The sequence below is a fragment of the Pseudomonas sp. ES1 genome (genome assembly GCF_050586605.1).
GTDB classification, from domain to species: domain Bacteria; phylum Pseudomonadota; class Gammaproteobacteria; order Pseudomonadales; family Pseudomonadaceae; genus Aquipseudomonas; species Aquipseudomonas sichuanensis.
In genome coordinates this window covers 1-108,602 of the sequence record NZ_JBOBDM010000010.1, presented here as the reverse complement: position 1 = coordinate 108,602, position 108,602 = coordinate 1, and the positions used below count along the sequence as shown (strand labels likewise).

Here is a 108,602-nt window from a genome sequence, read left to right as displayed (position 1 = left end):
CACCAAGCCTTCTTCGCGAATCTTCACTCGCAGTGCATCAAAGAAAATGACCGGGTACATCGGCTCCAGTGGCCGCTGTTGCCACGCGCCAATTTCTTCCATGACCTCGTCTGTCACAGAGCTGATGAAATCGGGGGAAACGTCAGTTCCATACTGCTCGGACAGGAAGGCCCGGATCTCTCTGACCGTCATTCCACGGGCGTACATGGCAATGATCTTGTCGTCAAAGCCGGTGTAACGGCGCTCATGCTTGGGGATCAGGATGGGCGAAAAACTGCCGTCACGGTCCCGAGGGATATCCAAGCGCAGCGGCCCATCGCCGGTTAGCACCGTCTTGCCGCTTTTGCCGTTGCGCTGGTTGGTTTCATCCTCTGGGCGCTGCGCGCCCGGAGGATAGCCCAAGTGATGACCCAGCTCGGCGTTCAGGGCTCGCTCGATCAGTGCTTTCTTGAAGGCGGCAGAGGCCTCTTCGATAGCCTCTGCGGTCATCAGTGGGATTGCGGAAAACTGTTCAAGCAGCTCTTTCGGGACCTTCGGCAACTCTCGAACCGGTTTCTTTTTGGTTGGCATACATGCACCTCTTACTCATGTTATGCCCGAACACAAAATTTCTGACACCCTCTCAAAAATGAATGCGCATATAAAACTCAAAACCAACAACCAACAATTAACAACCTTTAAATGCATGACCGAAGCTATAACTTGAAACTTGAAACTTGAAACTTGAAACTTGAAACTTGAAACTTGAAACTTGAAACTTGAAACTTGAAACTTGAAACCAACGATAACCCAGCTCAAACCTCCCGTAACCCCAACGCCCCCACCACCCCACAAGCAATCGCCATCCCCACCAACTCCGCCAAACTCCCCGCCTGCATCCGCTTCATCACCCGCCCCCGATAAAGGTCAATGGTCTTGACACTGACCCCCAACCGCTCGGCAATCTCCCGATTCCCCAACCCCTGCACCAACGGAATGAACACATCCCGCTCCCGCGGCGTCAGGCTGTCGATCCGCCCCTGCACCTCCTCCACCGCCCCATCCCCCCCCTGGGCACGCCCAAGCGCCGCCTGCACACTGTCCAGCAGCAACTGATCGTTATACGGCTTCTCGATGAAATCACAGGCCCCCGCCTTGAACGCCCGCACCACGATCGGCACATCGGCATGCCCGCTGACAAAGATCAACGGCATGTCCACCCCCCGCTGCTGCAACGCCTGCTGTACCGCCAACCCACCCATTCCCGGCATGCGCACATCCAGCAACACACAAGCCGGGCCACTACCGTCGCAGGCCTCCAGAAACGCCTGGCCACTGGTAAACGGCAAAGCCTGCAAGCCCACCGACTCAAGCAACCACACCGTCGAATCGAGCATCCCCGGGTCGTCGTCCACCACATACACCTTCGCTTGCACCACCGCCCCCTCCTTCATGTCCGGTTCACCGCCAGCCGACAACACAACACCAACCCGCCGCCCTCGCCCAGCTGTGCCCACAGGCTGCCACCCAAGCCTTCGACAATGCTGCGGCTCATGCTCAACCCCAGGCCCAGGCCATCGGCCTTGCTGGTAGTGAACGGGGTAAAGATCGCCTCCAACTGCTCAGGCGCCACGCCAGGCCCCTGGTCGGCCACCTCCACCAGCAGCCCGTCCTCCTGGCGCCAGGCGCCCAGCAGGATACGCGACGGAAGGCCTGCGTGCTGCTCACGGTTGGCGTCGATGGCATTGCGCAGCAGGTTGAGCAGCACCTGCTCCAGCAACACCCGATCGGCGTACACCGTCGGCAGCTGCGGCCCCAGCCGCTGTTCGATGCGTACCTGCGCCGCACCCGCCTCCCAGGCGCACAACCTGAGCGCTTCCCCGGCAACCTGGGCGATATCCAGCGCCTGCAGCTGGCGCGGGCCCTTGCGCAGGAAGGCGCGCAGCCGGCGGATCACCTCGGCGGCGTGGGTGGCCTGCTGGTTGATCCGTTGCAGGCCCTGGGCAACCCGCTCGCGGGCGTGCGGATCGTGCTCCAGATTGTTCAGGTAGCGCAGGCTGGCATTGCTGTAGTTGAGCACCGCGGCCAGCGGCTGGTTGATCTCGTGGGCGATGCCCGAAGCCAGCTCGCCCAGCGTTGCGACCCGGGCGCTGTGGGCTAGGTTTTCCTGAGCCTCGATGCGCAGGGTGATATCGCGGGACACGGCGACGATCTCTACCACCGCACCGGTATAGGTTTCGCGGATCGCCCGGCAGGCGATCTCGAACCAACGGTAACGGCCATCGGCATGGCGCACGCGGCAGGTCATGGTGTGGTAGCCGTCCGCCTCCAGCGCCGCACCGGCCTGCAACAGCGCCTGGCGGCGCTCGCGCGGGTGCAGCAGGCTGCGCGCCGGACTGCCGCGCAGTTGCTCCGGCCATACCCCGAGCAGGCGAAAGGCCGCAGGCGTGGCATCGAGAAAGCGACCGTCCGGGCTGTGCCGGGAAATCAGGTCGGTGGTGTTCTCGGTGATCAGCCGGTACAGCCGTCGGGCCCGGCTGGCCTCGCGCTCACCCTGGCGCTCGCCGCTGGCATCGCGGCAGCGGACCAGCACCTGTTGGCCGGCGTGATCGGGGATGAAGGTCCACAGCAGGATGCGCTCGCCTACCTGAGCCTCGACCTCGCTTATTGCCCGCCCCTGGCGCAGGCAGGCGCGCACCAGCGCGGCATGATTGCCCGGTAGCCAACTGGCCAGCGGCGGCCCTTCGGCAATCAATGCCTGCAAGGCGGCGTTGAGCTGCAAGGGGCCGGCATCGGCCGCCAGCAGCAGGCTCGGTTGCGGGTCCAGGGCGAGCAAGGGGGAGCAGTCAGGCTTCACGGGAAAAGGCTCTTGTTATAGTAGTTTTACTATATTGCTATAGTCGATCTTCCAGATACCATAGCGGCTCGCGTAAAAAAGCGACAGGGAGGCACGCCCCTCCCACACCCTGATCAGAGCTAACAATCAGCCACCGGGGGTCTAGCGCACGGAGTGCGCCTGCCTCCCCTACAGGAACCGCGCATGTCGATCTTCTCCCAGGGCCTGATGCCCGCACCTGTCAACCACGTCGCCCTCACCCCGCTGAGCTTCATCGAACGCACCGCCGCAGTGTATGGCCAGTACCCAGCCGTGATCCATGGTGCCATCCGCCGTGACTGGCGCGAAACCTATGCCCGCTGCCGACGCCTGGCCAGCGCCCTGCAAGGCCGTGGCGTCGGCCGTGGCGACACGGTGGCGGTGATGCTGCCGAACATCCCGGCCATGCTCGAAGCGCACTTCGGCGTACCGATGATCGGCGCGGTGCTCAACACCCTCAACGTGCGCCTGGACGCCGAGGCCATCGCCTTCATGCTGCGCCATGGCGAAGCCAAGGTACTGATCGGCGACCGCGAGTTCCACGGCGTGATCCGCGATGCCCTGGCCCTGCTCGAACACCCGCCGCTGGTGATCGACGTGGACGACCCGGAATACGGCGAGGGCCAGCCGGTCAGCGGCCTGGACTACGAGGCCCTGCTCGCCGAGGGCGACCCGGACTTCGCCTGGGAGTGGCCGGAGGACGAATGGCAGGCGATCTCGCTCAACTACACCTCCGGCACCACCGGCAACCCCAAGGGCGTGGTCTATCACCACCGCGGCGCCTACCTCAACGCCCTGGGCAACCAGATGACCTGGGCCATGGGCCACCGCCCGGTGTACCTGTGGACCCTGCCGATGTTCCATTGCAACGGCTGGTGCTACCCCTGGACCGTCACCGCGCTGGCCGGCACCCACGTGTTCCTGCGCCGGGTCGACCCGCAGAAGATCCTCACGCTGATCCGCGAACACCGGGTCAGCCACCTGTGCGGCGCGCCGATCGTGCTCAACGCCTTGGTCAACATGCCCGACGCCGCCAAGGCCGCCATCGAACACCCGGTGCAGGCGATGGTCGCCGGCGCCGCGCCGCCGGCCAAGGTGATCGGTGCGGTGGAAGAAATGGGCATCCACATCACCCACACCTACGGCCTGACCGAGGTCTACGGCCCGGTGACCGTGTGTGCCTGGCATGAGGAATGGGACGCACTGACCCTGGACGAACGGGCGCGGATCAAGTCGCGCCAGGGCGTGCGCTACCCGACCCTGGACGGCCTGATGGTCGCCGACCCGCAAACCCTCGAACCGGTACCGCGCGACGGCAATACCCTGGGTGAGATCTTCATGCGCGGCAACACCGTGATGAAGGGCTACCTGAAGAACCCCGAGGCCACCGCCGAGGCGTTCCGCGGCGGCTGGTTCCACACCGGCGACCTGGCGGTGTGGCATGCCGACGGCTATGTCGAGATCAAGGACCGGCTCAAGGACATCATCATTTCCGGCGGCGAGAACATCTCCACCATCGAGGTCGAGGACGCCCTGTACCGTCACCCGGCCGTGCTCGAAGCCGCCGTGGTGGCGCGCCCCGACGAAAAATGGGGCGAGACGCCCTGCGCCTTCGTCGCCCTCAAGACCGGCCACGGCGGTACCCGCGAAAGCGAAATCGTCGCCTGGTGCCGCGAGCACCTGGCCGGGTTCAAGGTGCCGAAGACCGTGGTGTTCGGCGAATTGCCCAAGACCAGCACCGGCAAGATCCAGAAGTACGTACTGCGCGACCGCGCCCGGGCGCTCTGAGCATCCGTTGCGCCCCAATCGCCGGCAAGCCGGCTCCCACACAAAAGCACCGGAACCTGTGGGAGCTGGCTTGCCAGCGATGGGGCCGGTACTGACATCCCAGCCCTGACTGCCCATCGCGAGCCCTAGATGACCGACTACACCGCCCCTCTGCGCGACATGCACTTCGTCCTCCACGAAGTGTTCCAAGGCCCTGCCCTGTGGGCACGCCTTCCCGCCCTGGCCGAGCGGCTCGACGCCGACACCGCCGACGCCATCCTCGAAGAAGCCGCCCGCCTCACCGGCCAGCTGATCGCCCCGCTCAGCCGTAACGGCGACGAACAGGGCGTGCAGTTCGCCAACGGCGAAGTGCGCACCCCCGACGGTTTCCGGGAAGCCTGGCGCACCTACCGCGAGGGCGGCTGGGTCGGCCTGGGCGGTAACCCCGAGCACGGCGGCATGGGCATGCCGAAAATGCTCGGGGTGCTGTTCGAAGAGATGCTGTACGCCGCCGACAGCAGCTTCAGCCTGTATTCCGCGCTCACCGCCGGCAGTTGCCTGGCCATCGACGCCCACGCCAGCGAACAGCTCAAGGCCAATTACCTGCCAGCGCTGTACCAAGGCCGCTGGGCCGGCACCATGTGCCTGACCGAGCCCCACGCCGGCACCGACCTGGGGCTGATCCGCACCCGCGCCGAACCCCAGGCCGATGGCAGCTATCAGTTGAGCGGCAGCAAGATCTTCATCACCGGTGGCGAACAGGACCTCACCGAGAACATCGTCCACCTGGTGCTGGCGCGCCTGCCCGACGCACCGGCCGGCGCCAAGGGCATCTCGCTGTTCCTGGTGCCGAAATACCGGGTCGCAGCCGATGGCAGCCTGGGCGCGCGCAACGGCGCCCACTGCGGGTCGATCGAACACAAGATGGGCATCAAGGCCTCGGCCACCTGCGTGATGAACTTCGACCAGGCCGAGGGTTATCTGGTTGGCGAGGCGAACAAAGGCCTGGCGGCGATGTTCACCATGATGAACTACGAGCGGCTGTCCATCGGCCTGCAGGGCATCGGTTGCGCCGAGGCCTCGTACCAGGCCGCCGCACGCTACGCCAACGAACGCCTGCAAAGCCGCGCGGCCACAGGCAGCGACGCCCCCACGCGCAGCGCCGACCCGATCATCGTGCACGGCGATGTGCGGCGCATGCTGCTGACCATGCGCACCCTTACCGAGGGCGGCCGCGCCTTCGCCGTGTACGTCGGGCAACAGCTGGACATCGCCCGTTACGCCGAGGATGCCGGCGAGCGCGAGCGTGCCCAGCGCCAGGTGGCCCTGCTGACGCCAGTGGCCAAGGCATTCTTCACCGACAACGGCCTGGAAAGCTGTGTGCTGGGCCAGCAAGTGTTTGGCGGCCACGGCTACATCCGCGAATGGGGCCAGGAGCAGCGCGTGCGCGACGTGCGTATCGCACAAATCTATGAAGGCACCAACGGTATCCAGGCCCTCGACCTGCTCGGGCGCAAGGTACTGGGCGACGGTGGCCAGGCCCTGGCTGGCCTGGTGGCCGAGATCCGCGCCTTTTGCGTGGACGCCGCGCTGCATCGCGAGGCGCTGCTGGAGGCACTGGTGCGCCTGGAACGCGTCAGCCAGTGGCTGCAGGCGCAGGCCCGCACGGACGCCAACCTGGTCAGCGCCTCGGCGGTGGAGTACCTGCACCTGTTCGGCTTGACCGCCTATGCCTATATGTGGGCGCGTATGGCCAACGTGGCGCAGGCCCGGCAGGCGCAGGACCCGGCCTTCCATGGCGCCAAGCTCGAATGCGCCGCGTTTTACTTCCAGCGCGTGTTGCCACGTGGCCTGGCCCTGGAAGCCAGCATCCGAGCCGGCAGCGCCAGCCTGTATGGGATGGCGGCACAGCAGTTCTGAAACCTCGGCCCATCGCGGATGTGCCCCGCGATGGGCTGAAAGCAGATACGAGCCATGCGCAACTACTACGAAATTTCCTACAATTGATAGTCATTCGCCATTAACACGTTCTCGGAAGCCCTAATCACCGCCGCGCCGATCTGGAGCAGGCGGTCGGCCAGGCTTTGGCCTTCGGCGCTGAATGCCAGGCGCACCTGGCGGCGGTCTTCGGGGCGTCGGCAAGTACCTGTTGTACCAGCGGGCCATTGCGACTGAAGAGACCGGGGAGTATGGGCCTGAGACCCTGACCTACACGTTCTTCGCACCTGAGAAAACTGCGTGGGGCGAGATTTACTGCCCGGCGATACGGCAGATTCTTGAGCGGTACATACTGGAGCCGCAGGCGGGCGCGCAGGCGGGGGGCGCATAACATTTATATGGGCCATGATGATACCGGCAACATGCATTTCATCAGATAACTATTGAGCACTATGCATTTTTGGTTCTTTTATAACCCCACCTCCATCAAGACCGAATTCCTTTGGCGCTCTCGAAGTATGGACATTTCACTCAAGAAGCCGAGTTGGCAGTTTTATACAGGCCAGAGTTTTCGCTTCTGAGGCCCGACAAAATAGCCCGTGGTAAACCTTATAACGGATACCACGTTGATTAAAAGCAGTAAAAAGCATGGCCAGAGAAGTATCCACACCTTCCTTCACCGTGACAATATCAACGGGAAAGTGCGTCACGACATCTTTGACATTTTGCAACGTATTGTGCTCAAAGTGACTCAGTTCGTAATTCGTTGTGAAATGCCCTCCCGGCACTGTTTTGGTTGGAACGGGTGCAGTGGATGCGATTATCTTGGGGCCTGGACTGGTCGTTGGACCATAAAGTTTTTTCGTGAAGAACCAAAGAAATTTCTTAGTACCGATTACAGGCTCCGAGGTATTGACTGTGATCGTTCCTGTAGCGGGCGCATATAGATTCAACTGACTATTTGCCGGCACATCCACTTTATCGCTAAAAATAGGATTCATCCCATGAGCTTCGATTATAACTTCGTCCGAACTGCTACCTATACGGCGAACCAGCGTAAAGTCACCGAGATCGACTTCTTCCGTAGGCAGGACTCCACTCAACTTTGGTTTTCTCGACGGTGTACTTGGCGGGCTCGGCACGATTGCAGCGTTTATGGCGTCCCGCTGTGCCTTCGGCACCCGTCCTTTCAGCACGGTCGGCGGCGCCATAGTGACAGCACGCACGCTGCTGCGCGCTGTATTTCTCCAGCCAGCCAGACTTTCCAAGAAGTAACGCGGTTTCAATAAGCTACGCAACCCACGTGCGCCTTTCGCCGCTGTTCGGAGAACCAATCGGCCTGCCGCTCTCCCCCCTCCCGCAAAGATATCCGTAAGCCCCACAATCGTAGACGCCAAATCGAGCTTGTTAGATAAAAGAGGATTGCTGTGCCGCAATGCCATCGCAGCGGCACTCAAAGCGGTGGCTGCCATCGCCACCGCCAGTATCAAGGCGCCAGCGGCCCCACCGGTCACAACAGCCGCAGCAACGGCCAAGAGAAACAGGTAACCCAACGCCACGTAATGCCACCAAGGTGTCGGCTCATGATGCGGTGGTGTGGTATCGCGAATCATCTCGTCCAGCGATGCAAGGCTTTCAGCCTGCTCTCGGCGGTTGATCATGATATGCCCACTGGGGTCGTGCCAATTCACAGGGTCCTGGCCGGCACAATAGGCCCGGTCGTTCAGTCCACCTTCGCCGAACGGGCTAAGGCTGTCGCTCTGGTAAAATGCCTGATGCTGCGGGTCATACACCCGATAGCCGTTGCCAAGGTGGTAGTAGCCGGTTACAGGATCGACACGTTGCGCGTTGTAGCCCATCCCACCCTGCATCTTATCGAGGCGCTTCTGGGGCGCTTCACCCCAAGGGGTAAAACCGATCGAGCGGCTTTCCCACTGGCCCTCGGCGTCCACCACGTATTCCTCGCCGCCACCGCTCTGCGGATCTGGCAGGGTAAAACAGAGTCGTGTGGAATCGCTGCTTTCCCCATGCTCGATGTGATAGACGACCAAGCCCGCTTCTTCATCCAGCACCCGATGCCGCAACGCCTTTCCCTCTGCATCCAGCCAACGCTCGCCGCACAACCGGTCCCCGTCATATTCGAGTACTCGACGTTGCTTGCCGCCTTCATCCCACTGCGCGGCAAGGCGCCCCAACTCGTCATATTCATAGTCGGTGACGAGTTTTTCCCCATTTCTGACTGACATCAATTGCCCGTCGTATGTATAGGCCAAGGTGTGCCCCTGGGCATTCTTCACCAAGCTGCCATTGGCATCATAATGCAGCTCGGTGACACTGGGCTTAACACTGCCGGACTGCATCACGCTCACGCGAGTACGCCGAGTCGGCTGCGTATCATCGTACGAGTAGGTGCGGGTCTCGGTCTGGTCGTCGCTGAAAGTCGTGGTGCAGGTCAACACATTACCCAGGGCGTCATAGGTATACGCCTGCTGCTTGAGTGCACGGCCCTGCGCATCCTCGATAGCGAAACCTTGGGTGGCCTCGACCTTCCATGTTTCCAGTTCATTGCGCAGCCTGTGGTAGATGAAGGTTTCTCTGCGAGTGAACTGAAGGTCATCATTGCGGTACCACACTTTCGTCAGCAATTGCCCAATCTGTGACCAGCTTTGCTCGTAGCGGCTCCTGACCACGCCATTCAGACGGTAGGTACGCTGCGTCTCGCGGCCGAAGCTGTCGTACACCATACTCAGTGCCAGGGCACGCCCGCCGCGCAGGTCGAGCACGACCAGTTGCTCGAGTTCGCCCTGCGCCCCATAGCGATACCGATACTCCAACCCGCCACGCCGTACTCGGTTTCGGCGTTGCTGCCCATCTTGCCAGGCGCGGTTTGCCACCCCGCTGGCATGTCGTCCATGACCGTCGCTGCCGCGCAGAGATCGCTGGTTCTGCAGTTGTTGCCTGAGGCCACGCACATGGCGTATCGACAGATACACCCCCAGCAACTGGGGTGCCGTGCTTTCGCAATGGACACGCGCTTGCGCAAACTCGGCCGACTCGGGGCGCTCGCTGAGCATCACTTGGGTGACCTGGTTGTAGCTGAACGAAGCCACCAAACGCTTGGGCACCGGCGCACCACTGTCGGCGACGTCGGTGTACCAAGACATTCTGTGGCCATCGTCGCTACGCTCGCTCCAGATGCGCGTGTTATCCGGGCGTCGATACTTCTGACCATCAAGGGAAAACTTCAACGTCGACCCAGCACCTCCAACCGTGCGAGAGACAAGTTCGTCACCCTGCTTCTTGTCATCGCCAAGGCTCTGCTGACCAAGCACTTGCTGTGCGCCGCCTTTGGCCTTCAACGTAATCTTCACAGGCGTCGTGCCAAAACCTTGATATGTCCACTGCACCTCGCTTTCATCCGGTGTGGTAATCCGCACTCGCCTGCCCAGCTCATCATGGGTGCAGGCCCAGCTTCGCTCGACCGCTTCCTGGTCAGCCAGGTAGCGCTCCGTCACCCGGGCCAGTTGACCTTTGGCGTTGTAATGCTGGACCACCGCCAACCCGTTGCTATCCATGGTCTTGGTCAAAGCATTCCAACGCTCGTACGAACGGGTCTGAGTGACTTGGCCATCGGGGTGATTGCGCTGGCTCGACGACAGACGGCGCAATGGGCCTTGCGTCAAGGTGCCTGTCACGGTCCTTGTGGTCAGGGTCTCGCCAGTTTGACTATCCTGTGCCAGCTCACTTGCCTCTGCCTGCCAAAACCAGTCGCGCAAGCTCTGCGACATGGCGACGCCCTCGCTGCGCAGGCACAAACCACCGGGAAGGTAGTCATAGACACACTGATGCTCAATCTCGCCATCCGAACCGTAGGCAATCGTCTCAAGGCAGACATAATTGGCATCGCCATGGTTGTCGCCTGCGACCCGCTGCAGCTCACGCCGCACCGGGCGTTGCAGGCCATCGAGCAATGTGCGCCCATGACGGCCATCCGGCCCTGACGTGCGCACCCAAGTGCCGTCTCTCGTATCCAGCCAAACGAGCTGCTGAGTCTCCAGGGCAATACCCTTGCTAGCACCGGTGGTGAAGTCGGCTTCATTCCATGCGTAACGCGTACTGCCAAGCGAACGATCACGGGCATCATAATGTTGGTACTGCATGGTTTTGGGCCGCCCCAGCTCATCCTGCTGCGTTTCTCGCAGCACCCGGCCACTGCGCGTGGAACGCAGCTGTTGCGACACAATGGCAGTCAAGTCGAGGCCAGCCTCTTGCAACGGCGAGGTGCTTTTCGAGAGCAAGGTGCCGGCCTTGGTATCGACGGTGGTCGTTGCCGTCAATTCCCGCGATTGGCAAGTTTCATTGTCTTTGTACCAGCGGGTCGAAACCGTCTTGGTCTCGACCTTGCCAGTGCTTTCGCTATGAATGATTTGCTGCAAGTTCACGACAATACCTTCACGCCCCTCGGCCTTTTTCACAGCCCAGGGCGTAACGCCGACATCCACCTCCACACCCTCGAGCACCAATATCGTTTCAGGGATAAGGACGCCACTGGCGTCCTTGCTGCCCTTGGCATAACCGTAGAGCGTCAAGCGCATGTCCGAGCGCTTGTCCTTATCCGGGAACTGCAGGTACTCATATTGCGCCATCAGAGGTGATAACACGCCGTCAGGTATATTCGGGCAACTTAGCGCCATGGCCGACTTCAGCGATGTGCTGCCTGCGTCCCGAAGCTTGAGATCTTCCAGCAGTGCATCAAGCGACGGCACCTGGTTGCTGCGATCGGTTTTGCCATCAGAAGCCTTATAGTAGCTAAGGTGCGTGGTCTGGCCATCATCCTCCGTCAATTGAGTAAGCAGCCCAGAGCTTTGGTCGTAAACCGAACATGTGGTCTGCGTCAGCTTTTTTTGCGAGCCAGACGTTGCTACAGACTCGGAAGCAGTGGCTGTGCTGTCTTGGCTCATGGCTGTTTCTCCACGGTGGAAGACTCGACTGGAGTAGTGGGTGCCGGATCATCGGCAGCGTAAGGCCGCAAATCCTGCGTGGTAACAGTCGTCTTGATCGGCTGGGTCGCCAGGCGGAACCTCACGGTCTCGTCGGTACTGGTGATGCTATCGGGGTAGGTATGGGTCGTCGTCTGGCGCATGACCCCAGGTGTTTCTTCGACAATCTCCGTCTCTACACTGAAGCCGTTCCTCAGCGTCCAGGTGCGGCGGGTGAAAGGCCCGGTCAGGCCGCTGCCGTTGTCGAGCATCTCGGTGGCGACGATGCGATCGCCCTCTTGCATCGCCAGGTTGTCCAACCCCTCGAACTGCCAGCGATGGCTGATGGTCTGCTGCCCGGCACCTGGCACCAGGGTGTGCTGGATGACCCGCGACAGTGGGATGAGGCTGTTGCCGATCTCCCAATGCTTCCAGGCGGGTGCATAGCTCACGTGCTCCAGGGAGCCGTCTTCTTCCTCGATGGAACAGAGCACCCGATCCAGCACCGGCTCCCCCTCGTAGCCGAACTTCACGACCTGAACCGGGGTGGTCTGGTCTTTGCCGGTGCGGGTGAGCTCGGTGAGCAGGCAATCCTTGATCAGCAGCTTGACGCTGTAGGCTTCCTCACTGTTCGGCCAGACCGTGAACGTAGTGATGTACTCCCCTTGGGCCACCGGTTCGGCATGCTCGCCGCTGAGCAGCGTTGTCTCGCCATCGCGGATGGTCAGCAGGCTGACGTGGCCTTTCTTGCCCTCCCAGGCCAGGGACAACTCGCCCCCCTGGGGTGAGGTGATACTGTTCGGGACCAGCATGAATGCCTTGCGCACCATATCCTTGCGCATCGGCTCGATAGCCTCGAGCTTTTTCCGGATGGCGTCTTTCTGCTCGCTGGTCAGTTCCGGCTGCGTGGGCGTCAAGAGGAGCCCGAGGCCACCGCCAGCAATCACCCCGCCAGCCTGGGCATACACGTTGCCCCCCTCCTTGAGCCATTGCTCAAGGTTCTCTTTAAGCTTGTCGAGCTTGCCCACCAACGCGCTCTTGTACTGTTCATTCGCCTCGAGATCATCGTGCTTGCCCGGCTTGGCCAATCGTTCCTTGCGACCGGAAGGGTAAATCACGGTCAACCCGGTCAAGGCATTGAAGGCGCCGCTGGCCCCCGTCAGGCAGACGCCGTTGATCATCAAGCGCTTCGTACCGGTAGCCTTGACGATGTGCTCCGCCTTCAGCGTGATGGTCTGGCCGGTACTGAGCGTCAAGCGGTGCAGGCGATTGTCGTAGGCGGAAAAACGGAAAGCCCAGCCATCGCCCAGCGCACTTTCGTTGGCCCGGGTGGCGCTGTAGTGCAGGGTCAGGTCGAGCTCTGGGCCGTTGCCACTCAAGCCGCGGATCACACCCACGGGGTAGTGGGCGTGGAACAGGCCAGTTCTGGGATCGACGCCGTTTTCGCTTGCGCCGGTGATGTCGTAAATCTCCGAGGCGATTGTGTTGGCGTAGTCGGCGCAGAGCGTGTCTGGGGGGATGAAGGCTTTTCCGCTGATGGGCGGATTAATGCAAAGCGCACTGGCGACCGGCATCGAGCCGTGCTCGTAACAGATAGAACCTATACCGGCTTCGTCAACATAGCTAGCACTGGCAAGGGGAAATCTATAATCAATCTCCAATCCGTCAGGCAAGTACAAATTTATACCACCACTATGCCTGTGCCTCCCCTGAGTCACATAATTCAATGGCGTCGCACTGATGCCCGGCACAGCAAGGTCGGATGCATAGAAGATAAACTTAATAGATTTAGCCAATGCCTTTTCACTCAGCCGCAGAAATACATAACCCTGAGGTTTTGAATGTCGAAGCAATACGGCTCTCACAGCGTTTGCGCCCCCTGTCCTCATCGCACTCATCACTTCCGGCCTGGCCAACACCTCCTCAACCCCTCCCTCCAATCCCCCAGTTAGAAACGAGGACACATCTGCAGATTTATCCTCTTTTACACACAACGCCTCTAGCGATATCTGAATCGCCCTTTCAAAGTCGAGCTTAGGATCAGAGAAAAAAGCCGCAAGCGATCGTGAATGGAAAATTAGAGAGCCCACCCATAGAGCTGAACCCCTAGAGTATTCGCCATTTTTTTCGAAAATCTTATACACCACACTTGCAAAAATAAGATCAATAGCAACTTCATCACCACCAGCACGAGCTTTGACAACTTTATCATCACTAGCGCGAGCGAGAGCGCGAACATCGGCAACTACTTCATCGAAGACGGCAAATTCACTCAACAGCCTGACAGCAATTGGATCATTGCTCGCCGCAGCAGTGATAACATCAGCACGCGCAGCAGTTGCCGCACTTTTGAGATAGCTACGAACCAGCGCCTTCGTCTTCGCCTTCTGAGCAATCAGACCAGGGTCCAGATCCCGAGCGCCGCCACTATCACCAGCATCTTCAAAAGTCCAACTGAAATATCTTATCGCTTCTAATATCGATCTGGCAGATTCCAATCTAGATTCCCGATCCTCCCCTTTAAAAACATCCTTAATAGTTCTCGCTGCTCCTTCCTCTTCCAAACCTCCACACTTCAAGCCAAAAATATCAACAACAAACTCAACAGCTACATAAATAAAAATAACTTCATGCTCACTCTCAATATAGCCAGCTCTTTTAAATTCATTTGCAATAATGCTCTCCGCATCCCACAGCGTCGAAAGTCTAGCCGCGAGCGGGAGGAAATTCCTAATACAGGACACCAAACCATCTGACCCAACAGAAAGAGACGCCGAAATCTTTAATGCATTAACCTCATCATGCACCGCGCTGGGAAAATCTTTATTTAGCACCTTGCCAAAATTAAGCCTGATAGCATCATGCTTTTCCGACTCACCACACCCGTCCAGCAGCTGCAAAAATTCCAGCCATTGAACACCTCTAAGGACATATAGCTCTGCCAAACTAAAAGACTCAATTTGAAGAACCATAGACCCGCCTGAGCAACTAACAGCTTCAGCAAACATGGCCAAGGGTAGCCGAATGCACCAAGAGTCTTTCCTAGGCAAAGAAATATCAGAGCGAGAAAGTCGTGATGCCAAGAGCGCGCTCACGCTGGCAGACTGAAGACTATCTTGAGGACCCAAATAGTAAGGTGATTCAGGGTTAGTCCAGCAACTATTCGAGAAGCCACTCTTCCTTTCATCCGCTAATGCTTTCTGGTACCGATCCCCTCGCAGACCACCAATATCACCATGAAGCCTAGCAATATCGTCGCCTGACAATACATCGCCACCCCATGCAAAGAGCTTCGCGCTGCCCGATCTGCTTCTCCGTGCAGCGGTATATGTATACGCCTCATCAATCACCAGGCTGTCGCGCAGAGAGGTGAGCAGCATACCAATGCGAGGAGGCGCCCCCTTCACCTTCATCTCCGGCGCCAGCGGCCCGACTACGAGCAAGCACTCCAGATCCTGCGGCAACCACAGCGTCCATTCCGTCAGATCGCCATTCACATTTTTGAGGTTCGCGCCCTGCACCGACGCTTGCCCCCACCCGATCAAGGGCACCTCTCTATCACCGCTTGCCCTCAAGCATTCGTCCAGCCCATGGCCCCATGCGTCCAGGCTCGAAACTACATCTGTCTTGGCCCTGAATGACCAGGAAGCAACATCATGCCCAGTCCAACGGTCAACCAGCGCAAGCCTCAAGCCATCCGGATAATCGGCATACACCGTCCCCAGTGTCAGAGACTCACCCGCCGGTGTTTCGAGGGCTTTTTCATAGTCGCCGGCTAGTCCAGGCACACCGAGCACCACCACCCGAACGGGCAGCGACACCACCCACAACGCCCAGTCCGTTGCCGACCCAGCGGCACTGTCGACCGCCCCTCGCCCGGCCAATCGCAGATAGCTTCCCAGCATCGAGGCCTTCAATGCCTTGCCCATCGCCGCCAGGCATGCAGCAGCATCGGCCTCGCCTTCTGCAACCTTGTAACTGAACGGCGAACCCGGCAACTGCGCACCGGAGTAACGGTCGTACAGCATCACTTGCACCGTCGCCCCCACTACCGGTACGAACGCCTCCACCACTCGGTGCCTGCGCCAACCGATGCGGTCTACCTCCACCGACAAATCGGAACATTGCGGCACCCACAGTGCATTGCCTTTTTCGGCTGGCGCTATGCGCGGTTTTTCATCCGCCCGCACACCCGCCCGCAACATTCCGTACGTGGCATTGATGGCGGTGCACAGCGCTTTCGACCATACGCCCGAAGCACATTCAGCCTCGCTGATCGGGGTGAACAGATGGGTTTCGTACAGATGCAACGTAGTGCGGTCGCGTACCTGGACAACCACACTTTCACCCTCGGGCAGGGCCATGTCCGGCAGGCGCCCGGCGATCGCCAGATTGGTCTGGAACGGTGCATTGGTGAACAACCGATGGTCATTGCCGTAACACCAGAGCCGGTTCAGGGCGCCTTTCTCTACCGCCGACTTTGATGCGACTGCCGCGGTCGATGGGCTATCGGTTTCGCCTACCTCCAGTGCACCTGTTTCGCTCAAACGACCGCCGAGCAACAATTTGCCGCCTTCGCTCGCAGCAGGCGCGGCATTGACCGCCTTGAGGAATTCGACCGGCCATTGCGCCATGGCCTTGTTGGTCTTGTCGGCGGTCAGGGCAACGGCTTTGGCGATACCCCCGTCCTGCGTGCGCACCACCCAGGCCTGGACCTTTTCACCAACCTCCAGATCACGATCGGCCAGCAGAAAGCCTGGGCTACGCCATACGTGTACCCCTGCCCCGATCGTGTCCGTCTCGAAGCCCGTCATGTCCGGCAACTTGTCGTTGTCGTCCTCGCTGCCAATGTCCACGAAATCGGCTAGCGGGCCGTCGGAATAGGTGTTCCACGACTCCGCCGGGGTGCCCTCAGGCCCGGAGGGCTCTCGCGTTACCGAGTCATCCGCAGTGGCTGCCAGCGCAGCCTCCAGTAGGTAAATGTCACCGATGTAACGGGTAAAATCGTACTGCCCGTCATAGGTACTCCACTTACCGAGCGGGTCATACTTGCCTTTGATAGCGTCATAAGTGCTTCTGCACTTCGCATCCACCGTGAATTGGATGCTGGGCGACACGGCGTTGGCTTTAAAGGTGGGCAATCCGTACAGGAAGGCTGCCTTCTGTGGCCCGGTGTAGCCCCCAGGCAGGTATGCCAGTACCGGACCGCTGGCCGGCGAAAGGCTCTGCCATTGCTCAGGTTTTAGCAGAACAGCCCCATCGTCGATCAACTGCTTGAGCGCAGCGGAGGCCTCAGCCATTTTCCGCTCAAGCTCAGGTACCGACTTGATACCCGCAAGGGCGATGTTTTGTACTTGAGCCGCCTTGATCTGCAACTGGTCGTCCAGTGCGACAACATAGGTGCCGATGATGCCGTCCACCGTGAGCGGCTCATCCGAATGAAAGTGGTTTTCAAAGTCTGCGGCGGTGTAGGCCATTGTCTTGCCCCTGCTCGCTGTCGGATGGCTACATTCGATTCCGACGCGTCCAAGACGGCAACTGACAAAAATGCCAGGTCGCTGTTGGCAATGGATATGCATGGCCTGGAGAGGCCACTGAACGGTGAAAGCGAAGCCCCAGCCACGAAGGGCACACTCAAGGCCGCTTTGAACAGCGTCATGCAGGCACTGCAAGCGAGCATTCGGGCCCGTAGCGCCAGCCTCTATCCGTCAGTAATCGAGCCATTCTGAAACACGGGGCAGCGCGGGCGAACACTGCCCCGTGCCAATGCGACCCATGTGCATCCACCAGGAAAATTCCTACAATTGATAGTCATTCGCCATTAATCCGTTCTCGGGAGCCCCCACCCGAGGGTAGAATGCCCGCAAAACCGGGAGCCGTAATGAACCAGGACCGCCTCACCCCCAGCGAAGACGATGCCATCACCGACGCCGCCGCGCATTGGTGCATGCGCCTGCACGCCGAAGACTGCACGGCGGCGGAACAGGCGGCGTTCAGCCAGTGGCTGGCGGCCGACCTGCGGCACGCGCAGGAGTACCAGGCGATGCTGGAGATCTGGCAGACCGCCGACCTGCTGCCGCGCAGCGCCCAGGTGGTGGCGCTCAAACCCCGGCAGGCCGCGGCCCGTAATTGGCGGCCATTGGCCTCGGCGGCGGCCATTGCCCTGCTCGCCCTGCCCCTGGCCGGCTGGGTGGGCTGGGAACAAGGCTGGCTGCCCAACGGCTACCAGCATGTCGAAACCACCGACCAGCTGCGCCAGGTACGCCTGAGCGACGGCAGCAGCGTCGAACTCAACCTGCACAGCGAGTTGCGCTACCTGAACTACAAGGACGAACGCCGCGTCACCCTGATCAAGGGCGAGGCGTTCTTCAAGGTCGCGCACGACAGCAGCCACCCCTTCATCGTCCGTGCCGGCAACGGCCAGACCCGGGTCACCGGTACCCAGTTCAACGTGTGGAAGTATGAAGACCAGGTCAAGGTGACGCTGGTGGAGGGCTCGGTGCTGGTCAGCAACGATGGCAACGCCGGTGGCTACCGCCTCGGCCCGGGCATGCAGGCCAGCTACCACACCGGTGATTTCGAACCGCAGCTGAGCCAGAGCGACGACTCGGGCAACAGCCTGGCCTGGCGCAGTGGCAAGCTGGTGCTGGACAACCTGAGCCTGGCCCAGGCGCTGCCGGTGATCAACCGCTACCTCGACAAGCCATTGCGCCTGGCCGACGACAGCACCGCCAGGATCCGCATCAGCGGCGTCTACAACACCCGCGAAGTGGCACGCCTGGTCGACACCCTGCCCAAGGTGCTGCCGGTGTACCTCACCCGCAGCAAGGACGGCAGCACCGTCCTCAACCGCATCACCCCGCCGCCAAGCCGCGGCTGAGGGAGGCGTCTAACCCGGCTCCTTGAACATCCGCGATTCCTGTGGGAGCCGGCTTGCCGGCGATGCAGGCACCGCGATACCGGCCACCGGCTACGCCGGTGATCGCCGGCAAGCCGGCTCCCACAGGTACAGCACAAGGCTCACGTTCGACGCGGTGGAAGTGAGAGCAGGCTACGCCGGCGAAAGGGCCGCAGAGCGCCCCCAGATCAAACGCACGTCAAAGCGTCATCGCCGCCAACCAGCCAAACGCCAGCAACGGCAGGTTGTAATGGATGAACGTCGGCACCACGGTGTCCCAGATATGGTGGTGCTGGCCATCCACATTCAGCCCCGAGGTCGGCCCCAAGGTTGAATCCGAGGCTGGCGACCCGGCATCGCCCAGGGCACCGGCGGTACCGACGATGCACACCGTGGCCACCGGGTCGAAGCCCAGTTGCACGCACAGCGGCACGAAGATCGCGGCCAGGATCGGCACGGTGGAGAACGACGAACCGATGCCCATGGTCACCAGCAGCCCGACCAGCAGCATCAGCAACGCGCCGATACCCTTGCTGTGGTCGATCCACTGCGCCGAAGTCTCGACCAGGGTCTTCACTTCACCGGTGGCCTTCATCACATCGGCAAAGCCCGAGGCGGCGATCATGATGAAGCCGATCATCGCCATCATCTTCATGCCCTCGGTGAACAGGTCGTCGGTGTCCTTCCAGCGCACGATGCCCGACAGCGAGAAGATCAAAAAACCCACCATCGCGCCGATGATCATCGAGTCCAGCCACAGCTGGATGATGAAGGCCGCAGCGATGGCCACACCGGCGACCAGCAGGGTCAGCGGGTTGTACTGCACGCTGACCTGCTCGACCTCTTCGATGCGCGCCAGGTCGTAGTCGCGCTTCTTGCGATAGCTGAAGAACACGGCCAGCAGCAGGCCAGCGAGCATGCCGGCCGCCGGGATGGCCATGGCGTGGGTGACATTGACCCCGCTCACGTCCACGCCCGCGCGGGCGACGTTGGCCAGCAGGATCTCGTTGAGGAAGATGTTGCCAAAGCCCACCGGCAGGAACATGTACGGGGTGATCAGGCCGAAGGTGATCACACAGGCGATCAGCCGGCGGTCGATGCGCAGGCGCGTCAGTACATATAAAAGCGGTGGCACCAGCAACGGAATGAAGGCGATGTGGATCGGCAGGATGTTCTGCGACGAAACCGCCACCACCAGCATCAGGCCGATCAGCAGCCATTTGACCTTGCCGCCTTCGGCATGCCCCTGACGGTCGATCATCGCCAGGGCGCGGTCGGCCAGGGCATGGGCCAGGCCCGACTTGGCGATGGCCACGGCGAAGGCGCCAAGCAGCGCATACGACAACGCCACCGTGGCACCGCCACCCAGGCCACCGTTGAAGGCCTTGAGCGTGCCCTCGATACCCAGGCCACCGACCAGGCCACCGGCCAGGGCGCCGATGATCAGCGCGATGACCACATGCACGCGGGACAGGCTCAGGATCAGCATGAGCCCGACCGCGGCAATCACTGCATTCATGGTGTGCAAACCTCTTTACGACAGACAAAAAACGAGCGTTCCGGCGACAGCTGCGCGCAGGCAGTGGCCGGACCAGGGGATGTTGTTATGAAGGGCGCACACTCTGAAGCACAGGCCAGCAGAAGTCAAAAGCGTCTGCGCCGCGTGTCTTTGTAGGACATGGACGAAAGTAGCAGATTTAAATTGAACGTTTGAATAAAGAAAAATCCTGCAGCGCCGATACAGCATGCAGCATCAAACCTATTACAAGGGATTTGCCCCAATGCCTGCGCTGCGACAACTCTCCATCCAATGGAAGATCACCCTGCTGGCCGGCCTGTGCCTGGCCAGTATCGTCACCTTGCTGGTCGGCCTTTCGCTGTACCGCATGGACCACAGTTCCGATCTGGTCAAGGCCAGCAGCATGCACATGCTCAGCGAAGCGGCGCAGTCGCGCATCGAATCGCAAGGTGAAGTGCAGGCCCTGAACATCCGCCGCCAGTTCATGGACGCCTACCAGTACGGCGCTGGCTTTGCCCGCCAGGTGCTGTTCCTGCGCGAACAGGCGGAAAAACGCTTCCTCGACGCCTACGACCTGCGCCAGGACATGACCGCCCAGGTGCGTGCCGCGCTGCAGGCCAACCCCGACCTGCTCGGCCTGTCGCTGGTATTCGAGCCCGGCGCGCTGGACGGCAAGGACAAGCTGTTCGCCGGCCAGGCGGAACTGGGCAGCAACGAGACCGGCCGCTTCGCCCTGTACTGGTCGCAACCGCGCGCCGGCCAGCTGACCTCGATGGCACTGCCCGAGCACGACATGGCCAACACCGAAGTCGGCCCCAGCGGCCAGCCGGCCAACACCTGGTGGGTGTGCCCACGCAGCACCGGCACGGTGTGCGTGGTCGAGCCGTACTTCTACGACATCGACGGCCAGCGCGTGCTGATGACCAGCATCGTGTTCCCGCTCAAGAGCAACGGCAAGGTGATCGCCACCCTGTCCATCGACATCAACCTCAACAGCCTGCAGGCCCTGAGCGAGTCGGCCAGCCGTGGCCTGTACGAAGGCCGCACCACGGTCGGCATCCTCAGCCCGGTCGGCTTGCTGGCCGGCTACAGCGCCGATGCCGGCAAGCTGGCCCAGCGCCTGGACCAGGTCGACACCGCGCAAGGCGCGGAGCTGGTGCGCAAGCTGGCCGAAGGCAAGTTGCAGATCCTGCATGGTGCGCAGCGCCTCAAAGTGCTGGCCGCCTTCGAGCCGATCCCCGGCGGCAAGCCGTGGGGCGTGCTGCTGGACGTACCGGAAAGCGCCCTGACCGGCCCGGCCGAAACACTCAAGCAGGAGCTCGACGCTCTCAATACCAGCGGCACCCTGCTGGAACTGGGCCTGGGCCTGGCCGCCGCCATCGCCGGCCTGCTGCTGGTGTGGCTGATGGCCCGCACCGTGACCAAGCCGATCCTCGGCGTGGCCGCCATGCTCAAGGACATCGCCAGCGGCGAAGGCGACCTGACCCGCCGCCTGCAATACGACAAGCGCGACGAGCTGGGCGAACTGGCCGGCTGGTTCAACCGCTTCCTCGACAAGCTGCAGCCGACCATCGCCGAAGTGAAGCGTTCGGTGCAGGCCGCCCGTGGCACCGCTGACCAGTCCGCGGCCATCGCCACGCAAACCAGCGCCGGCATGGAGCAGCAGTACCGCCAGGTGGACCAGGTGGCCACCGCCTCCCACGAGATGAGCGCCACTGCCCAGGACGTCGCCCGCAGCGCGGCCCAGGCCGCACAGGCCGCCCGCGACGCCGATCAGGCCACCCGCGAAGGCCTGGCGGTGATCGACCGCACCACCACCAGCATCGACACCCTGGCCGCCGACATGAGCAGCGCCATGGCCGAGGTCGAAGGCCTGGCGCAGAACAGCGAGAAGATCGGCTCGGTACTGGAAGTGATCCGCTCGATCGCCGAGCAGACCAACCTGCTGGCGCTCAACGCCGCCATCGAAGCGGCCCGTGCCGGTGAAGCCGGGCGCGGGTTTGCGGTGGTCGCCGATGAAGTGCGCAACCTCGCCCGCCGTACCCAGGAGTCGGTGGAAGAGACCCGCCAGGTGATCGAGGCGCTACAGGCCGGTACCCGCGATGTGGTCGGCGCCATGAACAGCAGCCACCGCCAGGCCCAGGGCGGTGTCGAGCAGGTCGGCCAGGCGGCCACCGCGTTGCAGCGCATCGGCCAGGCGGTGACGGTGATCACCGACATGAACCTGCAGATCGCCAGTGCTGCCGAAGAGCAGAGCGCGGTGGCCGAAGAGATCAACAGCAACGTCGCCACCATCCGCGACGTCACCGAGTCGCTGTCGGGCCAGGCCAACGAATCGGCGCGGGTCAGCCAGTCGCTGAACAGCCTGGCCAACCAGCAGCAGGGGTTGATGGATCAATTCCGGGTGTGAACCCAAGGTTTGCGGGCGCACCCTCGTGCGCCCGCAGGCCGGTCCAATGCTACAACTCATCTTTCTCGGTTTGGCCACTGGCCAGAATGGTATCGAGCAACGCCATGGCACCCTCGACGTTCGGCCTGGCCCCCATCGGCAAGTTCGTCTCGCCAGGCAGCGTGGCGTCTCGATACCCGGACTTCATCACCAGCAAGTGCATCTGGTCGCCGTTGAGGTAGACATGGTGCCGCTCGATGGCATAGGCCTGGATCAGGCTTAGCGCACCCGCGACCATCGGCGTCGCCGCCGACGTGCCGTTGTAGAAGTTGGTGTAGTCACGGTCTGTTCCGGGCTTGTCCTGCAGGTCCTTGTCGTGGATCACACCCAAGGTCACGACACCATCACCCCAGCCGTTGAGCATCCGGTACGGGTACTGGAAGTTCGACCACTCGCTGGGCTCGCCAGACCATGACTGGCAAGCGCCAACCACGATGGCGCCAGCATCGCCATGGTTGTCGAAGTGACGCCAAGCCGTAAGGTCGACACCACGCCCCTTGACTGCTCCCACAGCCGCATTGTCTGCCCTGTGGCCGTTGCCAGCGGCGCAAACCACCACCGCGCCTCGCGCGTTGAGTTCTTGAACAACTTGCCACCACAACTCAGCGTGAAGGGTCGGCAGGCGAGTACCTTGCATGCCTGCGGCCTCGACCTCCCGGTTGAACGCCACGACATCACCCGGCAGCACCAGGCGCAGCAGTGCCTTGAGCGTCTGCGAGTTGGCACTTCGGTTGTGGTAAACGTACAGCTGCGCGCCATGGGCGATACCGGTTGTACCAAAGCCATTGGCTTTCGCGACTAAAAGCCCCGCTGCGGCGGTGCCATGCACCGGATCGTCATTGGGCCCGGCCTCGACCACATGAATCTGCGCGAAACCAGGCAGGTCCTCGTGATCCTTATCCAGGCCACCATCGGTCAGGTGGGCACGCACCGCCTTGCCTATGACCTTCCGCTCCCAGGCCTTGCGAATGTTGAGGCCTTTCGTTGTTGCACCGGGCTCGTCCAGATAGCTTTGCAGCGCTTCGAAGTCTGGCGTCGGACGGGCATTTTCATTAGCTCTGTTACCCAGCACCACAGCGCCCCCGGTAAACAGGGTCGCCAGCAAACCGGCGCCAGCCAGTGCCCAGCCTGGCGACTCTGCGCCCTTCGGCACAAGCTGCACGCTGAGCACATAATCCAGCGAGGCAAGGGTCCTGCCCAAGGCGACAAAGGTATCGTTGAGCATGCTGTCGGGTTGCTCGATACGGTAATACGGCGCCAGTACGGCCAATGCCTGGTCGTCTCGCTCATCGGCTTCAAGCACAGGCTGCCAGTTGATTACCTCCCCCAGCTTGGGCCACAGATTCGCCAAACGAGAACCCGACGAGGGCTCCATATCCGCCGCGAATCGTTCTGCGCCACCTTCGGCAAATGCCAGCAGCAGCGGGCCCAGTGCAGGGCCGGAGTTGATTTCAGGGTGCCCTTGCAGGGCTTCATCTTCCAGAACCGGCAAGTTATGCGCTTTGTTCTCGATGCTGCGTTCGCTGCGACTCAGCGGAACATTATCGAGCAAGCGCCGCGTCACTTCCCCGGCCTTGATATCGAACATCAATGCAGCGAACGCCTGGCTCCGTTCCCCTGTGCTGTCGATCCAGGTCACCGTTGGCGTTATCGAGAACGTACCGGCTGAAGCCGCCACACTGAACGTGGCGGGGCAACCATAGTCCTCCAACTGACCGCTGCTGGCCTGGCCTGTGACCGTCCTGTCCTCGAGCCGCCGGGGCCGCCCGTCAATGACCGTTCGCAATACGTAGCGGATGCTCTTGACCTTGCCAAGATCGGCGCCCACGCAACGCACGAACAAAAAGCCATCGAATTGAAAGTTGCGGTAATGCACGAAACTTAAATCATCCATCCTTAGAACCTTGTTTTCCAGTTGAGCGAATAGCATGTTCGAGCATGCCGAATGATCGATTCTGGCGAGACGACGGCATGAGTTGCAGCCTGCAAACCTTCCCAATGAAGCTCAACGTTATGGGTGCTCCCGACCCGGACAGGTCAACGAGCCAGCCCAGGTCAGCCAATCGTTGAACGGCCTTGCAAAGGAGCATCAGGGCTTCATGGATCAGTACTGACAGGTCAGCAGCCTGAAGGCTGTGCACGGCTCACAGCTCGTCCCTAGGCGAATGGAAGCGGCCACCACCAAGCAGGCGGTCGAGCAGCACCAGCGCGCCATGTACGTCCGGCCGTATTCCCATGGGAAGCACATCACTGTCCGGTAGTGTCGCGTCCTGATAACCCGAGGCCGAGACCAGCAGGTGCATCTGGTCGCCATCCAGGTAGATGTGATGCTGCTCGATGGCATACGACTGGATCAGCGCCAGGGCACCCGCCACCAAAGGCGTCGCGCTGGACGTACCAGCGTAGGTGTCGGTGTAGTCCCGGTCATGGCCGGACTTGTCCTGGAGCTTGCCATAGCCCAGGGTGACCACGCTGTCACCCCAGGCATTGAGCATGCGGTGGCGATAATTGAAATTGGAGTACTGGTGCGGCTTGCCATCCCAGGACTGGCAGGCGCCGACCAGAATGCAGCCGGCATCGCCGTGGTCGTCGAAGTGACGCCAGTGCGCCAGATCGACGCCGTAGCCCCTCACCGTGCCCTTGTCGTTCAAGGTAGCCGAACTGCCGTTGGCGGCGGCATTGACCACCACGGCGCCACGCCGGCTCAGTGCCTGCATCACGTCCCACCATGGCCGGTCATGCAACGACGGCAGCATGGTAGTCAGCACCTGCGGGCTGGCAGTCTGCCGGTTGATCCCGACGATATCGCCTGGCTGCACCTGGCGTAACAGCTGCTTGAGCGTCAGCGAATTGCCGGCGGCATCGTCGGCGCGGTTGTCATGCAGGTACAGTTCACTGTCATGGGCGATTCCGGTCACCCCAAAGCCGTTGCGCGTGGCCAGCATGACCCCTGCCGAGGCCGTACCGTGCTCGGGGTCGTCATTGGGCGTCGAGCCGACAAGCTTCAGGTCGGTGTTGCCACGCAAGTCCTCGTGGTTGGGAAACAACCCGCCGTCGGAAAAATGGATACGCGCGCCCTTCCCCGTCACCTGGCCGGCCCAGGCCTTGCGCACGTTAAGGCCCTGCCATCGCGGCCCGGGCTCGTCAAGGTAGGCCTGGCGTGCTTCGAAATCTGGCGTTGGCTGGGCATCTTCATGCGCCTGATTGCCCAGCACCACCGCGCCACCGGTCACCAACGTCGCCAGCAACGCCGCCGCGCCCAGTAGTACATACGGCACGTCAGGCGCAGGCGGCGCCCACTGCAGCGACTCGACACAATCCAGCGCGGCGAACGTCTTGAGCAGGGCGAGATAGGTATCGCCGCTCATGCTGGCAGGCTGCTCCATCCAGCAATAGGGACGCAGGGCAGCCAGCCGTTCATCACCCAGCTCCCCGGGCTCAAGCATTGGACGCAGGACAATGACTGCCGCCAGGTTCGGCCATTGGCGCGACAGGGCGCTGTGCGCACCTGGGCGCATGTCTTGCAACAGTTGCTCCAGCCCGGCGTCGCGGAACTTGATCAGCAGGGATGGATAACGCTCGCCGGGGCCAACCTCGGGCAACGGCGACAAGGTCTGCCCATGGGGGTCATCCAGCTGCGCCCCATCGGCTTGCTGGGCAATGGCGCGTCTGCCGCGCCGGAGTGTGTTATCCAGTGGAATCTTGTCGAGGATGCGCCTGCCCAGCTCGTCCTCGTGGATATCGATGAACAATGCGGGCTGATCGAGCACACCGTCCGGCCCCACAGGGTGGCCCATCGCTCGGGCCGCCTGCTCCAGCAAGATGACCCTCGGGGTGATCCGGTAGCGGCCTGCTCGGGCCGACGTCAGCAGGCTGGCCGGGCAGCCGTGATCGGCCAACGAGCCGGTACGGGCATACGACCGCGCCGAAACGCCCGTCAGCGACGTCGCGCCCTCGGCCGTCACACGGTGCAGTTCGTAACGAACGCGAGCGACCTTGTGCAGATCCTCGCCCTCACAGCGGACATGAATCTTGCCGTCGAAACGGAAGTTGCGGTAGTAGACGAAATTCAAAGCCAGGTTCATCGGTTGATCCTTCAACGGGAGGGGGTGCAAGCCAGGCACCATTGTTCACCGGCAACAGTCCCAGCCGCAGCCTGCCGGCTTTCCCTGGCACCCTGCAGGGCTCGTCTACACTTGCCCGCACCCGAGTCAGACACCCAGAGGCCTCGATGAACAAGCTCCCTGCCCTGATGGCCGGTCTGCTCCTGGCCTTCGGCCTGGCCACCGCCAACGCTTCGACCGAACAACCGGCCCCGATCCACTTCGGCGACATCACCTGGGAAAGCGGCGCACTCACCACCGAGATCCTGCGCTTGATCGTCGAGCGTGGTTACGGCTACCCCACCGACACCCTGCCCGGCACCTCGGTGAGCATGGAAGTGGCGCTGGCACGCAACGACCTGCAGGTGATTGCCGAGGAATGGGCCGGGCGCAGCCCCGCCTGGGTCAAGGCCGAGCAGGCAGGCCAGGTATTCGCCCTGGGCGATACGGTGAAGAACGCTGAGGAAGGCTGGTGGGTGCCGGCCTACGTGATCAAAGGCGACCCCTCACGTGGCCTGAAGCCGTTGGCCCCGGACCTTAAAAATGTTGCCGACCTCAAGCGCTACCCGCAGGTGTTCCGCGACCCTGAGGTGCCAGAAAAAGGCCGTTTCCTCAACAGCCCCAGCGGCTGGACCTCCGAGACCGTCAACAGCCAGAAGCTCAAGGCCTATGGCCTGGACACCCTGTACAACAACTTCCGCAGCGGCACCGGCGCAGCCCTCGACGCCGAGATCGCCTCGGCGATCCGCCGCGGCCAGCCGGTGCTGTTCTACTACTGGAGCCCGACCCCGCTGATGGGGCGTTATGAACTCGTGCGCCTGGAAGAACCGGCGTTCGATGCGGCTGCCTGGGCCACCCTCACCGATGCCAACAACCCCACCCCGCAAGGCAGCCGCTCGCTGCCGGCCAAGTTGTCGATCGGCGTATCCAAGGCCTTCCATGACCAGTACCCGGACCTGGTGGCCGTGTTCGACAAAGTCGACCTGCCCATCGACACCCTGAACAAAACGCTCGCCCACATGAGCGAAACCCGCCAGAAACCACGTGAGGCGGCCCTCACCTTCCTGCGCGAACACCCCGAGGTATGGAGGGCATGGCTGCCCGCCGACAAGGCCGCCAAGGTCGAGGCCGGCCTGTGAGCGGCGGCTTCCCCGAAGCCCTGCAACTCTCCTTCGCGCCCTCGATAAACCGCCTGGTCGATTGGCTGGTGCTGCACTACGGCGACCAGTTACGCGGCGTCTCCGAGCAGCTGCTGCAACTGCTGGTCGGCCTTGAAAGCCTGCTGCGCCTGCTGCCCTGGTGGCTGCTGTTGCTGCTGGTCGGGCTGCTGGCCTGGCACGCCAGCCGCAGCCTGCTGCGCGCCGTGGCCCTCACCGGGCTGCTGGCGCTGATCGGCGTGCTGGGGCTGTGGGACAAGCTGCTGCAGACCCTCGCCCTGGTGCTGGTGAGCACCGGCCTGTGCGTGCTGATCGGCGTGCCGCTGGGCATCCTGCTGGCTACCCGCCCGCTGGCCCGGCGCCTGCTGCTGCCGGTGCTCGACGTCATGCAGACCCTGCCCGCCTTCGTCTACCTGATCCCGGTATTGATGCTGTTCGGCCTGGGCAAGGTGCCGGCGGTGTTCGCCACCCTGATCTACGCCCTGCCGCCGCTGGTGCGCCTGACCCAGCTGGGCCTGGCACAGATCGACCCGTCATTGCTGCAGGCCGCTCACGGTCTGGGCGCTGGCCGCTGGCAGCGCTTGCGGCGCATCGCCCTGCCACTGGCGCTGCCGAGCATCATGGCCGGGCTCAACCAATCGGTGATGATGGCGCTGTCGATGGTGGTGGTAGCCTCGATGATCGGCGCCCGCGGGCTGGGCGAGGACGTGCTGGCCGGCATTCAGACGCTGAACGTCGGCCAGGGCGTCGAGGCGGGGCTGGCGATCGTCGCCCTGGCGATGGTGATCGACCGGATCAGCCAGGCGTATGGGCGCACTGGGCGCTGAGGCCGCTATTGCAGTATCGTGCCCTCTGCTTATTGCCCTGCACCCCGGAGTTCCCGCGTGTCCCTCAAAGCCCTGCGCACCCTGGTGACCATCGCCCGCCACGGCACCTTCGCCCGCGCCGCCGACTTGCTCAGCCTCACGCCCTCGGCGGTGAGCCTGCACATCAAGACCCTGGAAGACGAACTGCAGGTCACCCTGTTCGACCGCAGCCGCCGGCAAGTCGTGCTGACCGAGGCCGGGCAACTGGCCGTGGCCCGCGCCGAGAGCATCCTCGGCGCCTATGACGAACTGGCCGACACCCTCGCCAGCGGCCCCAGCCTGCGTGGCCGCCTGCGCATCGGCGCGATCCACACCGTACTGGCGCGGCGCCTGCCGCGGGCCTTGGTGTGGATCAAGGCGCACCATCCGCAACTGCATATCAGCGTGGTCTCGGGCATGTCGGCGGAGCTGGCCCGGCGCGTCGAGGACGGCGAACTGGATGCGGCGATCACTACCGAGCCGGTCAGCCCTTACCCACAGAGCCTGCAATTCACCCCGCTGTTCGAGGATCGCTTCTGGGCCATCGCCAGCCCGGAGCTTGCCGGGCAAAGCGTGCCGGCGCTGCTCGCCAGCCAGCCGTTCCTGCGCTTCGACAAGCGCGCCTGGGCCGGCCGGCAGATCGAACAGGAGCTGCGCCGCCAGCGCCTGCAGGTCAGCGAACAGATGGAACTGGACAGCCAGGAGGCCCTGGCACGCATGGCGGCCATGGGCCTGGGTGTGGCGATCATCCCCATGAGCGATGACGACCTCGAACGCCTCCCGCCGGCCAGCGTGCAGCCGTTTGGCGAGCCGCAGCTGACCCGGCGCGTGGTGTTGCTGGAACATGAGAAGAGCCAGCGGCGGCATTTGAGTGCGGTGTTGAAGACCGCCCTGGAGGTTTGAGCGGGGCGGATTGCACAGTACCTGTGGGAGCGGGTTTACCCGCGAAGATGACACCTCGGTGCCTGGCACGGGCTCTGCCCGTGTTCGCGGGTGAACCCGCTCCCACAGGGATCGCGCAGCTGTTTGAATGGCAAGCAAGACAGTTGCTCCCACACCGCGCTGCCTTGATGCAGTTTTTCTCAACAGTCACTGCAGAAAACAGCGTTTTTTCTGTTCACTCCCCTCCGCTACCCTGTGCCGGTACCCGACCACGGACTGCCGACCATGCTCCACCTGCTGCTGACCACCCTCGTCCCGATCATCCTGCTCATCGCCCTGGGCACCTGGCTGCGGGTGCGCGGTTTTCTCGCCGAAACCTTCTGGCCCGGCGCCGAGCGCCTGAGCTACTACGTGCTGCTGCCGTCGCTGTTCCTGCACGGCCTTGGCACCGCCAACCTCGACGGCGTGCCAATACTGGGCATGGTCGGCGTACTGATGCTCTCGACCCTGCTCGGCGCCCTGCTGCTGGTGCTGTACCAGGGTGCAGCCAGCCATGACGGCGCCGACTTCACCTCGGTATTCCAGGGCGGCGTGCGCTTCAACAACTACATCGGCGCCACACTGGCCGCCGGGATCTACGGCAGTGCCGGGATCGCCCTGGCGGCGGTGGCCAACGCCGCCATCGTGCCGCTGGTCAACCTGCTCTGCGTGCTGGTGTTTGCCCGCTTCAGCGCCCGCCACAGCTCGCCGGCCACGGTGCTCAAGGCAATCTTCGCCAACCCCTTGATCATCGGCTGCGCCGGTGGCCTGCTGCTGCGGGTGAGTGGCCTGGGTTTGCCGGCGGGGCTGGAGCCGACGGTCAAGGCGCTCGGCCAGGCCGCCCTGCCGCTGGGCCTTTTGTGCGTCGGCGCGGCCCTGGGCGGCGCACGCCTGGGCCAGCAGGTGAAGCCTTTGCTGGCGGCCTCGCTGTTCAAGTTCCTGGTCATGCCGCTGACCACCTGGGGCCTGTGCCGGCTGCTCGGCCTCGGCGGCCAGGCGGCGGTGGTGGCCGTGCTGTTCCAGGCCCTGCCGACCGCCTCGTCGTCCTATGTGATGGCCCGGCAGATGGGCGGCAACGCACCGCTGATGGCCACCATCATCGCCCTGCAGACCATGGCCGCCGCCCTTACCCTGCCGCTGGTGCTGAGCCTGACGCTGAGTTGAATCCGCCCGGCTAGACTGTGATCAGCCCCACTACTCGGAACCTCGACCATGCGCCTTTCGTGGATGCTGTTCGGCTTGTCGCTAACCCTGCTTGCAGGCCCGCTCACCGCCGCCGACAGCCAGAAGGCCGCCGTCGCCGAAGACAAGGCGCAAGTGCTGGAGGAAAAGGTGGTGGAGGACGCGCCGCCACCGAAAAAAGCCGAAACCATCACCCCCACCGAAGTGCAGGCGGTCGACCCGGCCGGCCAGGCACCTATGGACGACAGCATCACTTGCCTGGCCCGCACCATCTACTGGGAAGCCAAGGGTGCCGACAGCGAGGACATGAGCGCGGTGGCCAGCGTGGTGCTCAACCGCCTGGGCCATGACGGTTTCCCCAACACCATCTGCGGCGTGGTCAAGCAAGGGGTGGAGAGCAAGAGCTGCCAGTTTTCCTGGTGGTGCGACGGGCGCCCCGACCAGGTGGAAGAAGAGGAACGCTACGCGGTGGCTAAGGAGATCGCGCGCAAGGCCCTGAACCAGCAGCTCAAGGACCCTACGGACGGTGCGCTGTACTTCCATGACCGTACCGTCCACCCCGACTGGGCCAAGACTTACCGGCAGACGGCACAAACCACCCATTTCCTGTTCTACAAGCCGAACCAGGCGCTGGCGCGTTGAGGGTACGGCGCTGGGTGCAGCATGGATCGCACTTTTGCGCCGGCAGGCGGTCTACCCACCCCTACACCGCACCACATCGAATGACCAAGGGTTCACAGCCCTGCACATCGCTGGGCCAAAAGCCCTGCGCTTGTGTAGGATGGGCAGCGCACAAGCAGACGCTGCCAGTACAGGGAGATCCACATGCGCGTCCCATCCGTTGCCTGCTTCTTCGGCCTGTCGCTGGGCCTGCTCGCCTCGACCGGCGCCCAGGCCATCAGCGGCGAAGAAGCGCAACTGATCGATACGATCAACGTCTACCGCAGCCAGTCCCAGCACTGTGGCGGCGGGGCCTCGCTGGAGTTGCCGCCGCTCAACAGCGACACCCGCCTGGCGCTGTCGCCCGAAGGCACCCGTGACTTGCAGCAGGCCATGAGCCGCGCCGCCTACCCCATGGTCAACGTGCAGGCCATCAGCCTGTCCGGGCCGCGCGATGCGAAAGCGGCGATGAAAGCCATCGAGGAAAGCTTCTGCCAGGTGGTGCTCGACCCCCAGTTCATCGACATCGGCGTCAGCCAGGAGGGCCGCGACTGGCGCATCGTGCTCGCCCGGCCGCTGCTCAGCGGGCGCCTGGGCGACTGGCAGGCCGAGGGGCAGAAGCTGCTGCAGGAAATCAACGCTGCCCGCGGCGTACCGCGCCAGTGCGGTGGCCAGCCCTTCCCCGCCGCCAAGCCGCTGAGCTGGAACAGCGTGCTGGCCGGCGTCGCCGCCACCCACTCGCGCAACATGGCCAACCAGAATTTCTTCGATCACATCGACCGCGACGGTCGCACCCCGGATGACCGCGCCGACCTGGCCGACTACAACTACCAGCAGCTTGGCGAAAACATCGCCGCCGGCAGCGATACCGCGCGCAAGGTGGTCGATGGCTGGCTGGCCAGCCCCGGGCATTGCGCCACCCTGATGAACCCGGACTACCGCGACCTCGGCGCCGCCTACGCGACAGACCCGAAAAGCGACGCAGGGATCTACTGGACCGGGATGTTCGGTACGCCTCGCTAGGCCAATGACAGGTGGCGGCGCCTGTCAGGGCAGAAGAAACGCCACCACCTGCTCCGCCGCCGCTGCCGGATCTTCCTGCATGAAGCAATGCCCACCCGCCACCTGCTGCGCACTCACCTGGCTGTTCAGCCTGGCCAGGCGCTGTACCGAGTGGGGCACGAACGGATAAGTGTGTTCACCGTAGAGGATGCGCGTGGGTATGGAGATGGCCAGCAGTTGCTGCCACATGCGCGCAGGGAACGAACTGAAGATTTCCACCTCGCGGCTGGGCCGGCACTTGAGCACCACGGCTTCGCCGCAATCGCCGATGGCATGTTCCACATAGGCGTGCAGCGCGGTTTCGCTCCAGCCCTTGAAGATACCGCGCCCCTGCAGCGCGGCCAGCGCGGCCTGGCGATCCGGCCAGTGGCTGCGACGGGTCGCGGCCTTGCGCGCCAGGGCGTGGCGCCGGTGCAGGCCAACCAGCGCGGCAGCGCCCATCACCCCGAGCATGCGCCGGCTGAACAGCACCGGGTCGAGCAGCACCGCGCGCTGGAACAGCTGCGGTTGGCCGGCCAGGATCAGGCCGGTGAGCACCCCGCCGAAACTGTGACCGACCGCAAAGCGAGGCACCTCGCCGTACTCGCCACGCCCCGCCTCGAAAGCCTCCACCGCCAGCGCCGCCGTGCGGTTCCAGCCAACGAAGTTGCCGCCGTGATCACTGTCGCCATGGCCCTGCACATCGCTCAGCCACAGGTCGAAGTGCTCCGCCAGGCGCAGCAGCATGGGCTGGTAGGCCAGGCAGCAAAAACCGTTGCCGTGCAGGAAATGCAGCAATGGCCGGCCACTGGGCGGCATGCGCCAGCCACGCAGGGTGAAGCCTTCGGCGCATTCATGGGACCAGGGAATCAACTCCATCTGTTTACTGCACTCGTCGGTTCTAGGAAAACGACGATTCTACAAACAACAGCGGATACAGCGAAATCACCAGCAGCACGGCCATCAGGACATTGAACAGCACCACCGCACGCGGATTGCGCAACAGGTTGCGCAAGGCGCTGCCGAACATCACCCAGACCCCGACACTGGGCAAGTTGACCAGGCCGAACACGGCGGCGATGACGATCACATTGAACACATAGCCTTGGGCCGGGGTGTAGGTGGTGATCGCCCCCACCGCCATCACCCAGGCCTTGGGGTTGACCCACTGGAAGGCTGCTGCGCCCCAGAACCCCAGCGGCTTGCGGCTGCCGGCAGTGTCACCGGACATCGGCCCGGAGGTGGCGATCTTCCAGGCCAGGTACAGCAAATAGGCGGCGCCGGCATAACGCAGGATGCTGTACAGCGGCGGCCAGGCCTTGAACACCTCGCCCAGCCCCAGGCCCACCGCCAGCACCATCACCATGAAGCCGATGCTGATGCCCAGCGCATGGGGGATGCTGCGGCGCACCCCGAAGTTGACCCCCGAGGCCAGCAACATGGTGTTATTGGGGCCGGGGGTGATGGAGGATACGAAGGCGAACAGCACGAAGGCGCTGAGCAGATCGAGCGAGGCAAGCATGGCGGCAGTCTTCCGGGTTTCTCGTTATGTGTTGCCACACAGTAACGGAGCCGCTTGGCGACCGACCGGTACAGTTAAGCAAAATTGCATGAATACACTCTACTGGACTGGTCATATCGCTTCTGTGCCCTCGGGCCAGTACGATGGCGCCAGCCCCTACACAAGGAAGCCCGACCATGAGCTTGACCATTCGCCCTGCCGTACGCAGTGACGCCACGCAAATCCTTGCCTTCATCACCGAGCTGGCCGACTACGAGCGCGCCCGCCACGAAGTGGTGGCCAGCATCGCCGATATCGAGCACAGCCTGTTCGACCCAGGCAGCACCGTGCGCAGCCTGATCTGCGAGCGCGACGGCCGGGCCATCGGCTTTGCCGTGTACTTCTACAGCTACTCCACCTGGCTGGGGCGCAACGGCATCTACCTCGAAGACCTGTACGTCACCCCGCAGCAGCGCGGTGATGGCGCCGGGCGCACGCTGCTGCGCCACATTGCCCGGGAAGCACTGGCGAACAACTGCGGGCGTCTTGAATGGAGCGTGCTGGACTGGAACGAGCCGGCGATCGGCTTTTACCAGTCGCTGGGCGCCGAACCGCAGGATGAGTGGATTCGCTATCGCCTGGACGGCGAGCGCCTTCGCCAGTTCGCCGAGGGTTGACGGCTGACGGCTGACGCGCAGCCTGTAGGAGCGGCGTTGCCGGGGCGCCGGACCGGCAAGGCCGCTCCTACAGGGCGATCAACAACGGCAAAATTTCCCTCGAATCGGTTTGAACATCGCCCCCTTTCTGCCCTCCAACGTTTGATGCCTTGCCATCTTTCGCCAGGAGCCCTGCCATGCTCACTCGCTCCCCCGCAGCGCCATGAAGATGCCCTGCCGCGCCCCCAATGCTTGCCTGCAACTGGATTACGTCCGCGACACCCTGTTCGGCCCGGTGGCGTCGAGCGTCGAATGCCAGGCACAACTCGCTGCCCTCACCCTGCAAGGCCGCCCCGCACTGCGCCTGCATATCTGCCCGCCGCTGCCGGACAAGGTCGAGCGCGCCCACAGCGTGGCGTTCGTCTGGGATGGCCGCAGCTACCACGGCGTGATCCGCGAGCAGGGCAAATGTGGTGACGGCGGCTTGAACCTGCTGCTCGAACTGCAATAAGGCGATCAACGGCGGCGAACTCAGCTGAACCCGCCGCGATACCGACGCCTCCATTGAAAGAGGATGCGCGCTACTGCGCCGCCCCTGGAGGAGAACGCCATGAACAGCCCGCTACTCAAGCTCTTCACCGACCCAGCCGACGCCTGGATCGACATCCGCCGCGCCGAGGAAGACCGTCCCCAGCAATACCTGCCGCGCCTGCTGCTGCTCGCGTTGATCCCCGCCCTGTGCCTGTTGGTCGGTACCACCACCTACGGTTGGAGCCTGGCAGGCGAGGACCGCGTGCGCCTGAGCCTGGCCAGCGCCGCGCAACTGGCCGGGCTGCTGTACGCCACCACCGTGGGCGGGGTGATGCTGATGGGGGTGATGATCCGCTGGATGTCGCGCGGTTTCGATGTGCAGCCCAACCTCAACCAGTGCATCGGCTTCGCCGCCTACTGCGCTACCCCCTGGTTCGTCGCCGGGGTGGTCGGCCTGCTGCCGATGCGCTGGCTGGCGTTACTGGCGCTGCTGGCAGCCAGCGCTTACGCCAGCGTGCTGCTGTATGGCGGTTTGCAGACATTTTTGCGCCTGCGCAAAGAGCAGGCCATGCTGTTCGCGACCTGTGTATGGGGGGTGGGCCTGTTGCTGCTGGTGACCATCCTGGTGGCGATGATCCTGTTCTGGTCCAACGGCCTGATGCCGGAATACGTGCGCCCGGCCAGTCTCGGCTGACCGGGCACCTCGCGCTCAGGCAATGGCCTTGAGCGGCTGCGCCTGCGCGTGGTGGTGCTGTTTGAGCTGCGCCACCAGCGCCACCAGGTCACGGCAACTGTTGAGGCTGGCCACCGACACTTCGGTGGTGAAGCACTCTCCCAGGTTGTCGCCCTGGCTCAGGCGGATGGTGAGGTGTTCGCCGTCCGGGCAGCTCACCTCGCAGTGATCGGGCAGGCAGCCCTGTTCGATCATTTGCCGCATCTCAAGCATCGAAACGCCTATCAACGACATGGTACGACCCTCTCTATGCTGGATGGCCTGTTGTGTGGTTACGCCGTAAACCGGCGCAGTGCCAATTGATATTGCCCATGCCCTGGGGTTGGTCCATTCGCCCGGGCAATGGTGACGCGCAAGATCCTCTAGCACCTTAGTGGAAGAACACGACCCTGCAGCCAGGGTTCGATCAATGACGGCAACTTGGCGACAGATGGCAAGCACATGACCGTTCGTCCCCGATCACCCGCATCGGGTAAAACTTTTTCGTCCGGGCGCGGCTCCCACAATCAGGCATGGACCCGCTTGACCAAAGGAACCCCGATGATCGACGCCAAACTCTACGTGATCGACTATGCACTGCATGGCCAGCACAAGACGTTCATCATCCGCGCCGAGCGGATGGACAACGCCGAGGCCTGGCACTGGGCCAGTTGCGATGCCGGTGTGGGCCGTATCGGTCGCTATGACCGCGAAAAGATCCGCAAAGTCAGCCGGCCCATGGCCGAGCGCTACGGCATCAGCGAAGTCAGCTGGCGCCAATCGGGCCAGTGACCGCCAACGATGCCCACAGGTGCTGCGCCGCATAAGCGCGCCATGGCCGCCAGGCCAAGGCCCGCTCGGCCAGCAGCACCTGCGGCCCCTCCAGCAGGCGCAGGGCCTTGACCAGCGCCACATCGCCCAACGGCAAGGCATCCCTGGCCCCCACCTGGCGCAGGGCCAAGTACTGGGCACTCCACGGGCCGATGCCCTTCAAGTTGCATAAACGTACGAGCACCGCGTCCAGGGTTTGCCCAGGGTGCAGCAAGTTCGGCTGTTCAAGCAGCGCCCTGGCCAGGGTGCCGAGGGTTGCCGCCCGCGCCCGTGGCATACCCAGCCCTTCGAGTTCAGCCGCTGCCACTGCCGTGGCCGATGGGAACACATGGCTCAGCGCCGCCGCCTCCACCTGCAGCAATGCCCCATGCCGCGCCACCAGGCGCCCGGCCAGGGTCACCGCCCCGGCCACGCTGATCTGCTGGCCGAGCACCGTGCGCATGGCCTGTTCGAAAGCATCCCAGCCCTGGGGTACACGCAAACCGGGGCGCGCAGCGAGCAGCCGCGCCATGAGCACGTCGCCGGCCAACCCGGTGGCTATCTGTGCCGGGCGCGCATCCAGGTCGTATACCCGGCGCAGGCGTGCAATCAGCCCCGGCAACAGCGCCGGCGCCACTTCATGCAGGCGCACCTGCAGCCAGGGGCCTGCTACCGGGCTCGCTTCCAGCACGCCGTGCCGGCCGGCATGGACAAAGCTGCGCCGGTACACGCCTTCGGCAAAGGTTTCGATACCGGGGATGCAGCGCGCAGCCAGGAACGCCTGGGTCGAGGGCCAGTGATAGGGCGGCTGGTAGCGCAGCCAGAGCAGGTGCACGCCGCCCGGGCGCAGGGCGCGGCGGACGGCGTGGAGGGAGGAAAGGCGGGTCATGGGAGGTCGATAAGTCCTGACAGGCAGCCTTTGGGGCTGTTGCGCGGCCCAATCGCTGGCAAGCCAGCTCCCACAGGTACGGCGCAGGTCTGGGGATCGGCGCTGTACCTGTGGGAGCTGGCTTGCCAGCGATCCGGCCTTGAGGGCAACACCAGACGGTTGCCCCACAAGCCCCTCAGAAACAGCGCTGTGCCTATGGGCCAGCAAGCCGGCGACGAGGCGTTATCATGCGCGCTGCCCGGCGCAATGGCGAGCCCTCGTCAGGATCGAGCCTCGACCTCTTCATCGCGCCGATGCGCCCACTGATACAACGCCGGCAGCACCAGCAAGGTCAACGCGGTGGACGACAGGATGCCGCCAATCACCACGGTCGCCAGCGGCCGCTGCACCTCGGCGCCGGTGCCGGTGGCCAGGGCCATGGGGATGAAGCCCAGCGACGCCACCAATGCGGTCATCAGCACCGGGCGCAAGCGGGTCAGCGCGCCCTCCTCGACCGCCGCACGCAGCCCGCGGCCCTCTTCGCGCAGGTTGCGGATAAAGGCAATCATCACCAGGCCGTTGAGCACTGCCACCCCCGACAGCGCGATGAACCCCACCCCCGCCGAGATCGACAGCGGGATATCCCGCAGCCACAGCGCCAGCACACCGCCAGTCAGGGCAAACGGGATACCGGTGAACACCAGCAGGCCGTCCTTGAGGTTGTTGAACATCATCAGCAGCAGCGCCATCACCAGCAGCAACGACACCGGTACCACCACCCGCAAGCGCTCGGCGGCCGACTGCAGCTGCTCGAACTGGCCGCCCCAGCGGGTCCAGTAGCCCGGCGGGATCTGCACCTTGTCGATCAGCGCCTGCGACGCCTCTTCGACGAACGAGCCGAGGTCACGCCCGCGCACGTTGGCGCTGACCACCACCACCCGCTTGCCGTCCTCGCGGCTGATCTGGTTGGGGCCCAGTTGCAGGTTCAACGTGGCCACCTGGGACAACGGGATGAAGCCGATCTGCGTGGCGCCGCTGGCGGCAATGGCGGGCACCGGGATCAACAGGCTGGACAGCCCGTCCACATCGGTGCGCAGGGTTTCGGGCAGTCGTACCACCATGTCGAAGCGGCGGTCGCCCTCGTACAGGGTGCCAGCACTGCGCCCGCCCACGGCGATGGCGATGGCATCCTGCACGTCGCCCACGTTCAGGCCGTAACGTGCGGCCTTGTCGCGGTCGATATCGATGGTCAGCACCGGCAGGCCGGTGGTCTGCTCGACCTTCACTTCCGAGGCCCCCGGCACCTGCTGCAGGCCGGCGGCGATCTGCGCGGCGGTGCGGTTGAGCACCTCCATGTCGTCACCGAACACCTTCACCGCGACATCGCTGCGCACCCCGGAGATCAGCTCGTTGAAACGCAACTGGATCGGCTGCGACAGCTCGTAGTTGCTGCCCGGCACGCTGGCTGCAGCGCGTTGCACTTCGGCGATCAGCTCATCCCGCGGTTTGCCCGGGTCTTGCCATTGCTCGCGCGGCTTGAGCATCACGTAGGCATCGGAGATGTTCGGCGGCATCGGGTCGGAGGCGATTTCCGCCGTGCCGGTACGGGCGAACACCCGCTCCACTTCCGGTACCCGCTCGATGATGGTCTTTTCCAGACGCTGCTGCATGTCCACCGACTGCGACAGGCTGGTGCCCGGCACACGCAAGGCCTGCAGGGCGAAGTCGCCCTCGCTGAGGCTGGGGATGAACTCGCTGCCCATGCGGTTGGCCAGCACCCCCGACAGCAGCACCAGGGTGGCGGCGCCGGCAAAGGCCAGGTTGCGCCGGCCCAGCACCCAGTCCAGCACCGGGGCGTAACGGCGGCGCGCGGCGCGCATCACCACGCCCTCTTCTTCCTTCACCTTGCCTGTGACGAACAGTGCGATGGCCGCCGGCACGAAGGTCACCGAGAGGATCATCGCCCCCAGCAGCGCCAGCACCACGGTGAAGGCCATGGGGTGGAACATCTTGCCCTCGACCCCGGTCAGGGCAAAGATCGGCAGGTACACCACCATGATGATCAGCTGCCCGTAGATCAGCGGCCGGCGCGCCTCGCGGGCGGCGGCGAACACTTCATGGAAGCGCTCGGCACGGGTCAGGATGCGGCCATGGCGCTGCTGAGCGTGGGCCAGGCGGCGAATGGCGTTCTCGACGATCACCACCGCGCCGTCGACGATGATGCCGAAGTCCAGGGCGCCGAGGCTCATCAGGTTGGCGCTGACCTTGTTGCTGAACATGCCGGTAAAGGTGAACAGCATCGACAGCGGGATCACCATGGCGGTGATCAGCGCGGCGCGGATGTTGCCCAGGAACAGGAACAGCACGGCGATCACCAGGATCGCGCCTTCGATCAGGTTCTTCTTCACCGTGGCGATGGCTTTTTCGACCAGGTTGGTGCGGTCGTACACGGTGACCGCCACCACGCCCTTGGGCAGGCTGCGGTTGACCTCTTCCAGCTTGGCGGCCACGGCCTGGGACACTGTGCGGCTGTTCTCGCCGATCAGCATGAACACCGTGCCCAAGACCACCTCACGGCCGTTTTCGGTGGCCGCGCCCGAGCGCAGCTCCTGGCCCAGGCCCACCTCGGCCACATGGCTGACGCGGATCGGCGTGCCGTCGACACTGGAAATGACGATGTTGGCGATGTCCTCGGCCGAAGCCACCTGGCCCGGCGCACGGATCAGCAGCTGTTCGCCGTTGCGCTCGATGTAGCCGGCGCCGACGTTGGCGTTGTTGCGCTCCAGGGCGCCGATCAGGTCGTTGAGGGTCAGCTTGTAGGCCGCCAGGCGCTTGGGCTCCGGCGCGATCAGGTACTGCTTGGCATGGCCGCCGATGCTGTTCACCTCGGCCACGCCCGGCACGTTGCGCAGCTGCGGCTTGATGATCCAGTCCTGAATCACCCGCAGGTCGGTGGCGGTATAAGGCGTGCCGTCGTCCTTCAGCGCGCCGTCCTTGGCCTCCACGGTCCACAAAAAGATCTCGCCCAGGCCGGTGGAGATCGGCCCCATGGCCGCCTCGATGCCTTCGGGCAGTTGCTCGCGAGCCACCTGCAGGCGCTCGTTGACCAGCTGGCGGGCGAAGAAGATATCGGTGCTGTCATCGAAGATCACCGTCACCTGCGACAACCCCGAGCGCGACAGCGAGCGGGTCTGCTTGAGGCCCGGCAGGCCGGCCATGGCGGTTTCGATGGCGAAGGTGATGCGCTGCTCGGTTTCCAGCGGTGAATAACCGGGCGCGGCGGTGTTGATCTGCACCTGGACGTTGGTGATGTCGGGCACCGCGTCGATGGGCAGTTTCTGGTAGCTGTGGATGCCCACGGCGGCCATCAGCACCACGGCGAGCATCACCACCAGGCGTTGCTCGATGGCGAACTGGATCAGGCGTTCGAACATGTCAGGCGTTCCCGGTCAGTGGCTGTGTTCGGCCGAGCCTTTGCCCAGCTCGGACTTGAGGACGAAGCTGCCGGCGGCAGCCACCTGGGTACCGGCGGCGAGCCCCTCGTGGATCTCCACCTGGCCGCCATCGCGGCGGCCTGGTTTTACCGGGCGTGCCTCGAAGCCCTCAGCGGTGCGGGCGAACACCACGGTCTGCTCTTCCCAGGTTTGCAGGGCCGCTTCGGGCACCACCACGGCCGCGTCGAAACGCTCGACGGTGACGGCGATGTTGACGAACAGCCCCGGGCGCCAGGCGCCATTGGGGTTGGCCAGGGTGGCGCGGACGGTGGCGGCGCGGTTCTGCTCACCCAGCAGGCTGCCGACGTAGTTGACCTTGCCTTGCACCTGCGCGCCGAGGTCCGGTGCGCTGACGGTCACGCCACGGCCACTGACCACCTTGTCCAGGTCGCGCGGGGCCACGGCGAAGGTGGCCCAGACCCGGCTCAGGTCAGACAGGGTGAAGGCGTTGCTGGTCTCGTCCACCACCTCGCCCACGGTCAGGTGTTTCTCCACCACCACCGCATCGAACGGCGCGCGCAGCTCATAGCGGTTGCCCTTGCCGGCCGGCGCCACGGCGGCGACCTTCTGCCCGGCGTTGGCGGCGGCGATCTCGGCCTCCTGCAGCGCCTGGCGGGCCTGCAGGTAGTCCTGCTCGGCGCTGATGCGCTCCTGCCACAACTGCTTTTCGCGCTCGAAGGTCAGGCGCGCCAGCTCCAGACGGCGCTGGGCCGCCTGCTGCTCGCTGCGCAGTTCGGAGATCTGCTGGCTGGCGATCACCGCCAGCACCTGGCCGCGCTTGACCGCCTGGCCGAGGTCGGCATGCACCGACTCGACCACGCCGGGCACCCGGGGCACGACGTGGGCGGTGCGGTCCTCGTCGAAACGGATCTCGCCGGGGAAGCTGATGGCGGTGCCCAGGGTTTGCGGGCCAGCGGTGACCAGCTGCACGCCAGCGGCCTGGATCTGTTCGTCGGTGAGGTGCAGTTGGCCCTCCTCTTCGGCGTGGTCTTCACCTTCGGACGCAGCATGGCCGTGGCCATCGTCCTTTTCTTCGACATGGCCGTGGTCTTCTTCGCCATGGTCATCGTGCTGGGCCTGGGCACTGGAGGCCTGGCCGAGGGTGCCGGTCCAGGCCAGGCCGCCGAGGCCGAGGGCGGCCAGGGCAGCGGCGAGGATCGCGAGTTTGCGGGGGTTGGTCATTGTCATTCCTGCTGCAAAGGGTCGTCAGTCAATTCGCCGGGGCCGCTATGCGGCCCATTCGCCGGCAAGCCGGCTCCCACAAGGTGCGATGTGGTTTCTTGTGGGAGCCGGCTTGCCGGCGAATGGGCTGCACAGCAGCCCCCTTTCACCGTTCTGTCGAAAGCTCGCCATACAAGCGTTCCACCTGCGCCCGGGCATCGGTGGCCGAGGCCAGCGCCTCGAGGTACAACCCGCGCGCCTCGATCAAGGTGCGTTGGGCATCGAGCACATCGAGAAACGCGAACTTGCCCATTTCGAAGCCGCGGGTCGCGGTGTCCACCGCCTGCTGCGCCGCCGGCAGGATGGTGCGGTCATAGGCCTGCACCTCGCCCATGGCCGTGGCCCACTGGTCGAGGGCACTGCGGGTATCGCTGCGCAGGCGCAACTCCACGGCATTGCGCAGGTCGCGGGCCTGATCGGCGCGGCGCGAAGCGGCCAGCACGTTGCCCTGGTTGCGGTCGAACAGCGGCAGCGGCATCGACAGCCCCACTACATTGACTCGCTCACGGTCCTCGCGGCTGTACTGGCTGCCGACGCTGACGGTCAGGTCGGGGATGCGCTTGGCCTTCTCCGAGCCCAGGCTGGCCTCGCCACGCTCGATCTGCGCCGAGGCCAGACGCCAGTCGGCGGTTTGCTCGACCTTGCCCAACAACTGCTCGGCCTGAGGTGCCGGGCCGGGTGACAGGTTGCTGCCGTCGAGGCTGTCGAAGCCGGCCTGGGCGCTGCCGGTCAACCGCGCCAGGGCCTGCCAGGCCACGCTGCGCTGGGTACGGGCACGGCGCACCGCCGCCTCGGCCTGGGCCAGCTGCACCTGGGCGCGGGTCGCCTCGACCGGTGACGACTGGCCGGCCTTGACCCGCCCTTGTACCACCCGCAGCCCGCGCTCGGTCAGGGCCTGGGACTGCTGCGCCAGCTCCAGCGCGGTCTGTGCGCGCAGGGCGGCATGGAAGGCCTGGATCACATCGGCGCGCAGGCCGTTGCGCTGGCGCTCCAGTTCCAGTTGGGCGACCGACTGGCCGGCCTCGGCCACGTCGATGCGCGCACCGCGCTTGCCGCCCAGTTCCAGCGGTTGGCTGAGGGTGACGGTGGTGGTGCTGGTAGCGCGGCGGGTGTCCTCGACCTCCCAGGACAGCTCGGGGTTGGGGATCAGCCCGGCCTGGCGGCGCTCGCCCTCGGCAATGCCGATTTCGCGGCTGGCGGCGGCGAGTTCGGGGTTTTCGGCGAAGGCGGCGGCGAGCGCCTGGTCCAGGCTCAGGCCCTGGGCGCTGGCGGGGCCGGCCAGCAACAGGCAGAGCAAGGCGATCTTGCGGGGGATGGGCACGGCTTGGGTCCTCGTCGACGCGCGGCGGAATGCGTTGGCGAGGGACTGTAGGGAGCGGTGGTTATCGGGGCGGTGGCGTGAGGATTACAATTTTGTAATCTCGGTGGGCGCCTGGCCTGGATCGTGTGCGGGCCACCGGGTGTAGGGCGACAGCCTTGCAGCGCTCTCAAGATCGAGCGCCGCCCGCGCGGCGCTTCGCGGGTAAACCCGCTCCCACAGTTTATTTCGGGCCAGTATTTTCTGTGCCATCACCTGGTCCGCCTTGTTGGTACGACTCGGTTTCAGTGTGGGCGTTTCCGCCGCCCCACATGACTCAAGGCATGCACCAAGGCAGGCGCCGGTACTTTCACAGGAATAATTGGCCCGAAACAAACTGTGGGAGCGGGTTTACCCGCGAAGCGCCGCGCGGGCGGCGCTCGATCTCATAGGCGCCGCAAAAACACCGGCGAACCCATCCCGGCCCTACCCCAGTCCGATAATCGCCCATTATCCAGCCCGACTATTTGACGAAACTAACCGGGTAGTACAAAACTCACAACATCCAAAAACAACAAAGCGATACCCCGCCATGACCCCCCGAATCCTCGTGCTCAACGGCCCCAACCTCAACCTGCTGGGCACCCGCGAACCGGCCCAGTACGGCCACGAAACCCTCGCCGACCTGGCCAACCTGTGCGCCACCAGTGCCGCTGAACTGGGCCTTGAGCTGGAATTTCGCCAGACCAACCACGAAGGCGAACTGCTCGACTGGATCCACGCCGCCCGTGGCCGCTGCCACGGCATCCTGATCAACCCCGCCGCCTGGACCCACACCTCGGTCGCCATCCGCGACGCGCTGATCGCCAGCGAGCTGCCGGTGATCGAAGTGCATCTGTCCAACGTGCACAAGCGCGAACCCTTCCGTCACCTGTCGTTCGTCTCCAGCATCGCCGTCGGCGTGATCTGTGGCCTCGGCAGCCGAGGCTACAAGATGGCCCTGGCGTACTTCGCCGAGCACTTCAAGGAGCAGGCATGAGCACTCCAGGCATCCTCGCCGGCCTGATCGGCCGTGGCATCCAGGCCTCGCGCACCCCGGCGCTGCACGAGCATGAAGGCGATGCCCAGGCGCTGCGCTACCTGTACCGGCTGATCGACGCCGACCAACTGGGCGTGGACGACAGCGCCCTGGCGCAACTGCTCGATGCGGCCGAGCGCACCGGCTTCACCGGGCTGAACATCACCTTCCCGTTCAAGCAGGCGATCCTGCCCTTGCTCGACGAATTGTCGGACGAAGCGCGGGGGATCGGCGCAGTGAACACCGTAGTGCTGCGCGGCGGCAAACGGGTCGGCCACAACACCGACTGCCTGGGCTTCGCCGAAGGCCTGCGGCGTGGCCTGCCGGACGTGGCCAGGCGTCAGGTGGTGCAACTGGGCGCCGGCGGTGCGGGCTCGGCGGTGGCCCATGCGCTGCTGGCCGAAGGGGTCGAGCGGCTGGTGCTGTTCGAGGTGGACGCTGCCCGTGGCCAGGCGCTGGTGGACAACCTTACCCAGCACTTCGGTGTCGGCCGCGCAGTGCTCGGCAGCGACTTGGCCGGCGCAGTGGCCGAGGCCGATGGCCTGGTCAACACCACACCGGTGGGCATGACCAAGCTGCCGGGCATGCCCCTGCCGGCCACGCTGCTGCATGCCCGGCTGTGGGTGGCGGAGATCATCTATTTCCCGTTGGAGACCGAACTGCTGCGCCATGCCCGGGCCTTGGGCTGCCGCACGCTGGATGGCGGCACCATGGCGGTGTTCCAGGCGGTGAAGGCGTTCGAGCTGTTCAGCGGGCGCACGGCCGATGCCGAGCGCATGCAGGCGCATTTCGCCAGTTTTGATTGAGGTCCTGTAGGAGCGGCCTTGTGCCGCTCCTACAGAGGCCGTGGTTCAAGCCTTGATGTAACGCATCACCGCCTCGCAGATCACCTGCTTGTGGCGCTGCTTGACCTGCTCGTCCGACAGGTCGATCTGGAAGATATCGCCAAAGGTGTGGCGGTTGGACACCCGGTAGAAGCAGAACGAACTCATCAGCATGTGCAGGTCGATCACCTCGATCCCCGGGCGGAACACGCCTTCGCGCTCGCCACGGGCGAGGATCTTGCCCAGTGCATCGAGCACCATGCTGCTCATCTCGCGGATCACCGGCGACTGCTTGACGTACTCGCCGTAGTGAATGTTCTCGGTGCAGACGATGCGCACGAAATCGACGTTGTTGGCATGGTGGTCGAAGGTGAACTCCACCAGGCGCTGGATCGCCTGCTCGGGGGCCAGCGATTCGAGGTCAAGGCTGTGCTCGGTCTTGCGGATATCGCCGTAGAGCTTGACCAGGCACTCGACGTACAGCTGCTCCTTGCTGCCGAAGTAGTAGTAGATCATGCGCTTGGAGGTGGCGGTGCGCTCGGCGATGGCGTCCACCCGCGCGCCGGCCAGGCCCTGCTGGACGAACTCGGTGATGGCGGCCTGGAGAATGTTCTCGCGGGTCTTCTCCGGGTTGTTCTTGCGCGTTTTGCGCACCCCTTCGGCTTCTGGCTGGACTACCGAATCACTCATACCGACTCACAGGCTCATTGTAGGAATCCGCAGGATTATCCGTGAGCCGGGCGGCGCAGGGAAGCGCGCTGTTGGTCGGGTGGTCAGGTTTGCCATCAACGAACAGGCTTGTGATGCACCTGTACTGGCCTCATCGCCGGCAAGCCGGCTCCCACAGATTTGCGCGACCTTCAAGACCAACGACTTACCTGTGGGAGCTGGCTTGCCAGCGATGAGGCCCGTTCAGACCACCGATGAATTTCACAGCACCGGCTTACGCCCTGCCCCGCTACGCGCCTTGGCCATCGCGGCCAGGCGCACCGCCACGTTGGCCGCGCCGTATCCGGCATAGCCACCCTTGCGCTGCAGGACTTCGAAGAAGAACCGCCCTTCGAACGGCTCGGTGTACACGTGGAACAGCTCGCCGCCCTGGGCATCGCGGTCGTACAGCACGTTGTAGTAGGCCAGCTCACTCAAGAACTCATCGTCGAAATCGAAGCGCGCCGCCAGGTCGTCGTAGTAGTTCAGCGGGATCTCCAGCAACGGCACCCCAGCCTCCTTGGCCCGTGCCACCTCGCGGAAGATGTCGTCGCAGTCGAAGGCGATATGGTGCACGCCCGAGCCGCGATAACTGTTCAGCGCATGGGCAATGGCGGTATTGCGGTTCTCGGAGATGTTCAGCGGCACCCGCAAGGTGCCGCAGTGGCTGCGCAGGGCGCGGCTCTTGACCAGGCCGTAGGGGTCGGGCAGCACCAGCTCGTCGTCGGCGGTGAAATCGAACACGCTCTTGTAGAACAGCACCCAACTGTCCAGCGCCTCGGCGGGCAGCGCCAGGGCCATATGGTCGATGCGCTGCAGGCCACCACTGGCGGTGGCGCCCTGCTCCAGGCAAAAGTCGGTGTCGTAGATGCTCAGGCCCGCGCCTTCGGGCTCGACCAGGTACAGCAGGCTGCCATCAGGCGCCCGCACGGCTGGGATCTCCCGCTCGTTGGGGCCGACCAGGCCACGGAACGGCTGGCCGCGGTAGGCGGTGGCGCGCTGCAGCGCCGCCGGGCCGTCCTTCACCCGCAACGCGGTGGCGCACAGCGACGGGCCGTGGGCCTCGAAGAAGTTGTGGGCAAACGAATAGGGTTCGGCGTTGAGCACGATATTGATATCGCCCTGGCGCAGCAGGCGCACGGCCTTGCTGCGGTGCGCGCCGGCCTCGGCGAAGCCCAGGCGCTTGAGCCACACGCCCAGGCGCGCGCCGACGGCCTCGTCGACTGCGAACTCAAGAAACTCCACGCCGTCGTAGGCACTGGCGGCAGGCGGCGCAAACAGCACGCCCGGCTCCACGGCCCGGGCCTCGCGCTCCAGCTGCAGGCGAGTCTTCTCTTCCAGGTACAACAGCGAGCGCAGGCCATCGGCGGCATTCTGCCGAGGGGGCGCGGCGCGGAAGCCGTCGTTGAACACCTCCAGCGACAACGGCCCGCGGTAACCCGTGGCCAGGATCGGCGCGAGGAAACCGGCCAGGTCCATCTCGCCCTGCCCCGGGAAGCAGCGGAAATGCCGGCTCCACTCCAGCACGTCCATGGCCAGGATCGGCGCATCGGCCATCTGCACGAAGAAGATCTTGTCGCCCGGGATATCGCGGATGGCGCTCGGGTCGCCCTTGAGCGACAAGGTATGGAAGCTGTCGAGGATCACCCCCAGCGCCGCGTGGTCGGCCTGGCGCACCAGGTTCCACACCTGCTGGTAGGTGTTGACGTGGCGGCCCCAGGCCAATGCCTCGTAACCGATGCGCAGGCCACGACGGCCTGCGTGCTCGGCGAGCAGGCGCAGGTCGTCCACCAGCAGTTGCTCATCGCCCAGGGCATCGGGCTGCACGTTGCTGCACACCAACACCAGGTCGGTGCCCAGCTCCTGCATCAGGTCGAACTTGCGCTCGGCGCGGTCGAGGTTCTTGTGCAGGCGATCGCGCCGGCAGCCCTCGAAATCGCGAAACGGCTGGAACAGGGTGATGGCCAGCCCCAGATCGGCGCACATCTGGCGGATCTCGCGGGGGCTGCCGGCGTAATACAGCAGGTCGTTTTCGAAGATCTCGACGCCGTCGAAGCCCGCGGCGGCGATGGCTTCGAGTTTCTCTGGCAGGGTGCCGCTGAGGGACACGGTGGCGATCGAACGCTGCATGGCGGGTGTTCCTTGTTATTGGCGGGTGATGCGGTTGCTTGTGCCGGCCTCGTCGCCGGCAAGCCGGCTCGCACAACTTCAGGCCAGCGCAGCCCCTGTGGGAGCTGGCTTGCCAGCGATGAGGCCGGCGCTGCAACAACCGTTGGCACGATCGATTATTCGCAGGTAAAGTCGCCCCGGCAATGCACTTTGTACGAAACAGTTAGTTTTTGTTCGATTACCGAACAAAACCCGTTTCGACGAATTGATTCACCCCGCCCCGTGAACAACCATGATCACCAGTCGCAGGCCCGCCGGCCTTTCTTGCTGCCACGCCGGTCGTTCGGCGGAACCTGCGCTGTACAGCCCAACGTCACCACATAATAAGTTCAATAAAACGGGTACCGACCTATGCACAGCTTCCTCGCCCTGCGATCCGCATCGCCTCGTTCGTCTTCTCCCCATAGCCCCGTTGCCGTGCCCCGCGCGCGCTGACCACCGGCCCCTGACAAGAACAACGGAGACAACATGGCCCACTCAAGTTCCCAAGCCAAGAAAGCCACCGCCAGCGGATGGATCGGCTCTGCCCTCGAGTACTACGACTTCTTCATCTATGCCCAGGCCGCGGCGCTGATCTTCCCGCAGATCTTCTTCCCCAACACCGACCCGAAGATGGCCATCATCGCCTCGCTGGCCACCTATGGCGTGGGTTACCTGGCGCGCCCGGTGGGTGCCTTCGTGCTCGGCCACTGGGGCGATACCCGTGGGCGCAAGAACGTGCTGCTGCTGTGCATGTTCCTGATGGGCCTGTCGACCATGGCCGTGGGCCTGCTTCCCACCTACCACGACATCGGCCTGCTCGCCCCGGCGCTGCTGGTGGTGCTGCGCCTGGTGCAGGGCTTCGCCGTGGCCGGCGAGATCTCCGGGGCCAGCTCGATGATCATGGAGCACGCCCCCTTCGGCCGCCGCGGCTACTACGCAAGCTTCACCCTGCAGGGTGTGCAGGCCGGCCAGGTGATGGCGGCGGCGGTGTTCCTGCCGCTGGCCTACTTCATGCCCAGCGAAGCGTTCAACGAGTGGGGCTGGCGCATTCCGTTCCTGATGAGCGCCGTGGTGCTGATCGCCGGTTTCATCATCCGCAAAGAGGTGCATGAGACCCCGGCCTTCGTCCAGGAAGAAAAACAGGACAAGGTGGCCAAGTCGCCGATCAGCGAAGCCTTCCGCCACAGCTGGAAGCACATGGTGCTGGTGATGTTCATGGCCCTGATGAACGTGATCCCGGTGGTCGCCACCATCTTCGGCGCGGCCTACGCGGTGCAGCCGGCCTACGGCATCGGCTTCGACAAGAGCGTGTACCTGTGGATCCCGGTGGTGGGCAACATCGTCGCGGTGCTGGTGATCCCCTTCGTCGGCAACCTTTCCGACAAGATCGGCCGCCGCCCGACCATGATCGCCGGCTGCCTGGGCTCGGGCCTGCTGGCCTTCGTCTACCTGTACGCGATCAGCATCCAGAACGTGCCGCTGGCGTTCGTCGCCTCGATCGTCATGTGGGGCATGGTCTACCAGGGCTACAACGCGGTGTTCCCAAGCTTCTACCCAGAGCTGTTCCAGACCCGCTACCGGGTTTCGGCCATGGCCATCGCGCAGAACATCGGCACCATGCTCACCGCCATGCTGCCGGCCCTGTTCGCCCTGGTGGCGCCACCGGGTTCGGACAACATCCCAATGGTGGTCGGTGGCCTGGCGTTCTTCATCACCTGCGTGTGCGCCTTTGCCGCGTACCTCGCGCCGGAGACGCACCGCCTGGCCATGGAAGACCTGGGCAATCCGCAGGCCCAGCCCATGGAGCGCGAAGCCTATGAGGCCAGCCGCAAGGGCAGCTTGAAGGCATTCACTCACTAACAAACCAAGGGCCGCTCAGCGGCCCTTTTGCTATCTGGCACATGCCTTTTGGAACACGCGCCACTCACCAAAACGGGTGATTTCGGCGATTGCGCGGGTGTGGGAGCATTTCTCCAACCCCAGGGCCCAGGACCGGCGTCCGTTCAAGCAGAGGACCTGCCCCCCGATTGCATCCCCCTTGCGCGACTTCCAAGAAAGAGAAAAAGCCATGAATGCTCCCTTCGCACCGCAACGCCAGACCCAGGACTACCAACAAGCCGACGCCGCCCACCACATCCATGCGTTCCTGGATCAGAAGGCCCTGAACGCCGAAGGGCCGCGGGTGATGGTGCGCGGCGAGCGCCTGAACCTGTGGGACAACGACGGCAACCGCTACCTCGATGGCATGTCTGGCCTGTGGTGCACCCAGCTCGGCTATGGCCGCCGCGACCTGACCGCCGCCGCCGCCGCGCAGATGGACCAGCTGGCCTACTACAACATGTTCTTCCACACCACCCACCCGGCGGTGATCGAGCTGTCCGAGTTGCTGTTCAGCCTGCTGCCGGGCCACTACAGCCACGCCATCTACACCAACTCCGGCTCCGAAGCCAACGAGGTGCTGATCCGCACCGTGCGCCGTTACTGGCAGGTCGTCGGCCAGCCGCAGAAAAAGATCATGATCGGCCGCTGGAACGGCTACCACGGCTCGACCCTGGCGGCCACCGCCCTGGGCGGCATGAAGTTCATGCACGAGATGGGCGGGCTGATCCCCGACATCGCCCACATCGACGAGCCCTACTGGTACGCCGCCGGCGGCGAGCTGACCCCGGCCGAGTTCGGCAAGCGCTGCGCCCTGCAACTGGAAGAGAAGATTCTCGAACTGGGCGCCGAGAACGTCGCCGGCTTCATCGCCGAGCCGTTCCAGGGCGCGGGCGGCATGATCTTCCCGCCCGAGAGCTACTGGCCGGAAATCCAGCGCATCTGCCGCCAGTACGACGTGCTGCTGTGCGCCGACGAAGTCATCGGCGGCTTCGGCCGCACCGGCGAATGGTTCGCCCACGAATACTTCGGCTTCCAGCCCGACACCCTGTCCATCGCCAAGGGCCTGACCAGCGGCTACGTGCCCATGGGCGGCCTGGTGCTGAGCAAGCGCATCGCCGAGGCCCTGGTGGAGCGCGGCGGCGTGTTCGCCCACGGCCTGACCTACTCCGGCCACCCGGTGGCCGCTGCGGTGGCGGTGGCCAACCTCAAGGCCCTGCGCGACGAAAACATCGTCGCCACGGTGAAGGACGACACCGGCCCCTACCTGCAGCAGTTGCTGCGCGAAACCTTCAGCGATCACCCGCTGATCGGCGACATCCAGGGCACCGGCCTGCTGGGCGCCCTGCAGTTCGCCGAAGACAAGGCCAGCCGCAAGCGCTTCGCCAACGAAAACGACCTGGCCTGGCAGTGCCGCACCTTCGGTTTCGAAGAGGGCGTGATCATCCGCTCCACCCTCGGCCGCATGATCATGGCCCCGGCCCTGATCGCCACCCGCAGCGAACTCGACGAGCTGGTGGAAAAGACCCGCATCGCCGTCGACCGCACCGCACGCCTGGTCGGCAAGCTCTGACCTGAAGCCGCCGCCCACCCCTGCCAGGGTGGGCGGCTTGCGTGCACGGCCCCGGCCGCCCCCGCCTCAAGTGAAGCTCTCCAGACGGTGCGCGCCCCGCGTGTACCGCGGCGTCCTGTCGTCAATTTCCAGGAGTTCGCAATGCATACAACAACAAATACAGCCGATGCTCACGCCCATCCGTCCCCGTCGCAGGCCAGCGCAAGCGGCCGCTTCCGGCAAACCATGGGCCTTACCGCGCTGGTGCTGTTCGGCCTGGCGTACATGGTGCCGCTGGCGGTGTTCACCACCTACGGCCTGGTCACCCAGATGACCAAGGGCCACCTGCCCACCGCCTACCTGCTGACCCTCGCCGCCATGCTGCTGACCGCCTACAGCTACGGCCGCATGGTCCAGGCCCACCCGTTCTCCGGCTCCGTGTACACCTACACCCGCAAGGCCTTCGGCAGCTACTTCGGCTTCATGGCCGGCTGGACCTTGCTGCTCGACTACATCTTCCTGCCGTTGCTCAGCTACCTGCTGATCGGCATCTACATGGCCGAGTACTTCCCCGCCGTGCACGCCTGGGTGTGGGTGCTCGGCTCCATCGCCCTGGTGACCTTCCTCAACCTGATCGGCATCGAATCCATCACCCGGGTCAACTGCGTGCTGGTGGTGGCCCAACTGGTGTTCATCGTGGTCTTCGTCGGCTTGTCGATCCATAACATGGGCGCCCAGGCCGAGCCGGTTTCGCTGCTCAAGCCGTTCCACCACGAAGGCTTCGACATGCCGCTGATCATGACCGGCGCGGCGGTGCTGTGCCTGTCGTTCCTGGGCTTCGATGCGGTGTCGACCATGGCCGAGGAAACCGCCAACCCCAAGTTCCGCATCCCCCTGGCGATCATGGCGGTGACCCTGTTCGGCGGCCTGCTGTTCTTGATCGTGTCGTGGTGCGCGCAGATGGTGTTCCCCGAGTGGGCCATCTTCAAAGACCCGGACTCCGCCTCGCTGGACGTGATGCGCCGCGTCGGCGGCGAGCTGATGGTCACCGCCTTCACCGCCACCTACGTAGCGGGCTGCTTCGCCTCGGCGATGGTGTCCCAGGCCAGCGTGTCGCGGGTGCTGTTCGCCATGGGCCGCGACGGCGCGCTGCCGAAGGTGTTCGGCCGCCTGGTGACCAAGAAGCGCGTGCCCGCCACCGCGATCATGCTGGTCAGCCTGCTATCGCTGATTGCCCTGTTCATCACCCTCGACACCGTCGCCAACATGATCAGCTTCGGCGCGCTGTTCGCCTTCTCGGCGGTGAACCTGGCGGTGGTCAAGCATTACCTGGTGGACCAGAAACTGCGCGGGGGGCGCAACTGGCTGCTGTATGGCGCGATTCCGGCGCTGGGCTTTCTGACCACCATCTGGTTGTGGACCAGCCTGTCGAGCATGTCGTTCATGATCGGCTTGAGCTGGATGGCGTTGGGGTTCCTGTGTCTGCTGGGGATTACCAAGGCGTTTCGGGTCAAGTTGCCGGCGTTGCAGATGGCGGAGTGAGGGCTTGAGTGGGTGAAAACCCAGAGGAGCACATTTGTGCTCCTTTTCGTTGTATGGCGGTTATCAACTTTCGATCCTGAACGGACATCGTTTGCCAATAGCTGCGAATGGCCGTAGGTTGCTTCACCCCCTGACTCAAGGACCGAGCCGTGACTGCTTCCCCCGAAAAGATTCTTTTCCTCCCCGGTGCCTCCGGCAACACCCAGTTCTGGTGCCCCGTCGCCGAAGCCCTTGAAACATCCATTGCCGTGCAGCACATGGGCTGGCCCGGTTTTGGCAATACGCCAGCCAACCCGAATGTCACCTGCCTTGAGCACCTCGCCGCGCTGGCGATCGCAGAGTTCGACAGGCCCACAGCCTTGGTGGCGCAATCCATGGGCGGGGTTGTCGCGGTGCAGATCGCACTTGAGCGCCCCGACCTGATCACTCACCTGGTCCTCGCCGTCACTTCGGGCGGCTTGAACCTCCCCGCTCTGGGGGCCGAGGACTGGCGCACGGCGTTCGAATCAGATAACCCGAACCTGCCACGCTGGTTCCTCGATGACCGTACTGACCTGTCTGCCCGCTTGCAGGAACTGCAGCTGCCGGTACTGCTGTTGTGGGGTGGCATGGACCCGATCAGCCCGGTCGCGGTTGGCCAGCGGTTGGCGCAACTGATACCGGATGCCAGGCTGCAAGTGTTCCCCGAGGCTGGCCATGACCTTGGCCATACGCATGCCACGGCTGTCGCGCAACTCATCGACAGGCACCTTGTAACGATTGCGGGAACGATCTGACGGGACTATAAGAGCTCAACTTAACTTGAGGCCAATAGCCGTGGCAGCGAAAACAACCGCCGACAGCACACGGATGCTTAGCGTGGGTGAAGTCACCCGACGCAGCGGCGTACCGGTGTCCACGCTGCACTTCTACGAGGCCAAGGGGCTGATCGCCAGCACCCGCACGGCGGGCAACCAGCGGCGCTTCCCGGCACTGGTGCTGCGCACCATCGCCATCATCAAGGTGGCCCAGCGCACGGGCATTCCTCTTGAGGAAATCAAGCGTGCCCTGGGCCGCTACGCCCCCAACAGCAAGCTCACCGCCGCCCAGTGGGGGGAGATGTCATCGGCCTGGCGGGAGGATCTGAACGCGCGTATTCGCACGCTGGAGGCCCTGCGTGACAGCCTCGACAATTGCATTGGTTGCGGTTGCCTGTCGCTGGAGGATTGTCCATTGCGCAACCCGGGGGATGTGTTGGGGCAGGAAGGTGCGGGGCCGAGGATTCTCGAGAAGGGTGGCCGGACAGCTGGCGAGTCTTGATAGCGAAAGCGGGCATCGGCCATGCACAAGGCCGCTTGGTGTCCTTCAGAAGATTGCATCGAGGCCACCAGGTGCTCGGCGGTGTTTTTGCAGCGCCTATGAGATCGAGCGCCGCCCGCGCGGCGCATCGCTGGCAAGCCAGCTCCCACATCTGTTTCGGGCCAGTTATTCCTGTGATTTCATCACTGTCCGCCTTGTTTGTTCGACTCGGTATTGAAGTGGGCATCAAGGGCGCCTCGCCCGACTTGAGACATGCACCAAGGCGGGCAGCGGTACTTCCACAGACATAACTGGCCCGAAACAAATGTGGGAGCTGGCTTGCCAGCGATGCGCCGCGCGGGCGGCGCTCGATCTTGAGGGCGCTGCAAAAACACCGCCGAGCACCTGGTGGCCCACATGCGACTGCAAGGCAGGCACCTGGAATCCACCCTCACCCCCCCAGCCGTTGCTCAGCAAACAGTACCTGCACCGAATCCAGAAAATGATGCAGCTCCGGCACCTTGGTATTCAGGCTGCGCGCCCCATCATCCTCCACCCTGATCGCCACATTGCCAGTCTCGAATTGCTCGACCAGCCACTCCACAAAGGCCTCCACAGAACTGGCCACCACGAATTTCTCTTCTTCATCGCGGCCAAAATTGATGACCTGCCCCACGCTGCCCTGCTCCGCAGGGTCCAGGTCCACCCCCAGGTGATTGCCGCCATAGTCGTAGGCAAACGGAATCCAGTAACGGCTGGCATAGAGCGGCTTGATGGCACCCGGTGGTACCGAGTTGCAGAAGTCGCTGGCCGCCGCCATGTCTTCGTCAGACCACTCCTCGACCAGGTCCTTCCACGACGCCCAATGTTTAAGAGCCTCTGCCAAAGGCAGGAAAGTCAGCCCAAAGAACGGCCCAGTGCTCGCCTTGCCTCTTTGCCCGTCATGCCATCGGTAGAGTGCTTTCAAGCTCTCCGGAAAGTCCCGCCCAACCAGTTCTTCGAACTCGGCCAGCGCAGCCTCCGGGCAGCCTGGCGCCAGGTCTGCATGTACTTCGTCCAGGTTGGTTTCCAACCACGTATCCAGTCGCTCTAATACTGCTTTCATCACAAACCCCCTATGGACGAAGGCTTGAGCATAGAGCAGGACCAGGCACAGCGCCTCACCCCTGGCCGGCCGCCTGGGCTGAAGGCTTCAGCTCGCCGATCAACTCCAGCCGCGCACGCACGATATTGCGGCTGATGTTGAGCAACCGCCCGGTCTGCAACTGGTTGCCGTGGCAATAGCGGTAGGCCGTGCGGAAGATGGTGGCCTCGATGTGCTCGTACAGGTTGTCCAGGTTCTGTTCGTACAGCGCATTGAGCGCTGCCTCCAGGCTCACCTCCAAGGGCGCGGCGTAGCCGGCGGCTGCCGCTGCCGGCAAGTTGGGCCGCAGGTCGGCCAGGTTCAGGTCGCCCGGCTGCACGCGCTGGTGGCGGCACACCAGCAGCGCATGGTGCAGGGCGTTTTCCAGCTCGCGGATATTGCCCGGCCACGGGTGAGTGAGCAGCTTGCGCTCGGCCTCCTCGCTCAGGCACGCACGCTGGTAGCCCAGGCGCTGGCAGTGCTCCTCAAGGAAGAACTCGGCCAGCGGCAGGATGTCCCCTGGCCGCTCGCGTAGCGGCGGCAGGCGGATGGTCGCCACGTGCAGGCGGTAGAACAGGTCTTCGCGAAAGTGCCCGGCCACCACCGCGTCGGCCAGGTTGACGTTGGTCGCGGCCACCAGCCGCACATTGATCGGGATCGGCGTGCGTGACCCCAGGCGCACCACTTCGCGCTCCTGCAACACCCGCAGCAGCTTGACCTGCATGCCCAGCGGCAAGTCACCGATCTCGTCGAGGAACAGGGTGCCGCCGTTGGCCGCCTCGAACCAGCCGGCCTTGCTGCTGGTGGCGCCGGTAAAGGCGCCTTTTTCGTGGCCGAACAGCTCGCTCTCCACCAGGGTCTCGGGGAAGGCGCCGCAGTTCACCGCCACGAACGGCGCCTGGCTGCGCCGGCTCAGGTGGTGCACATGGCGAGCGACCAGCTCCTTGCCGGTACCGGTTTCGCCAATGATCAACGCATTGGCTTCACTGGGCGCCAGCCGCTCGATGCGGCTGAGCAGCTCCTGGGAGCGCGGGTCCTTGAAAACCAGCACGGTGGCGCGGACCGACTTGGTCAGTTCACGGGCGTGTGGGTGGGTCAGCTGGGTCATGATCGTTTCCTTACAACGGCGGCGATGGGCGTGCCATGGCGCATCATGCCCCAAACCCTGTTAGGCCAAATAATTATAAATTCGTCTTTGCATATTCCTTTTTACACATAGCCACCCCACTGCTGCTCCAGCAGCAGTGCAGCAGCAACAGCTGCCCCCGAACCAGCAGCCGTGCCGCCTGCAGCCCGCCAAAACCGGCGAAAAACCCCTGGCATGCATCTTGCCGACGCCTTGGCATCGCACTCGTCCAAGGATCGCGCCCATGCTCACTTTCTGCCGTAACGGCCTGCTCGCCCTCGCCTCACTGCTCTGCGCCTGGCCACTTCAGGCCGAACCGCTGGTGCCGGTCAGGATCGCCATCGTTTCCTTCACCCAGGGCGGCCAGCCGGTGTTCGGCGGCATCGCCGGGCGGGTCGTGGAAGAAGGCTGGCTGCAACAGGCCCTGCGCGAGCGCGGCGCCGAGCTGCAATGGCAAGCCCTGCCCCACGCCAACGCCGGCCCGCAGATCAACGAAGGCTTCGCCAACGGCAGCCTGGACTTCGCCGTGCGCGGCGACCTGCCCTCGGTGATCGCCCTGGCCGGCGGCGTGCCGGGCAAGCTGGTGGTGCCCGGCGGCAACGGCGACAACGTCTACCTGGTGGTGCCGGCCCACTCCAGCGCCACCACCATCGAAGACCTAAAGGGCAAACGCCTGGCCCTGCACCGTGGCCGCCCCTGGGAGTTCGCCTTCAGCCAGTTCCTCGCCAGCAAGGGCCTGAGCCTGGCCGACTTCAAGATCAGCAACCTCAACCCCCAGGTGGGCGCCGCCGCCGTGTCCGCCGGCAAGGTCGATGCCGCCGTGCTGCTCAGCGAAAGCTACCTGCTCGAAGACAAGCAGGTGGCCAAGGTGATCTGGTCGACCAAGCAAGGCAGCAACGACTGGCGCCTGGTCTCCGACCTGTGGGCCACCGACCGCTTCGTCAACGACCACGCCGACCTCACCCAGCTGGTGGCCAACGCCTGGGTGCGCGCCGCCGGCTGGATCGCCCAGGAACAGAACGCCGACGCCTTCTACCGCTACGCCTCGCGCGCCGGCACCCCAGAGAGCGTGCTGCGCCGGGAAAGCCAGGGCGACCCGGTGCCATGGGCGCAGCGCTGGGCACCGAAAACCGACGCCCAACTGCTGGCCCACTACAACGCCCTGAGCCAGTACGCCCTGGACAACAAACTGGTCCGCGCCAAGGTCGACATCGCCCCGGCGCTGGCCACCCATTTCACCCGCCAGGCCCTGCTCGAACAGAACCTGCAGCACACCTGGCCGGCCCTCGACACTGCCCAGAACGCCACCGGAGTTACCCCATGAGCATCGACTTCTTCACCCGCCTGCCGCTGCATGGCGAAACCCTTCACCTGCCCGGCGACCCACGCAACCGCGGCGACTGGCAGGCAACGTCCAGCGAAGGCGGCGCGGTCTCCGACTTTGCCGTGGGCGACGACTTCACCTACATCGACTACCTCGGCCAGATCGCCCGCGCCGCCGAAATCAACGGCTTCGGCGGCGTGCTGATGGTCAACGCCCCCGGCGGCGAAGAGCCGTGGACGGTGTGCTCGCTGCTGGCCCGGGAAACCCGCCGGCTCAAGTTCGTCACCGCCTTCCAGCCCTTCCACTTCTCGCCCTTCGCCGCCGCGCAGATGGCCGCCACCTACCAGCGCGCCAGCGGCAACCGCCTGGTGTGGAACATCATCAACGGCGGCTCGGAGGTGATCCAGCGCCAGGTCGGCGACTTCACCGACCACGACGACCGCTACCGCCGCGCCAGCGAATTCCTCGACGTGGTCAAGGGCTACTGGCACAACGAGCAGTTCCACTACCAGGGCACCTACTACCAGGCGGACGGCGGCGGCCTGCGCGGCCCGCAGAAAAAAGCCGAGCTGCCGCTGATCTGCACCGCCGGCTCCTCCGAGGCGGCCCGCGAGCTGGCCGCCAGGCACGCTGATTACTACCTGATGCGCGCCGAACGCCCCGAGGATATCCGCGCCCTGATCGACGATGTGCGCCAGCGCGCCATCGCCCACGGCAACCCCGGGATCCGCTTCGGCCTGTCGATCGACGTGATCACCCGCCCCAGCGACGAAGAAGCCTTCGCCGAAGCCAAGCGCTATTTCGACGAAGGCATCGCCAAGGGCGTGGTCAAGGCCCTGGCCGCCCATGCCGGGCTGCGCTCGGCGCGCAAGCTGAGCTTCGAGCACGAATACGGCGACAAGCACGAAGGCGTGGCCTTCGATGACTTCTTCATCCACCCCAACGTCTGGTCGGGCTTCGGCTACATCGGCCTGCCGCCGGGCATCGCCCTGGTGGGCAGCTACGCCAACGTGGTGGCGCGCATCCGCGAGTACCACGCGGTGGGCATCGACCTGTTCTTCCTCGCCGGCTACCCGCACCTGGAAGAAAGCTACCGCATCGGCGAGCACATCCTGCCGCACTTCCGTCAGCAACGCCGCCCCGCCGGCCGCCAGGCAGCGGCCAGCAACCCGGGGGTGCCGGCATGATCGAGCGCCCACCTTTTGGCCGGCGTCGCTTCATCGGCGCCAGCCTGGCCCTGGGCGGCCTGGCGCTAGGCGCCGGGCTGCTCGGCGGCTGCGACCAAGCCCCGCGCCCTGCCACCAGCAGCACCGGCGACAGCGGCCCACGCCATGGCGGGCGCCTGCGCCTGGGCATCATCGACGGCGGCCCCGGCGGTGACCTGGATGCCCACAAGCCCATGGGCGGCGGCATCGTCCGCGGCTTCGCCCTGTACAGCAAGCTGTGGGAGTGGGACGAAAACATGCTGCCGCGCCTGGCCCTGGCCGAAGAGGCCGAGGTCAGCGCCGACGGCAAGGTGTGGACCCTGCGCCTGCGCCAGGGCCTGGAGTTCCACCACGGCAAGACCATCGACGCCGACGACCTGATCTTCTCGGTGCGCCGCCTCACCGACCCGCAACTGGCCTCGCCCTACGCCGCGCTGTTGCACTGGATCGACCGCGACAACCTGCAAAAGCTCGACGACCGCACCATCCGCGTACGCTTCGTCGACGGCGCCGGCTTCGTGCCGCTGCCGGAAACCTGGGTCAACTTCGGCGGCATCGTGCCGGTGGACTACCACCCGCAAACCAACCCGGTGGGCGCCGGCCCCTACAAGCTGAAAAGCTTCACCCCCGGCCAGCGCTCGCTGTTCACCCGCTTCGAGAACTACTACAAGCCCAACCAGCCCTACGCCGACGAGCTGGAGATCATCGACTTCAAAGACCAGAACGCGCGCCTGGCCGCACTGCAGGCCGGGCAGATCGACCTGGCCAACGCCCTGGCCGGCGAGCACCTGCGCCTGTTGCAGGGCGTGCCCAACGTGCACACCCTCAGCTCGGTGACCAGCAACTGGCTGAGCTTCGACATGAACACACAAAAAGCGCCGTTCGATGACGTGCGGGTGCGCCAGGCCTTCCGCCTGCTGGCCGACCGCGAAGAGCTGGTGGCCCGCGCCCTGAACGGCCAGGGCCGGGTAGCCAACGACCTGTACGCGCCCCACGACCCGACCTTCGACCACAGCATTGCCCCGCGCCCCCACGACGTGGCGCAGGCCAGGGCGCTGCTGCGCGAGGCCGGCCACGAGCAGCTCAGCGTCGAGCTGGTGGCCGAGCAGGACGGCGCCGCCGTGACCTCGGCGCTGGTGTTCGCCGAACAGGCCAAGCGCGCCGGCGTCGACGTCCAGGTGCGCCAGGTCGACAGCGCCACCTTCAACGGCCCCCAGCACACCGAATGGGCCTTCAGCACCGGCGGCAGCATCGGTGCGCCGTTCCTCACCTGCGCCCTGCACGCCGACGCGCCGGTGTCGGTGGCCAACAAGACCCATTTCAACGACCCGCAGTTCGCCGAGCTGTTCCTCAAGGCCCTGGCCGAGCCCGATCTGGCCAAACGCACCCCGTTGGTCCACGCGGCGCAACGTATCCAGTACGAGCGCGGCGGCCTGCTGGTATGGGGTTACGCCAACCTGCTGGACGGCGTCTCCAGCCGGGTGGGCGGCGCGCACGCCGAGAAGACCCTGTTCCCCACCTGGCGCTTCGACCAGTTGTGGCTCAAGGAGCACGCCTGATGCGGCCCTTGCGCTGGCTCACGCTGCGCCTGGGCGGCGGTCTGTTGGGGGTGCTGAGCATCAGCCTGCTGGTGTTCCTCGCCATCCGCCTGCTGCCCTCGGACCCGGCACGGGTGATCCTCGGCCCCGGCGCGCCGGCATCGAGCGTGCAGGCCCTGCGGCACCAACTGGGCATGGACCGGCCCTTGGCCCGCCAATACCTGGACTGGCTGGGCAGCGCCCTGCGCGGTGACTTCGGCCAGTCGCTGGATTCCCACGTCGCCGTGGTGCCGCTGCTGGCCGAGCGCCTGGGCGCCTCGCTGGCCCTGCTCGGCGCCTTTGCGCTGCCGGCGCTGCTGCTGGCGCTGGCCCTGGGCAGCCTGCTGGCGCTGCGCCAGGGTGGCCGGCTCGACCGCCTGTGCCTGCCGCTGCTGGCGCTGTTCAAGTCGCTGCCGGTGTTCGTCGTCGCGGTGCTGTTGATCATGCTGCTGGCCACCAGCGTGTTCACCTGGCTGCCGGCCATGTCGCTGCTCGACAGCGAGCGTTCGCCCTGGGCCCAGCCCCGCTACCTGGCCCTGCCGGCGCTGACCCTGTTGCTGTCGGCCGCGCCCTACCTGGTGCGCCTGCAACGGGCGGCAATGATCGAGGCCTGGAACAGCGACTACCTCGACGCCGCCCGCCTGCGCGGCATCGCGCCCTGGCGCCTGCTGCTGCGCCACGCCCTGCCCAATGCCCTGCTGCCGCTGGTACAGGGCATGGCCCTGGTGCTCAGCGTGTTCTTCAGCAGCGTGCTGTTGGTAGAAATCGCCTTCAACTACCCCGGGCTGGGCAATCTGCTCAACGATGCCTTGCGCCGCCGCGACGTGCCGCTGATCCAGGCCGGCATCAGCCTGGTCGCGGCATTCGTGGTGCTGGTCAATCTGCTGGCCGATGGGCTGACGGTACTGCTCACCCCACGGCTGCGCACGGCGGGTTGAGCAACACAGGCGCAAGGTGCGCCGGGCGCTCCAGCAGCCGCCCGGCGTCGAAGGTCAGCACCCGGTTGGCCAGGCTGCGCACCACCTGCGGGTCATGGGTGACGAACAGCACGGCCAGGCCCTCGGCCTGCAAGCCTTGCAGCAGGTCGAGGATCGCCACCTGGGTGGCAGCGTCCAGCGCCGAGGTGATCTCATCGCACACCAACACCTTGGGCCTGCACGCCAGGGCACGGGCGATGGCGACCCGCTGGCGTTCACCCCCGGACAACTCGCCGGGGTACTTGCGCAGCACCTCCAGCGGCAACGCCACCCTGGCCAGCGCCTCGGCCAAGGCCGCCTGCAATGCCGCACCGGCCAGGCCGAAGCAGTGGCACAGCGGCGTGGCCAGGCTCTGGGCAATGCGCAAGCGAGGGTTCAGCGCCCGGTAGGCATTCTGGAACACGTACTGCACGGCGCGCCGCTGCCGGGCATCGCGCCTGTCCAGAGGCAAGGGCAGCGGCGCGCCGTCCAGCAGCAACTGCCCGCTCACCTCCTCACCCAGGCCAACCAACGCCCGGGCCAGGCTGGTCTTGCCGCAACCAGAGGCGCCGACCAACGCCAGGCATTCGCCCGCGTGCAAGGTGAAGGCCGCCGCGCTCAGCAAGGCTCGCCCGCCCTGGCGGATCGACAGCCCGCTCACGCTCAGCAGCGCGTCGGCACCCGGCGCGCAGGGCCTGCGCGTCGAGCGTTGCGGCATGGCGGCCAGCAACTGCTGGCCATAAGCATGGCGGGGCTGGCGGAAGAACGCCGTGGCCGTGGCGCTCTCCAGCAACTCACCGTCACGCATCAACAGCACCCGATCGGCCAGCGCCTCGACCAGCCCCAGGTCGTGGGACACATACAGCGCCGCCACCCCGCGCTGCCGGCACAGCCCGCGCAAGGTCTCGAGCACATGGGCCTGGGTGGTCACATCGAGCGCCGTGGTCGGCTCGTCCAGCACGATCAGCCGCGGCTGCAGCACGAACGCCAACGCCAGCAGCAGGCGCTGTTGCTGGCCGCCGGAAAGCTGATGGGCATAACGGCGCAGGAACCCGGCATCGTCGGGCAGGCCGACATCGACCAGGGTCTGGCGCAGCCGCGCCTGTTCGGCGGGGCCCGCCAGGCGCTGGTGCGCGCGCAAGGTTTCCAGCAGCAGGCTGCCGATACGCCGTGCCGGGTTGAGGGCCATGGCCGGATCCTGCGGCACATAGCCCACCAGCCCACCACGGGCCTGGCGCAGGGCATCGCCCTGCAAGCCCAGCAGCGCCTGGCCAGCCACCAGCACCTGCCCCGCGCTGACCCTGGCACCGCGCCTGGCGTGGGCCAGCAGCGCCAGGGCCAGGGTCGACTTGCCCGCGCCAGACTCGCCCACCAGGGCAACGATCTCCCCGACGGCAATGTTCAACGAGATCCCCTTGAGCACCTCGCGCCCCGAGGCCAGGGCCACCCGCAGGCCGCTGACAGTGAGTAGGTGTTCAGACATGGCTACCTTCCTGGAAACAACGGGAAACGCCTTCGGCCAGCAGGTCGCAGGCATAGGCAAACGAAGCGATCAACAACACCGGCAACAGCACCGGCCACGGCTGCAGGCGCAGCCCCATCTGGTTTTCCTGGATCATCAGCCCCCAGTCGGCCGCCGGTGGCGCCACCCCGTAGCCCAGAAAGCTCAAGCCCGAGAGGATGCCGACCGCCCAGGTCAGCAGGTTGCCGTAGTGCACCAGCAGCGGCCCGAGCATGTTCGGCAGGATTTCGCCGAGCAGGATCCGCCAACGCGGCACGCCCAGCAGCCGCACCGCCTCGACGAACTCCTGCCCGGCCAGGGCCAGGGCGCTGCTCCTGGCCAGGCGCAAGGTGCCCGGCAAGAAGGCGAACGCCACGCTCGCCACGATCAGCCACGGTTCACGGCCGAGCAACGACACCACCAGCAGCACCAGGATCAAATCCGGAAAGGCCAGCGACAGGTCGGCCAACCACTGCAACAGGCGGTCCGCCCAACCGCGGCTGAACCCCGCCAGCAGGCCCAGTACGGTGCCCACCAGCAAGGCCAGGGTGGCGGCGGCCAGGCTCATCAGCACCAGCGAACGACCGCCGGCCAGCACCCGCGACAGCACATCGCGCCCCAGGTAGTCGAAGCCCAGCGGCGCCCCGCCTAGCGCCGGGCCATACACCTCGCCGCGCAAGGCGGTGAGGTCATGGGGTGCCAGCCAAGGGCCGCACAAGGCCAGCAGCAGGATCGCCGCGAACCACAACAGGCCACGGCGCAACAGCTGCGTTGCCGAACCCTGGGCAACCTGGCGCATGGCTCAGCCCTCCTGGCGATGGGAGCCGTTGAGCGGGGTCACGGCGAAACCGTGGTCCAGCTCCAGCAGCGGGAACAGCAGGTCGGCCACCCGCTGCGCCTCGTCCACCAGCGGGAAGCCCGACAGGATGAACGCCGAAACACCCTCTGCCTGGTACTCGCGCAGGCGCTCGGCGACCTGTTCGGCGCTGCCGACCAGGTAGGTGCCCGCCGCCGGGCGCAGGATGTCGAAGCCGAACAGGCTGGGGCCGGTCCAAACGTTGGGGTACACCTCCAGGTCACGCAGCGCCGGCAAGCGCCCGGCCTTCAGGGCCTCCAGGCAACGTTGTACGCGCGGGTCTTCGCTGCGGTAGCTGTGTAGCGTCTCGCCGGCCGGCAACTGGCTGGCGACCGCGTCCAGCGCGGTCTGCAACGACGTGCGCTGCAGCAGGTGCTCGGCATGCGCCCAGGCTTGCGCCTCGGTTTCCCGCACGATGATCTGCAGGCGCGTGCCGTAGCTCAGGGTGCGCCCAAGCTTGGCCGCCTCGGCAGCGACCCGGCGGAACTTGTCGCCCAGCTTGCGCGGGGTGTCGGCAAAGCTCAGGTAAACGTCCAGCAACTCCACCGAATGGGCCACCCCGGCCGGCGAGCTGCCCGCCCCCCAGAACGGCACGCCGGGCAATTGCCGTGGCGCGTTCCAGCCACCCAACGGGTGCTCGGCGTCCTCGGGCGCACGGGCGGCAAGCTTGACGTAGGGGCTGTCGAACGCCTCGGTACGGCCGGCATACACATGCTGGAACGCACGCCAGTAATCACGGCTGAACTGGTAGCGCTCGGCGTGGGGGAAATGCACGCCAAGCGACGCCAGCCCGTCGTCGTTGCCGTTGACCAGGTTGAGCAGCAGGCGCCCGCCCGAGTACTTGTCGAACGTCAGCGCGTAATGGGCCAGCACCGCGGGCGAGAGTTCGCCGGGGTACTGGGCCACCAGAAAGCGCAGGCGCTCGGTGGCGTCGATCAGCGAGGTCGCCGTCACCAGGTTGGCGTTGGGCCCGGTGCCCAGCAGCGCGCCGTAATAGCCTAGGCGGTCGGCCGCCACGGCCACTTGTTTGAGGTGGTTGAAACCGGTTCGCCAGCGGCCCTCGGCCTCCCACGGGTAAGGGCCGTCGGGGGCGGTGAGGTACCAGAGCAGTTTGATCGCCATCAGGGTTGTTCCTTGAAAAGAGGTTCGTCGGGTGCACGCGACGGCTCGGGTGCCAGGGCGGGGTGTGTCCCCCGCTCGGTCAGAAGTTGGTGGTGAGCGACAGCCCGTAGGTGCGTCGGTCGCCACGGGCATCCCAGGCGATATCGAACGGCAACGGCACGCTGTCGGTCTTGTACTGCTTGTCGGTCAGGTTGTTGACGTAGGCGCTGACATCCAGGTCCAGCGCGCCGCCGAAGTGGTAGGTGGCGCTGGCGTTGCCCAGGGTGTAGCCACCCTGGGACACGCTGTGGTCCTCCTGGGAGGTGGGCAGGAAGTAGATGCGGCCCTGGTAGCGCCAGGTGTTTTCCAGGGTCACCGCATCGCCGCCGGCCAGCGGGATGCGGTAGCGGGCGCCCAGCGACAGGGTGCGCGCCGGCGAGCGGGCGATGCGGTTGCCGGAGTAGTCCACGCCGCCGGAGACGAAGTCCTGCAGCTCGGTGTGCAGCAGGCCGACCGAGGCGTTCAGGTGCAGGTTGTCCAGCGGCAGCGCCTGCAGCTCGAACTCGGCGCCGCGGATCACGCCCTGGGCGGCGTTGGTCAGCAGCGACACCACCTGGCCGTCACGCACCGACACCGCATTGACCTGGATGTCCGAGTAGTCGTAGTAGAAGACGTTGGCATTGGCCACCAAGCGCTCGTTGAGCCATTCGCTCTTGATCCCCAGCTCGTAGGCATCGACGGTCTCCGGCGACACCACCGAGGTTTCCGCCTGCACCGTGGCGCCGCCATTGAAGCCACCGGAACGGAAGCCCTTGGCGTAACGGAAGTACACCCGCGCGTTGTCGTTCAGTTGGTACTCGGGGGTGAAGTCGTAGGTCAGCTTGTTCCAGGTGCGCTTGTCGTCCTGCTGCGCGGCGGTCACCAGAGCGCCGTTATAGCTGCGCCACCAGTCGGCATTGCTGCCCACCGACACGCTGGCGGCGTCGGGTGCGACCACGCGGTCGAGGTCGATGTCCTTGGTCTCGCGTGTCCAGCGCAGGCCAAGGGTCAGGCGCAGGTCATCGGTGGCCTGCCAGGTACTGCTGCCGAACAGCGCGTAGCTGGTGGTGCTTTGCTCAAGGTCGGTACGGCCATAGCTGGCGACGTCGAACGCCTGGTTGTAGGCCGCCGGCAGGATGGCACTGCTGCTGGCGCTGTCGAGGCTTTCGTGGAACAGGTGGGTGCCGACGATCCAGCTGACGGTCTGATCACGCGGCGACGACAGGCGCAGCTCCTGGGACACCTGCTTCCAGTGGTCGTCGCCATAGGAGCGGCCGAACTCATAGATGCTCATGTTCGGGCCCTGGGCCTTCTCGGTGACATCATCGAAGGCGGTGATCGAGTCCAGTTGCAGCTCGCCCAGTTCCCATTTCAGGCCCAGTTGCACGCCGTTGTGGCGAATGCGGTCTTCGGCCTTGCCGGTGAACGCGGCTTCGTCGGTGTCCAGCACCGGGGTCGGGCCGAACAGCGTGGTGTAGCCGGGGCCGCTGCCCCAGGCACGGGTGGCGATGCCCTGGCCGAGGTAGTCGCGGGCATGCAGCTGCAGGGTCGCTTGCAGGTCTTCGCTGATTTGCGCGAGCAGTTGCGCGCGCACCGCCTGGTCATGGACATCGCCGACCGTGTGGCCGTCCACCAGGTTCTTCAACTGGCCATCGCGGCTTTGCTCGCTGAAGGCCACCCGCGCCGCCAGGCGGTCCTGCACCAGGCTGCCGCCATAGGCACCTTCGTACAACCGTGAGGCGTAGTTGCCGGCATCGACCTTGAAGTAGCCATTGGCGGGCTCGGCAAAGCTCGGCTTGCGCGACACGAAGTTGATCGCCCCGCCGGTGGTGTTCTTGCCCCACAGGGTCCCCTGAGGGCCACGCAGGATTTCCACCCGCTCCAGGTCGTACAGGGGGAAGCCCGTGGCCACGTGGGGGCTGATATACACATCGTCGGTGTAGATGCCCACCGGGTACACCGTGGTCGAGGCCATGTCGCCCGAGCCCATGCCACGGATGTACCAGCGCGGGCGCTGGTGGCCGGCGAACTCCGGGGCAATGGCGTTCGGCACATCCTGCAGCGCCTTGCCGGCGGTGAAGCCGCCACCGGTGTTGCGGATCTGCTCGGCGGACACCGCCGAGATGGCCGCCGGCACATCCTGCAGCGACTCTTCGCGTTTCTGCGCGGTGACGGTGACCGTGGTCAGGGTCTGCGGGTCGGCTTGCGGCGCCACGCTGTCGGCGGCCAGGGCCTGGCCAGCACCCAAGGCGATCAGCAAGGCCAGGCGCTGCAACTGGAAAGGCGGTTTCATGCGTGTGTCACTCCGGCCCGGGCGCCATGACGGCGGGCGATCAGTTCGTGGGCCGCCTGCAGCGGGCGTGGGTCGGCCCAGCCGGCCAACTCGAAGTCGCGTTCGAGAAAGCCATGGCGGTAGAGGAAGTTTTTTTGCAGGGCCAGGTATTCCAGGCGCTCGGCAGACAGGTCCGGGTGCAGCGAGGCGTGGAAATCGCCACGGTAGGCCTGCTCGATGCCCGCCTGCTCGGAAGCGGTCTCCTCGGCGAGGATGGCGCGCAGCGGGCCAAGGTTGTCCCGGGCCCAGTCGGCCGCCAGCAGGGTCTGGGCGAGAAAGCGCACCACCAGGTCGAAGTGCTCGTCGAGCAGCCGTTGGTGAACGGTGATCGGCCGCGGCGTGCCGTTGTTGATGCGGTAGCGCGGCGCGGCGATCAGGTCGAGGTCGATACCCACCACCAGGCCCAGGCGCCGCGCCGCGTCCGCCGCGGCGCCGCCTTTGACGTAGACCGCATCGACTTCACCGCGCACCAGGTAATCCAGGCCGCTCCACAGCCGTTGCAGGTGGTCGATGCGGGCCGGCCCCGGCCCGTCGTCGAGGCTGGCCAGCGGCACTTCGACCAGCTGCACGTCATCGAAGTCCAGCCCGCCGAGCTTCAGGGCACTGCTGTAGCCGTGCAGGCTCATGGCCCGGACGAAACTGCCCGGGCGCCCGGCCTCGCTCCAGGCCGGCAAGGCCAGGCGCTTGCCCTTGAGGTCGGCCGGGCGGCTGATGCCCGCATCGCGGCGAACCAGGATGGTCTGCCACTCCTCGATCCAGGTCAGGCCGATCAGCCGGGTGGGCGAGCCCGCCGCGCGCGCCGCCAGGGCCGGCACGTTGCCGCCCTCGCGGATCAGCCCGGGCAGCTCGTGGTCGTAGTGATGGCGGCCCAGTTCACGGGCGTCCTGCAAGGTGTCGACGCGGATGCCGTCGGCGGCGAACTCTTGTTGCAGCCAGCCCAGTTTGTAGGCCAGCCCGGAGGCGGTGGGGACCGGGCAACGGGTGAACCACAGGCGGTCCAGGGATGGGGGCGGCGACGCGGGTGCGCTGGCAGCGTTTGGCATGAAGTACTCCAGGATTGAGAGGGCCGACAAGGCCGTTTGCCGAGCACATCGCAATGCCCATGCCAACCGCTGCAGCCCAGGTATTCCGGAGCTTTGCGCTCACCTGAAGGGGTTATTGCTGCCTCAGCAGCAGTTGGCCAGCAGTGCGCTGCTGCTGGCTGCGCAAACGGCCCGTTCGTAGCCCCTGCCTCGCCGCTGCCAGGCCCGCGCCCAGGGTGTTTGCGGGCGCTGGCGCAGAACTTGCTCCTGCCCCTGCCTCGCCTAACCTACCCAGGAGCCACCATGAGCCACACCCCCCACACAAGAACCCTGCACAGCGAGGCCGAGGCCATCGCCGTGGCCCGCGAAGTGGCCACCGAAATCAGCCAGCTGGCCAGCGACCCGCACAACGAACAGCAACTGCCCATCCGCCAGGCCGAGCTGCTCAGCGCCAGCGGCCTCACCGCCATCGGCGTACCGCGCCAGTACGGCGGCCTTGGCGCCTCGGTGGCGACCATCGTCGAGGTGGTGCGCCTGATCGCCAGCGCCGATGGCGGCGTCGGCCAGATCCTGCAGATCCACAACGTGATGCTGCGCGGCATCGTCGAGGGCTACAGCGCCACCGCCCGCACCCGCATCCTCGCCGACGTGCTGGCCGGCAAGCGCCTGGCCAACGCCCTGGCGGAAGTCGGCGGCAAGAACAAGTTCGCCATCAAGACCCAGCTGGCGCGTGGCGCCGACGGCCGCCTGCTGCTCAACGGCAGCAAGTTCTACTGCACCGGCGCCTACCTGGCCGACTGGATCTGGCTCACCGCCAGCTACGGCGAGGGCGCCGCCGGCGTGTGGATCAACCGCGCGGCGCCTGGCCTTGAGTTGATCGACGACTGGCGCGCCTTCGGCCAGCGCCACTCGGTCAGCGGCACGGTCAACTTCCACGACATCGAGGTGGACGACGACTTCTTCGTCGCCAGCGAAGGGCCGATGAAGCGCACCGGCCTGACCTTCCCGCAGATCCTCCACGCGGCCATCGACAGCGGTATCGCCGCCGGCGCCCTGCAGGCCGGCAGCGAGTACCTGCGCAGCCGTGCCCGGCCCTGGGTGGAAAGCGGTGTGGAGCATGCCTGGGAAGAGCCGCACATCATCCGCCAGGTCGGCGAGTACGCCGTGGCCCTGCGCGGCGCCGAAGCCGTGCTGCGCGAGGCCGCCCGTTTGTTCGACCAGCACCTGCAGGACGAGGACGACAAGCCGTTGCAGGACGAACTGATCCTGGCGGTGGCCACCGCCCGCGCCCATGCCGATGCCGCCGCGTTGAAGATCGCCAGCGACATCTTCTCGCTGCTGGGTGCCAGCGCGATCCTCAGCAAATGGAACCTCGATCGCTTCTGGCGCGATGCCCGGGCCCACACCACCCACGACCCGATCCGCTGGCGCCTGCATCACATCGGTAACTACTACCTCAACGGCGTCGACCCGGGCGAGTACACCGCCATCCTGGCCAAGGGTGAAAAGGGCCTGCGCGCCAAGCAAGGCTGAGCCACCACCGCAGCGCCCCGGGGCGCTGCGGCAACCCGCGGCTAAACCTCGGCGATCAGCGCCCGGCCCTCCTCCCACAGCCCGCTCATGCGCCATTGCTGCTCCAGCACGCCGGGCCCGAACGGCTTGCCACCGCCGACCGCCTCGGCCAGCGTCTGGAAGTAGGCGCCCTCCTCGAACAGCAGGATCCACTTGGCCGACTTGAGGATGCCCTCGCCCCAGAACGTCGCCCCGCCATTGGCTTCAAGAATCGCCGGGGTGTGCGGATTGGCCTCGATCACCTGCACGATGAACGCCGACTCCGGCTGGCGGCGGTCGATGTACACCGGCAGCTCGCGGGCCAGGGTGACGCGCTGGGCGGCGGCGTAGTCCAGCGGCAATGCGCGGTGGGCGCCGGCCCAGCCGCCCAGGTACGGCGTGTGCACGTGGATCACTACATTGACCTCGGGGCGCTGTTGCAGCACCGCGGCGTAGCGCTTGCCCGCGCCGCCCTGGCGGCTTTCGCCGAGCGCCACGCCCGGGGCCAGGTATTCATCGAGGTGGACCACGCCGTCGTAGCTGGCGACCACGGCGCGGATGCTCTGGTCGTCGTCCCATGGGCTGGGAGTGGCCAGGGCGATCACCAGGTCCGTGCCGGGCACCCGCAGGTGCGCCTGGAAGGTGTTGGTGGCGGTCAGCGTGCGGCTGTCCTTGAGCACCCGGAATACCTTGGCGGTATCACGCTTGGCCTGCTCGACCTGGGCCAGAATGGCGGCGTCGAGAAGTGGGGAAATCTGGCTCATGTTGACTCCTGGCAAGGGTATGCGCCGTTGATGGCTGCCTGGCCTGTCAGCAGAACCTGTGCCAGGTGGGCCGCGCCGCGCCCGCGCTGGCCTGTGTCGCACGCGGGCGGCCCGCAGCTGCTGACACCCCAGCAGCCATTGCTGACGGAGTGCTGCTCCAGCAGCAGCGGCCACCGGCAAGCCCTCGCCAGGCCGCTGCCAGGGGCGTGGCATGGGCATTGCTATCCCTTGTCACCCCTACCTTTGGTTCAGGAACGCGAATCCATGAGCAGTGAATTCTTCTGGCGCCTGCCGCTGGGCAGCGATGGCCACCAGCTGAGCACCGACCTGCACGACCGTGGCAGTTTCTCGGCCCGGCCCGGCCATATCGCCCCCGGCCGCACGGCCAGCGGCAGCGCCGACGGTTTCACCTACATCGACTACATCGCCCAGGTGGCCAAGGCCGCCGAGCTGGCAGGCTTCGAGGGCGCCCTGCTGCCCACCGGCCCCGAGCCATGGATCGCCGCCGCGGCCCTGGCCCGGGAAACCCGGCGCCTGCGTTTTCTGGTGGCGTTCCAGGCCGCCTGGACGCTGCCGGCCTACGTGGCGCAGCAGGCCGCGATCCTCCAGCACCTGAGCCACGGCCGCCTGGACTGGAACATCATCACCGGCGGCAATCCCGCCAGCCAGCGGGCCCACGGTGACTTCCTCGACCACGACCAGCGCTACCGGCGCACCGACGAGTTCCTCGACATCATCGACGGCCTGTGGCGCCACCCGCAGTTCAGCTACGAGGGCGAGGTGTACCGCCTGGAGCACGGCAGCCTGCCCGAAGAGCTGCGCCACGAGCGCAAACCGGCGGTGTATTTCTCGGGCTTCTCCGACCCGGCCCTGGACGTTGCCGCCCGGCATGCCGACGTCTACCTGAACTGGGCAGAGCCGGTGGCGGCGCTAAAGCCGCACCTGGAGCGGGTGCGCGAACTGGCCGACAAACAGGGCCGCCAGGTGCGCTTCGGCCTGCGCGTGGACCTGTTCGCCCGCGAGACCGAAGACGCTGCCTGGCGTGACCTGCGCCGGCAGTTCGAGGCCATCGGCAACCGCCCCAGCCAGGTCAGCCAGGACTTCACCCGCGGCTCCGACTCGGTCGGCGCCGCCCGCCAGACGGCTTATCACCAACACCTCGAGCGCTTCGACGACCTGGTCATCGGGCCGAACCTGTGGGCCGGTTTCGCCAAGGCCAAGCCCGGCCCGGCCGTGGGCCTGGTGGGCAGCCACCAGAACATCGCCGAACGCCTGGCCGAGTACCAGGAGGCTGGTTTCTCGACCTTCATCCTGGCCGGCAACCCGCACCTCGAAGAAGCCCTGCGCATCGGCCAGGAAGTCCTGCCGCTGCTGCGCAACACCCCCGACCAGCCACGCAAGGACCTGCGATGAGCACCCCACTGGACACCCTCTGGTACACCCACAGCCCGGTACCGACCGGGCTCGGCCTTGCTGTCGAGTCCGGGCGCCTGGCCGAGGCCCTGCGCCCGCACGGCACCAATATCCAGGCGCTGCGCGAGTCGGCGCTGCGCGATGTGCGCGAAGCCCACTACGACCACCACCTGCCCAACTCGGTGCGCCATGGCGGCAACATCCCGGCGATCTGGGCCTACGCCAGCGGGCGCGACACGCGCCTGCTCGGCTTGTCGTGGAGCGACGAGGTGCAGTTGATCCTGACCACCGCAGACAGCGGCGTGAAGAGCGTGCGCGACCTGCGTCACCGGCGCTTCGGCCTGCCCAAGTGGGCCAATGTGCAGATAGATTTCACCCGTGCCCAGGCCCTGCGCGGCCTGGAAAACGCCCTCAAGCTCGAAGGGCTGAGCGTCAGTGACGTGGAGCTGGTGGACTACCCCTACGGCGGCACCCACAGCGACGAGCAGATCCGCCGCGTGCACGGCACCACGGTGGCCTACGCCAGCAACGGGCCGATCCTGCGCAACAACGAACTGATCGGTCTGTTGCGCGGCGACATCGATGCGATCTTCCTCAAGGGTGCCCATGCGGTGAGCCTGGCCAACGAGTTCGGGTTGCATGTGGTCATCGACACGGGGTCGCACCCTGACCCGTTGATCCGCTCGAACAACGGCACGCCGCGGACCCTGACCATGGATGGCCACCTGCTGCAGCATCATCCCGAGGCGGCGCGGCTGATCGTCGATAGTGTGTTGCGGGCTGAGCAGTGGGCTTGGGCGCATCCGGAGGAAACCCGGCAGTTTCTGGCCCGTGAGCTGAATACCAGTGAGCATTGGGTGGCCACGGCTTACGGGGAGGATGCGCATCGGCGCTTGCGGACCATGCTTGATGAGCAGTCGATTGTGGGGTTGCAGGATTTCACCGATTTTTTGCACCGGTGGGGGTTTATTCCGCGGCGGTTTGATGTGCGGGAGTGGATTGACTTTAGTGTGCTTGAGGCGGTGTTGCGGTCGACTTCGCGGTTGGCGGTTTGAGCCTGAGCCTGAGCCTGAGTTCAAGGTGTTGGTTTTTGTAGATGTATGCGCATTCAGCGGCGATGGCGACTTTTAGTCACCTTTCCGCCCTTACGGCGGCCTACTTTGGTCTTGGCCAAAGTAGGCAAAGCCGCCTGCTCCCATCATACGGCCCCTGCGCTGCGCTCCGGGGTCCCCTCGCTCCGGTGCCTTACGGGCCCGCGCGGCCTACGACTTGCTGCGCAAGTCTACATCTCGCGCCTTCGGCTACGCCGAAGGGTGCTGCGCACCAGGGCCCTCCAGTCACCTCCACTCGGCCTCCTGAAGTCGCAATTTGTGTTGCCTGAACTATTGCGCGCTTAGAAGCAAAAGCAAAAACAGATCAAGAGCAGATCAAGAGCAGATCAAGAGCAGATCAAGAGCAGATCAAGAGCAGTAATGCGGCTATCTAGGTTTGGCTGTTGTTTATGCATTGTTTATTCGGGCCCTATCGCCGGCAAGCCGGCTCCCACAGGTACAGCGCAAGTTTGAAAATTCGCACTAACCTGTGGGAGCTGGCTTGCCAGCGATTGCAGTCCTGAGTTCCCAACCAATCCAACTAGCGACAGCTAACGCCAGCCCAGGCGCCGCCCCTAACTTCGCGACTTCAGGAGGCTGAGCGTAGGCGTCTGGAGGGCCCTGGTGCGCAGCACCCTTCGGCGCAGCCGAAGGCGCGAGATGTAGACTTGCGCAGCAAGTCGGAGGCCGCGCGGGCCCGGAAGACGCCGGAGCGAAGGGACCCGGAGCGCAGCGGAGGGCCGTATGAATGGAGCGAGCGGTTTTTGGTTACTTTTTTCCAAGAAAAAAAGTAACCCGCCGTAAGGGCGGAAAGGTGACTACGCGTCGACATCACAAATGAATGCGCATACAACGTCCAAAACCAACACCCAACACCGAACGCCGAACGCCGAACGCCGAGCAACTAACAGACCAACGCCCCGCGTAAACCTGCCCCCCCAAGATCCCACCCCCGTCACTGCTGCCAGATCAGCACCCCATGAGCAATCAACTGCTCGCCGCTCAACACACCCCACCCAAAAAAACAAATAACAGTTACAAATCAATAACTTATAAAACGCAAAAAGCTGGCACAAGGTCTGCTATGGCCTAGTACGCCGCGTGGCGCCCTCATAAATATTCTGCCAGTGACAACGGAGCCACCATGCCCATCCGCACCCCTATCAACCCCATCACCCGCGCCCTGTGGCACGCCAGCCTGCTGACCGGCGCCCTGGCCAGCCCACACCTGCTCGCCGCCGAACCCACCGCCGAGGACACCCCGGCAACCACCACAGCCAGCCCAGCCCTGAAGACCGTCACAGTCACCGCCCAGCGCCGCGAAGAAAGCGTGCAAGACATCGCCAACGCCGTCACCGCGGTCAGCGGCGAGAACCTCGGCCAGACCGCCACCGACTACGTCGGCAAGACCCTGACCTTCGTGCCCAACGCCCAGGCCAAGAACCCCGACGGCGATGACCGCCCACGCTGGTACATCCGCGGCGTCGGCACCGGCGACGTCGGCGCCGCGACGGTGTTCCCGGTGGGCATCTACGCCGACGACGTCTACCTCAACGCACCGCTGGCCGGTGGCGACCCGCTGTTCGACATCGACCGCATCGAAGTGCTGCGCGGCCCGCAAGGCACCCTGTACGGCAAGAACACCACCGGCGGCGCGGTCAACGTGATCAGCAAGCGGCCCACCTTCGACACCGACGGCTACGGCACCCTCGCCTACGGCAGCAAGAACGAGCAGATCGTCAACGGCGCCATCGGCGGCGCCCTGGTCGAAGACCGCCTGGCCGCGCGGGTGTCGATCTACTCCAAGGAGCGCGACGGTTTCGTCAGCAACACCAATATCGGCGGCGACAACGACGCCATCGACCGCAAGGCCTTCCGCCTGCAGTTCCTGGCCAAGCTCAACCCCGACCTGGAAGCGCTGTGGAACATCCACAACAGCGAGTCGCGCGGCAACGCCAACGGCCTGTTGCCGGTGGGCCGCTTCCCTTGGCTGAACGGCTACACCCGGCAGGACCCGCACCGCCGCTACATCGAAAGCAACGTCGAGAACAAATCCAAGGTCCAGCACGACGGCACCTCCCTGACCCTCAACTACGACCTGGGCGACTACCGCCTGACCTCGATCACCGCCTACGACCAGACCCGCCAGCGCGCCACCAACGACGATGACCTGACCCCGGTCGAAGGCGGCCACGCCTACACCAACAACCGCTGGCGCCAGTACTCCCAGGAGCTGCGCCTGGCCTCGCCGACCAACGAAACCCTGCGCTGGATCGTCGGCGCCCACGCCTTCCACGAAGCCTTGATCAGCAAACAGGCGACCTCGGTGCTGGACAGCGATGCCGCCTACACCGGCATCGACTTCGACCACAACAGCACCAGCTACGCGCTGTTCGGCAACCTCGCCTACGACTTCAGCGATGCCTTCACCCTCACCGGCGGCCTGCGCTGGACCCAGGAGAAAAAGGACATCGACCTGGACCTGCTGCAGTACACCGGCAGCGGTTTCACCGGCGGCGACGGCGGCGACTGGTGGGACTTCGGCAACCTGCAAGACCCACAAGCCATCGCCGGCGCAGGGGCCAACGGCAACGCCCAGCGCAACAAGACCTGGCGCGCGGTCACCTATGACCTGACCCCGGAATACCGCCTCACCGACAACCTGCGGGTGTATGCCCGCTACGCCAAGGGCTTCCGCTCCGGGGCGTTCAACACCGGTTTGTCGAGCAGCCTGGAGCAACTGAGCACGGTCAACCCGGAAACCCTGCACTCCTATGAGCTGGGCCTGAAGTCGGAATGGTTCAACGGGCGCCTGAACGCCAACGCCAACATCTTCTACTACGACTACGACGACATGCAGGTGAGCGCGACCACCACCACCGCCAGCGGCAGCATCGTCTCGCTGCTGGCCAACGACGCCCAGGGCAAGGCCAGGGGCGCCGAGCTGGAAATCCAGGCACGCCCGATCGACGACCTGCTGGTGCAGTTCAGCGCCTCCTACCTGGACACCGAGTTCACCGGCGACCTGTGGAAAGGCAACAGCTTCGTGCGCTCGCCCAAGCACGTCTACGCCCTGGGCCTGGACTACCGCCTGCCGCTGGACATCCCGGGCAAGATCAATATCGGTGGCGATGTGCGCTACCAGAGCAAGGAGTACTTCACCTCGGCCTACCAGCGTTCGGACTGGAACTGGCTGGACCAGGACGGCTACGCCCTGGCCAACGTGCACCTGACCTATGCCACTGCCGACGACAAGTACAGCGTCACCGGCTACGTCAACAACGTCACCGACAAGCAGTACCAGGTCCACGGGCTGTCGCTGAACCGCGGCAGCTCGCCGTACTGGGCGGCCTACGGCGATCCGCGTACTGCGGGTGTGAGCGTTACGGCCAAGTTCTGAGCCACGGGGTAGAAGCAACGGCCTTGCACTGCTGATACGGGCCTCATCGCTGGCAAGCCAGCTCCCACAACGACGCTGGCAAACCTGTGAGAGCTGACTTGCCAGCTCCCACAACGACGCTGGAAAACCTGTGGGAACTGAGTTGCCAGCTCCCATAAGGACGCTGGAAAACCTGTGGGAGCTGGCTTGCCAGCGATGAGGCCCGAACAGGCAATAACAGACAGTTGCTCCCACCGCTGCTGCTGGAGCAACACCCCGGCGCCCGGCACCTGCTGCCCCAGCAGCAACCCCGCACCAACGCCACCCCAATCCAACGCCACAGCCCAGCAACGGCGAGGCTTTGCCCGCGCCCACAGGGCCTGGCATGCAACCTGCTATCTCAGCCTCAAGACATTCCCGGAAAGCCCGCCATGACCCCGACTACCGTGCGCACCACCCTCAGTGCCCTCGCCCTGGCGTTGGCCAGCCTTTCCAGCCAGGCAGCCGACACTGTCAAGGTCGGCCTCGGCCCGGCGCCGAACGTGGTCAGCCTGGCGCCCTTCGCCGCCGCCCAGGCCCTGGGCCTGTTCAAGGACGCCAACCTCGACGTCGAAGCCTTCGAGATCACCGACACCCTGCCCGCCCTGACCAGCAAACGGGTGACCCTGGCAGTGGGCCTGCCCGAGCCGATCCTCAACTATTACCAGCAGAACCCCGGCAAGACGCTGCCCATCGCCTTCTTCTACAACCTGCTGCCGCAGACCTTCGAGTTCGCCGTCGCCGCTGACTCGAACATCCAGCGCCTGGAAGACCTCAAGGGCAAGCGGGTCGGCACCGGGGCGCTGAACTGGCCGCAGGTGGACACCACCCGCGCGGTGCTCAAGTCGGTAGGCATCGGCGAACAGGACTTCACCTTCTCCGCCGTCGGCGTGCTCGGCGCGGGCTTCCACGCCCTGCGCAGCCAGCGTATCGACGCGCTGAATTTCAACGACAGCTGGAACGACATGTTCGAGCTGACCGGCTTCAAGCTGCGCCGCCTGCACTACCCGGACGCCTTCCGTGGCCTGGGCGCCGGGGTTTTCATCACCCATGCCGACACCCTGCGCGAGCAGCCCGAGCTGCTGGCCCGCTTCGGCCGCGCTTACAACCAAGGGCAGCGGGCCTGCGTGGCCAACCCAGCGTTCTGCGTGCGCGCGGTGTGGCAGCAGTACCCGCAAACCCGGCCGAGCCAAGGCGCGCTGGTCAACAACGAGGCCGACGCGATCACCCTGCTGAGCCGGCGCCTGCAGTTGATCGAAGCCGACCCGGCCGCCAGCCAGGGCCGCTTCGACCACGCGCGCATTACCGGCTACCTGGCGGCCATGCAGGGCCAGGGCTACTTCAAGGGCATCGCGCTGGACCTGCCGGCGCTGTTCTCCAACCAGTTGGCCGCGTCCTTCACCGACTATGACCACGCAGCCCTCGACGCCCGCGCCAAGGCGGCCCAATGAACCAGGCCATCTTCCCCCACCTGGCCGACAGCGTGCTCAGCGCCCGCGACGTCGGCGTGCGCTACGCCAGCCGGCGCGGCCCGATCGACGCCCTGGCCGGGGTGGATCTGCGCATCGGCCGCGGCGAATTCGTCTCCATCCTCGGCCCCTCGGGCTGCGGTAAATCGACCCTGCTCAAACTGGTCGCCGGCCTGCTGCCGGCCAGCCAGGGCGAGCTGCTGCTCGACGGCACCCCGATCAGCGCGCCGCGCCGGGAGACCGGCGTGGTGTTCCAGAAACCCAACCTGCTGCCGTGGAAAAGCGTGCGCGCCAACGTGCTGCTGCCGGCCCAGACCCTCGGCTTGCCGAAGGCCCAGGCCGCCGCGCGGGCCGAGCAGGTGCTGGAGCTGGTCGGGCTGGCGGCGTTCGCCGACAACTACCCGTTCGAGCTGTCCGGCGGCATGCAGCAGCGGGTCGGCATCGCCCGCATGCTGCTGCACGACCCGCAGCTGCTGCTGATGGACGAGCCCTTTGCCGCCCTCGACGCCATGACCCGCGAACACCTGATGCTGGAGCTGCAACGCATCTGGCAGGCCCAGGCGAAGTCGGTGCTGTTCATCACCCACAGCATCGCCGAAGCGGTGTTCCTCTCCGACCGGGTACTGGTGATGTCGGCGCGCCCCGGGCGCATCGTCGAGAACCTCGCCATCGACCTGCCGCGCCCGCGCACCCTAGACACCCTGGCCGCGCCCCGCTTCATCGAACTCAGCCAACACCTGCGCAGGTACTTCAGCCCATGAGCCGCCTTCCCGCTTTCGCCTACCCCTTGATCTCGACCCTGCTGCTGTTGCTCGCCTGGCAGCTGGCGATCAGCCTGTTCGGCGTGCCCGACTACATCCTCGCCTCGCCCCGCGACGTGCTGCTGGCCCTGTGGCAGGGCGTGCACCAGGGCGACCTGCTCAAGCATGTGTGGATCACCCTCGGCGAGGTGCTCGGCGGTTTTCTGTGCGGCTCGGCGCTGGCCTTGCTGCTGGGCGCCCTGCTTTCGGAATCGACGCTGTTCGAACGCTTCTGCTACCCCTTGCTGCTGGCCCTGCAATCGGCGCCCAAGGTGGCGCTGGCGCCGCTGATCCTGGTGTGGTTCGGCTTCGAGCACACCTCGAAACTGATCATCGTCGCCCTCACCTGCTTCTTCCCGCTGTTCGTCAATACCTTCTCCGGCATCCGCCGCGCCGACCCGGACCTGCTCGACGCCTGCCGGGCGTTCAGTGCGTCACGCGCCTACCTGTTCTTCCACGTCAAGCTGCCGGCCGCCGCCGGCGACATCTTCGCCGGCCTGCAGATCGCCGTGTCGCTGGCGCTGATCGGCGCGGTGGTGGCCGAGTTCCTCGCCGCCCAGGGCGGCCTTGGCTTTCTGGTCCAGGCCGCCTCGGTAAACATGAACATGCCGCTGATGTTCGCCGCCGTGCTGCTGCTCGCCCTGCTCGGGGTGGCCGGTTCGCAACTGGTGCGCTGGCTTGAGCGGCGGGTGATTTTCTGGACCCGTGGCAGCCATGCCACCACCGACTCGGGAGACCGCTGATGAGCGCCCTGTACCTGGATATCGCCGGGCTGACCCGGGCCTATCGCCAGCTTGAACTGTCGCCGCTGGCAGTGATCGAGCAGGTGTTCGCCCGCATCGACCGGCTCGACCCGACGCTGCGCCTGTTCACCTGGCTCGACCGCGAGCACGCCCTTGCCCAAGCCCGCCAGGCCACCGCCGACTACCGCGAGGGCCGCAGCGTCGGCCCGCTGCACGGGGTGCCGGTGTCGATCAAGGACAACCTCGGCGTGGCGGGTGCGCCGCAGACCTTCGGTTCGCGACTGTATAAAGACAACCACGCCCGCGAAGACAACGTCGCGGTCCAGCGCCTGCGCGCTGCGGGGGCGATCGTGGTGGGTATCACCACCATGCCGGAGTTCGGCACCAAGGCCACCACCGACAGCCCCCTGCATGGCGTCAGCCGCAACCCCTGGGACCCCGCGCGCACCCCGGGCGGCTCCAGCGGCGGTTCGGCCGGCGCAGTCGCGGCCGGCATCGGCCCGCTGGCGCTGGGCACCGACGTGGCGGGCTCGGTGCGCATCCCGGCATCCTGCTGCCACCTGGTCGGGCTCAAGCCCACCCTCGGGGTGATCCCGGTGGTGGAGGCCGTCGATGGCTTCGCCCAGCTGGCCCACATCGGGCCGCTGACCCGCACGGTCGCCGACAACGCCCTGGCCCTGGAGCTGCTGGCCGGCGCCGACCCGCGCGATCCATGGTCGCTGGGCCTTGTGAGCCAGGACTATGCCCGTCAGGCGCAACCCGACGGGCGCCTGGACGGGGTGCGCATCGCCTGGCTCGACCTGCCCATCCCGGACGTCGATCCGCAGGTCATCGCCATTGGCCTGCAAGCCCTGGATCGGTTGCGTGCCCTCGGCGCCCAGGTCAGCCGCATCGACTTCGACCTGCACGGCGATGCCGAGCGCTTCGGCATTCTGGTCTCCAGCCAGCACCACGCCCGCTACGCCCCGCGCCTGGCCGCAGACGCCGCGCTGTTCGACCCGGTGTACCGCCAGCGCCTGGAGCGCAGCGCCGACATCGACTGGCAAGCCCTGGGCGATGCCGGCGAAGCGCGCAACCGGGTGTTTGGCCGGGTCCAGGCGCTGTTCGCAGACTTCGACTTCCTCGCCAGCCCTACCCTGACCCGGCCGCCCATCGCCGCCGAAGCGGGCCTGGCCGGCAACAGCGAAGGCGCGCAACAGGCGCGCCATTACATCGACTACCTGTACCCGTTCAACCTCAGCGGCCACCCGGCCTTGAGCCTGCCCGCCGGTTTCAGCGCCGATGGCCTGCCGGTGGGCCTGCAACTGATCGCGCCCTGGTACGCCGACGGCCCGCTGCTGAAAGTGGCGGCCGAACTGGAAGCCCTGCTCGCGCTCACCGACCGCCACCCCGACCTGGAGCCTTTCGATGCCTGACCCGACCCTGCTGCCCGTCGCCGAACAGGTCAGCCTTCTGCGCAGTGGTGCGCTGTCACCGGTCGAGCTGATCGACCAGAGTTTCGCCCGCATCGACGCCATCGACCCGCACCTGCGCCTGTTCACCTGGCAGGACCGCGAACGCGCCCGGGCCTCGGCCTTGGAGGCCGAGCGCCGCTACCGGGCCGGCGGTGAGCTGCCGGCGCTGCTGGGCGTGCCGTTCACGGTCAAGGAGCAGATCCCGGTGGCCGGCGCGCCACAGACCTTCGGCTCGGCGCTCTACCGCGACCACGTCGCCAGCGCCGACGACCCCAGCGTGCAGCGCCTGCGTAACGCCGGGGGCATCCTGCTGGGCACCACCACCATGCCGGAGTTCGGCGCCAAGGCCAGCACCGATAGCCGCCTGTTCGGCATCACCCGCAACCCCTGGGACCCCAGCCGCACCAGCGGCGGCTCCAGCGGTGGCGCGGCGGCAGCGGTGGCGGTGGGCGCCGGGGCGATTGCCGTGGGTACCGACATTGCCGGCTCCGTGCGCATCCCCGCCAGCTGCTGCGGCGTGCTCGGCATCAAGCCGACCCTCGGGGCGATCCCCCAGGTGCATGCCCTCGACCTGTTCAACGCCCTTGGCCATCAGGGCACCCTGACCCGCAGCGTGGCGGATGCCGCACTGGCACTGGAGGTCTTGATCGGCCCCGACCCCAGGGACCCTTGGTCGTTGCGCGTTCCCCGGCGGGCACTGCACGACGCCGCCCGGGCCGACGGCGACCTGCGCGGTTTGCGGGTCGCCTGGTTGCCGGAGGTTGGCAAAGGCCCGGCCGATGCCCAGGTGCTGCAGGCCGGCGAGCGCGTGGCCAACGCCCTGCGCGAGGCCGGCGCCACGGTAGAACAGCATCGCCTGGACCTGAGCGACAGCGGCGCTGCCTTCGAGCCCACGGTGCTGGCCCTCAAGCGCCGCTTCCTCGGCGAGCGCTACCCGGCCCAGGCCGATCAGCTCGACCCAGGTTTTCGCGGCTGGCTGGACGCCCGCCTGCCGCAACTGAGCGCCGATGAACTGCAGCACGCGCAGTTCGCCCGGACCCGCCTGCTGCGGCGTATCCAGGGGCTGTTCGCAGCGGTCGACGTGCTGCTCACGCCGGCCCTGTCGGCGCCGCCGCTGGCCGCCGACGGCACGGACGGCGACTTCGACTGGATTCACTACCTGCACCCGTTCAACCTCAGCGGCCACCCGGCCCTGAGCCTGCCCGCCGGGCTCAGCCGCGAAGGCTGGCCGCTGGGGGTGCAGCTAGTTGGCCCGTGGTACGCCGAGGACCGCCTGCTGCGGGTCGCCGCGCACCTGCAACAGCGCCTGCCCTGGGGCACGCCGGACCTGGGGCGCTGGCTGCCATGAGTCACCCTGCAAGCGGTTTTCTGCCTCGCTTCCTGCTGCTGGCGCTGGTCAGCGGCGCCACCGTGGGCATGGCCAAGATCGTCATCACCCTGTACGCCCTGGCGCTGGGCGCCGACGCCTGGCAAATCGGCGTCATCGCGGCGATGGAGGCCCTGGGCATGCTGTTCCTGACCTTGCCCGCCGGCTTCGTCATCGCCCGTTTCGGCGCGCGCCGGGTGTACGCCCTGTCCAGCCTCGGGCCGATGCTGGTCAACCTGGCGATCCCGCTGTATGCCGCCTGGTGGTGGCTGGCCCTGGGGCAGCTGCTGATCGGCTTGTTCATCCCGTTTCGCATCGTCGCCATGAACGGCAGCTTCCTGCGCCAGCTCAAGCACCTGGGCACCGACAAGGCCGGCTGGTACCGCGGCGCCCTGACCCTGGGCCTGGGCCTGCTCGGCCCGCTGCTGGGCAATGCCTTCAGCGAGCGCGGCGCGTTCTCCCTGGCCTTCATGCTGATTGCCGCCAGCTTCGCCGGCATGGCGCTGTACAGCCTGCGCTTCTGGGAGGGCGTCGGCGATGCCAGCCCAAGTGCCGCGGCCCCGGCCAGCGGCATGCTGGCCCAGGTCCGCCAGCTGCTGGGCGAGCGCAGCATCCGCCAGAGCTGCACCGTGGAGCTGAGCAACAGCGCCACCACCAGCCTGTTCACCACCTTCATCATCCTCCTGGCCCTGGAAGGCGGCGTGCCTCAGGGCCATGCGGTGAGCCTGGTGATGATCGAAGCGCTGTTCGCGGTGCTTGCCCTGTTCGGCCTCGGCCGGGTGTTGCGCTCGACCAGCCCGGGCCGCGCCTATGCCCTGGGCCTGGTGCTGGCGATCACGGCCCTGCTGGTGTGCGGCCTGGGCCATGGCTACGGCTGGCTGGTGCTGGCGGCGGTGCTGGTGAGCCTGGCCACGGCGACGGTGCACCTGGTCAACATGGCTCGCCTGAGCCAGCGCCGCGAGGACAGCAGCAAGCTCTCCGGCCTGTTCAACCTGGCGTCGATGGCCGGCAGCTTCGGCGGCGCCCTGCTGGGTGGCGCGATCAGCCACTTCGCCGGCCTGGCCAACCTGTTCCTGTGCTGGATCCCGCTGTTGCTGCTGGTGGCCTGGTGCTGCCGGCAACCACGCCAGCAGGTACAGGAGGTGGTGGCATGAAGCGTATCGGCTACCGCCTGAGCGGCCTGGCTTCACCGCTGTTGCTGTTGCTGGCCTGGCACTGGGCGGCCAGCGCCGGGCTGTTCCCGGCCAACCTGCTGATCGCGCCGGCAGCGGTCTGGCAGACCTTTGTTGAACTGTGCGCCAGTGGTGAGCTGCCTGAACACCTGGCTTTCAGCCTGCTGCGCCTGGCCCAGGGCTTCGCCTTTGGCAGTGCGGCGGGCCTGGGCTTCGGCCTGGCGCTGGCATTGTCAGCGCGGGTCGAGGCCTATTGCGCGCCGCTGTTCCATACCCTGCGCCAGCTCCCCAGCCTGGCGCTGATCCCGATGTTCGTGCTGCTGTTCGGCATCGAAGAGCTGTTCAAGGTCGCGATAGTCGCCCTGACCGTGTTCTTCCCGGTGGCCCTGGCCACCGCCGAGACGGTGCGCCACATCCCCCAGCGCTACCTGGAAGTGGCCCGGGTGTATCGCCTGCCCTGGTACAGCCTGCTGCTGAGTGTGGCCCTGCCCGCCGCCACGCCGGGCATCGTCACCGGCCTGCGCATTGCCCTGACCCGCGCCTGGGTGGTGCTGGTGGCCTGCGAGCTGCTGGCCGCCGACAGCGGCCTGGGGCAGATGATCGAGATGGGCCGGCAGATGCTGCGCATCGATGTGGTGATGGTCGGGGTGGTGGTCACCGGGGTGATCGGTTTCACCCTGGATGTCGGCCTGCGCCGGGTCGAACGACGCTTGTCCGGCTGGCAAAGCCGCTAAGGAGCTGCTGATGAAACTGAACGCACTGCGTGGCCTGCTGCTGCCGTTACTGCTGCTGGCCGCCTGGGAATATGCCTCGCGCCAGAGCACTGCCGGCGCCTACGCCTTCGTACCCTTGGCCCAGGTGGGCGCGGCCCTGGCCGAACTGCTGGGCAATGGCGAGCTGCTGGTCAACCTGTGGGCGAGCCTGCTGCGTACCTGCATTGGCCTGGCCGTAGGGATCGTCGCCGGCACCGCACTGGGTGCGCTGATGGCCCTGTCCGGCCTGGCCAACCGCCTGATCGCACCCTTGTTCCACGCCCTGCGCCAGGTGCCGATGCTTGGCTGGATCCCTTTGATCGCCCTGTGGCTGGGCAACGGTGAAAGCGCCAAGCTGCTTATCGTCAGCCTCGCGGCGTTGTACCCGATGGTGCTCAATACCTTCGAAAGCCTGCGCCAGGTCGAGGGCCAGCACCGCGAGGCGGCCCGGGTGCTGATGCTCAGCCGCAGCCAGCAACTGCGCCTGATCCTGCTGCCGGCCGCCTTGCCGGGCATGGCCGCCGGCGTGCTGCAGGCCCTGGCCTTCGCCTGGGTGACGGCGGTGGGCAGCGAGCTGTTCCTGGCCTCCGGTGCCGGCCTGGGCAGCCTGATGATGAACGCCGAGGCCGGCGCGCGCATGGAGATCATCCTGGTCTGCGTGCTGTGCATCGGCTTGTGCGGCTACGTGATGTCCTGGCTCTGCACCCTCCTCGCCCGCCGCCTGCTGCGCGGCCACCCGACCCCTTGAAAGGCCCGACCATGAACGCCATCGCTCCCAAGCTTGACCCCAGCACCGCCACCGGCGCGCTGTCCATCCGTGGCCTGAGCAAGTGCTACCCGCTCAAGGGCCAACAGGTGCCGGTGCTTGAAGGCATCGACCTGGACATCCGCCCCGGCGAGTTCGTCAGCATTCTCGGCGCCAGTGGCTGCGGCAAGTCCACCCTGCTGCGGCTGGTCGTCGGCCTCGACCAGGACTATCAAGGGCAGATCCTGCTCGACCAGCAGCCGGTGCGCGGCCCGGGCCTGGAGCGCGGCATCGTGTTCCAGGACCATCGCTTGTTCCCGTGGATGACCTTGCAGCAGAACATCGCCCTGGCCCTGAAGAACCACGCCCTGCCCGCCGCCGAAAAAGCCCGCCTGGTGGCCGAGCACATCGACCTGGTGGGCCTCACCGGCTTTGAGAGCGCCTACCCGCACCAGCTCTCCGGTGGCATGGCCCAGCGCGCCGCGATTGCCCGGGCACTGGTCAACAAACCCAAGGTGCTGCTGCTCGACGAGCCCCTCGGCGCCCTTGACGCCCTGACCCGGGTGCGGCTGCAACAGGAGCTGCAGCGGATCTGGGTGCAGGAGCGCTGCACGGTGATCATGGTCACCCACGACATCGAAGAGGCACTGTACCTGGGCGACCGGGTGATCGTGCTGGATGCCCACCCGGGGCGCATCCGCGAGGACCTGCGCATCGACCTGCCGCACCCACGGCAGCGCGACAGTGCGCTGCTGCAGGGCTTCAAGCAACGCTTGCTGGGGGAGTTGGTCGGGCACTGAACAGAGCCCGACCTGCTTACATCTCGACCTGGGTCCCGAGCTCGATCACCCGGTTCAGCGGCAGCTGGAAGTACTTGAGGTTGCTGTTGGCATTCTTGAGCAGGAACGCGAACAGGTGCTCACGCCACCTGGCCATGCCCATGCGCTTGCTGGCGATGACGGTTTCCCGGCTGAGGAAATAGGTGGTGCGCATGGCGGCGAACTCAAGATCGTCGCGCTGGCAGCGGCTCAGGGCCAGCGGCACGTTGGGCTCTTCCATGAAACCGAAATGCAGGCTTACGCGGAAGAAGCCCTCACCGAACGCTTCGACCTCGAAACGCTTGCCCACACTGACCCGCGGTTGGTCCTCGAACACCACAGTCAGCAGCACCACCTGCTCGTGCAAGACCTGGTTGTGCAGCAGGTTGTGCAACAGCGCGTGCGGCACCGCTTCGGGCCTGGCGCTGAGGAACACCGCCGTGCCCGTGACTCGGTGGGGTGGCTGGTACTGCAGGCTGGCGATGAACAGGTCGAGCGGCAGCGCGCCTTCGTCGAGGCGCTCGACGATGAGCCGGCGCCCACGCTTCCAGGTGGTCATCAGCACGAACAGGGCAACCCCGGCGATCACCGGGAACGCACCGCCTTGCAGGATCTTCGGGGCGTTGGCGGCAAAGTACAGGCTGTCTACCAGCAGGAAGCCCAGCAACAGCGGGATCGCCAACCAGCGTGGCGTTTTCCACAGCAACAGCACCACCGCCGAGGCCAGCAAGGTGGTGATCAGCATGGTGCCGGTCACCGCAACGCCATAGGCGGCGGCCAGTGCACTGGACGACTCGAAACCCACCACCAGCAGTACCACGCCGACCATCAACGCCCAGTTGACCATGCCGATGTAGATTTGCCCCTGCTCTTCGCTGGAGGTGTGCTGGATGAACATGCGCGGCACATAGCCGAGCTGAATGGCCTGGCGGGTCAGGGAGAAGGCGCCGGAAATCACTGCCTGGGAGGCGATGATGGTGGCCAGCGTGGCGAGCCCGACCATGGGCAGCAGGGCCCAGTCGGGGGCGAGCAGATAGAACGGGTTGCGCACCGCGTCCGGGTTGCCGAGGATCAACGCGCCCTGGCCAAAGTAGTTCAGCACCAGGCCCGGCAGCACCAGCAGGAACCAGGCCCTGGCGATGGGCTTGCGGCCGAAGTGCCCCATGTCGGCGTACAGCGCTTCGGCGCCGGTCAACGCCAGCACCACGGCGCCGAGGATGGCCACGCCCATGCCCGGGTGCGCCACGAAGAACTGCACCGCCCAGGCCGGATTGAGCGCCTGCAGCACCTCGGGGCGCTGGGCGATGCCATGCACGCCAAGCGCCCCGAGCACGACGAACCACAGCACCATGATCGGCCCGAACAGGATGCCGATGCGCGCGGTGCCGTGCTTCTGAATGACGAACAGCGCCACCAGCACTACCACCGACAACGGCACCACCCAGTGCTCGATGCCGTCGAAGGCCAGTTGCAAGCCTTCCACCGCCGAGAGCACCGATATCGCCGGGGTGATCATGCTGTCGCCGTAGAACAATGCGGCGCCGAACAGCCCCAGCAGCACCAGCACCTTACTCAGGCGCGCATAGGGCGCCGCGGCCCGGTGCGCCAGTGCAGTCAGGGCCATGATGCCGCCCTCGCCCTGGTTGCTGGCGCGCAGAATGAACAGCACGTACTTGATCGACACCACCCAGATCAACGACCAGAACACCAGCGACAATACGCCGAGCACGCCGACGGTATTGGCCTGGACGCCGTAGTGGCCGGCGAAGACTTCCTTGAGGGTGTACAGCGGGCTGGTGCCGATGTCGCCATACACCACGCCGACCGCGGCAACGAGGGTGCCGATTGCGGTGGTCTTGCCGGGATGGGTTGGTATTGCAGCGGTAACGCTCTGGCTCACGGATGACGTCTCTGGGCTGGCGGGTGGAAAGCGCCTGCCCTCCCTGTGCATGACGACCTCGCGTGGCGCCCGCTCCGCCCCCGGCTACCTGCCTGAGGCCCTGCGGACCGGGCAGCAGAGGCGGCCAGTATCCTTGCAAGCGATCTGGCCGGCCGTAAAAAGAGCGTAAAAAAGCACGGCATCCACGCCCCCAGGCCAATCGCAGCGCCTGATGGGCGCGCAGGCCGGCCGACAGTGTCGGCCGGCCCATGCAGCGCGAGATCTACCCCACCGCCTGCGCCGCCTGTTGCTCGGCGTGGTAGGACGAGCGCACCAGCGGCCCCGACGCCACGTTCCTGAAGCCCATCGCCACGGCCTGCTCGGCAAACCAGGCGAAGGTGTCCGGGTGCACGAAGCGCTGCACCGGCAGGTGGCTGCGCGACGGCTGCAGGTACTGACCCAGGGTCAGCATGTCGACCTGGTGCTCGCGCAGGCGCTGCATCACCTCGAGCACTTCCTGGTCGGTTTCGCCCAGGCCAAGCATCAGCCCGGACTTGGTCGGCACGCCCGGCACCCGTTGCTTGAAGCGCTCCAGCAAATCCAGCGACCACTCGAAGTCCGAGCCCGGCCGGGCCGCCTTGTACAGGCGCGGCACCGTTTCCAGGTTGTGGTTGAACACATCCGGCGGCTCCTGCGCGGTGATGGCCAGGGCCACGTCCATGCGCCCCCGGTAGTCGGGCACCAGGGTTTCCAGCTGGATGCCCGGCGACAGCCGGCGGATCTCGCGCAGGCAATCGACGAAGTGCTGGGCGCCGCCGTCGCGCAGGTCGTCGCGGTCCACCGAGGTGATCACCACATACTTCAGGCCCAGGTCGGCAATGGCGATGGCCAGGTTCTTCGGTTCATCGACGTCCAGCGGCCGTGGCCGGCCATGGCCGACGTCGCAGAACGGGCAACGGCGGGTGCAAATGTCGCCCATGATCATGAAGGTCGCCGTACCGCCGGCGAAGCACTCGCCCAGGTTCGGGCAGGCGGCCTCTTCGCAGACGCTGTGCAGCTTGTGCTTGCGCAACAGCGCCTTGACCCGCGCCACCTCGGGTGAGGTGGCGATCTCGACGCGGATCCACTCGGGTTTGCGCGGGATGTCCTCGGTGGGCAGGATCTTCACCGGGATGCGCGCCACCTTCTCGGCGCCACGCAGTTTCACCCCGGCCTGCAGGGGCTGGGGCTTGGTCTCGACAGCCTGGGGCTGGGTCATGGGCAGGCTCCTGTTCAACCACGGTAGTAACGGGGGGCCACGAAGGGTGTGCGCACCACCTGCATCGGCACCCGTTTGCCGCGTACCAGGGCGAACACCTCGGTCTGCAACGCTGTGTACTCGCTCTGCACGTAGCCCATCGCCAGCGGCCCGCCCAGGCTTGGGCCGAAGCCGCCGCTGGTGACCCGGCCGATCACCTCCTCGCGGGCATTGACGATCAATGCCCCTTCACGCACCGGCACCCGCTCACGGGGCAGCAGGCCGACCCGTTTGCTGGCCACGCCCTCGCGTTGCTGGGCCAGGATATGCGCAGCCCCCGGGAAACCACCGGCGCGCTCGCCGTCGGCACGCCGGGCCTTGGAAATCGCCCAGGCCAGGCTGGCCTCTATCGGTGTGGTGCGCACCTCCATGTCATGGCCATACAGGCACAGGCCGGCCTCCAGGCGCAGCGAGTCGCGGGCGCCCAGGCCGATGGCCTCGACCTCGGGTTCGGCCAGCAGGGTGCGGGCCAGCAGCGCCGCCGCCTCCACCGGCACCGAGATTTCGTAGCCGTCCTCGCCGGTGTAGCCCGAGCGGCTGACATAGCAATCGACACCCAGCAGCTTGACGCTGGTGAACTGCATGAAGGTCATGCCGCCCACCTGCGAGGCCAGGCGCCCGAGCACCTTGGCCGCCGCCGGCCCTTGCAGGGCCAGCAGGGCGCGGCTGGCGAACAGCGACTCGACCTCGCACTGGCCCTCCAGCTGCTGGCGCAGGTGGGCCAGGTCCTGCTGCTTGCAGGCGGCGTTGACCACCAGCAACAACTCGTCGCTGGCCAGCCTGGCCACCATCAGGTCATCGAGGATGCCGCCGTCGGCGTTGGTGAACAGCGCATAGCGCTGCATGCCCACCGGCAAATCGATGATGTCGACCGGCACCAGCGCCTCCAGGGCCTGGGCGGCCTGGGCGCCGCGCAGGCGGATCTGGCCCATGTGCGAAACATCGAACAGGCCGGCCTGCTCACGGGTATGCAGGTGTTCCTTGAGCACCCCCAGCGGGTATTGCACCGGCATGGCGTAGCCGGCGAAAGGCACCATGCGCGCGCCCAGTTGCAGATGCAGGGCGTGCAGCGGGGTGTGTTGGAGTTCTTGTGTGGACATGGGTGACTCCTTGGGTTCGAAGGGGGCTCAGGCCGGGTACACCGGGAAGCGCTGGCACAGCTCGCCGACCTGGCGCGCCACCTGGGCTTCGACGTCGGCATCGCCGAGGTGCTCGAGGATGTCGCAGATCCAGCTGGCCAGGGCGCGGCACTCCTCGACCTTGAAACCACGGGTGGTCACCGCCGGGGTGCCGATGCGCAGGCCCGAGGTCACGAACGGCGACTGCGGATCGTTGGGCACGGCGTTCTTGTTCACCGTGATGTGCGCCCGCCCCAAGGCGGCGTCGGCGTCCTTGCCGGTGATGCCCTGGCGGATCAGGCTGAGCAGGAACAGGTGGTTGTCGGTGCCGCCGGAGACCACGTCGAAACCCCGTTGCAGGAACACCTGGGCCATTGCCTGGGCGTTATCGATGACCTGCTGTTGGTAGGCCTTGAAACCAGGTTCCAGGGCCTCTTTGAAGCACACCGCCTTGGCCGCGATCACATGCATCAGCGGCCCGCCCTGCCCGCCCGGGAACACCGCCGAATTGAGTTTTTTCTCGAGGTCCGCATCGCCCTTGGCCAGGATCAGGCCGCCGCGCGGGCCGCGCAGGGTCTTGTGGGTAGTGGTGGTGACCACGTCGGCGTAGGGCAGCGGATTGGGGTACAGGCCTGCGGCCACCAGGCCGGCGACGTGGGCCATGTCGACGAACAGGTAGGCACCGACCAGATCGGCGATCTGCCGGAAGCGTGCGAAGTCCAGGGTCTTGGAGTAGGCGGAGAAGCCGGCGACGATCATTTTCGGCCGGTGCTCGAGGGCCAGGCGCTCGACCTCGGCGTAGTCGATCAGGCCATCGGCGTCGATGCCGTACTGCACGGCGTTGTACAGCTTGCCCGAGGACGACACCTTGGCGCCGTGGGTCAGGTGGCCGCCGTGGGCCAGGCTCATGCCCAGCAGGGTGTCGCCGGCCTGCAGCAACGCCAGGTAGACCGCGGCGTTGGCCTGGGAGCCGGAGTGCGGCTGGACGTTGGCGTAACCGGCGCCGAACAGCTGGCGGGCACGGTCGATGGCCAGCTGCTCGACCACATCGACGTGCTCGCAGCCGCCGTAGTAGCGCTTGCCCGGGTAGCCTTCGGCGTATTTGTTGGTCAGCTCGCTGCCCTGGGCCTGCATCACCTGGGGGCTGGTGTAGTTTTCCGAGGCGATCAGCTCGATGTGATCTTCCTGGCGCTGCGCTTCGCGCTGCATGGCGGCGGACAGCGCAGGGTCGAAATCGGAGAGGGTCAGGCTTTTGTGGAACATGGGAGGTTTCCTTGTTGTTCTGTTGGATGCCTGCATGCGGTTGCAGGAGCAATTGTCTTGAGGCGCCTGTACCGGCCTCATCGCTGGCAAGCCAGCTCCCACAGGTACAGCGCTGGCTTTGAGCGAGGCGCAATCTGTGTGGGAGCCGGCTTGCCGGCGATGCAGGCGGCACAAGGTCGTCAGGCGTCCTGGTAGCTCGACAGCGGCGGGCAGGCGCAGGCCAGGTTGCGGTCGCCGTAGACGTTGTCCACGCGCCCCACCGGCGGCCAGTACTTGCTTTCACGCAGGGTCGCCAGCGGGTACACCGCCAGATCCCGGCTGTAGCCGTGGCGCCAGTCGCCGACCAGTTCGAAGGCAGTGTGCGGGGCGTTCTTCAGCGGGTTGTCGAGTGGGTCCAGGGTGCCGTTCTCTACCGCGCGGATCTCTTCGCGGATGCAGATCATCGCCTCGCAGAAGCGGTCCAGCTCCTCTTTGGACTCGCTCTCGGTCGGCTCGACCATCAAGGTGCCGGCCACCGGGAAGGACATGGTCGGGGCGTGGAAGCCGAAGTCGATCAGGCGCTTGGCCACGTCTTCGACGCTGATGCCGCTGCTGTCCTTGAGGGGGCGCAGGTCGAGGATGCACTCGTGGGCCACCAGGCCGTTGTCGCCGCTGTAGAGCACCGGGTAGTGCTCCTCCAGGCGCCGGGCGATGTAGTTGGCGCTGAGGATCGCCAGCTGCGAGGCGCGCTTGAGCCCTGCCCCGCCCATCATGCGCAGGTACATCCAGGTGATCGGCAGGATGCTCGCGCTGCCATAGGGCGCCGCGCTGACCGCGCCGTGCTTGTTCGGCATATGCCCGTGGCCGGGCAGGAACGGCGCCAGGTGCGCCTTGACGCCGATCGGGCCGACGCCGGGGCCGCCACCGCCGTGGGGGATGCAGAAGGTCTTGTGCAGGTTCAGGTGCGACACGTCGCCACCGAACTTGCCCGGCGCGCACAGGCCGACCATGGCGTTCATGTTGGCGCCGTCCAGGTACACCTGGCCGCCGTGCTCATGAATGATCGCGCAGATGCGGCTGATGCCGTCCTCGAACACGCCGTGGGTCGAGGGGTAGGTGATCATCAGCGCGGCCAGCTGCGCCGAATGCTGCTCGGCCTTGCGCTGCAGGTCGGCGACATCGACGTTGCCGCGCGCATCGCAGTCGACCACCACCACCCGCAGGCCGGCCATCTGCGCCGTGGCCGGGTTGGTGCCGTGGGCCGACGACGGGATCAGGCACACATCGCGCCCTGCCTGGCCACGGCTGGCGTGGTAGGCACGGATGGCCAGCAGGCCGGCGTACTCGCCCTGGGAGCCGGCGTTGGGCTGCAGCGACATGGCGTCGTAACCGGTGGCCGCGCAGAGCATGGCCTCCAGTTCATCGGTGAGTTGCCGGTAGCCCTGGGTCTGCTCGGCCGGGGCGAACGGGTGCAGCGCGCCGAACTCGGGCCAGGTGATCGGGATCATCTCGCTGGCGGCGTTGAGCTTCATGGTGCACGAGCCCAGCGCGATCATGGTCCGATCCAGGGCCAGGTCCTTGTCGGCCAGGGCACGCAGGTAGCGCATCAGCCCGGTTTCCGAGTGATGGCGGTTAAACACCGGGTGCTGCAGGAAGGCCGACTCGCGCAGCAGCGCGGCCGGCAGGCTGTCGCCCGCGTCGGCGGCCAGGGCGGTGAAGTCCGGAAGCGCCTGGCCTGGCGTGGCGAACACCTGCCACAGGGCCTCGACGGCAGCCTGCTCACAGGTTTCATCCAGCGACACCCCTACCCGCACATCATCGATCAGCCGCAGGTTCAGGCGCGCGCCGTTGGCGGCGGCCAGCACCTGGACGACGGGCTGGGCGGTCAGCACACTGACGCTGTCGAAGAAGTGCTGCTGCTCGACCTGGTGCCCAAGTTGTTGTAACCCCTTTACCAGAATCGCCGTCAGGCGGTGCACCCGCTGGGCGATCCGGGTCAGGCCCTGGGGGCCGTGGTAGACCGCGTACATGCTGGCGATATTGGCCAGCAGCACCTGCGCGGTGCAGATGTTGCTGGTGGCCTTCTCGCGGCGGATGTGCTGCTCGCGGGTTTGCATGGCCAGGCGCAGGGCCGGCTTGCCGAAGCGGTCGATGGAGACGCCGACCAGCCGGCCGGGCATGTCGCGTTTGAATTGATCGCGGGTGGCAAAGTACGCCGCGTGCGGGCCACCGTAGCCCAGCGGCACGCCGAAGCGTTGAGCACTGCCCAGCACCACGTCGGCACCGAACTCGCCCGGCGGGGTCAGCAGGGTCAGCGCCAGCAGGTCGGCGGCCACCGCCACCAGCGCACCGGCGGCGTGGGCACGCTGCACCAGGCTGCGCGGGTCGTTGATGGCGCCGGTGCTGGCCGGGTATTGGAGCAGCAGGCCGAAGTAGCCCTCCAGCGGCTGGTTGTGCAGCGCCGCTTCGTCACCGATGACCACTTCGATGCCCAGCGGCTCGGCACGGGTGCGCAGCACGTCGAGGGTCTGCGGGTGGCAGTGCTGCGAGGCGAAGAAGGCCGGGGCCTTGTTCTTCGCCAGGCGCTTGCAGAAGGTCATCGCTTCGGCGGCGGCGGTGGCTTCATCGAGCAACGAGGCGTTGGCGATTTCCATGCCCGTCATATCGCTGATCAGAGTCTGGAAGTTCAGCAGTGCCTCCAGGCGGCCCTGGGAAATCTCCGGCTGGTACGGCGTGTAGGCGGTGTACCAGGCCGGGTTTTCCAGGAGGTTGCGCAGGATCACCGTCGGCGTGTGGCAGGGGTAGTAGCCCTGGCCGATATGGTTGCGGAACAACTGGTTGTTGCCGGCGATGGCCTTGAGCGCGGCCAGGGCTTGGGCCTCGCCCTGCCCGTTGCTCAGTTCGAGCACGCTGCTGCCCTTGATGCTGGCAGGGATGACGCTGTCGATCAGGGCGTCCAGCGAGTCATGGCCGGTAAGCGCCAGCATGGCGTCGATATCGGCCTGGCGCGGGCCGATATGCCGGGGGATGAACTCGTTGTCGGTACCCAAGCGGATGGCGTTGATCATGTCGGCCCCCGGGCTCAGGCGTTGTCGGCCAGGAAGCGGTCGTAGCCGTCCTGGTCCATCAGGCTGTCGAGGTCGGCCAGGTCGCTGGCCTGGATGCGGAAGAACCAGCCGTCCTGCATGGGCGAGGCGTTGACCAGCTCGGGGTCGTCGGCCAGGGCCTGGTTGACCGCCACCACCGTGCCGTTGAGCGGCATGCCGATATTGCTGGCGGCCTTCACCGACTCCAGCACCGCGACTTCGCTGCCCTCGTCGTACGCGCCGGGCTCGGGCAGCTGCACGAACACCACATCACCCAGGGCCTGCTGGGCGTAGCTGGTGATACCTACGGTCAGCTCGCCGCTCGCTTCCAGACGCAGCCATTCGTGTTCAGGGGTAAAACGCAGAGTGCTCATGGAGGTTCCTTTCTTGTTATCAGGTGGGTCCTGGGACAGGACTACCGGTAACAGAGCAAGGGCAATGCCAACTCCATAAAAACGTTATATTTCAGATATTTATAGATATTTAGGCGGTATCCATCGGCCTGCACTGCGGAGCGAAATCGCTCCGTCTGCAGTGCCCGCCTGCCAGCGCCGGGCTGGCGGGCCAATCCAGCCGGGGTTCAGGCCCGGTTGGAGCACAAACACTCCAGTGGAGCGAAGTGGCTCCGGGCCCTTACAAGGCCCGGCTGGCGATACCGTACTTGCGCAGGCGCTGGCCGATGGCCGTGTGCGAGGTTTGCAGGCGCAGGGCCAATTGCCGGGTGGAGGGGTAGCTGGCGTAAAGCTTCTCCAGCAGGTCCTTTTCGAAGCCCTGCACCGCCGCCTCCAGGCTGACCACCTCCTGGGCATCGGGCTGCTGACTGCTCAAGGCGGTGCCGGCCAGCTCCAGGTCGTCGCAGTCGATCACATCGCCTTCGCTGATGGCCGCCGCGCGAAACAGTACGTTCTGCAACTGGCGCACGTTGCCCGCCCAGCGGTTGCCCAGCAGCAGCGGATGGGTGGCCAGGGCCAGCCGGCATGGTGGGCGCTGGATCTGCGCGCAGGCCTGGCGCAGGAAATGCTCGGCCAGCAGCAGGATGTCCTTGCCGCGCTCGCGCAGCGGCGGCACTTTCAGGTTGAGCACGTTGAGGCGGTAGTACAGGTCTTCGCGAAAACTGCCTTCGACCACCATGCTTTCCAGGTGGCGGTGGGTGGCGCAGACCACCCGCACATTGACCCGCACCTCGCCACCGCCGCCGACCCGGCGAAAGCTGCCGTCGTTGAGAAAGCGCAACAGCTTGGCCTGCAGGTAGGGCGACATCTCGCCCACTTCATCGAGGAACACCGTGCCGCCATCGCCCAGTTCCAACAGGCCCGGCTTGCCGCCCCGCTGGGCACCGGTGAAGGCGCCGGCGGCGTAGCCGAACAGTTCGCTCTCGGCCAGGCTCTCGGGCAATGCCGCGCAGTTGAGCGCCAAAAACGACGCATCGCGGCGGGCGCTGAGGGCATGGCAGGCGCGTGCCACCAGCTCCTTGCCGGTGCCGGTTTCGCCCTGGATCAACAGCGGTGCTTCCAGGCCAGCCACTTTGTGCAGGCGCACCTTGAGTTCCTTGAGCGGCGTCGACTCCCCCAGCAAGGCTTGCAGCCCGTCGGTGGAGTCATGCAGCAACGACGCCAGGCGCTCGCCGATGCGGCTCGGCGGGTACAGCGTCAGCAGGCCGCCCACCAGGCCGTCGGCCCCGCCGCTGATGGGCGTGGCTTCGAGCAGCAGCGCCTGGCCCTGGAACGCCACCTCGCACATGGGCAGGCGAAAACCCTTGGCGATCAGGGTCTGGCCCAGGTCGGGCTCGGCGAACAGCCGCGACAGCGGCTCACCGGCCGGCTCGCGGCCGATCAGGCTGACCAGGGTCGGGTTGGCCAACAGCACATGGCCGCTTGGGTCAACGGCCAGCACCGGGTCGCTCATCGCCGCCAGCAACGCCTCCAATTGCAGGCGCCGGCGGTGGCCGGGGAGGAAGTCGACCAGCTCGACCGCCTGCACCGCGTCCAGGCCCAGCAACGCCGCGTGGAGTTCGTCCAGCACCGCCTGCGACAGCGCCGGCGCATCGATATAGACATTGGGCGGGACCATTTCCACCGCATCCAGGTTGAGGTTGCGCGCCCCCAGCAGTGCCAGGATTTCCTGGGTGATGCCGACGCGGTCGACGAAGGTGACGTGGATTCTCATCGGGACTCCCTGCTTGGCAAACGACAACAGGGGGACGGCGCACGGTGCGCTGCCCCCCTGGTTAAGACCTGAACCTGGCGATCAATCGGTATCGAGGGACAACTGCCCGTTCTCCTGGCGTTTCTGGCGCAGGGAGCGATAGGCCAGGCCGAGTACGGCGAACCACACCGGCACGGCGTACAACGCCAGGCGCGTGTCGGCCTCCAGGGCCAGCAGGCCGAGGATGAACACGAAGAACGCCAGGCACACCCAGCACATCAGCGTGCCGCCGGGCATCTTGTACTTCGAGGCCTGGTGCAGGTGCGCCCGCTGCTTGCGGTAGGCCAGGTACGACAGCAGGATCATCGACCAGACGAACATGAACAGCAGTGCCGACACCGTGGTGATCAAGGTGAAGGCATCGAGCATGTTCGGCACCAGGTAGATCACCAGCGCCCCGGCCGTCAGGCAGACACAGGAGAAGATCAGGCCGTTGGACGGCACCGCGCGGCTGGACAGCGCGCCGAACCTGCCGGGCGCATCACCGTCCACTGCCAGGCCGTAGAGCATGCGGCTGGTGGAGAACACGCCGCTGTTGGCCGAGGACGCTGCCGAAGTCAGCACCACGAAGTTGATGATCCCCGCCGCCGCCGGCAGCCCGGCCAGCACGAACAGTTCGACGAAGGGGCTTTTGTTGGCCACCACTTCGCGCCAGGGGGTCACGGCCATGATGGCGACCAGCGCGAACACGTAGAAGATGATGATGCGTAGCGGGATCGAGTTGATCGCCCGTGGCAGGTTGCGTTCCGGGTTCTTGGTTTCGGCGGCGGTGGTGCCCACCAGCTCGATGCCGACGAAGGCGAACACGGCAATCTGGAAACCGGCGAAGAAACCCATGGCGCCATGGGGGAACATGCCGCCGTCATTCCACAGGTTGGCCAGCGAAGCGACGTTGCCGGCCGGCGACTGGTAGGCCGCCGCCACCATGGACAGGCCGGTGCAGACCAGCGCACAGATGGCCACGATCTTGATCATGGCAAACCAGAATTCCATCTCGCCGAACAGTTTCACGGTCATCAGGTTGAGCGACAGCAGCACGCCGACGCAGCCCAGCGCCGGTAGCCACAGGGGAATGTCCGGGAACCAGAACTGTGCATAGGCGGCAATCGCGATCACATCGGCAATGCCGGTGACGATCCAGCAGAACCAGTAGGTCCAGCCGGTGAAGAACCCGGCCCACGGCCCCAGCAGATCGGCGGAAAAATCGATGAAGGATTTGTACTTCAAGTTGGACAGCAATAATTCGCCCATCGCCCGCATGACAAAGAACAGCATGAAGCCGATGATCATGTAGACGAAGATGATCGACGGGCCGGCCAGGCTTATGGTCTTGCCCGAGCCCATGAACAGGCCGGTGCCGATGGCACCACCGATGGCGATCAACTGGATGTGGCGGTTGGACAGGCTGCGCTGAAGTTCGTGGCCTTCGGCCTCAGGCAGGCGTTGGCCATGTGGCAAGTTGTTCATTATTTTTACCTTGCTAGTTTAATTGTTTTTATAACGTCACAAGTTCAACTTTCCGAGCCGGGCTTTTGGTCTTGAAGTCCGGCCGAACGCAAGGGAAAGAGCAAGGTATGTGCCAAGGGCCAGAGGCCGCTGGAATCGGGGTTTGTTATAGGTTTCGCGCTATTGTTCCGTAATGAACTCACTCCAATAAAACCTGTTGATACAGCCTTCAACTTCCGTGAAGGCGTGGTAAACCCTGCCCTCACCCGCCCTGTAGCGATATCGCTACATTGGAGCGCATTCGGTCCGCGCCTGAAGGGCTGCCTTGTGTTGCTGGTACTGGCCTCATCGCTGGCAAGCCAGCTCCCACAAGAAATGCGCTTGGCTTGAGCCAATGCGATCGGGGTGGGAGCCAGCTCCCACCGGAATTGCGCTTGGCTTGAGCCAGCGCGGTCGGGGTGGGATCCAGCTCCCACCGGAATTGCGCTTGGCTTGAGCCAGCGCGGTCGGGGTGGGAGCCGGCTTGCCGGCGATGAGGCCAGCACGGGCAGTGCAAGACTGTTGCGTCTAAGGGTTCAGGCGTGAACCTTGCGCACCGGCGCACGACTACGCTGCTGCTCCTGCCAATCCCCCACCAACCCCACCGGCATATCGCTCGGCGCCAGCGGCTCGCGTCCGCGCACCAGGTCCGCCGCACGCTCGGCGAGCATGATGGTCGGGGCGTTGAGGTTGCCGTTGGGCTCGGTCGGGAACACCGACGAGTCGATCACCCGCAGCCCCTGCAACCCATGCACCCGCAGCGTTGAATCGACCACCGCCATGTCATCCTCACCCATGCGGCACGAGCCGCAGGGGTGCATGGTGCTTTCCATGTTGGCGCGCACGAAGGCGTCGATCTGTTCGTCGGTCTGCACCTGGGGCCCGGGCGCCAGCTCCTCGCCGCGGAAGCGGTCCATGGCCGGCTGGGCGAGGATCTCGCGGGTCAGGCGCACGCAGCGGCGAAAGCCCTCCCGGTCCTCTTCGCTCTCAAGGTAGTTGAAGCGGATTTCCGGGTGCTGGTACGGGTCGGCCGACAGCGCCCGCACATGGCCGCGGCTCTTGGGCTTGTTCGGCCCGGTGAGCACCATGAAGCCGTGGCCTTTGAACGGTTTGTCACCGTCGTAGCGCATGGCCGCCGGCAGGAAGTGGAACTGGATGTCCGGCCAGCGCAGCCCTTTGGAAGAACGGATGAAACCGCCGGCCTCGAAGTGGTTGCTGGCGCCCAGGCCATCCTTGAACAGCAGCCAGCGCAGGCCGATCATCGCCTTGCCCAGCAGGCTCATCTTGCCGTTGAGGGTGATTGGCTGCTTGCAGGCGTACTGGATGTAGATTTCCGAATGGTCCTGCAGGTTCTCGCCCACGCCCGGCAGGTGATGGCGCACCTCGATACCGGCTTTCTTCAGCACCGCCTCGGGGCCGATGCCGGAGCGCTGCAACAGGTGCGGCGAGCCGATCGGGCCGGACGCAACCAGCACTTCGCGGTTGCACAGCACCTGGTGGGTCTGCCCGCCTTCGTCGTACTCCACCCCCACCGCGCGCTTGCCGTCGAGCAGGATGCGCCGGGTCATGGCGTGGGTGACCACGGTCAGGTTGGGCCGGCTCATGGCCGGGCGCAGATAGGCGTTGGCGGTGGACCAGCGCACGCCGTCCTTGACCGTCATGTGCATGGCGCCGAAGCCTTCCTGCATGTAGCCGTTGCAGTCGTCGGTCTTGATGTAGCCTGCCTCGGCACCGGCCTCGACCCAGGCGCCGTACAGCGGGTTCTGCATGTTGTTGCCATTGTTGGTGGCCAAGGGCCCGGCGCCGCCACGGTAGTCATCGCCGCCGAACTTGAAGTTTTCGGCACGCTTGAAGTACGGCAGGCAGTGGCGGTAGCTCCAGTGCTTGGCGCCCAGGCTTTCCCATTCATCGAAATCACAGGCGTGGCCACGGATGTAGACCAGGCCGTTGATCGACGACGAACCGCCCAGCACCTTGCCCCGTGGGCAGTGCAGGCGCCGGCCGTCCAGGTGCGGCTCGGCCACGGTCTCGTAGCGCCAGTTGTATTTCTTGGTGTTCATCGGCAAGGAGAACGCGCTGGGCATCTGGATCAGCACGCTGCGGTCGCTGCCGCCAAACTCCAGGACCAGCACCGAAGTGCCGGCGTCCTCGGTCAGGCGGTTGGCCAACACGCAGCCGGCAGAGCCCGCACCGATGATGATGTAGTCGTATCGCTTGTTCATGGTTTAGTCCTGTACGCGAAGGCCAGCGGCCCGATCGTGATGTTGATTGCCCTTGGGGTAGCCGCCCCAGCCCAGGCGCGCCGCCAGCAAGCGGGTCAGGCCGTAGTGCACAAGCCCGGCCAGCAGGCAGGACGGCAGCGAGGCGGTGGCGAAGGTGAAGAAGCTGGTGTGGGCCAGGGTCTGCGGGTTGAACACCACCACGTAGATGGCGAAACCCGCCGCCAGCGCCAGCAGCGCGATGGGGTTGAAGCCCCGGCAGAAGCGCAGTGGCGAGGCGCTTTGTTCGGCGTAAAGGTGGCGCAGGTTGACCCGCTGGCGGCGCAGGAAGAAGTAATCGGCAATGCCGATGCCGGCCAGGGCGCTGTTGAGTGCCGAGGTCCACACCAGAAAGATGAAGAAGCCGTCGTAGATCCCCGGCAGCAGCACCACGATGGCCACCGGGATGATGCAGAACAGCCCGATCAAGACCGCCCAGCCCAGGCTGCGCAGGCGCTCCCCGGCCAGCTGGCGCAAGCCGATCACCGCGGTGTAGAGAATGTTGACCATGCCGGTGAGGTTGGCCAGGGCCAGAAAGCCCAGGGCGATCACACCGAAGGCCATGCCCCCGGCCACCCGCATCCAGGCGGTGGGGTCGCTGCTGCCCAGGGTGGTGGCGGCGAACAGGCTGACCGACTCGCCCAGCACCGCCGCGCCGAAGATGCCCACCAGGTTCGGCCAGAAGGCCGTGCGTTGGTTGCTGCACAGGCGCGACAGGTTGCCGATGTAGGGCCACCAGGAGAAGCCGGCGGCGATGTTGATTTCCACCGCGACCATGAAGTTGACGTGGGGGTTCTCGAACGGGGGCTGCAAGGGCGGCATGGCCAGCAGTTCGGCGAGGCTGTGGCTGCGCAGGATGAAGTACATCAATGCCAGCATGATCAGGATCAGGCTGGGCGCGATCAGCGCGCTCAGCAGGCGGATCATGTCCGGCCCGCGAATGGCCACCAGCGCCGCCAGCAGGATCGCCAGCAGCGCCCCGGCGCTCACCAGCCAGCCATCGCCGTCGGGCTGGGCGTGCTGCACCAGGGTTTGCAGGTTGTCCAGCGCCCGCCCGCACATCAGCCCGAGCACCGCCAGCCAGCCCATGGTCAGCACCACCACCGAGAGGAAGTACACCAGGCGGCTGCCGTTGAGGCCGAACATGCTGCGCAGGTAGGTGAACTGCTCGACGCCGTACTTGCCGCACGGCAGGCAGGTGGACGCGGAGGCCAGCACCACGCCGAGGATATTGCCGATGACGATCGCGGCGATGCCCTGCAGCGGCCCGACGAACAGCGCGGTGGCGCCGCCGATCAGGAACACCCAGGTGGCTACCGCCAGCGCCGAGTTGGCGTAGGCATAGCCCCAGAAGCCCCAGACCCGCTCATTGGGCAGCAACGGCGTGTCGCCGCGTTCGGCCGCCAGGCGAAACTCCTGCTCGCGCAAGCGGCTCATGGCTGGCCTCCGAGCAGGTAGGCGCCGGCGACCATCACCAGCGTCAGCAAGGCCAGGGCAATCACGTCACGGGCGGTCAATGCCCCCGGCCACTGCGCCCTGCCCTCCAGTTCTTCATAGGCGCGCAGGCGCCGTTCCAGGTCTTGCGCACGCTCTGCATCCACTTGGCTGTTCATTGGGCATCACCTCGACTTGTTCTTATTGTTGAAATTCGATGCGTTGATGAACCTGCGTCGCACGCCAGGCGACGCAGGCCGGCCTTGCTACCTCAAGGCAAGGTGATCCAGACCGCCTTGGTCTCCAGGAAGAACTCCAGTTGTTCCGCGCCCATGTCCTTGCCATAACCCGACTGCTTGTAGCCACCGAACGGCATGGACGGGTCCAGGGTGCTGTGGGCATTGACGTAGACCGTGCCGGCGCGCAGGCGCGGGATCAGCCCGTGGACCTTGCCCAGGTCGTTGCTGTACAGCGCCGCCGCCAGGCCGTACTCGCTGTCGTTGGCCAGCGCCAGGGCCTGCTCCTGGGTATCGAACGGCGCGGTCACCAGCACCGGGCCGAAGATCTCCTCGCGCACGATGCGCATGCGGTTGTCGCAGTTGGCGAAGATGGTCGGCTGCACGTAGTAGCCCGGGCCTTCGACCGGCTCGCCGCCGTAGTACAGCTGCGCCCCTTCGGCCTTGCCCAGGGCGATGTAGTCCAGCACCCGCTGCTGTTGCTGGCGCGACACCATGGGGCTGATGAAGCAGTCCGGGTCCAGGCCGGGGGCGATCTTCAGGGTGGCCGTGTAGCGCGCCAGCGCCTGGAGGAAGGCCGGGTACACGCTGCGTTCGATATAGGCGCGGGTACCGGCATCGCACACCTGCCCAGAGTTGAAGAATACGCCGTTGGCCACCGCTTCGGCGGCGGCTTCGATATCGGCGTCGGCGAACACGATCACCGGCGACTTGCCGCCCAGCTCCAGGGTCAGGCGCTTCATCTGGTCCATCGCCGCCTTGCCCACCGAGCAGCCCACTGGCGTGGAGCCGGTGAAACTCAGCTTGTCGATACCCGGGTGGCGCGACATCGCCTCGCCGACCACGCTGCCACGCCCGGTGACGATGTTGATCACCCCATCAGGGATGCCCGACTGCTGCACCAGTTCGGCGAAGCGCAGGGCCGACAGCGAGGTCAGCTCGGCCGGCTTGACCACCACCGTGCAACCGGTGGCCAGGGCCGCGCCGAGCTTCCAGGCCATGGTCTGCAGCGGGAAGTTCCACGGCACGATGGCGCCCACCACGCCGACCGCCTCCTTGCGGGTGTAGGCCAGGTAGTTGCCGGGCAGCGACGGCTCGACGGTGCGCCCATGCAGCTTGCTGGCCCAGCCGGCGAAATAGCGCAGGGTGTCGACCGTGCCCTGGATGTCCACGGCGCGGGCCTGGGCCACCGACTTGCCCATGTCGATCGACTCGATCTGCGCCAGCTCGTCGCCATGGCTTTCGATCAGGTCGGCCAGGCGCTGGATCAGGCGCTCGCGCTCCAGCGGCTTGAGCTGGCTCCAGGGGCCGCCATCGAACTGCGCGCGGGCGGCCTGCACCGCGCGGTCGAGGTCGTCGGCGGTGCCCATGGGGATGCGTGTGAGCACGCCCTCGGTGGACGGTTCGATAACGTCGGCGCTGGCGCCGTCGCTGGCTTCGCGCCATTCACCGCCGATGAACATGCGCAGGGGTTTGCCCAGGAAACGCTGGGTGGCCTCGGTAACGCCGAAGGCCTGCAGGTAGGTTTTGACCTTGTTGTCCACTGTCGAAGCTCCGGGTCAGCGCGCCTTGGCGCGGGCGTGGAAGATGAAGCCGAGGCTGTTCATCAGCAATTGCGCGGCGAGGATCGAGGTGACGCCGGCCGGGTCGTACGCCGGGGCCACTTCCACCAGGTCCATGCCGACGATGCGCCCCTGGCTGCGCCGGGCCAGTGCCTGGATGATTTCCAGCACTTCGTAGTACTGGAAGCCGCCATGGCTGGGGGTGCCGGTGCCTGGGGCGATGGACGGGTCGAAACCGTCGATGTCGATGGTGATGTAGTAGTCGCGCCCTTGCGGGATCTTCGCCAGCACGCCTTCGCAGCCCAGGCGACGCACGTCGCGCACCGAGAGGATCTGCGAGCCGGCCTCGCGGGCGGCGTCGTAGTCGTCGCGGTTGGAGGACGACACGTTGCGGATGCCCAGCTGGGTCATGCCGACGATGTGGTCAAGCTCCGAGGCGCGGCGCAGCGGGCTGCCGTGGCCGTAGCGCACGCCGTGGCGTTCGTCGACGAAGTCCAGGTGGGCGTCGAAATGCACGATATGGATGGGCCCGCGGCCTTCGAAGGCCTTGATCACCGGCGCGTGGATCGAGTGGTCGCCGCCCAGCACCACGGGCATGGCACCGGCCGCGAGGATCTGGCGCACGGCCGACTCGATGTTGGCGTTGCTGCTGGCCATGTCGGTGTGGACGATATCGGCATCGCCGACATCGACCATGCGCAGCTGGTCTTCGGTGAGGTAGGTGGCGTCGTCTTCGAAGTCGTAGGCGCCGGAATGGCCGAACGAGAACAGCGTCGATGCCTCACGAATGCCGCGCGGTCCGAAGCGTGCGCCGGAGCGCCATTGGGTGCCCATGTCGTTGGGCGCGCCGAGGATGGCCACATCGGCATCGATGGCCGCCCAGTCGGTGCAGATGGGCGCCTTGGCGAAGGTGCAATGGCCCACGAAGGGCAGGTTCAGGCGGCCGGATTCATAACCGTGCTTAGCCATGTGCGGGTTTCTCCACTTATTGTTCTGGTCAGGAGACGGCGTGCCGGGGCAGCGCCGTTGCAGCCACTATGGCGCCGGGTTGAACCTGGAAAAATGCGCAAGTGCAGATGCATACATCGCCGCACCCGAAGTATCTGCCGGCAGATGGACGCCAGATGTCCCAGGCATTGCGGCGATCAGCCGCGCATGGTTAGCTGCGGAAAAAACAGTGCGCGGACACTCATATCAGCCTTGGCGATGTGAGCAACCGCCCAGGAGGCCAGGGTGATCCAGCTCCACGATGTCGATCTGAAGCTTCTCAGGGTATTCACCACCATCGTCAGGTGCGGCGGCTTTTCCGCAGCCCAGGCCGCGCTGAACGCCGGCCAGTCGACCATCAGCGAACAGATGACCCACCTGGAAACCCGCCTGGGGGTCAAGCTGTGCCAGCGCGGGCGCAGCGGCTTTCGCCTGACCGAGCAAGGGGTGGCCATCCATGAGGCCACCCTGCGCCTGCTCAGCGCGGTGGAGAGTTTTTGCCTGGACGCCGACGTGCTCAAGCAGCACATCAGCGGCAAGCTCAACCTGGGCATCATCGACTCGACCCTGACCGACGCCGCCTCGCCGCTGCCGCGTACCACCCAGCGCTTCGTCTCGCGCGGGCACGATGCCCACCTGCACATCTACATCGGCGCCCCGGCGGAGCTGGAAGAGCGGGTGCTGGACAGCCGTCTGCACCTGGCCATCGGCCATTTCCCCCTGCGGGTGCCGGGGCTGTCCTACCTGCCGCTGTATGACGAAGCCCTGGGCTTGTACTGCGGCCGGCGCCACCCGCTGTATGGGAGCAAGGCAAGCAATGGCCGCCTGCTGGAAGAGGTGCGCGGCTGCCATATCGTCGTGCGCGGTTACATGCAGCAATACGACCTGGAGCAACTGGGCGTGAACAAGGCCGCCGCCACCGTGGAGAACATCGAGGCGGCGGCGATCCTGATCATTTCCGGCGCCTACATCGGCTTTTTGCCGGTGCACTTCGCCGAGCAGTGGGTGAAGACCGGCGACATGCGCCGCCTGGGCGCCAGCAGCCTGGACCTGACCTCGCCGTTCGACGTCATCACCCGCCGCGGGGTATCGCCACCGCCGATCCTGCAGGCGTTTCTCGAAGACCTGAACGCCTGCATGCATCAGCCTGGGTTGGGCTGACCATTTTCTGCCGGCCCATTGATGATCAGAGGCCATTTATCTGCCTCTGCTGCTTGTAGGAATTATCCAGCCGCCACGCAGGAATCGCCCCTCAACTCTTCAAGAAATACCTGACGCCCTCCCTGTGAACCGCCTCGGTATCTTTTCCAGCCCCGTTTCGACCTGGCTGGATCCCGCCGGGCGACCACGTTCACGCATGGAGAGCTGCACATGGCAACACGCGCCAAGATGGCCGTCACCCCTGGAAAACAGGCCAAGCGCCCGCTGGACAGCGAGGCGCTGGCATGAGCGGCGAAACCAAGCAGCGCGAATCCCAGGTCGCCGTCGCCCCGCTCAACACCATCGATGTCAAGGACGTCGGCCGTGGCGCCGCGGCCTTCGACGCCTGGCTGCAATCGGTCAGCGGCGGCTACGTTACCCTCGAACGGATCAAGAGCGTCGCCGGCACACTGCCGGTGGTCGGCAACATCATGGCCCTGGTCGACGCCCTGGGCGACGTGGTGACCCTGGTCAAGAGCAAGAACCGCCAGTTGCTCGACTGGGTGAGCCTGGGCATCAACCTGATCGGCGTGCTGCCGACGCCGCCGACCATGGCCGCGGCGCGCATGAGCCTGCGGCCAACGCTGTTCCTGGTGCGCCAGGAGCTGCGCAACAGCGCCAAGATGCTGCTGGGCGATTCGCTGATCACGGTATTGAGCGGGCACCTCAACGCCACCATCGCCGGCACCATCGACGACTTCGTCAAACAGGCCCAGCCGAAGATTGCCGAGATCCTCGCCGACGCCGGTGCGCTCGGCACCAAGGTGACCGGCGAGATCGCCGATGGCCTGGAGAAGGTGGTGCTCGGCCAGCTTGATGCCAAAGGCGACAAAGCGGCGGCGAGCCAGCAGATGGCGGCGGCGAGCGATCAGTTGCTCTACGACCCCAAGACCGCGATCAGCAATTTCTTCGGTGCGGTACACAGCGCCTACAAGGCTGCCGGCAAGGGCCTGGCCAACAGCGCGACGAGCAAGCTGCTGCCGGACGAAATCAAGACCAAGGTGCTGGCCAACACCGGCCAGTTGCGCGCCCTGGGCCCGGAGATGGCCCAGCAGTTGAACAAGCTGGCCGACCCGGGCACGCAGATGAGCATCAGCTGGATGCTCAACGTGTTGGACGGCGCGGTAAAGGGCTTTCGCAAGCGCAACAGGAACGGCCAGCCAGGGGTGGTCAAGCCGGATACCGTGACCCAGGTGGAGCGCGAGCAAGGCAAGGGGCAGTTGGCGGTCAGTGGCCGGCAGGCGCCGGCTGAGCAGACGCCGAGCCCCAAGCGTCCCCCTTGCCCACCCGAGCCGAAGGCCCGGACCGGCCATAGCATCAGTTTCTCGCTGGGTTCCGAGTTCATCCTGCATACCGATTTCAGTTTGCCTGGACCCTTCCCCATCGAATGGCAGCGGACCTATCACTCGCGCCTGGCCGAATATGACCAGGGCAGCCTCGGGGCGCGCTGGGTCACCGAATTCACTACCCGTATCGACGTGGCGGCCAAGGGCCTGGTGTTCCATGACCACGACGGTCGCAGCCATGCCTTCGACCTGCCCAAGGTCGGCAAGGCGCTGTTCAACGCCATCGAAGACCTGCTGCTGGTGCGCAGCAGCGAAGAGGAACTGGTGATCTGCCGTGGTTTCGTGCGCAAGGAGTACTACCTGCGCGTGGGCGATCGCTATTACCTGCGCAAGATCCTGCTGGGGAACGACGCCGGCTGCATGCTGCATTACGAGCATCGCCACCAAGGCCGGCCGGTGCTGTCCGACATCATTACCTTCCAGGGTGACGTGAAGGATGTGCTGCGCCACCTCGGCACACTGATCGACGACCACGGCCATATCACCGGCCTGTGGGAAATGCGCGACGGCCAGCCGCTGCGTCAGCTGTGCGCCTACCACTACGATGACCAAGGCGATCTGACTGCCGCCCAGGACGAGAACGGCGCGGCCTGGCACTACCAGTACCAGCATCACCTGGTGACTCGGTACACCGACCGCACCGGTCGCGGCATGAACCTGCAATGGGATGGCAGTGCCTTTGACGCCAAGGCCATTCGCGAGTGGGCCGACGATGGCAGCTTCGACACGAAGCTCGAGTGGGACGAGAACATTCGCCTTACCTACGTCTCCGACGCCCACGGCCAGGAGACTTGGTACTACTACGACATCCAGGGGCATCTTTATCGCATCCGCTACCCCGACGAGCGCTCGGAATGGTTGTTCCGCGACGAGCGCAAGAAGCTCGTGCGTCATGTTCATCCGGACGGCAGCGAAGACCGCTACGACTACGACGATCAAGGCAGCGTCATCCGCCATATCCGTGCCGACCACAGCAAGGTCCACATCGCCTATGACGACCGTCGCCATCCGATCAAGATCCGCGATGCCGAAGGTGGCCTGTGGCTGCGTGATTACGATCTCAAGGGCAACCTGATTGAAGCCACCGACCCGCTGGGCAACACGACCGAATACGCCTACACGCCCTCGGGCCTGG

At 65.6% G+C, this 108,602-nt stretch carries 77 protein-coding genes and 3 pseudogenes; 42 read left to right on the top strand and 38 right to left on the bottom strand.

Features of this window, described 5'->3' with window-relative positions; genetic code table 11:
- The 3 genes from ACQ4N9_RS06480 to ACQ4N9_RS06470 form a co-directional block, all read right to left on the bottom strand.
- On the bottom strand, nt 1-570 hold a 570-nt coding region (locus ACQ4N9_RS06480; protein ID WP_430932455.1), incomplete at its 3' end, for a transposase.
- Nucleotides 571-794: 224 nt separating this feature from the next.
- On the bottom strand, nt 795-1,418 hold the full coding sequence (locus tag ACQ4N9_RS06475) for a response regulator transcription factor (protein WP_390971136.1): 624 nt from the start codon (nt 1,416-1,418) through the stop codon (nt 795-797).
- 11 nt (nt 1,419-1,429) lie between these two features.
- The gene (locus ACQ4N9_RS06470) at nt 1,430-2,836 is read right to left on the bottom strand and encodes a sensor histidine kinase (protein WP_390971134.1); all 1,407 of its coding nucleotides are present in this window, start codon (nt 2,834-2,836) and stop codon (nt 1,430-1,432) included.
- 183 nt (nt 2,837-3,019) lie between these two features.
- Here ACQ4N9_RS06470 and ACQ4N9_RS06465 point away from each other — a divergent pair, with 183 nt between their 5' ends.
- The 3 genes and pseudogenes from ACQ4N9_RS06465 to ACQ4N9_RS06455 all read left to right on the top strand — a co-directional run.
- Complete coding sequence (locus ACQ4N9_RS06465; RefSeq protein ID WP_390971132.1) at nt 3,020-4,642, top strand: acyl-CoA synthetase; 1,623 nt, start codon at nt 3,020-3,022, stop codon at nt 4,640-4,642.
- Between the two features lie 129 nt (nt 4,643-4,771).
- Nucleotides 4,772-6,541 (top strand): acyl-CoA dehydrogenase C-terminal domain-containing protein, encoded by a 1,770-nt coding sequence (locus tag ACQ4N9_RS06460; protein WP_390971130.1) that lies wholly within the window; start codon nt 4,772-4,774, stop codon nt 6,539-6,541.
- 223 nt (nt 6,542-6,764) lie between these two features.
- Nucleotides 6,765-6,999, top strand: a pseudogene (locus ACQ4N9_RS06455) (NUDIX hydrolase); the annotation flags it as partial.
- An 87-nt stretch (nt 7,000-7,086) separates the two neighbouring features.
- Here the strand turns inward: ACQ4N9_RS06455 and ACQ4N9_RS06450 are convergent.
- Both ACQ4N9_RS06450 and ACQ4N9_RS06445 read right to left on the bottom strand, forming a co-directional pair.
- Nucleotides 7,087-11,520, bottom strand: a complete 4,434-nt coding sequence (locus ACQ4N9_RS06450) for an RHS repeat domain-containing protein (RefSeq protein WP_390971128.1) — start codon at nt 11,518-11,520, stop codon at nt 7,087-7,089.
- Between the two features lie 4,142 nt (nt 11,521-15,662).
- Nucleotides 15,663-16,352: pseudogene (locus ACQ4N9_RS06445) on the bottom strand (hypothetical protein); the annotation flags it as partial.
- 1,067 nt (nt 16,353-17,419) lie between these two features.
- Between ACQ4N9_RS06445 and ACQ4N9_RS06440 the strand changes: the two are divergent.
- Nucleotides 17,420-18,418 (top strand): FecR family protein, encoded by a 999-nt coding sequence (locus ACQ4N9_RS06440; protein ID WP_390971126.1) that lies wholly within the window; start codon nt 17,420-17,422, stop codon nt 18,416-18,418.
- A 217-nt stretch (nt 18,419-18,635) separates the two neighbouring features.
- On the opposite strand, the gene ACQ4N9_RS06435 is transcribed toward ACQ4N9_RS06440, so the two are convergent.
- Complete coding sequence (locus ACQ4N9_RS06435) at nt 18,636-19,955, bottom strand: Na+/H+ antiporter family protein (protein ID WP_390971124.1); 1,320 nt, start codon at nt 19,953-19,955, stop codon at nt 18,636-18,638.
- 226 nt (nt 19,956-20,181) lie between these two features.
- Here ACQ4N9_RS06435 and ACQ4N9_RS06430 point away from each other — a divergent pair.
- Together ACQ4N9_RS06430 and ACQ4N9_RS06425 are read left to right on the top strand one after the other, a co-directional pair.
- A pseudogene (locus ACQ4N9_RS06430) lies at nt 20,182-21,507 on the top strand (HAMP domain-containing protein); the annotation flags it as partial.
- A gap of 102 nt (nt 21,508-21,609) precedes the next feature.
- The gene (locus ACQ4N9_RS06425; RefSeq protein WP_371923751.1) at nt 21,610-22,365 is read left to right on the top strand and encodes a methyl-accepting chemotaxis protein; all 756 of its coding nucleotides are present in this window, start codon (nt 21,610-21,612) and stop codon (nt 22,363-22,365) included.
- A gap of 49 nt (nt 22,366-22,414) precedes the next feature.
- Here ACQ4N9_RS06425 and ACQ4N9_RS06420 read toward each other — a convergent pair whose 3' ends face one another.
- Both ACQ4N9_RS06420 and ACQ4N9_RS06415 read right to left on the bottom strand, forming a co-directional pair.
- The gene (locus ACQ4N9_RS06420; protein WP_390971122.1) at nt 22,415-24,298 is read right to left on the bottom strand and encodes a S8 family serine peptidase; all 1,884 of its coding nucleotides are present in this window, start codon (nt 24,296-24,298) and stop codon (nt 22,415-22,417) included.
- Nucleotides 24,299-24,548: 250 nt separating this feature from the next.
- Nucleotides 24,549-26,489: a S8 family serine peptidase gene (locus ACQ4N9_RS06415; RefSeq protein WP_390971120.1), complete on the bottom strand. Its 1,941-nt coding sequence runs from the start codon at nt 26,487-26,489 to the stop codon at nt 24,549-24,551.
- Between the two features lie 146 nt (nt 26,490-26,635).
- Between ACQ4N9_RS06415 and ACQ4N9_RS06410 the strand changes: the two genes are divergently transcribed.
- The 6 genes from ACQ4N9_RS06410 (at nt 26,636) to ACQ4N9_RS06385 (ending at nt 32,295) form a co-directional block, all read left to right on the top strand.
- Nucleotides 26,636-27,646 carry an ABC transporter substrate-binding protein gene (locus ACQ4N9_RS06410; RefSeq protein WP_390971118.1) on the top strand — a complete coding sequence of 337 codons (1,011 nt, stop codon included), beginning with the start codon at nt 26,636-26,638 and terminating at the stop codon, nt 27,644-27,646.
- Complete coding sequence (locus ACQ4N9_RS06405; protein WP_390971116.1) at nt 27,643-28,491, top strand: ABC transporter permease; 849 nt, start codon at nt 27,643-27,645, stop codon at nt 28,489-28,491. Before ACQ4N9_RS06410 ends, ACQ4N9_RS06405 begins: the two co-directional genes overlap by 4 nt.
- A gap of 57 nt (nt 28,492-28,548) precedes the next feature.
- On the top strand, nt 28,549-29,412 hold the full coding sequence (locus tag ACQ4N9_RS06400) for a LysR family transcriptional regulator (RefSeq protein WP_110996238.1): 864 nt from the start codon (nt 28,549-28,551) through the stop codon (nt 29,410-29,412).
- A gap of 264 nt (nt 29,413-29,676) precedes the next feature.
- Nucleotides 29,677-30,594: an AEC family transporter gene (locus tag ACQ4N9_RS06395; protein WP_390971114.1), complete on the top strand. Its 918-nt coding sequence runs from the start codon at nt 29,677-29,679 to the stop codon at nt 30,592-30,594.
- Nucleotides 30,595-30,642: 48 nt separating this feature from the next.
- A complete protein-coding gene (locus tag ACQ4N9_RS06390) occupies nt 30,643-31,254 on the top strand; it encodes a cell wall hydrolase (protein ID WP_125858402.1) in 612 nt (203 codons plus the stop codon).
- Nucleotides 31,255-31,437: 183 nt separating this feature from the next.
- On the top strand, nt 31,438-32,295 hold the full coding sequence (locus ACQ4N9_RS06385; protein ID WP_390971111.1) for a CAP domain-containing protein: 858 nt from the start codon (nt 31,438-31,440) through the stop codon (nt 32,293-32,295).
- Between the two features lie 24 nt (nt 32,296-32,319).
- Here the strand turns inward: ACQ4N9_RS06385 and ACQ4N9_RS06380 are convergent, their stop codons facing one another.
- The gene (locus tag ACQ4N9_RS06380; RefSeq protein WP_390971109.1) at nt 32,320-33,192 is read right to left on the bottom strand and encodes an alpha/beta fold hydrolase; all 873 of its coding nucleotides are present in this window, start codon (nt 33,190-33,192) and stop codon (nt 32,320-32,322) included.
- A gap of 22 nt (nt 33,193-33,214) precedes the next feature.
- Nucleotides 33,215-33,835, bottom strand: coding sequence for a LysE family translocator (locus ACQ4N9_RS06375; protein ID WP_110996246.1), 621 nt, complete (start codon nt 33,833-33,835; stop codon nt 33,215-33,217).
- A gap of 176 nt (nt 33,836-34,011) precedes the next feature.
- Between ACQ4N9_RS06375 and ACQ4N9_RS06370 the strand changes: the two genes are divergently transcribed.
- The 3 genes from ACQ4N9_RS06370 to ACQ4N9_RS06360 all read left to right on the top strand — a co-directional run bounded on the left by ACQ4N9_RS06370 (nt 34,012) and on the right by ACQ4N9_RS06360 (nt 35,695).
- Nucleotides 34,012-34,491, top strand: a complete 480-nt coding sequence (locus tag ACQ4N9_RS06370; protein ID WP_390971107.1) for a GNAT family N-acetyltransferase — start codon at nt 34,012-34,014, stop codon at nt 34,489-34,491.
- Nucleotides 34,492-34,693: 202 nt separating this feature from the next.
- Complete coding sequence (locus tag ACQ4N9_RS06365) at nt 34,694-34,981, top strand: hypothetical protein (protein ID WP_390971105.1); 288 nt, start codon at nt 34,694-34,696, stop codon at nt 34,979-34,981.
- 99 nt (nt 34,982-35,080) lie between these two features.
- Nucleotides 35,081-35,695: a Yip1 family protein gene (locus ACQ4N9_RS06360; RefSeq protein WP_390971103.1), complete on the top strand. Its 615-nt coding sequence runs from the start codon at nt 35,081-35,083 to the stop codon at nt 35,693-35,695.
- Between the two features lie 15 nt (nt 35,696-35,710).
- Here the strand turns inward: ACQ4N9_RS06360 and ACQ4N9_RS06355 are convergent, their stop codons facing one another.
- Nucleotides 35,711-35,968, bottom strand: a complete 258-nt coding sequence (locus ACQ4N9_RS06355; protein ID WP_125858397.1) for a DUF1652 domain-containing protein — start codon at nt 35,966-35,968, stop codon at nt 35,711-35,713.
- A 306-nt stretch (nt 35,969-36,274) separates the two neighbouring features.
- On the opposite strand from ACQ4N9_RS06355, the gene ACQ4N9_RS06350 reads away from it, so the two are divergent.
- Nucleotides 36,275-36,505 (top strand): DUF6555 family protein, encoded by a 231-nt coding sequence (locus tag ACQ4N9_RS06350; RefSeq protein WP_110995934.1) that lies wholly within the window; start codon nt 36,275-36,277, stop codon nt 36,503-36,505.
- Here ACQ4N9_RS06350 and ACQ4N9_RS06345 read toward each other — a convergent pair.
- The 4 genes from ACQ4N9_RS06345 to ACQ4N9_RS06330 all read right to left on the bottom strand — a co-directional run bounded on the left by ACQ4N9_RS06345 (nt 36,480) and on the right by ACQ4N9_RS06330 (nt 43,427).
- Nucleotides 36,480-37,412, bottom strand: coding sequence for a DNA-3-methyladenine glycosylase family protein (locus ACQ4N9_RS06345; protein WP_390971101.1), 933 nt, complete (start codon nt 37,410-37,412; stop codon nt 36,480-36,482). The two genes, ACQ4N9_RS06350 and ACQ4N9_RS06345, sit on opposite strands and share 26 nt — an antisense overlap.
- Nucleotides 37,413-37,672: 260 nt before the next feature.
- Entirely contained in the window at nt 37,673-40,825 is a 3,153-nt protein-coding gene (locus ACQ4N9_RS06340; protein WP_390971099.1) for an efflux RND transporter permease subunit, read from the bottom strand.
- 15 nt (nt 40,826-40,840) lie between these two features.
- A complete protein-coding gene (locus ACQ4N9_RS06335) occupies nt 40,841-42,067 on the bottom strand; it encodes an efflux RND transporter periplasmic adaptor subunit (RefSeq protein ID WP_390971097.1) in 1,227 nt (408 codons plus the stop codon).
- Nucleotides 42,068-42,212: 145 nt separating this feature from the next.
- Nucleotides 42,213-43,427 (bottom strand): TolC family protein, encoded by a 1,215-nt coding sequence (locus tag ACQ4N9_RS06330; protein WP_390971095.1) that lies wholly within the window; start codon nt 43,425-43,427, stop codon nt 42,213-42,215.
- Nucleotides 43,428-43,995: 568 nt separating this feature from the next.
- Here ACQ4N9_RS06330 and aroQ point away from each other — a divergent pair.
- Together aroQ and ACQ4N9_RS06320 are read left to right on the top strand one after the other, a co-directional pair.
- Nucleotides 43,996-44,442: a type II 3-dehydroquinate dehydratase gene (gene aroQ / locus ACQ4N9_RS06325; RefSeq protein ID WP_322359088.1), complete on the top strand. Its 447-nt coding sequence runs from the start codon at nt 43,996-43,998 to the stop codon at nt 44,440-44,442.
- On the top strand, nt 44,439-45,287 hold the full coding sequence (locus tag ACQ4N9_RS06320; RefSeq protein WP_390971093.1) for a shikimate dehydrogenase: 849 nt from the start codon (nt 44,439-44,441) through the stop codon (nt 45,285-45,287). The genes aroQ and ACQ4N9_RS06320 overlap by 4 nt, the downstream gene beginning before the upstream one ends.
- A gap of 45 nt (nt 45,288-45,332) precedes the next feature.
- On the opposite strand, the gene ACQ4N9_RS06315 is transcribed toward ACQ4N9_RS06320, so the two are convergent.
- Both ACQ4N9_RS06315 and quiC read right to left on the bottom strand, forming a co-directional pair.
- On the bottom strand, nt 45,333-45,995 hold the full coding sequence (locus ACQ4N9_RS06315; RefSeq protein ID WP_110995941.1) for a TetR/AcrR family transcriptional regulator: 663 nt from the start codon (nt 45,993-45,995) through the stop codon (nt 45,333-45,335).
- 240 nt (nt 45,996-46,235) lie between these two features.
- Nucleotides 46,236-48,143 carry a 3-dehydroshikimate dehydratase QuiC gene (gene quiC, locus ACQ4N9_RS06310; RefSeq protein WP_390971090.1) on the bottom strand — a complete coding sequence of 636 codons (1,908 nt, stop codon included), beginning with the start codon at nt 48,141-48,143 and terminating at the stop codon, nt 46,236-46,238.
- 507 nt (nt 48,144-48,650) lie between these two features.
- Between quiC and ACQ4N9_RS06305 the strand changes: the two genes are divergently transcribed.
- The 5 genes from ACQ4N9_RS06305 to soxR all read left to right on the top strand — a co-directional run bounded on the left by ACQ4N9_RS06305 (nt 48,651) and on the right by soxR (nt 54,435).
- Nucleotides 48,651-50,024, top strand: a complete 1,374-nt coding sequence (locus ACQ4N9_RS06305; protein WP_390971088.1) for an MFS transporter — start codon at nt 48,651-48,653, stop codon at nt 50,022-50,024.
- A gap of 208 nt (nt 50,025-50,232) precedes the next feature.
- Nucleotides 50,233-51,615 (top strand): aspartate aminotransferase family protein, encoded by a 1,383-nt coding sequence (locus tag ACQ4N9_RS06300; protein ID WP_125858389.1) that lies wholly within the window; start codon nt 50,233-50,235, stop codon nt 51,613-51,615.
- Between the two features lie 141 nt (nt 51,616-51,756).
- The gene (locus ACQ4N9_RS06295) at nt 51,757-53,136 is read left to right on the top strand and encodes an APC family permease (protein ID WP_390971086.1); all 1,380 of its coding nucleotides are present in this window, start codon (nt 51,757-51,759) and stop codon (nt 53,134-53,136) included.
- Nucleotides 53,137-53,285: 149 nt separating this feature from the next.
- A complete protein-coding gene (locus tag ACQ4N9_RS06290; RefSeq protein WP_390971084.1) occupies nt 53,286-53,912 on the top strand; it encodes an alpha/beta fold hydrolase in 627 nt (208 codons plus the stop codon).
- A gap of 73 nt (nt 53,913-53,985) precedes the next feature.
- On the top strand, nt 53,986-54,435 hold the full coding sequence (gene soxR, locus ACQ4N9_RS06285) for a redox-sensitive transcriptional activator SoxR (RefSeq protein WP_347151306.1): 450 nt from the start codon (nt 53,986-53,988) through the stop codon (nt 54,433-54,435).
- Nucleotides 54,436-54,865: 430 nt separating this feature from the next.
- Here soxR and ACQ4N9_RS06280 read toward each other — a convergent pair whose 3' ends face one another.
- Together ACQ4N9_RS06280 and ACQ4N9_RS06275 are read right to left on the bottom strand one after the other, a co-directional pair.
- Nucleotides 54,866-55,519: an SMI1/KNR4 family protein gene (locus ACQ4N9_RS06280; RefSeq protein WP_390971082.1), complete on the bottom strand. Its 654-nt coding sequence runs from the start codon at nt 55,517-55,519 to the stop codon at nt 54,866-54,868.
- A 55-nt stretch (nt 55,520-55,574) separates the two neighbouring features.
- Nucleotides 55,575-56,645, bottom strand: coding sequence for a sigma-54 interaction domain-containing protein (locus tag ACQ4N9_RS06275; RefSeq protein ID WP_125463786.1), 1,071 nt, complete (start codon nt 56,643-56,645; stop codon nt 55,575-55,577).
- A 262-nt stretch (nt 56,646-56,907) separates the two neighbouring features.
- On the opposite strand from ACQ4N9_RS06275, the gene ACQ4N9_RS06270 reads away from it, so the two are divergent.
- Genes ACQ4N9_RS06270 through ACQ4N9_RS06255 form a run of 4 tightly spaced genes read left to right on the top strand, consistent with a single transcriptional unit; the run spans nt 56,908 to nt 61,707 of the window.
- On the top strand, nt 56,908-57,987 hold the full coding sequence (locus ACQ4N9_RS06270; RefSeq protein WP_390971080.1) for a PhnD/SsuA/transferrin family substrate-binding protein: 1,080 nt from the start codon (nt 56,908-56,910) through the stop codon (nt 57,985-57,987).
- Nucleotides 57,984-59,174 (top strand): LLM class flavin-dependent oxidoreductase, encoded by a 1,191-nt coding sequence (locus ACQ4N9_RS06265; protein WP_390971078.1) that lies wholly within the window; start codon nt 57,984-57,986, stop codon nt 59,172-59,174. Before ACQ4N9_RS06270 ends, ACQ4N9_RS06265 begins: the two co-directional genes overlap by 4 nt.
- Nucleotides 59,171-60,751, top strand: a complete 1,581-nt coding sequence (locus ACQ4N9_RS06260) for an ABC transporter substrate-binding protein (RefSeq protein WP_390971076.1) — start codon at nt 59,171-59,173, stop codon at nt 60,749-60,751. Before ACQ4N9_RS06265 ends, ACQ4N9_RS06260 begins: the two co-directional genes overlap by 4 nt.
- Entirely contained in the window at nt 60,751-61,707 is a 957-nt protein-coding gene (locus ACQ4N9_RS06255) for an ABC transporter permease (RefSeq protein WP_390971073.1), read from the top strand. The genes ACQ4N9_RS06260 and ACQ4N9_RS06255 overlap by 1 nt, the downstream gene beginning before the upstream one ends.
- On the opposite strand, the gene ACQ4N9_RS06250 is transcribed toward ACQ4N9_RS06255, so the two are convergent.
- From ACQ4N9_RS06250 to ACQ4N9_RS06230, 5 genes are all read right to left on the bottom strand, one after another.
- Complete coding sequence (locus ACQ4N9_RS06250) at nt 61,679-63,208, bottom strand: ATP-binding cassette domain-containing protein (protein WP_390971071.1); 1,530 nt, start codon at nt 63,206-63,208, stop codon at nt 61,679-61,681. The two genes, ACQ4N9_RS06255 and ACQ4N9_RS06250, sit on opposite strands and share 29 nt — an antisense overlap.
- Nucleotides 63,201-64,025: an ABC transporter permease gene (locus ACQ4N9_RS06245; RefSeq protein ID WP_390971069.1), complete on the bottom strand. Its 825-nt coding sequence runs from the start codon at nt 64,023-64,025 to the stop codon at nt 63,201-63,203. Before ACQ4N9_RS06245 ends, ACQ4N9_RS06250 begins: the two co-directional genes overlap by 8 nt.
- A gap of 3 nt (nt 64,026-64,028) precedes the next feature.
- Nucleotides 64,029-65,204, bottom strand: coding sequence for an LLM class flavin-dependent oxidoreductase (locus tag ACQ4N9_RS06240; protein WP_258646305.1), 1,176 nt, complete (start codon nt 65,202-65,204; stop codon nt 64,029-64,031).
- A gap of 79 nt (nt 65,205-65,283) precedes the next feature.
- A complete protein-coding gene (locus ACQ4N9_RS06235) occupies nt 65,284-67,515 on the bottom strand; it encodes a TonB-dependent receptor (protein ID WP_390971067.1) in 2,232 nt (743 codons plus the stop codon).
- The gene (locus tag ACQ4N9_RS06230) at nt 67,512-68,597 is read right to left on the bottom strand and encodes an ABC transporter substrate-binding protein (RefSeq protein ID WP_390971065.1); all 1,086 of its coding nucleotides are present in this window, start codon (nt 68,595-68,597) and stop codon (nt 67,512-67,514) included. Before ACQ4N9_RS06230 ends, ACQ4N9_RS06235 begins: the two co-directional genes overlap by 4 nt.
- A gap of 282 nt (nt 68,598-68,879) precedes the next feature.
- Between ACQ4N9_RS06230 and ACQ4N9_RS06225 the strand changes: the two genes are divergently transcribed.
- Complete coding sequence (locus tag ACQ4N9_RS06225; protein WP_390971063.1) at nt 68,880-70,109, top strand: acyl-CoA dehydrogenase family protein; 1,230 nt, start codon at nt 68,880-68,882, stop codon at nt 70,107-70,109.
- Between the two features lie 41 nt (nt 70,110-70,150).
- On the opposite strand, the gene ACQ4N9_RS06220 is transcribed toward ACQ4N9_RS06225, so the two are convergent.
- Nucleotides 70,151-70,891, bottom strand: coding sequence for a class II aldolase/adducin family protein (locus ACQ4N9_RS06220; RefSeq protein WP_390971061.1), 741 nt, complete (start codon nt 70,889-70,891; stop codon nt 70,151-70,153).
- Nucleotides 70,892-71,155: 264 nt separating this feature from the next.
- Here ACQ4N9_RS06220 and ACQ4N9_RS06215 point away from each other — a divergent pair, with 264 nt between their 5' ends.
- The 12 genes from ACQ4N9_RS06215 (at nt 71,156) to ACQ4N9_RS06160 (ending at nt 86,114) form a co-directional block, all read left to right on the top strand.
- The gene (locus tag ACQ4N9_RS06215; protein ID WP_390971059.1) at nt 71,156-72,304 is read left to right on the top strand and encodes an LLM class flavin-dependent oxidoreductase; all 1,149 of its coding nucleotides are present in this window, start codon (nt 71,156-71,158) and stop codon (nt 72,302-72,304) included.
- Nucleotides 72,301-73,359, top strand: a complete 1,059-nt coding sequence (locus ACQ4N9_RS06210; RefSeq protein WP_125463773.1) for an ABC transporter substrate-binding protein — start codon at nt 72,301-72,303, stop codon at nt 73,357-73,359. Before ACQ4N9_RS06215 ends, ACQ4N9_RS06210 begins: the two co-directional genes overlap by 4 nt.
- Before the next feature lie 1,180 nt (nt 73,360-74,539).
- A complete protein-coding gene (locus tag ACQ4N9_RS06205) occupies nt 74,540-76,795 on the top strand; it encodes a TonB-dependent receptor (protein ID WP_390971279.1) in 2,256 nt (751 codons plus the stop codon).
- A 410-nt stretch (nt 76,796-77,205) separates the two neighbouring features.
- A complete protein-coding gene (locus ACQ4N9_RS06200; protein ID WP_390971277.1) occupies nt 77,206-78,264 on the top strand; it encodes an ABC transporter substrate-binding protein in 1,059 nt (352 codons plus the stop codon).
- Nucleotides 78,261-79,043 carry an ABC transporter ATP-binding protein gene (locus ACQ4N9_RS06195; protein ID WP_390971275.1) on the top strand — a complete coding sequence of 261 codons (783 nt, stop codon included), beginning with the start codon at nt 78,261-78,263 and terminating at the stop codon, nt 79,041-79,043. Before ACQ4N9_RS06200 ends, ACQ4N9_RS06195 begins: the two co-directional genes overlap by 4 nt.
- A complete protein-coding gene (locus ACQ4N9_RS06190) occupies nt 79,040-79,825 on the top strand; it encodes an ABC transporter permease (protein WP_125463769.1) in 786 nt (261 codons plus the stop codon). The genes ACQ4N9_RS06195 and ACQ4N9_RS06190 overlap by 4 nt, the downstream gene beginning before the upstream one ends.
- Entirely contained in the window at nt 79,825-81,240 is a 1,416-nt protein-coding gene (locus tag ACQ4N9_RS06185; RefSeq protein ID WP_390971273.1) for an amidase, read from the top strand. Before ACQ4N9_RS06190 ends, ACQ4N9_RS06185 begins: the two co-directional genes overlap by 1 nt.
- Entirely contained in the window at nt 81,233-82,627 is a 1,395-nt protein-coding gene (locus ACQ4N9_RS06180; protein WP_390971271.1) for an amidase, read from the top strand. The genes ACQ4N9_RS06185 and ACQ4N9_RS06180 overlap by 8 nt, the downstream gene beginning before the upstream one ends.
- Nucleotides 82,624-83,799: an MFS transporter gene (locus ACQ4N9_RS06175; RefSeq protein ID WP_390971270.1), complete on the top strand. Its 1,176-nt coding sequence runs from the start codon at nt 82,624-82,626 to the stop codon at nt 83,797-83,799. Before ACQ4N9_RS06180 ends, ACQ4N9_RS06175 begins: the two co-directional genes overlap by 4 nt.
- Nucleotides 83,796-84,551 carry an ABC transporter permease gene (locus ACQ4N9_RS06170; RefSeq protein WP_390971268.1) on the top strand — a complete coding sequence of 252 codons (756 nt, stop codon included), beginning with the start codon at nt 83,796-83,798 and terminating at the stop codon, nt 84,549-84,551. The genes ACQ4N9_RS06175 and ACQ4N9_RS06170 overlap by 4 nt, the downstream gene beginning before the upstream one ends.
- A gap of 10 nt (nt 84,552-84,561) precedes the next feature.
- Nucleotides 84,562-85,317, top strand: a complete 756-nt coding sequence (locus tag ACQ4N9_RS06165; protein WP_390971266.1) for an ABC transporter permease — start codon at nt 84,562-84,564, stop codon at nt 85,315-85,317.
- Between the two features lie 11 nt (nt 85,318-85,328).
- On the top strand, nt 85,329-86,114 hold the full coding sequence (locus ACQ4N9_RS06160; RefSeq protein WP_347151389.1) for an ABC transporter ATP-binding protein: 786 nt from the start codon (nt 85,329-85,331) through the stop codon (nt 86,112-86,114).
- Nucleotides 86,115-86,130: 16 nt separating this feature from the next.
- Here the strand turns inward: ACQ4N9_RS06160 and ACQ4N9_RS06155 are convergent, their stop codons facing one another.
- From ACQ4N9_RS06155 to speB, 13 genes are all read right to left on the bottom strand, one after another.
- Entirely contained in the window at nt 86,131-88,083 is a 1,953-nt protein-coding gene (locus ACQ4N9_RS06155) for a potassium transporter Kup (protein WP_390971264.1), read from the bottom strand.
- 211 nt (nt 88,084-88,294) lie between these two features.
- On the bottom strand, nt 88,295-89,269 hold the full coding sequence (gene lipA / locus ACQ4N9_RS06150) for a lipoyl synthase (protein WP_390971262.1): 975 nt from the start codon (nt 89,267-89,269) through the stop codon (nt 88,295-88,297).
- A gap of 14 nt (nt 89,270-89,283) precedes the next feature.
- Nucleotides 89,284-90,408 carry a glycine cleavage system aminomethyltransferase GcvT gene (gcvT, locus tag ACQ4N9_RS06145; protein ID WP_390971260.1) on the bottom strand — a complete coding sequence of 375 codons (1,125 nt, stop codon included), beginning with the start codon at nt 90,406-90,408 and terminating at the stop codon, nt 89,284-89,286.
- A gap of 27 nt (nt 90,409-90,435) precedes the next feature.
- Nucleotides 90,436-91,689, bottom strand: coding sequence for a serine hydroxymethyltransferase (gene glyA, locus ACQ4N9_RS06140; protein ID WP_390971258.1), 1,254 nt, complete (start codon nt 91,687-91,689; stop codon nt 90,436-90,438).
- A gap of 179 nt (nt 91,690-91,868) precedes the next feature.
- The gene (gene gcvP, locus ACQ4N9_RS06135; protein ID WP_390971256.1) at nt 91,869-94,736 is read right to left on the bottom strand and encodes an aminomethyl-transferring glycine dehydrogenase; all 2,868 of its coding nucleotides are present in this window, start codon (nt 94,734-94,736) and stop codon (nt 91,869-91,871) included.
- A 14-nt stretch (nt 94,737-94,750) separates the two neighbouring features.
- A complete protein-coding gene (gene gcvH / locus ACQ4N9_RS06130; RefSeq protein WP_347151382.1) occupies nt 94,751-95,128 on the bottom strand; it encodes a glycine cleavage system protein GcvH in 378 nt (125 codons plus the stop codon).
- Nucleotides 95,129-95,387: 259 nt separating this feature from the next.
- Nucleotides 95,388-96,920: a sigma 54-interacting transcriptional regulator gene (locus tag ACQ4N9_RS06125; RefSeq protein WP_390971254.1), complete on the bottom strand. Its 1,533-nt coding sequence runs from the start codon at nt 96,918-96,920 to the stop codon at nt 95,388-95,390.
- Between the two features lie 81 nt (nt 96,921-97,001).
- Nucleotides 97,002-98,426 (bottom strand): D-serine/D-alanine/glycine transporter, encoded by a 1,425-nt coding sequence (gene cycA / locus ACQ4N9_RS06120; RefSeq protein WP_430932428.1) that lies wholly within the window; start codon nt 98,424-98,426, stop codon nt 97,002-97,004.
- Between the two features lie 554 nt (nt 98,427-98,980).
- Nucleotides 98,981-100,666, bottom strand: coding sequence for a choline dehydrogenase (betA, locus tag ACQ4N9_RS06115; protein WP_390971250.1), 1,686 nt, complete (start codon nt 100,664-100,666; stop codon nt 98,981-98,983).
- Between the two features lie 3 nt (nt 100,667-100,669).
- Complete coding sequence (locus ACQ4N9_RS06110; RefSeq protein ID WP_390971248.1) at nt 100,670-102,139, bottom strand: purine-cytosine permease family protein; 1,470 nt, start codon at nt 102,137-102,139, stop codon at nt 100,670-100,672.
- Nucleotides 102,136-102,315 carry a hypothetical protein gene (locus ACQ4N9_RS06105; protein ID WP_390971246.1) on the bottom strand — a complete coding sequence of 60 codons (180 nt, stop codon included), beginning with the start codon at nt 102,313-102,315 and terminating at the stop codon, nt 102,136-102,138. The genes ACQ4N9_RS06110 and ACQ4N9_RS06105 overlap by 4 nt, the downstream gene beginning before the upstream one ends.
- Nucleotides 102,316-102,407: 92 nt before the next feature.
- Nucleotides 102,408-103,916, bottom strand: coding sequence for an aldehyde dehydrogenase family protein (locus tag ACQ4N9_RS06100; RefSeq protein WP_390971244.1), 1,509 nt, complete (start codon nt 103,914-103,916; stop codon nt 102,408-102,410).
- 15 nt (nt 103,917-103,931) lie between these two features.
- Nucleotides 103,932-104,903 carry an agmatinase gene (gene speB / locus ACQ4N9_RS06095; protein WP_390971242.1) on the bottom strand — a complete coding sequence of 324 codons (972 nt, stop codon included), beginning with the start codon at nt 104,901-104,903 and terminating at the stop codon, nt 103,932-103,934.
- A gap of 264 nt (nt 104,904-105,167) precedes the next feature.
- Here speB and ACQ4N9_RS06090 point away from each other — a divergent pair, with 264 nt between their 5' ends.
- Nucleotides 105,168-106,082 carry a LysR family transcriptional regulator gene (locus tag ACQ4N9_RS06090; protein WP_390971240.1) on the top strand — a complete coding sequence of 305 codons (915 nt, stop codon included), beginning with the start codon at nt 105,168-105,170 and terminating at the stop codon, nt 106,080-106,082.
- 284 nt (nt 106,083-106,366) lie between these two features.
- A partial coding sequence (locus tag ACQ4N9_RS06085; protein WP_430932424.1) for a DUF6531 domain-containing protein occupies nt 106,367-108,602 on the top strand: 2,236 nt, incomplete at its 3' end.

Coding starts and splice junctions, on each gene's coding strand:
- ACQ4N9_RS06170 (WP_390971268.1), top strand. CDS start 83,796: ATGAAGCGTATCGGCTACCGCCTGAGCGGCCTGGCTTCACCGCTGTTG.
- ACQ4N9_RS06380 (WP_390971109.1), bottom strand. CDS start 33,192: ATGGAGTTGATTCCCTGGTCCCATGAATGCGCCGAAGGCTTCACCCTG.
- ACQ4N9_RS06200 (WP_390971277.1), top strand. CDS start 77,206: ATGACCCCGACTACCGTGCGCACCACCCTCAGTGCCCTCGCCCTGGCG.
- ACQ4N9_RS06440 (WP_390971126.1), top strand. CDS start 17,420: ATGAACCAGGACCGCCTCACCCCCAGCGAAGACGATGCCATCACCGAC.
- gcvP (WP_390971256.1), bottom strand. CDS start 94,736: ATGATCAACGCCATCCGCTTGGGTACCGACAACGAGTTCATCCCCCGG.
- ACQ4N9_RS06270 (WP_390971080.1), top strand. CDS start 56,908: ATGCTCACTTTCTGCCGTAACGGCCTGCTCGCCCTCGCCTCACTGCTC.
- ACQ4N9_RS06360 (WP_390971103.1), top strand. CDS start 35,081: ATGAACAGCCCGCTACTCAAGCTCTTCACCGACCCAGCCGACGCCTGG.
- gcvT (WP_390971260.1), bottom strand. CDS start 90,408: ATGTCCACACAAGAACTCCAACACACCCCGCTGCACGCCCTGCATCTG.
- ACQ4N9_RS06235 (WP_390971067.1), bottom strand. CDS start 67,515: ATGAAACCGCCTTTCCAGTTGCAGCGCCTGGCCTTGCTGATCGCCTTG.
- ACQ4N9_RS06245 (WP_390971069.1), bottom strand. CDS start 64,025: ATGCGCCAGGTTGCCCAGGGTTCGGCAACGCAGCTGTTGCGCCGTGGC.
- ACQ4N9_RS06215 (WP_390971059.1), top strand. CDS start 71,156: ATGAGCAGTGAATTCTTCTGGCGCCTGCCGCTGGGCAGCGATGGCCAC.
- ACQ4N9_RS06175 (WP_390971270.1), top strand. CDS start 82,624: ATGAGTCACCCTGCAAGCGGTTTTCTGCCTCGCTTCCTGCTGCTGGCG.
- ACQ4N9_RS06335 (WP_390971097.1), bottom strand. CDS start 42,067: ATGACCAACCCCCGCAAACTCGCGATCCTCGCCGCTGCCCTGGCCGCC.
- ACQ4N9_RS06220 (WP_390971061.1), bottom strand. CDS start 70,891: ATGAGCCAGATTTCCCCACTTCTCGACGCCGCCATTCTGGCCCAGGTC.
- ACQ4N9_RS06350 (WP_110995934.1), top strand. CDS start 36,275: ATGATCGACGCCAAACTCTACGTGATCGACTATGCACTGCATGGCCAG.
- ACQ4N9_RS06180 (WP_390971271.1), top strand. CDS start 81,233: ATGCCTGACCCGACCCTGCTGCCCGTCGCCGAACAGGTCAGCCTTCTG.
- gcvH (WP_347151382.1), bottom strand. CDS start 95,128: ATGAGCACTCTGCGTTTTACCCCTGAACACGAATGGCTGCGTCTGGAA.
- ACQ4N9_RS06210 (WP_125463773.1), top strand. CDS start 72,301: ATGAGCACCCCACTGGACACCCTCTGGTACACCCACAGCCCGGTACCG.
- speB (WP_390971242.1), bottom strand. CDS start 104,903: ATGGCTAAGCACGGTTATGAATCCGGCCGCCTGAACCTGCCCTTCGTG.
- ACQ4N9_RS06295 (WP_390971086.1), top strand. CDS start 51,757: ATGCATACAACAACAAATACAGCCGATGCTCACGCCCATCCGTCCCCG.
- ACQ4N9_RS06230 (WP_390971065.1), bottom strand. CDS start 68,597: ATGCCAAACGCTGCCAGCGCACCCGCGTCGCCGCCCCCATCCCTGGAC.
- ACQ4N9_RS06250 (WP_390971071.1), bottom strand. CDS start 63,208: ATGTCTGAACACCTACTCACTGTCAGCGGCCTGCGGGTGGCCCTGGCC.
- ACQ4N9_RS06420 (WP_390971122.1), bottom strand. CDS start 24,298: ATGGATGATTTAAGTTTCGTGCATTACCGCAACTTTCAATTCGATGGC.
- ACQ4N9_RS06315 (WP_110995941.1), bottom strand. CDS start 45,995: ATGAGTGATTCGGTAGTCCAGCCAGAAGCCGAAGGGGTGCGCAAAACG.
- ACQ4N9_RS06160 (WP_347151389.1), top strand. CDS start 85,329: ATGAACGCCATCGCTCCCAAGCTTGACCCCAGCACCGCCACCGGCGCG.
- ACQ4N9_RS06190 (WP_125463769.1), top strand. CDS start 79,040: ATGAGCCGCCTTCCCGCTTTCGCCTACCCCTTGATCTCGACCCTGCTG.
- ACQ4N9_RS06425 (WP_371923751.1), top strand. CDS start 21,610: ATGGAGCAGCAGTACCGCCAGGTGGACCAGGTGGCCACCGCCTCCCAC.
- ACQ4N9_RS06460 (WP_390971130.1), top strand. CDS start 4,772: ATGACCGACTACACCGCCCCTCTGCGCGACATGCACTTCGTCCTCCAC.
- ACQ4N9_RS06465 (WP_390971132.1), top strand. CDS start 3,020: ATGTCGATCTTCTCCCAGGGCCTGATGCCCGCACCTGTCAACCACGTC.
- ACQ4N9_RS06395 (WP_390971114.1), top strand. CDS start 29,677: ATGCTCCACCTGCTGCTGACCACCCTCGTCCCGATCATCCTGCTCATC.
- ACQ4N9_RS06240 (WP_258646305.1), bottom strand. CDS start 65,204: ATGGCGATCAAACTGCTCTGGTACCTCACCGCCCCCGACGGCCCTTAC.
- cycA (WP_430932428.1), bottom strand. CDS start 98,426: ATGAACAACTTGCCACATGGCCAACGCCTGCCTGAGGCCGAAGGCCAC.
- ACQ4N9_RS06435 (WP_390971124.1), bottom strand. CDS start 19,955: ATGAATGCAGTGATTGCCGCGGTCGGGCTCATGCTGATCCTGAGCCTG.
- soxR (WP_347151306.1), top strand. CDS start 53,986: ATGCTTAGCGTGGGTGAAGTCACCCGACGCAGCGGCGTACCGGTGTCC.
- ACQ4N9_RS06385 (WP_390971111.1), top strand. CDS start 31,438: ATGCGCGTCCCATCCGTTGCCTGCTTCTTCGGCCTGTCGCTGGGCCTG.
- ACQ4N9_RS06390 (WP_125858402.1), top strand. CDS start 30,643: ATGCGCCTTTCGTGGATGCTGTTCGGCTTGTCGCTAACCCTGCTTGCA.
- ACQ4N9_RS06355 (WP_125858397.1), bottom strand. CDS start 35,968: ATGTCGTTGATAGGCGTTTCGATGCTTGAGATGCGGCAAATGATCGAA.
- glyA (WP_390971258.1), bottom strand. CDS start 91,689: ATGTTCCACAAAAGCCTGACCCTCTCCGATTTCGACCCTGCGCTGTCC.
- ACQ4N9_RS06410 (WP_390971118.1), top strand. CDS start 26,636: ATGAACAAGCTCCCTGCCCTGATGGCCGGTCTGCTCCTGGCCTTCGGC.
- ACQ4N9_RS06415 (WP_390971120.1), bottom strand. CDS start 26,489: ATGAACCTGGCTTTGAATTTCGTCTACTACCGCAACTTCCGTTTCGAC.
- ACQ4N9_RS06260 (WP_390971076.1), top strand. CDS start 59,171: ATGATCGAGCGCCCACCTTTTGGCCGGCGTCGCTTCATCGGCGCCAGC.
- ACQ4N9_RS06340 (WP_390971099.1), bottom strand. CDS start 40,825: ATGTTCGAACGCCTGATCCAGTTCGCCATCGAGCAACGCCTGGTGGTG.
- ACQ4N9_RS06365 (WP_390971105.1), top strand. CDS start 34,694: ATGAAGATGCCCTGCCGCGCCCCCAATGCTTGCCTGCAACTGGATTAC.
- ACQ4N9_RS06195 (WP_390971275.1), top strand. CDS start 78,261: ATGAACCAGGCCATCTTCCCCCACCTGGCCGACAGCGTGCTCAGCGCC.
- ACQ4N9_RS06155 (WP_390971264.1), bottom strand. CDS start 88,083: ATGCACAGGGAGGGCAGGCGCTTTCCACCCGCCAGCCCAGAGACGTCA.
- ACQ4N9_RS06105 (WP_390971246.1), bottom strand. CDS start 102,315: ATGAACAGCCAAGTGGATGCAGAGCGTGCGCAAGACCTGGAACGGCGC.
- quiC (WP_390971090.1), bottom strand. CDS start 48,143: ATGCAGCGTTCGATCGCCACCGTGTCCCTCAGCGGCACCCTGCCAGAG.
- ACQ4N9_RS06225 (WP_390971063.1), top strand. CDS start 68,880: ATGAGCCACACCCCCCACACAAGAACCCTGCACAGCGAGGCCGAGGCC.
- ACQ4N9_RS06320 (WP_390971093.1), top strand. CDS start 44,439: ATGAGCACTCCAGGCATCCTCGCCGGCCTGATCGGCCGTGGCATCCAG.
- ACQ4N9_RS06110 (WP_390971248.1), bottom strand. CDS start 102,139: ATGAGCCGCTTGCGCGAGCAGGAGTTTCGCCTGGCGGCCGAACGCGGC.
- ACQ4N9_RS06275 (WP_125463786.1), bottom strand. CDS start 56,645: ATGACCCAGCTGACCCACCCACACGCCCGTGAACTGACCAAGTCGGTC.
- ACQ4N9_RS06205 (WP_390971279.1), top strand. CDS start 74,540: ATGCCCATCCGCACCCCTATCAACCCCATCACCCGCGCCCTGTGGCAC.
- ACQ4N9_RS06300 (WP_125858389.1), top strand. CDS start 50,233: ATGAATGCTCCCTTCGCACCGCAACGCCAGACCCAGGACTACCAACAA.
- aroQ (WP_322359088.1), top strand. CDS start 43,996: ATGACCCCCCGAATCCTCGTGCTCAACGGCCCCAACCTCAACCTGCTG.
- lipA (WP_390971262.1), bottom strand. CDS start 89,269: ATGACCCAGCCCCAGGCTGTCGAGACCAAGCCCCAGCCCCTGCAGGCC.
- ACQ4N9_RS06265 (WP_390971078.1), top strand. CDS start 57,984: ATGAGCATCGACTTCTTCACCCGCCTGCCGCTGCATGGCGAAACCCTT.
- ACQ4N9_RS06305 (WP_390971088.1), top strand. CDS start 48,651: ATGGCCCACTCAAGTTCCCAAGCCAAGAAAGCCACCGCCAGCGGATGG.
- ACQ4N9_RS06185 (WP_390971273.1), top strand. CDS start 79,825: ATGAGCGCCCTGTACCTGGATATCGCCGGGCTGACCCGGGCCTATCGC.
- ACQ4N9_RS06165 (WP_390971266.1), top strand. CDS start 84,562: ATGAAACTGAACGCACTGCGTGGCCTGCTGCTGCCGTTACTGCTGCTG.
- ACQ4N9_RS06125 (WP_390971254.1), bottom strand. CDS start 96,920: ATGAGAATCCACGTCACCTTCGTCGACCGCGTCGGCATCACCCAGGAA.
- ACQ4N9_RS06450 (WP_390971128.1), bottom strand. CDS start 11,520: ATGAGCCAAGACAGCACAGCCACTGCTTCCGAGTCTGTAGCAACGTCT.
- ACQ4N9_RS06375 (WP_110996246.1), bottom strand. CDS start 33,835: ATGCTTGCCTCGCTCGATCTGCTCAGCGCCTTCGTGCTGTTCGCCTTC.
- ACQ4N9_RS06345 (WP_390971101.1), bottom strand. CDS start 37,412: ATGACCCGCCTTTCCTCCCTCCACGCCGTCCGCCGCGCCCTGCGCCCG.
- ACQ4N9_RS06255 (WP_390971073.1), top strand. CDS start 60,751: ATGCGGCCCTTGCGCTGGCTCACGCTGCGCCTGGGCGGCGGTCTGTTG.
- ACQ4N9_RS06280 (WP_390971082.1), bottom strand. CDS start 55,519: ATGAAAGCAGTATTAGAGCGACTGGATACGTGGTTGGAAACCAACCTG.
- ACQ4N9_RS06370 (WP_390971107.1), top strand. CDS start 34,012: ATGAGCTTGACCATTCGCCCTGCCGTACGCAGTGACGCCACGCAAATC.
- betA (WP_390971250.1), bottom strand. CDS start 100,666: ATGAACAAGCGATACGACTACATCATCATCGGTGCGGGCTCTGCCGGC.